Here is a 113,520-nt window from a genome sequence, read left to right on the forward strand (position 1 = left end):
AACCAATCGATCGAGGTGAGTTTGCCCAGCAACACGCCCAACTCGCCAACCTTGTTGTCCACCAGCACCACCACCGCCGAGCCGACCAAGGGGCCGGACAGGGTGCCCAGGCCGCCCACCAGGGTCATCAGGATCACGTGACCCGAGGCGCTCCAGTGCACATCGCTGAGCGTGGCAAAACCCAGCACGATGGTTTTCAAAGCGCCGGCCAAACCAGACAGTGCGGCTGAAATCACAAACGCCATGAGCTTGAACTTGTTGACGTCATAACCCAGCGAAATCGCGCGCGGCTCGTTTTCCTTGATGCCCTTGAGTACCTGGCCAAACGGCGAATGGATGGTGCGTGCAATCAGCAAGAATGCCGCCACCACAATCGCCAGCGTGACATAGTACATGGTGAGGTCGTTGGCCAGGCTGATGACGCCAAACAGTGCGCCGCGTGGCACACCTTGCAAGCCGTCTTCACCATGCGTGAACGGTGCTTGCAGGGCGACGAAATACATCATCTGTGCCAACGCCAAGGTGATCATGGCGAAATAAATGCCTTGGCGGCGAATCGCCAGCCAGCCAAACACCAGGCCCAGCAATCCGCCAATCAGCACACCGGCCAGCAGCCCGATCTCGGGCGTGAAGCCCCAGGCCTTGGTGACATAACCGGTCACGTAGGCCGCGCCACCAAAAAAAGCCGCATGGCCGAATGACAGCAACCCGGTGTAGCCCAGCAGCAGATTGAAGGCCGAGGCAAACAAGGCGAAGCACAGCAGCTTCATCATGAACACCGGATAGAACCCGATGAAGGGTGCGACCAGCAGCCCGAGCAGCAGCAGGCCGTAAAAAATGGTGGACGTTTTTTTCATTCAGCTTGGGCCTGTTGCTTCACTCTACTTTTCATTGCCAAACAGTCCGGCGGGCCGGATCAGCAGCACCACCACCATGATCAGGAACACCACGGTAGACGAGGCCTCGGGGTAGAACACTTTGGTCAAGCCCTCGATCACACCCAGGCCCAAGCCGGTGATGATGGCGCCCATGATGGAGCCCATGCCGCCGATCACCACCACAGCAAACACCACAATGATGAGGTTCTGCCCCATCAGCGGAGAGACCTGTATCACTGGCGCGGCCAACACCCCGGCAAAGGCGGCGAGCGCCACGCCAAAACCATAAGTCAAGGTGACCATCAGCGGCACATTCACACCGAAGGCTTCGACCAGACGAGGGTTCTCGGTGCCGGCGCGCAAGTACGCGCCCAAGCGGGTTTTTTCTATGCCATACCAGGTCGCCAAACACACAACCAGGGACGCCACCACCACCCAGGCGCGGTAGTTGGGCAGGAACATAAAGCCCAGATTGGTGCCGCCGCTCAAGGCTTCCGGTGTGCTGTACGACAGTCCGGACACCCCATAGGCGGAGCGAAAGCCGCCTTCGATGAGCAAGGTCAGCCCAAGTGTCAGCAACAGACCATAAAGATGGTCGAGTTTGTAGATGCGCCGCAACAGCAAGCGCTCGATGACAATGCCAAACGCACCAACGATGATGGGCGCGGCAATCAGCATCACCCAGTAGTTGATGCCTAGATAGGTCATGGCCATCCACGAGCCCACCGCCCCCATCATGAACAAGGCGCCGTGGGCGAAGTTGATCACATTGAGCAGGCCAAAAATCACAGCCAAGCCTAGGCTCAGAATGGCGTAGAACGAGCCGTTGACGAGGCCCAGCAACAGCTGGCTCAACAGGGCGGGCATGGAGATGGTCATGTGGACTGGTCGGCTACCGAGCTAAGGGATCAAGAGTTTTGAAAAGCATCCCGCCTAAGCGAGATGCTTTTCATGCCAAGCGCATTACTTCCAGAGCGCGCACTTGCTTTCTTCTTTGGTGGTGTAGACCTGCTCACCCGGCACCTTCTTCACAATCTTCAGCAGATCCCATGGGCCCTTGGACTCGCCGGGCGCCTTCACTTCGGCCAGCAGCATGTCGTGCACAAAACGGCCATCGGGACGGATCACGCCCTTGGCGTAGAAGTCGTCGATGGGGGTCTTTTTCAGTTGCTCCATGACCTTGTCGGCATCGGTGGTCTTGGCGGCTTCCACGGCCTTCAGGTAGGCCATGGTGGCGGAGTAGTCGGCGGCCTGGATGTCGCTTGGTTTGTTCTTGGTCTTGGCCTCATAACGTGCGGCCCACTTGCGCGAGGCGTCGTCCGAATCCCAGTACCAGCTGGTGGTGTGCAGCAGGCCTTGTGTGGCTTGCAGGCCCAGGCTCTTCACGTCGGTCAGGAACACCAGCAGGCCGGCCAGCTTCATGGTTTTGTCTATGCCAAACTCTTTCGCGGCCTTGATGGAATTGATGGTGTCGCCACCGGCGTTGGCCAGGCCCAGCACTTGCGCCTTGGAGTTCTGCGCTTGCAGCAGGAAGGACGAGAAGTCGGAGGCGTTGAGCGGCGCACGCACCGCGCCCACCACCGAGCCACCCTTGGCCTTGACCACCTTGGTGGTGTCGGCCTCGAGTGCATGACCAAAGGCATAGTCGGCGGTCAGGAAGAACCAGCTTTTGCCACCGCCGTCGACCACCGCAGCACCCGTGCTCTTGGCCAACGCCACCGTGTCGTAGGCGTAGTGCACGGTGTAGGGGCTGCACTGCTCGTTGGTCAGGGCCGAGGTGGCCGCACCGTTGGTGAAGAACACACGTTTTTTCTCGGCTGCCACCTTGGCCGTGGCCAGAGCCACGCCGGAGTTGGTGCCGCCCAGCACCATGGTCACACCGGCCGTGTCTATCCATTCGCGGGCCTTGGAGGCGCCGATGTCGGCCTTGTTCTGATGGTCGGCCGTCAGCAGTTCGATAGGCTTGCCCAAGGCCTTGCCGCCGAAGTCGTCAATCGCCATCTGGATGGCGGCCGTGCCGCCCTTGCCTTCCAAGTCGGCATACAGGCCCGACATGTCGGTGACGAAACCGATCTTCACCGCGTCTTGCGCGTGGGCCGTGGCGGACATGAGGCCGGCCGCAGCCAGCAATGCGGCGAGTACCGTGGTTTTGTGCGTCATGAATGTCTCCTTGTAGTGCTTGGTGAGTGGGTGAACTGACGAAAACGCAAAACGAAAACGAAACGGACTAAGGCCTTAGACGCCGAGCAATTCGCCGAGCACCGGCATCTTGGCGTCCAACTCTTTGGCGGTGAAAGACTCGACCATGCGGCCGTGCTCCATCACGTAGAAACGATCGGCCAGCGGCGCGGCGAAGCGGAAGTTCTGCTCCACCATCACGATGGTGTAGCCCTTGCTGCGCAGCGTGGTGATCATGCGGGCCAGGGCCTGCACAATCACCGGCGCCAGACCTTCGGAAATTTCGTCGAGCAACAACAGGTTGGCACCGGTGCGCAGAATGCGCGCCACCGCCAGCATTTGCTGTTCACCGCCCGACAAGCGTGTGCCGGGGCTGTTGCGGCGCTCGGCCAGGTTAGGGAACATGTCGTAGATTTCGCCAACCGACATGCCTTTGTTGGCTACGCCGCCTTGCACTTTCAGCAGCGGCGGCAACAGCAGGTTTTCTTCACACGTGAGGCTGGCAAAAATGCCGCGCTCTTCGGGGCAGTAGCCAATGCCACGGTGGGCAATCCTGTGCGTGGCCTCAAGCACGGTTTCTGCACCGTTGACCTTGATGGAGCCTTCACGCCGGCCCACCAAGCCCATCAGCGCGCGCAGCGTGGTGGTGCGGCCGGCACCGTTGCGGCCGAGCAGCGTGACCACTTCACCCGGCTGCACCACCAGGTCTACGCCGTGCAACACGTGGGATTCGCCATACCAGGCTTGCAGGCCTTTGATTTCCAGAGCGGGAACGGCCATGTCAGTGTGCCTCCTGCCGGGCCGCCCCAAGGGAGGCACGCGCCCCCTCGGGGGACTGCGAACGACACGAAGTAAGGAGCGTGGGGGTCATCAGTGCGCTCCTTGCAGTTGGCCATCGGTGGTGCCCATATAGGCCTCCATCACCAGCGGGTTGGTGGAGACTTGGGCATACGGTCCTTCGGCCAACACCGCGCCGCGTTGCAGCACGGTGATGGTGTCGGCAATATTGCCCACCACGCCCATGTTGTGCTCAACCATCAGTATGGTGCGACCCTTGGACACTTTTTTGATCAACGCCGCCACGCGGTCCACATCTTCGTGGCCCATGCCTTGGGTGGGCTCATCGAGCAGCATCAATTCAGGCTCCATGGCCAAGGTGGTGGCGATTTCCAGCGCACGTTTACGGCCGTAGGGCAGGTTCACCGTGACCTCATCGGCCAGGTCTTCCAGACCTACTTCCGTGAGCAGCGCCATGGCACGGTCATGCAGGCTGTACAAGGTTTTTTCGCTCTTCCAGAAATGGAACGAATTGCCCAGCTTGCGCTGCAAACCCAGGCGCACGTTCTCCAACAAAGTCAGGTGCGGAAACACCGCCGAGATTTGAAATGAACGGATCACACCACGCCGCGCAATCTGCGCTGGCCGTTCACGTGTGATGTCGTTCCCATTGAACAGAATCGTGCCTGTAGTGGGCTCCAGGAACTTGGTCAGTAAATTGAAACAGGTGGTTTTGCCGGCGCCGTTGGGGCCTATCAAAGCATGGATGGCACCACGCTGAACCGACAGGTTGACGTGGCTTACCGCCGTAAAGCCCTTGAACTCTTTTGTGAGTTCTCGCGTTTCCAAGATAACGTCTGCCATCGTGTCGCTGCGGCCCCTGTTGTGGTGATTGGCTGCCTGACGTGCTGAGCTGCAGCCAGGCGAAGCCGATCGTAAGGAGCGACCCAAGGCACAGCACTAGGACAAACGCCTAACAATGTCGCCCCAGCAACAAAACTTCGGGTAAACACAGGGTAGAACCTGTTCGATGTCTTTTCGAGGGCACGTGGCCTCTTGCAGCAGTGCCAGGCTAGGCGCGCGCCGCAAGCTGGGCTCCCTGCCCAGCGAGGACGCGTAACGACGCATGGCGCTGCTGCAAGAGGTCACCCCTTGGGCATGCCGCCCCCGCCACGCCCCTCGTCGTTCCATCCCTTGGCCATACGGACGTATGGCCTGCGGTCTGCGCCTAGATGGGCATGACAGGGACAGCATGCGTGCCCTCGAAAAGACATCGAACAGGTTCTACCTGTGTCACATGCGCTGCACCCATTTGGGGCCAGTCCTGACGAAGGCGGTGGGTCTTGGCCTACATGGCGCAGCCCGCAGCGCCCCTACAGTGGAGTCACAGACCGAACACGCAACCTACGCATGGACGCATTGGGACGCATCCCACTGGTCTGACAGCAAAGCAACACATTACATTGAAGGGGTTGACCATGAATACGAAGTACTTGATCTCCGCAGCGGCTGCCGCTCTGATAGGCCTGAGCGGTTGCGCCAGCAATCCTAGCAACCAGCAAATCGGCACGGGTGTCGGCGCCGTGGTCGGCGGCGCAGCCGGTAACGTGCTGTTCGGAAGCACCTTGGGTACAGTCGGCGGCGCCGCTGCAGGCGCGCTGATTGGTAACCAAGTGGGCGACAACCAGGACAAAAAGAATCGCCGCTAAAGCTAAACCGCTTTACTCGCAAAAACAAAACCGGGCTCAAGAGCCCGGTTTTGTTTTGATGACGCCTCGATGACGAGCTAATTACGCTTAAACCGGTTTCGCGCGCCGCGCCTTGATGGCACCAAACAACACCAGCAAGCCGGGAACCAAAATCATCGCCCAGATGATCTTGTCCAGGTTCTGCTTGACCCACGGAATGCTGCCCAGGAAATAGCCTGCGGTGCAAATGCCCAGGACCCACAACAGCGCGCCCAACACATTGAACAGTGTGAACTTGGCGCGCCCCATGTCGGCCACACCGGCCACAAAAGGTGCAAAGGTGCGGATAAAGGGCATGAAGCGCGCAGCGATGATGGTGAAGCCCCCGTACTTTTCGTAAAAGGCATGGGCTTGGTCAAATGCGCGCTTGTTGAAGAAGCGCGAGTTCTCCCACTGGAAAACCTTGGGACCAAAGTGCCGTCCAATCGCGAAGTTGCATTGGTCGCCCAGAATCGCGGCCACCAGCAACACCGCGCAGGCGATGGGAAAACTCATCAAACCCAAGCCGCACAACGCCCCCACCACAAACAGCAAAGAGTCACCCGGCAAAAACGGCATCACCACCACGCCGGTTTCCACAAACACAATGATGAACAGCAGCGCGTAGACCCATGCACCATAAGTGGTCACGAAGGCCTCCAGGTGGCGGTCTACGTGCAAGATAAAGTCGATCAAAAATGCGATGAGTTCCATGCGGGCCATTATCAGGGCGGACTTGATGCCCCAAACCAACAGCCACAGAAACTACCCCGGGATTTGCCGTCGGCAAAACACAACGTGCCATCTGGCGCGGCTATCATCCCGGCGAACCAGATCACACCCAAAGCGCCCTGTCCAGGCCTTAGCATCCCATAGGAGTCTTACATGCTTTCAAACCAGATTCGGAACAGCGGCTCGCTGATCGACAGCGTGGACGCCATCCGCAACTGGCGAGCCGTGTTGCTGCTGCTGGTCACCCTGGCCTGCACCGCCGTGATCATGGCCTTTGGCGGCGTGATGGCCAACCTCAGCCTGGTCTTCACGGGGCTGTTTGCCCTGCTGGCCTACGTCGTCCTGTTCTATGGCGTGAATGCCGTGGGCATGATGATGATGGACGAAGCACGTGGCGAACACGCACGCACCGCGCTGAGCGCCGTGCTGGCCTCGGTGGCTGTGTCGCATCGCTTGATTCTGGTGTTTCTGCTGTTGGCAGGCCTTTACATGGCTGGTTTTGTCGCCTTGGCCATCATCCTGCTGCTGTGCAAGATTCCTTTGCTCGGCCCGCTGCTCTACACCCTGGTGTTTCCGGTGTCCGTGGTGATTGTGGGCATCGCTTTGTGCGCCGTGCCCACGGTGGTGTTTCCGCTGGCAGCGCCCGCTGTGTGGGGTGGCGCCAACACCATGCAAACCGTCAGCCAATTGCTGGCCGTGGGGCGCCGGCGCCTGCCCATGGTGCTGTTGCTGATGATTGCCGTGATGTTGATTTCCAGCGTGGTGGGCTTGGTCATCGGCACCATCCTGTATGCCGGTACTGCGGCCACGGCCGTTTTGTCCGCGCCTATCCTGGGCATTGGTGGCATCTTTGGTGATGCCTCGGGCGTGGTTTCGGCCGCTGAAGACGCACGCTTGAACGGTTACGCCATCGCAACCAGCGTGGGCGGCGGCCTCTTGGTCGCCGTGGCCTTCACCCTGCCCGGCATGGTGTATTTGCGCGGTGCCAGCGACGTTTACCTGCGCGCCATAGACGGCCTGGATCTGGAATCCGAACAAGCCGAAATGGACGACAAAATCGCCAGCGCCCGCGCTGCCGCACAAGCGCTGCAGGCCCAGGCCCAGGCGGCAGTCCAGAAATATGCGCCCAAGCCGGCGGCAAACACCAAGGCACCTGGCGCCGCAGCACCGGGTGCCGTCGAGCCGCATTTCGACGCCCATACCTCGGACGTTGCGCCCGCAGCCGCCAGCGGCCACACGCCAACACCTGCAGCGCGCGCAGAGGCCGCCCCGCCAAGCCTGCAACCAACACTGTTCGATGCGGACGGCACGCCGCTGACCACGCCCCCCGCGGCTTCCCCGGCCGCGCCTGCCGAGGGCCCGGCGGGCTTGCCGCCCAAACAGTGACCAAGGCCTTTTGTACGCCATGGTCGCACCCGCATCAGGGCATTCACAGCACACTTGCCCAACACAAATGAGAACTGTTATCATTTGATCGCCTGAGTACGTAATTCCATCCACGCTTCCACGCAAAGGGCCCGCATGGAAGTGACGTATGGACTCTTTTTCTGCAGCCGGCCACAGGCCCGCAACATCCCAGCTCCGCACCCCGCCAACGCTGCGGGACTGGGAGCGGCTGATGCACCATGGCCGCCACGCACAGTTGCTCGGCCAGCAGACCAGCGCCCTGCAACTCACCCTTGAAGCCTTAACACTCGCGGCGACCCTGCTGGAGGAACGCCTCGGCCCGCCCGACGACTGTGTGGCCGCGTGGGTGGTCTCGCAGCACAACATGGCGTTCTTGCGCCAGCAGGCTGGCGACACCGACAGCGCCGCCAGCGACCTTTGCCAAGCCCACGCCGGGCTGATGGCGTTGCTGCGCGACGCATCGGCCAGCCCGGCCTTGCAACAAGCCGCGTGGCGCCACAGCCGCGAAACCCATGCGGCCTTGCTGCAGTTTCTGCGTGAACCCGGCGTGCCTGCACACGCCTCGGCGCTGACGCAGGTGCGCCAAGCCTTATCGGCCCACGCCAATCTGGCCCAGCACTGCGGTGCCACCGCGCATTGATTTTTCTGATTTCTTCAACCACCAAGCTCCAACATGGCCTACACCCTGCCCCCACTGCCCTACGCTTTTGATGCACTGGAACCACACATCGACACCCAGACGATGGAGATCCACTACACCCGGCACCACCAGACCTATATCAACAACCTGAACGCCGCGCTCAAAGACACCGGCCATGATGCACAGCCCGTGGAAGAGTTGCTGAAGAAGATTGAACAACTGCCCGAGGCGCTGCGCGCCGTGGTGCGCAACAACGGCGGTGGCCACGCCAACCACAGCCTGTTCTGGACGGTGATGTCTGCGCAAGGTGGCGGTACACCCGACGGCGCATTAGCCGATGCGATCAACAGCGACATCGGTGGTTTCGATAGCTTCAAGGACGCCTTCACCAAGGCCGCGCTCACCCGCTTCGGCAGCGGCTGGGCCTGGCTCAGCGTCACGCCCCAGGGCAAGCTGGTGGTGGAGAGCACCGGCAACCAGGACAGCCCTTTGATGACCGGCAACACCCCCATCCTGGGCCTGGACGTGTGGGAACACGCCTACTACCTGAAGTACCAAAACCGCCGCCCGGACTACATCGCCGCGTTCTACAACGTGGTGAACTGGGCGGAAGTGGCGCGCCGCTACAGCGCGGCCAAGGCCTGAGGCCTGATCCAGCCCACCCGACCACGCCAGCGCCACCGGAGACAAACCATGAACGGAGTCCACAGCACCTTGGCCGAAAAACATTCCGAGCCGCCACTCAGCTCTGCGTCGAAAAAGCTCACCTGGCGGCGCCTGCTGGGCTTGGCCATCGCCTTCACGGGCTTCGTGGTGCTGGTGCACCAGTTCTGGCTCTACATGGGTGAGCACCCGCCAGTGGCGAACGCCTTCATGGCCGGGGGCGTGGCCGCGCTCGCCACCGCCCTGGGCACGCTGCCCGTGGTGTTCTCGCAGCGTTTGTCCGAACGCACACAAGACACCCTGTTCGGCTTCGGCGCGGGGGTGATGCTGGCGGCCTGCGCGTTTTCACTCATCATCCCCGGCCTGGCCGCAGCCAAAACCTCCGGGGCCGGCGCCTGGGAGGCTGGCGGCACCATGGGCGCGGCCATTTTGCTGGGCGGCCTGGCGCTGCTGCTGATGGACCGCTGGCTGCCGCACGAACACTTCATCAAAGGTGTCGAGGGCCGCCAGCTGTCAGACCCGCGCACACTGCGCCGCACCTGGCTGTTTGTTTTTGCGATTGCCCTGCACAACCTGCCCGAGGGCCTGGCGATTGGCGTGGCCTACGCCGGAACCGATGCCATGCGCGCCGGCGCTCTGGCCATGGGCATCGCCATCCAGGACGTGCCCGAAGGCCTGGTGGTCGCCGTGGCTCTGCTCGCTGCGGGCTACAAGCGCCCACTGGCCGTGGGCCTGGGCATGGCTTCGGGTCTGGTGGAGCCCATAGGCGCTGCGCTGGGCGCCGTGGCCATCAGCCTGGCGGCCAACCTGCTGCCCTGGGGCCTGGGCTTTGCGGCCGGCGCCATGCTGTTTGTCATCAGCCACGAAATCATTCCCGAGTCGCACCGCAAGGGGCACGAGGTCTGGGCCACCGGCGGCTTGATGATTGGCTTTGTGCTGATGATGCTGCTGGACACCGCACTTGGCTAATCGCCTGCGCATGAGAGGGCTTGCACGACGTTCTAGAATCCTCCAGTGAACGACGCCACCCTCTCTTCCCCCTCCCCCGAATCCTCCACCACGCCGCCGCCGCGCCGCGTGATCCGTGAACTGCCCGACGAGCTGATCAGCCAGATCGCCGCCGGTGAAGTGGTCGAGCGCCCCGCCTCGGTGGTGCGCGAACTGGTCGACAACGCACTCGACGCTGGCGCCACACAAATCACCCTGCGCCTGCTGTCTGGTGGTGTACGGCTGATCTCGGTGGAAGACGACGGCTGCGGCATCCCGGTCGAAGAGCTGCCCGTGGCCCTGAAGCGCCACGCCACCAGCAAGATAGGCAACCTGGACGACCTGGAATCCGTGGGCACCATGGGTTTCCGTGGCGAAGCGCTGGCCGCCATCAATTCGATTGCCGACATGGCCGTGTTGTCGCGCGCCGTGGGCCACCCACACGCCTATCTGCTGTCTGGCCAGACCGGTGAACTCAAACCCGTGGCGCGCAGCACCGGCACCACGGTGGAAGTCAAAGAGCTGTTTTTCAGCACCCCGGCGCGGCGTAAGTTTTTGAAGACCGACGCCACCGAACTCGCCCACTGCATAGAAGCCGTGCGCCGCCATGCGTTGGCGCGGCCGGACGTGGGTTTTGCCATCTGGCACGAAGGCAAGCTGGTCGAGCAATGGCGCGCCTGCCCCCAGCCCGACGCCATGGAAGCTTTGACGCAACGCCTGCGCGACGTGCTGGGCGACGACTTCATCGAACACTCGGTGCCGGTGGACTACCGCACCAGCCACCTGAGCCAGAACGCTGGGTCCACCTCGGCCGTACGTGTCTGGGGCCGGGCCGGTGTGCCCAGCGCCGCACGTGCGCGTGCCGACCAGCAGTTCGCTTATGTGAATGGCCGTTTTGTGCGCGACAAGGTCATCACCCATGGTGCGCGCAGCGCCTATGAAGACGTGTTGCACGGCCAGCGCCAGCCGGTGTATGCGCTGTATGTGGCCATAGACCCGACACGTGTCGATGTCAACGTGCACCCCACCAAGATTGAAGTGCGCTTTCGCGACAGCCGCGAAGTCCACCAGGCCGTGCGCCACGCTGTGGACGACGCCCTGGCCGCACCGCGCGCCGCCGCTGCCGCCTTGGCCAGTGCCCAGGCGACGCCGCAACAGCCCTTGGTCCAAGCACCTGAAACTCCACCGCAAAATACGCCTTTCAAGCAACAGCAGTGGGCGCAGCCAGCTATTAATTTTGCAGCCAATCGCGGCGGACACCGGGTGTCTGACTTTGAAGCCCTGTGGCCGGTGCGCCGGGTGGAACCCGCGCCAGCCGAAGCCGTGATACCTAGCGTAGTTGCGCCTGCGGCCGAGCCGCTACCCGTGGCGCCTTTGGCTGAGATCGCGGCACCTGCCATCAACGCCATGGCCGTTTCTGCCGCAACCAGCGATACCCACACCGGCACCGAAGCACCGGTCTGGCCGCTGGGCCGCGCCATCGCGCAATTACAAGGTGTCTACATCCTGGCGGAAAACGCCCAGGGCCTGGTGGTCGTCGACATGCACGCCGCACACGAACGCATCGTCTACGAGCGGCTGAAACTGCAGGTCGACACCAATAACATCGCCAGCCAGCCGCTGTTGATTCCGCTGACCTTCGCCGCCACGCCGCACGAAGTGGCCACGGCCGAGGCCTGCGCCGAAACGCTGAGCAAGCTCGGCCTGGAGATCACGCCGTTTTCCGCCAAAACCCTGGCCATCCGCTCTGTGCCATCCACCTTGGCCCAGGGCAACGCGGTGGAGTTGGCGCGCAGCGTATTGGCCGAGTTGGCGCAGATGGACGCCAGCACCATCGTCGAACGCGCCCAGCACGAACTCCTGGGCACCATGGCCTGCCACGGCGCGGTGCGCGCCAACCGCCAGCTCACGCTGGACGAGATGAACGCTTTGCTGCGGCAGATGGAAACGACGGAACGCTCCGACCAATGCAACCACGGCCGCCCGACCTGGCGCCAGTTGACCATGAAAGAGCTGGACGGGCTGTTTTTGCGCGGGCGCTGAGCAGGCTCAGGGCGTTGCCGGGCGGCCCTGCAGCAGCACCGGCATCTGCGCCAACCGTTCATAGGCCTTGGCCAGACGGATGGGCGCGCGCCAGGCATACAGCAGTATTTCCAGCGGGTGCCACAACACCACCCAGCCCAACACCAGCAAACCTTCGCTGAACAGCCGGTTGATGGCCGCAGGAAAGGGCGCAAATTGCTCACACAAGGCGGACAGCACCAGGGCCAGCGCCAGCGTGGGAATGCCGCCCTTGAGACCACTTCGGCCATTGCGCCGCACACGCGCCACTTCGCGCCGCAAAGCCTGCGCGCGCTGCTCACAATAAACACGCAACGCCCGCGTGACGGTTTCGGCCTGCGCCGGCGTCACCTCCTGCTCGGTCACGGTGATGCGCAAACGCCCGCCCGGCGGCGTGCCGTCATCACTGATGCGCTCAGCCAAGACATCAACCCCGGGCTCGCGTGTCATCTCAGGATGCGCCGGATCAAACGGCAAGGCCTCGAACAAACGCGCCAGGCGGTCTATCTGCAAACTCATGTCGCCGCGGCCGGTTTCACTCAATTCCACTTATTTCATCCCTTTTTGTTGTTAAACCTGGGGTTTTCCCTGGTCACGATCACGCCACAATCGCCTGCGCAGCGATGCTAAATTAGCGCCCGGCCAAAAATCGGCTCGGGCGCAGCCTGATCCGTCCACGGCACGGATGTTGCATCCGCTTCCAGCCACTGGAAGCTTGCGCTACGACTTTTAGCGGTGAACTTTTTTCACCCCCTTGGAATCCACTGACACTGTTGCATGAAACGCTGGCCCGTCATTTCCTCCATCACCCTTGCGTTCGCCATTCTGGCGGGCTGCTCCACGTTGGACGAAAAGCAGCGCACCTGGATCTTCCAGCCCAGCGACCGCAGCTGGGGCTCCTCGGCCGAGATGGCGCGCAACATGCAAGACGTGTGGATCGATTTCGACTCACGTGCCAGCGGCCAAGCCGCGCGCCTGCATGGCTTGTGGCTGCCCGCCACACCCGGCCAGGCCGGCTGGAACGAAGGGCCGACCACCGCCAGCCGCCAGGCCGCAGGCCAGCCCCCCGTGCTGCTGTATCTGCACGGCGCCCGCTGGAACGTCACCGGTTCGGCCCCGCGCATCAAACGCATGCAGGAACTAGGCTTCTCGGTGCTGGCGATCGACTACCGTGGCTTCGGCAAAAGCACCCCTGGCCTGCCATCGGAAGAAATGGCCTACGAAGACGCACGCGCCGCATGGGACTGGCTGGCCAGGCAGTACCCGGACCAGCCGCGCTACATCTTCGGCCACTCATTGGGCGGCGCCATCGCCATCGACCTGGCCTCCAAGGTGAAAGACGAATCCGGCACCATCGTCGAAGGCACCTTCACCTCCATCATCGACGTGTTCAGCACCATGCAATGGGGCTGGCTGCCGATCTCACCTTTGCTGACACAGCACTTCGAATCGGTGGCCAAGGTCGGCAAGATTGGCTCTCCCCTGTTGGTTGTGCACGGCACCAACGACAGTCTGATCGTGCCCGCACTCGGCCGCAAACTGTTCGATGCCGCGCAAGAACCCAAGGCCTTTGTGTTGGTCGAAGGTGGCTCACACCACAACACCAACGACCTGGGCCAGGCCCAGTACCGCGAGGCCCTGGCCGACATGTTTGGCCACGGCAAACTGCCTGGCGAACCGGCCGCGCCATTGCAGGCGCGGAGTGATGGGAACGCTGTCTTGCGTTGAGGCCGAGGCAGTCTGCTGTCGCCAACTCAGCGCTGAGCTGGCACCGGCTCAATCGCTTTGTAGGCTTGTTGGGTACGCTGCGGTGCCTTGTGCACCATGGTGTAGGCGTAATCCACCCCCATGCCATAGGCGCCCGAGTGCTCCTTGACGATGGCCATCACAGCGTCATAGGTGTCGCGGTGCGCCCAGTCGCGCTGCCATTCCAGCAGGACCTGCTGCCAGGTCACGGGCACAACGCCGGCCTGCACCATGCGTTGCATCGCCATGTCGTGCGCTTCCTTGCTGGTGCCGCCTGAGGCATCGGCCACCATGTAGATTTCGTAGTCACCTTCGAGCATGGCCGAGAGCGCGAAGGTGGTGTTGCAGACTTCGGTCCAAAGGCCGGCCACGATGACCTTTTTGCGTTGGTTGGCCGCCAGGGCATCGCGCACCTTCTGGTCGTCCCACGAATTCATAGAGGTGCGCTCCAGCACCGCTTGACCCGGGAACACATCCAACAACTCGGGGTAGGTGTAGCCCGAGAACGACTGGCTTTCCACCGTGGTGATGGTGGTCGGAATATTGAAAGCCTTGGCCGCCTTGGCCAGGCCCACCGTGTTGTTCTTCAGCACCTGGCGGTCAATCGACTGCACGCCAAAGGCCATTTGCGGCTGGTGGTCGATGAAGATCAGTTGGCTGTTTTGGGGGGTCAGGACTTCGAGTTTGGCTTGTGTCATTTTGAATTACCTCGTTGATTAAAAATAGTGGACCAGGGGGGCAGCGTCGTTAGGCTGCGGTGTCGACAAATACCAGTTCGGCGTCAGACGTGGCCGTGACGCGGAACGTCTCTACATCGGCAATCGCCGCGCCATCCCGCGCCGCCAGGCGCACACCGTCGATTTCCACATCACCGCTGGCCGCGACCAGATAACCCAGCCGTTCCTTGCCAAGCTGGTACTCGGTCGATTCACCGGCCTTCAGCGTCGCGCCCAACACCCGGGCGTTGGTGCGGATGGGCAGCGCCTCCGTGTCCCCAGGCAAACCGCTGGCCAAGGCGACAAACTGGCCCGAGCGGTCGCCCTTGGGAAAAGGCTTGGCGCCCCATGATGGTGGCTGGCCACGGCCGTCTGGAATGATCCAGATCTGGAAGATCTTGGTGGTGCCGCGCTCCTGGTTGTATTCGGAGTGGCGGATGCCGCTGCCTGCACTCATCACCTGCACGTCGCCGGCTTCGGTGCGGCCGCTGTTGCCCAGGTTGTCCTGGTGGGTGATCGCGCCTTCACGCACATAGGTGATGATTTCCATGTCGGCATGGGCATGTGGCGGAAAGCCGGTGCCGGGCGCAATGGTGTCGTCGTTCCACACCCGCAGCGCACCCCAGCCCATACGGGCCGGGTCGCGGTAGTCGGCAAACGAGAAGTGGTGTTTGGCATCCAGCCAGCCGTGGTTGTCACCACCGAGTTGCTCGAAAGGTCTGCGTTCAATCATGCTGTTGCTCCTGCGGTTTGCACCGTGTTTGTGTTGCGATGGGTGAACTTTAAGTTGTGGCGATCAATAAGAGAATAGAAAATATCGAAATCCATCCATTCCAAAACATTCATGAAGAAACTGCCTGACCTGGAAGCCTGGGCGATCTTTGCCAAGGTCGCCGAGACCGGTTCTTTTGCCAAGGCGGCGGCCGACCTGGCGATCTCGCAGCCCACCATCTCCAAGGCCATCACCCGCCTCGAGGCTAGGCTGCGCACCACGCTGTTCCACCGCACCTCGCGCAAGATGTCGCTGACCGCCAGCGGCCAGGCCTCGCTGGAACGCGCCTCGCGCATACTCAGCGAAGGCGAGGCGGTGGAGGCCGAGCTGACCGAGCATTCCAAGAGCCTGCGCGGCAGCATACGCATCGCCGCGCCGATGTCGTTTGGTGTCTCACACCTGGGGCCGGCGTTGCCGCAGTTCATGGAGAGGCACCCGGAGGTCACGCTGGATCTGCACTTCAGCGACGAGCAAACCGATGTGGTGGCACAGGGCTTTGATCTGGCGCTGCGCATCTCGGCGCTGCCCGATTCCAGCCTGTTGGCGCGCCGCTTGTGCACCGTGCGCATCTTGCTGGTCGGGGCGCCGGCGTATTTCGAGCGTTATGGGCACCCCACCCACCCGCGCGAACTCGAATCACACCGCGCGCTGCGCTACGTGCACAGCCGCGTGGGCGAGTCGTGGCGCTTTCGGCACAAGCGCAAAGGCGAGTTTTCGCAGGTGGTGCCGTCGCTAATGCGTGTGAACAATGCCGAGGCGCTGGTGCCGGCCTTGCGCGCGGGTCTGGGGCTGGCCATGCAGCCCGAGTTTCTGGCCTGGGACGACCTGCGCGCCGGAAAGATTCAGTCCACGCTGGACGACTGGAGCGTGCCGCCGATTGCCCTGCACATCGTCACCCCGCCGGGCCGCGCACGCCCGGCCCGGGTGCAGGCGCTGATCGAGTACCTGGCGCAGCATTTTGCCGAGGCGCCGTGGGCGGTGGGCTAAGGCAAGGCTGCCCAAGTCCCTCTCGGCGCCTGGATTCAGGGCAATGCGAACTGCTGCCGCCAGGGCAACTGAGTGTCAGCCACATAGTCTGCTACCAGCCAAGTCCGCGTCGGGTGATCGGCCACGTCGCTGAGAAACTCGCGCAGCACCCGCACCGAGGCGGCGTCCAGAGCCGCATAGGGTTGGTCCAGGCAGGTGAGCGTCGCGCCGCTGGCCAGCAGCGCCACCAAGGCAACCTTGCGCCTGCTGCCGGTAGACAGCATGGACAGCTTTTTGCCCAGGTGCCGGGACAAGTCCAAGGCTTGCGCCAGGTCCTGCTGCAATGGCGCGCTCCAGGCGGGGCACTGCTGGCGGACGGCATCCCAGAACTGCTCCGGTGTTGCCTCGCCCTGCCCCGGCAGCGACAGGTCCAGCCACAGGGCCGACGCTGCGCTGCCAAGGCGGCGCAGTAGCTGCGTCTTGCCCGTGCCTTCATCGCCGGTAACGGCCACAAGGCCAGGGGACAACTGTGGGGGTTGCAGTTCGGACAAGGAAGTCATGCGCTGGTTCATCATGGGCCAGAACTGTAACCGTGCGCGGCGCGCGGCCTCAGACCTCAAACTGCGGATGTAATTGCCGGATCCGGCCAATCGCCATGCCCGCCGCCGCCGTGCGTGTTTCCACCCCCAGCTTCACATAGACACGTTCCAGGTGTTTCTTCACCGTCGCCGGGCTGCTGCCCAGGATGTCGCCGATGTCGCGGTTGGTTTTGCCCTTGACCACCCAGTACAACACCTCGGCTTCGCGTGCGGTGAGTTTGAAGCTCAGGCTCATGGCTTCAACCACCGCGGCATCCGACACCTCGCGCATCACGATCAGCCAGTCGCCGCCGCCTTCGCTGTCGCCGGTCTGCTGGTGCAGCCTGAAGCTCAGGCGTTGTGCGCCCTGCTCTACCGCCAGGCGCGGTGGCTCGGTTTGCGGCGAGGCCTGGGTGGCCAACAGCGGCAGCGTGTGTTGCAGCCATTCCGTGACCTGCGGCGGCGCAAAGTTCTGCAGATGCGGCGCGGGTGGACCGAAATAGCGGCGCAGCAGGTCGCGCGCCAGCGGGGTTTGCCACATCAGCTTGCCGTCGCTGGCACGCACGGTGATGCTGGCGTAACCAAAGGCATCAAGTGCGTTGCGCGCCTGGCCGGCCTGGCGCACCTCCTGGCGCGCGCGGCGCGCGCCCTGCAGGTGCACGTTCATACGCGCCAACACTTCCTTGGGTTTGATGGGTTTGGTCACGTAGTCCACACCACCGGCCTCCAGCGCGGCAACCAGATGTTCGGTCTCGGTCAGGCCGGTCATGAAGATGATGGGAATGGCGGCGGTGCTGGGCTGGGCCTTCAGGCGGCGCGCGACTTCAAAGCCGTCCATGCCGGGCATCATGGCGTCCAGCAACACGATGTCGGGCAGGGCCTGGGCGGCGCGCTGCAGCGCCGTCTCGCCGTTGGTGGCCACCAGCACGGTGTAGCCCGATTCGTCCAGGGCATCGTGCAGCACGGCCAGGTTGTCGGGCACGTCGTCGACGATCAGCACCACGTCGTTGTTGGCGCGGTCCAGGGCGTCGGTGGCTGGAGCGGGTGCAGGGGCTGGCATGGTGGCAACAAACATAGGTTAGCGCTAGGCCGTGGATTGGGGGGACGCCTCGGCCAGCAGGCGGGCAATGGTTTCGAACTGGAATTGTCTCGCCAGTTCGCGCAGTTCATGCACCAGCGCCGCACACTCGGGCTGCGCCGCCTCAATCGCGCCGAGGTTGTTGAGCACACCACGGTAGTAGCCCAACTGCACGGCTTCGCTCAGGGCCTGCAGGCGCTCGGCGGCGGGCCATACACGGGTCACTTCACGCGCTGCAGGGCTTGGCGCCGCAGCCTCTTCTTGAGGGACGGCCTCCTGCGTCCACTGCAGGCCAAGGCGGCGCTCCAGCCAGTCGAGCAACTCGCTGTGGCGTACGGGTTTCACAAGGAAATCTTCCGGGCGAATGCCCACGTCGTTCTCCAAGGCCTTATCAAACGCGTTGGCCGAGACGATGGCAACGCGGGCTTCGGTCAGGCCTGCAGCACGCAGGCGGCGTATGGTTTCCCAGCCGTCTATGCCGGGCATGGCCAGATCCATCAGCACCACATCGGGCCGCACACCGGCGGCCAGCAAGTCCAGCGCGTCGTGGCCGCTGGCGGCGGTGCGCAACTCAAAACCTAGCGGCGCCAGCAACTGCACCAGCAGTTCGCGGTCGGGCTCTTCGTTGTCGACCACCAGCACGCTGCGCCGTTCACCCAGGTAGCCGCCCCGGGGCGGCTGGGGCGCTGATGCCGACAAACGCGGGCCAATCGTGCCCGGGTGCAACTCCGGCAAAAAGAGTTTGATGCGGAACACCGAACCCACACCGGGCGTGCTGGCCACCGTCATCTCGCCCCCCATCAGGTCGGTCAGCATCTTGGCAATCGTCAGCCCCAAACCTGCGCCACCCGCTCCGCTACCGGATTGCGCACTCGCACTGCCGCGTGCAAACGGCTCAAAAATGCCCGCCAGCTCTTGCGTCGACATGCCCGGACCGGAGTCTTCAATTTCGATCAACGCCAGCTCGCGCGCGTATTGCACACGCAGCCGCACCGAGCCCTGGCTGGTGAACTTGATGGCGTTGCCCAGCAGGTTGATGAGAATCTGCCGCACCCGTTTTTCATCGGCGCGCACCACCTCGGGCAACACGTCCTTGGGTTCGAACTCAAACACCAGCCCCTTGGCGCGCGCCTGCGATTCAAACATGTCGCACATCTCGTGCATGGTGTCGGCAAAACGCATGGGCTTGACGTTGAGCGTGAGCTTGCCACTTTCGATGTAGGCGATGTCCAGCGTGCCCTCGATCAGCGACAACAAGTGCTCGCCGCCGCGGCGAATCACACTCACGGCCTGCTGGCGGTGCGGCGGCACGCTGCTGTCCTGCCCCATGAGTTGTGCATAACCCAGGATGCTGTTGAGCGGCGTGCGCAGCTCGTGGCTGATGGCGCTGATGTAGCGGCTCTTGGCCTGGTTGGCCTGGTCGGCGGCAAGCCGTGCGCGATCGGCCGCCAGGCGGGCGTCTTGCAGGGCCTGGTCGGTCTGGCGGTGGAGTTCAATTTCGCGCTGCAGCAAATGGGTTTGCCGGTTCGACTCTTCCTGCGCCACCTGCCGGCTGTTGTGCGCCAGCACCAGCCACCAGGCGACGATGCCCGCGCCCACCAGCAGCGCCATATAGGCCTTCATGAAACCGGCACGCAAGGCGTCGCCCAGCGCATCCAGAATGTCTACATTGGCCACCACGGTAGCCAGCGAGCGCAGCTCCTGAAAGTACAGCAGGCCAAACACCGTGGCCAGCAGCGGCACCACCACCAGCATCAGCAACAGAAAGTGGCCCAGACCGGTGTCGAGGTAGGGCCAGATGCGCCGGGGCAACAACCAGCGCAGCGTGGCCGCCCATTGCACGGCAAGTGCGGCGTGTGGTTTGCACAGGTCGCCGCAGCGCGCATCCAGCGTGCAGCACAGCGAGCAGATCGGGCCTTTGTAGGCGGGGCATTGGGCCATGTCTGGCCCTTCGTAGCTGCGTTCACAGATCACGCAGCGTTGCAGCACTTCGCGCAGATTGCGCCCCTCTTCGCGCGCGGCAACAGCCTGCGCCGCATGCGCAGAATGCTCAAGCCAATCGACCTGCGGCCCGCGTGCGATGTAGTAGCGCCCCTTGGTCCACCAGGCGATCAGCGGCGAGGCCACCAAGGCCGTGCCCAGCGCAATCAGCGCCGAGAACGCCTGCGCACCGGCGCCAAAAAAGCCCAGGTACGACAACACGGACAGGGTAGACGCCAAGCCCATGGCGCCCACGCCCACGGGGTTGACGTCATACAGATAGGCGCGCTTGAACTCTATGCCCGGCGGCGACAAACCCAGGGGTTTGTTGATCACCAGATCGGCCACCACGGCCATCATCCAGGCGATGGCGACATTGGAATAAAGCCCCAGCACATCGCCCAGCGCCTCGAACACGTTCATCTCCATCAGCATGAAGGCGATGAGTGTGTTGAACAGCACCCACACCACACGCCCCGGGTGGCTGTGGGTGATGCGCGAGAAGAAGTTAGACCAGGCCAGCGAGCCCGCATAGGCGTTGGTGACGTTGATCTTCAACTGCGACAACACCACAAAGATGGCCGTGGCCGCCACCGCCCAACCGTATTTGGGAAACACATATTCGTAGGCCGCAAGGTACATCTGGTTCGGGTCTACCGCGCGTTCAATCGGCACCATGCGGCTGATGGCCAGGTAGGCCAACAAGGCGCCACCCAGCATCTTCAACACGCCCAGAATCACCCAGCCTGGCCCACCCGCCAGCACACCCAGCCACCAGCGGCCCTTGGTCGCCTCGGTGCGCACCGGCATGAAGCGAAGGTAGTCGGCCTGCTCCCCCATTTGGGTAATCAGCGCAATACCTACGGTCAACGATGCACCAAATGAAAGCAAATCAAAGCCACTGGTTCTGGATCTATCACCAACATAGTGCAAAACCTCAGAGAACGCACCGGGATCGCGCATGCCTACGTAGACAAACGGCACGATCAGCATCACCAGCCAGATCGGCTGCGTCCACACCTGCAGCCGGCTGATGACGGACACACCGTAGGTCACCAAGGGGATCACCACCACCGCGCAGATCAGATAACCCCAGGCCGGCGGAATGCCCAGCGCCAGGTCCAGCGCATAGGCCATGACCGCCGCCTCTAGTGCGAAGAAGATGAAGGTGAACGAGGCGTAGATCAGCGACGTAAGTGTCGAGCCTATGTAGCCAAAACCCGCGCCGCGCGTGAGCAGGTCCATGTCCACGCCGTAGCGCGCGGCGTAGATGCTGATGGGCAGGCCGGCCAGAAAGATGATCAGCCCGGTGGCCAGAATGGCCCAGAAGGCGTTGACAAAGCCGTATTGCACCAGCAGCGTGGCGCCTACGGCTTCCAGAATCAGGAACGAGGCCGCGCCAAACGCAGTGTTGGCCACACGCCATTCCGACCAGCGCCGCGAGCGCTGGGCGGTGAAACGCAGCGCGTAGTCTTCCATGGTCTCGCTGGCCACCCAACTGTTGTAGTCGCGGCGTATCTTCACCACCTGCTGCGGCGCATCGACCAGCGCGGGCCGCTCGGCTGTGGGTTCTGCGGCGGTTGTGGCGCCGGTGACAAGTGGGGTATGCACCCCATACAGGTGCAGCTTTCATGCCATCGAATAAAAGGTACACCCCCAGTCTTCGCGCACTGCGTGTCGCTGCGCCAACCCCCTTGCAGGGGGCAACATCTGCGGCCTGGCAGAGCCAGTTCCGCGATGTTTCCGAAAAGCCCAGCGCACACCGAGCTGGGACAGCGTATCGGCCGGAATTGAGAGACCTTTGCCAACGACTGGTTTGGGCACGGGTATTGCGTCAGAATAAAAAGATAGCAATCACACCGGCCTAGGAACACATGGAACTGACTCCACGCGAAAAAGACAAGCTGCTGATCTTCACCGCCGCCCTGTTGGCCGAGCGGCGCAAGGCACGCGGCCTCAAACTCAACTACCCCGAAGCGGTGGCGCTGATCTCGGCGGCCGTGATGGAGGGTGCGCGCGACGGCAAAACCGTGGCCACGCTGATGAGCGAAGGCCGCAGCGTGCTGACCCGCGCGGACGTGATGGACGGCATTGCCGAAATGATTCCGGACATCCAGGTCGAGGCGACCTTCCCCGACGGCACCAAGCTCGTCACGGTTCACCAACCGATAGTGTGAAACACCCCCAGGCTTGCCCACTGCGTGTGGCCTCCTCCCCCCTTGCAGGGGGCAACACCGGCGGCCCGGCAAAGCCGCTTTCACGGTGTTGTGAAACCGGCAGTGGCGCCATTAACAACGATATTTTTTTGGAGAACTCTTCATGTTTGGCAAGTCCCTAAAAGCTCTCATTTTGCTAGCTGCTACCGCAGCAACCACGGGCGCCGTGGCCCATACAGGTGCTGATGTTGGGGCCCACACCCACATCGCCTTCATGGATGGCCTGCTGCACCCGCTGACCGGCCTGGACCACCTGGCGGCCATGCTGGCCGTAGGCCTGTGGAGTGCCCTGAGCGCGCGCCGCGTGTGGACCGCACCGCTGGCCTTTGCCGGCATGCTGCTGGTCGGCGCGTTGATAGGGCTGGCCGGTATCAACATGCCAGCCGTGGAGCCCATGATTGCCGCCTCGCTGCTGGTGCTGGGCCTGATGCTGGCCACACAAACGCGTATGCCGGCCGCCCTGGCCGCCGGTTTGGTGGGTGGGTTTGCGCTGTTCCACGGCGTGGCCCACGGTGCTGAATTGGCCGGTGGCCCCAGCGTGTTCGGACCCTTGGCCGGCATGCTGCTGAGCACCATCGCCCTGCACCTTACGGGCGTGGCACTGGGCCTGGCGCTGCGCACGCGCAGCCAATGGTGGCCGCGCGCCACCGGTGCCGCCATCACGCTGCTGGGCGGTGTGTTCTTGCTGCAAATGGTCTGAGGGAGCGGCGCCATGATTCCAGGTGAATTGTTGATTGACGAAGGCGAGCATCCGCTCAACACCGACCGGCGCACGCTCACACTGGTGGTGCAAAACACCGCCGACCGGCCGATTCAAGTTGGCTCGCACTACCACTTTGCCGAAACCAATGCCGCACTCGGCTTTGACCGCGCCGCCGCACAAGGCATGCGCTTGAACATCGCCTCGGGCTCGGCCGTGCGCTTCGAGCCCGGCCAGCAACGCACGGTTGAATTGGTGGACTATTCCGGCGCACGCACCGTCTACGGTTTCCGTGGCCAAGTACAAGGGAAGCTCTAAAAATGGCGACTATAGGACGCCGCGCCTACGCGGAAATCTTTGGCCCCACCGTGGGCGACCGGCTGCGCCTGGCTGACACCAATCTGATGATTGAAGTCGAGGCCGACTACACCTTGCGCGCCGGCGCGTATGGTGAAGAGGTGAAGTTTGGCGGCGGCAAAACCATTCGCGACGGCATGGCGCAGTCGCAGATCACCAACGCCCAAGGCGCCGCAGATTGTGTGTTGACCAACGCACTGATCCTCGACCACTGGGGCATAGTCAAGGCCGACATAGGCCTGATGGGCGGGCGCATCGTGGCCATAGGCAAGGCCGGCAACCCCGACGTGCAGCCCGGCGTGGACATCGTCATCGGCCCCGGCACCGAGATCATCAGTTGCGAAGGCAACATCGTCACCGCTGGCGGCATCGACAGCCACATCCACTTCATCTGCCCACAGCAGATTGAAGAAGCCCTGGCCTCGGGCGTGACCACCATGCTCGGCGGCGGCACCGGCCCGGCCACCGGCACCTTTGCCACCACCTGCACACCCGGCCCATGGAACATCGAACGCATGCTGCAAGCCGCAGATGCCTTCCCCATGAACCTCGGCTTTTTGGGCAAGGGCAACGCCAGCCTGCCCGATGCGCTGCACGAACAAATCAACGCCGGTGTCATAGGCCTGAAGCTGCACGAAGACTGGGGCACCACGCCTTCGGCCATCAGCAACTGCCTGGACGTGGCGGACGAGACCGACACCCAGGTCGCCATCCACTCGGACACGCTGAACGAAAGCGGCTTCGTCGAAGACACCATGGCCGCGACCAAGGGCCGTGGCCTGTGTGCCTTCCACACCGAAGGCGCGGGCGGCGGCCACGCCCCCGACATCTTGCGTGTCGTGGGCGAGGCCAACTTCTTGCCGTCCAGCACCAACCCCACCATGCCCTACACCGTGAACACACTCGACGAACACGTCGACATGTTGATGGTGTGCCACCACCTCGACCCGGCCATTGCCGAAGACCTGGCCTTTGCCGAGAGCCGCATCCGCAAGGAAACCATTGCCGCCGAAGACATACTGCACGACATGGGCGCCATCAGCATGATGTCCAGCGACTCGCAGGCCATGGGCCGTGTGGGCGAGGTGATTTTGCGCACCTGGCAAACCGCAGACAAGATGAAGCAGCAGCGCGGCACGCTACCCGAAGACAGCAGCCGCCACGACAACTTCCGCGCCAAACGCTACATCGCCAAATACACCATCAACCCGGCGATTGCGCATGGCATCAGCCACGAGGTGGGCAGCATCGAGGTGGGCAAATGGGCCGACCTGGTGATCTGGAAACCCGCGTTTTTTGGCGTCAAGCCAGCGCTGATTTTGAAGGGTGGCAGCATCGCCATGGCCGCCATGGGCGACCCGAATGCGTCCATCCCCACGCCACAGCCAGTGCACTACCGGCCGATGTTCGGCGCGTTTGGCGGCTCTTTGGCGCGCGGCTCGTTGACCTTTGTGTCGCAAGCCGGCTTGAATGCCAATATCGGCGAACGCTTTGGCCTGCGCAAGTCCCTCAGCGCCGTGAAGAACGTGCGCCAGGTGCGCAAGCAACACATGGTGCACAACAGTTATTTGCCCAAGATGGAAATCGACGCGCAAACTTACACTGTGCGTGCCGACGGCCAGTTGCTCACCTGCGAGCCGGCCACCAAGTTGCCCATGGCGCAACGCTACTTTTTATTCTGATTTCATGCTGCAAGTTTCCAAACGCATTCCGCAAGGCCAAGGCTTGGCCTCGGTGTTACTCAAACGTGCCGCCACGGTCGAACTGGATTGGGACGTGCGGCAGAAAAGCCGCTTCGACGCCACCGACTCACAAGGCCGGCAACTCGGCATCTTTTTGCCACGCGGCACCGTGGTGCGCGGCGGCGATGTGCTGGTGGCCGAAGACGGTTCGTTCGTCAAAGTGGTGGCCGCGCCGCAGCCGGTACTGGTCATCACGCCGTGCAGCGAGCACGGCTCGCCATTCGACCTGGTCCGTGCCGCCTACCACCTGGGCAACCGGCACGTGCCGATCGAGCTCAAGCCCGACCACCTGAAGATCGAACCCGACCATGTGCTCGCCGACATGCTGCGCGCCATGCACCTGATCGTCAACGAAGCCGCGCAGCCGTTTGAGCCGGAGAGCGGTGCTTATGGCGATGGCGGTGGTGCGGCGCATGGCCATGGCCATTCACACACCCATCATGAGCATACACACGAAGACCACCACGGCCATGTTCACGGCCCAGGGTGTGGCCACGATCACGGCCATTCACACTGATGCCTGACACGGATACACAAACGCCTGCGTCGCTACAGCCTGCCAGCCTGCTGCAACTCATCTGGCTGGCGTCCCCCGCACTGCCCGTCGGCGGTTTTTCGTACTCTGAAGGCCTGGAAGCCGCAGTCGAAGCCGGCTTTGTGCACGACGAACACAGCGCCGCCGATTGGCTGGTCGACCAGTTGCAGTTGACGCTAGTGCGCAGCGATTTGTCGGTCATGGCGCAAGCCATCGACGCTTGGCGTAGTCACGACGTGGCAGTGCTGCGGCAACTCAACACCTGGGTGCTCAGCACGCGCGAAACCAGCGAATTGCGCGCCCAGACCGAGCAAATGGGCCGTTCGCTGCTCGAATGGCTGCGCAACCACCACACCGCCAGCCCGGAGCAGATTGCCATCTGCGCCAGCTTCAACCCCAGCTACCCCATCGCTTTTGCGCTGGCCGTGGCGGGCACCCAGGCCAATGTGCGCGACGGCCTGCTGGCTTTCACCTTTGGCTGGGCCGAGAACATGACGCAGTCGGCCATCAAGGCCGTGCCCCTGGGCCAGAGTGCCGGCCAGCGCATCCTGGCGCGCTTGGCCACCGCGATTCCCGACGCCGTGCAACAAGGCATGGCCTTGCCAGAAGACGATCGCCAGGCTTTTTCACCCATGTGGGCCATCCTGTCGGCCCAGCACGAAACCCAATACTCCCGCCTCTTTCGCTCATAATTTTTTCATCATGTCCGCACTCCACCACATCCCCCATCGCACCAAAAAACTGCCCCCGCTGCGTGTTGGCATCGGCGGCCCCGTTGGCTCGGGCAAAACCACCTTGCTGGAGATGCTGTGCAAGGCCATGCGCGACAAATACGACCTGATCGCCATCACCAACGACATCTACACCAAGGAAGACCAGCGCCTGCTGACCGTGAGCGGCGCCCTGCCCGCCGAGCGCATCATGGGCGTGGAAACCGGCGGCTGCCCACACACGGCCATCCGTGAAGACGCGTCCATCAACCTCGAAGCCATAGACCGCATGCTGGCCGACTTTCCCAACGCCGACGTGGTGTTTGTCGAGAGCGGCGGCGACAACCTGGCCGCCACCTTCAGCCCCGAACTCAGCGACCTCACCATCTACGTGATCGACGTTGCCGCCGGCGAAAAGATCCCGCGCAAAGGTGGCCCCGGCATCACCAAAAGCGATCTGTTCGTCATCAACAAAACCGATCTCGCGCCCCACGTCGGCGCCGATCTGGCGGTGATGGAAGCCGACACGCGGCGCATGCGCACCAACGCCCAGGGGCTGAAACCGTTTGTCATGACCAACCTTAAAACTCTGACCGGGCTTGAGGAAGTCATCCACTTCCTTGAAACCAAGGGCATGCTGCAGGCCGCCTGAACCGCAACACCCGAAATCGAGCCCTACTCAAGGTTAGAATAGTGGGCTAGGAAGCGTGGCAGAGTGGTCGATTGCACCGGTCTTGAAAACCGGCGGTCCGAAAGGATCCGTGAGTTCGAATCTCACCGCTTCCGCCATCGGCGGGCAACAACCTCTGGGTCTTCGTCTGTTTCCGGTGGAAACGCGTCAAGCATGGCGCGAAATGCAGCCTTAGCGGCTGCTTCATGTGGGACGTCATCCCGCATTTCTTCACTCACTCCCTCCAGTAGCGCACGCAGCGGACTCTCGCCTGCGATGGGGGCTATTTGCGCCCTGTTCTTGTTTGCTTGCTGTGCTCGCAGCCGCTGTGGATAGTCGATCGAGCCGGCTGCCCTGCCGGGCCCACCGCAAAAGCAGCCGCCCAACCGACAGCAGTCATTCGGCCAAAACCGCCATCTCCAGCCGGCCTTTTGATTGACTCATTCGAATTTCTAAGCGTTGGTGGAAGAGCGCGAGCCAGCTCCACGCGCGGCCAATCGCCGGCCAATCGCCGTGGCTGAAGCCGTCGTTTCGCACGGCGCCATGCGTTTCACTAAATGAACCATCATTGTGACCTGTGGAACGCTGACCTACAGTCCGTCCAACCCTCCACCCCAGACGGAGGGCGCGAAGCGGAGACATGTAGATGTTTGTGGACAGCGGCCACGGCCCCTATCGATTTTTTGGCATCCAGCCAGGCCTAGACGGCTTGGCCGGTATGGGCCAGGTCGACGGTTTTGCGGCACCCCGTGGCGCACCGGGGCCTCAAGCCACTGCTGCGCACACGGCACGCCCCTGTTCCACCGGCCATCAGCCTCATACCGCCCAGGCGTCCCCCACCGGAACCAAAACCTCAAGGCCGACCTGAGCCTCGGCCCGCCCACTCTCACCTCTCACACCTCAAGAAAGAAGCCATGAGCCAACTCCCCGAAATCATTCGCGAATTCGAACGTGTCGCCGCTGATGTCGTCGCCAAAGCGTCCACCTACCAAGCGGCCATCCTCGCCGACGTGGCAGGCCGCCGCGGCACCATGAGCGCGCGCATCGCACCGGTGCATCACAGCATGGTGGTTGCAGGCCCGGCATTCACCGTCGAGGTTAGGCCCGGTGACAACCTGATGATCCACGCGGCCATCGCGCTCGCCAAACCGGGCGACGTGCTGGTGATTGATGGCAAGGGCGACCAGACTGCCGCCCTGATGGGCACGCTGATGCTCAGCGCCTGCAAGAAGCAGGGCCTGGCCGGCGTCATCGTCGACGGCTCGATTCGCGACAAGCTGGAACTGCTGGAGCTGGACTTTCCGGTGTTCAGCGCGGGCTTTAATCCGGCGGGGCCAACCAAGTTCATTCCCGGCCGCATCAACCACCCGATTTCCGCTGGTGGGGCGACAGTGCATCCGGGCGACCTGGTGGTGGGCGACGCCGATGGCGTGGTGGTCATCGAGCGTGCCAAAGCCCCGGGGATGCTGGCGCTCGCCGAGAAAAAGGTGGCCGACGAAGCCGCTCGCCTGGAGGCCATTTCGCGCGGTGACACCGCTTCCAAGTGGCTGCCTGCGGCCCTGCGCGCCGCAGGCGTGCTGAAGGAAGGAGAGTCGCTGTGAACAAGGTTCTGGTCACCGGCGCGGACCTGGCGCCCCAAGCTCTCCAACTGTTGCAGGCTTATGAAGTCGTTTACGCCGGCAAAACGCCGACCGAGGCCGACCTGATTGCGCTTTGCAAGACACACGACCCGGCGGCCATCATCGTGCGCTACGGCAAAGTGACTGCCGCCATCATGGGCGCGGCGCCGTCGCTGAAAGTCATCTCCAAACACGGCAGCGGTACCGACACCATTGACAAGATTGCGGCGCAGGCACGCGGCATCGACGTGGTGGCGGCGGCAGGTGCCAATGCGGCCGCAGTCGCAGAACAGGCCCTGGCGTTGATGCTGGCTTGTGCCAAGTCGGTGGTGGCGCTTGATGCACGCATGCGTGCCGGCCACTGGGACAAGGCGACACACAAGAGCCTGGAGCTCGGTGGCCGCACCGTCGGCCTGGTTGGCCTTGGCGCCATTGGCCAACGCTTTGCGAGGATGGCCGACGCGCTGGAGATGAAGATCCTTGGCTTCGACCCCTTTGCCAAGGGCTTGCCCGCGACTATCAAACCGTCGACGCTGGATGAGATCTGGCGCGATGCCGATGTCATTTCATTACATTGCCCGCTGACCGACGAAAACCGCGGACTGCTCAACGCACAAACGCTTGCCCAATGCAAGCCTGGCGTCATCGTGGTGAACACCGCCCGTGGCGGACTCATAGACGAAGCGGCGCTGCTTGCGGCCGTGCAATCTGGACAAGTCCGCAGCGCCGGCCTGGACAGCTTCGCCGTCGAACCCATGACACCAGACCATCCCTTCCACGCCGAGCCGCGCATTCTGCTGAGCCCGCACATCGGCGGCGTGACCAGCGATGCCTACGTCAACATGGGGATAGCAGCAGCCAAGAACCTGCTGGCCGTCATCGAGAAGCAGGCTGTCGCGGCCTAGGCCTGCCCGACGAGAACAAACGAGGAGACAAACCATGCATACCTCTCAGTCGCTGAAACTTGCCAAGCGCGCCAAACGCACCACGGTGCTGGCCGCACTCGCCCTGGTCCACATCCATTGGCCAGCTCAGGCCCAGGCGGCCTACCCATCCAAGCCCGTGCGCCTGGTGGTGGGCTTTTCGGCGGGCGGCCCGACCGACGTGGTGGCGCGCGCCTTTGCCGATTTCGCCACGCGTACGCTGGGCCAAGCCTTCATCGTCGAGAACAAACCCGGTGCCAACACCATTCTTGCCGCAGAAGCGGTGGCGGGTGCGGCACCCGACGGGTATACCTTGCTGGTCGGTGCCACCAACCACACCATGATTCCGGCGCTGTATAGCGCGCGTATCAAGTTCGATGCGGTGCGCTCATTTGCGCCCATTTGCACCGTCGCCATCAGCCCCACCGTGCTGGTGGTCGGCCCTGCGCTGAAGACGCCAACACTGGCCGCTTTCCTGCAACAGGTGAAAGCACAGCCCGGAAGAATCACCTACGGCACCCCGGGTACGGGCAGCTCTGGCCACTTTGCCAGCGAGCAATTCACCCGGCTCACGGGCACGGCTATGAACCACATCCCCTACAAAGGGGCCGCTCAAGCGGTGACCGACCTGATGGGCGGCCAACTCGAAAGCTCCTTTGCAAGCCTGGGGTCAGTCCTGCCGCAGGTGCAGTCCGGCAGGCTGACGGCGCTGGCCGTGGCCGCAGCTCAGCGCTCGGCCCTTCTGCCCAATGTGCCGACCTTCGATGAGGCGGGTGTGGCGAACTACCGCGCTGACGCCTGGTACGGGCTGCTGGCCCCGGCCAATACACCCGCCGCCATTGTGGCGAGCCTGGAAAAAGCCGCGCAGGCCTTCGTACAGGCGCCGGGAACACTGGACAAGCTGCGCAGCCTCGGCATGGAGCCGCAAAACACTTGTGGCCGAAGCTTTGGCGCACAACTTCAGCGCGAAGTGCAGGCCTACACCAAGCTGGCGCGCGTACTGGACCTCAAAGCCGAATAAGCCTTTAGAGAAATCACAAACACCCAACGAGACACCGAGACAGATATGACATCCTTCAAGCTTTCCTTCCCCCGCCGCATGTCCCGCCGCATCGCCTTGGCCGCCCTCGCCTGCGTCGCCATAACGGCGCATGCCGCTTATCCAGAACGCCCCATCACCATTGTGGTGCCCTACGCCCCAGGCGGCGCGGCCGATGCTGTGGCGCGCCTTGTCGCCGCCCGTATGGGTGCCAAGCTGGGCACCAGCGTCATCGTGGACAACCGTGCGGGCGCCAGTGGCACCATTGGCGCGGCCTACGTTGCCAAGGCACAGCCCGACGGCTACACGGTGCTGTACGACGCAACGCCATACTCCATCAATCCGCATCTGTTCCCCAAGATGCCTTTCCCGGCCGACGCGCTGCAACCCTTGTCGCTGGTGCTGCTGGCCCCGAATGCGCTCATCGTCAAGGTTGATTCGCCGTTCAAGACGGTTAATGACCTGGTGGCCAAGGCCAAGAAGGAGCCAGGCAAGCTCAACTTCGCATCCGGTGGCAGTGGCACCGTGCAGCGACTGGCGTCCGAGCTCTTCCGGCAGAAACTGCAACTGGACATGTTGCATGTGCCCTACAAAAGCGGCGGCCCGGCCATCACCGACGTGATGGGTGGCCAGATCGATTTCATGTTTGGCACGGTTGCCGCAACCTACCCCCTGATCAGCTCGGGCAAGCTTCGTGCCCTGGCCGTGTCGTCGCCCCAGCGTTCACCGCGCCTGCCCGACGTGCCCACCGTGGCCGAAACGGTGGTGCCGGGCTACGAGGCCTACGAATGGAACGGCATGCTGCTGCCGGCCAAGACACCCAAGGACATCGCTGAAAAGCTTCAGAAAACGGTTGTCGAGGTGCTCAAGGAAGACGAAGTGCAGCAGCGCCTGAAAGACCTGGGTGCCCAGCCCGTAGGCTCCACGGCGGCCGAGTTCGCCAGCTTCCTCAAGAAGGAAGACAGCAAGTGGAGCGAGGTGATTCGCACGGGTGACATCAAGCCCGACTGAAATGCTTGCGCCTGCTCCCCACTCGCGTGGCACTGCCAGACCCGCGCGCCCACTCCCAGCGTTGGCGTGCGACGCTCACATGCACATCTTTGACCCGCGCTTCGCGGCTTCGCCACACTGGACGCGGCAGCCGCCTAACGCCCCCGTCGCCGCATACCGGCTTCTGCAGGAGCGGCTCGGCACTTCGCGGGCGGTGGTCGTCACCCCGTCCACCTACGGCAGCAACAACAGCTGCATGCTGGACGCGTTGGCGCAACTCGGTGACCGGGCGCGCGGTGTTGCGGTTGTCGGCGCCGATGTTTCTGAAGCACAACTCGAAGAACTGGTGCGGCAAGGTGTGCGAGGGCTGAGGGTCAACTTTGTGACGCCGCAGTTCTGGGGAAGCACAACCCCGGCGATGCTGGCAACACTTGCGGCCAAGGCGGCTGCGTTGGGCTTGCACATCCAGGTGTTCGCCAGCCCGCAGCAACTGCTTGAGCTGGAGCCACTTCTCACTCGTCTGCCGGCCCCCCTGGTCATAGACCACATGGGCCACTTCGATCCCGCCGAAGGTGCACAGGCGCCGGCATTCCGTGTGCTCGAGCGCTTGCTTGCAAGCGGCAAAACCTGGGTCAAGCTGTCTGGTGCGTACATGCGTTCGGCCGTTGGTCACCCGTCATACGCGGATGTTGTTCCCCTCGGCCAGGCCCTGGTGCAAGCCGCCCCGTCGCGCTTGATATGGGGCAGCGACTGGCCGCACACCACCCAGCCGCAGGATACGGTGGATGACGCGGCCCTGGTGGACCTGCTGGCCAGCTGGTGCGAAGACGATGCGGCTACGATGGCCCGCATCCTGGTGGACAACGCCCAAGCACTGTACGGATTTTCTTAGACATGAACACGGCGCAGCTATGCGCCCACAGGAACTCAAAACATGTTTCTTCTCCAGCCCCCCCAAGTACGCGAGCTTGAGCTTTTCAGCGCCATGCCAACGCACCTGCGACGTCCCGAGCGAAGCGTTTGGGCCGAGGCCAACCGAGGTGGCGCGCCCACCGATTCCTTCCTCGAAGGCCCTGTGGTGGACGAGCTTGGCAATCTCTATGTCTGCGACATTCCTTGGGGCCGGGTGTTCCGCATTGATGCGGGCGGTCGGTGGACACAAATGGCCGAGTACGACGGCGAGCCCAATGGCATGAAGTTCCTGGACCAGAAGACGCTACTGATCACCGACTACAAGAACGGCTTGATGCAGTTGGACGTGGTGAGTGGCGAAGTCCGCCCCTTCCTGGAGCGCCGCAACAGCGAGCGCTTCAAGGGCGTGAACGATTTGATTTTCGACGGCGCTGGCAATCTCTATTTCACCGACCAGGGACAGACCGGACTGCACGACCCCACGGGCCGCCTCTTTCGCCTGGGCCGCGACGGCCGGCTTGACCTGCTGCTGGACAACGTGCCCAGCCCGAATGGGCTGGCCTTGTCGCCAGACGGCAAGCTGCTCTACCTGGCGGCGACGCGCGGAAACTGCGTTTGGCGCGTGCCGCTGCTGGCCGACGGTAGCGTGGCCAAAGTCGGGCAGTTTTTTACGTCGTATGGACCCAGCGGCCCGGACGGGCTCGCGGTCGATGCACAAGGCCGCCTGCTGGTGGCCAACCCGGGACTGGGTTATGTCTGGGTGCTCAACACCCGGGGCGAGCCGGTAGAAGTGCTGCGCGGCCCGACAGGGGCCTCCACCACCAATCTGGCGTTCGGCGGAACGGATAGGCAAACCTTGTTCGTCACCGACTCGACCCACGGGCAGGTGCTGCGCGCGACGATGAGTGCGCCCGGCCTGCCGCTGGCGAAACGCTAGACCCGCCCGGTCAAGGATGCCAGCGCGAGACCACCGCTGGTGTGGCGGAGGAGCGACTGCCAGCCAGTGCGTAGGAAAGCTGGTTCGCGGCATGGACCACACTCTTGGCATGTTTCTCAAGCTTGGCCTTGGTCAAGCGTGAGCTAGGGCCGGAGATGCACATGGAACCCAGGAGGTTCCAGTTGGTGCGGAATACCGGCGCGGCCACGCTGGAAACTTCGGCCTCCCGCTCCCCCAAAGAGATGTGAAATCCGCGCGTTCGTATGCCCTCGTAGGGCTCGCCCTTGGCCCCACTGAAAGCCAGGATGACCCGGCCCGGCGCGCCCTTGTCCAACGGCAGCCGTTCGCCTATGCGCACATTGTGTCTGACCGATTGAGGTCCCTCTACCCGCGCCACACAAGAACGGATATTGCCTTCGCGGACATAGAACGAAGCACTTTCGCCGGTCAATTTGACGAGTTCGTGGAGCGCCGGTTCAACCACGTTGTTGACATCGAAACCGGATTGGTAACGCGCGCCCAACCATCCGGCAGCGGGGCCCAATCGCCACTGTCCGTCGTCCGTCTGCACCATGTAGTGGGACAACGCCAGAGTCCTTGCCAGGCGCAGAACGGTTGTTTTGTGCATTGCGCTGCGGCGGCTCAGTTCGGCGAGTGAAAGGGATGCTTCCCCGACCTCGAACGCCTCCATCAGTGACAGCGCGCGTGTGACCGCAATCACCCCGCCGCTGGGTTCCGAATCCGAGTCTTCTTCCTTGTTTCGCATATTGCACCCCGGTTCATTCTGCGGAACGCCATTGTATGGCATGCAACCCAGCTCTACAGTCGACACCAAGGGACGAGATACGTCCTTCTAAAAGGAGACAACTCATGCAGCTATTCCGTCGCGCCGCGATTTCCGGCTTGGTCATTTGCCTATTTTCTTCACTTGCTCAGGCCCAGGCTTGGCCTACTGGCAAACCGATTCGCCTGATTGTTCCGTTCCCCGCTGGCGGCGGCACGGACATGATTACCCGAGAGGTCAGCAACAAGCTGATCGCATCCGGCTACACCTTTGTTGTGGAAAACAAGCCGGGATCGGGCGGCAACCTCGGTGTGGACACGGTCGCCAAAGCTGCACCCGATGGCTACACCCTGGTGATGGGCCAGACAAGCAACCTGGCCATCAACCCCACCCTGTATCCCAAGCTGCCTTACGACCCGCTCAAGGACTTGACCCCGGTGGGCCTGGTCGCCACGTCACCCCTGGTGATCGTGACGGGTGCGAACTCCCCCTACAAGACACTTGCAGATGTGGTGAAGGCCGCCAAGGAAAAACCTACCTTCATCAACTTCGCGACCTCCGGCAACGGCACGGTGTCTCACCTGGCGATGGAGTCGTTCCAGAAGGTGGCGGGCATACAGATGACCCACATCCCCTACAAGGGGGCCGCTCAGGGCGCGACCGATGTCATCAGCGGGCAAGTGCAACTCTACGTCTCCACAATTCCCACGCTGCTGGGCCACATCAAGTCCGGCAAGATGCGACCACTCGCGGTCACCTCGCCGCAGCGGGTCGACGACATCAAGGAAGTCTCGACCATCGCCGAATCTGGCTACAAAGGTTTTGAGTCCATCACCTGGTTTGGCATTCTCGGCCCGGCGAACATGCCCAAAGACGTTGTGGCCAAGCTCAACGGCGATCTGAACAAGGCTTTGAAGGATGCGGAACTGGACAAGAAGCTGGGCGAACAAGGCGCCGACGTGGCCACCAGCACACCAGAGCAATTCGCCAAGATGATTCGCGAGGACATTCCCCGCTGGGGCAAACTGGTGAAGGACTCTGGCGCCAAGGTGGACTGAACTTCTGCATGGCGTCCCGGCAAGCCCAGGACGCAAACTTTCAGCCTCCGCCCTGCTCCGCCCGCACCACTTCCACATCTCTCGTTGAAAAATGCTGGGCCCCGGGCACCAGCAGCTTGCGGGGCACGGCTTGCTTCAGCACTTAGGAGTGGCCTGCCCATTACGCACGAAGAGCCGTATGGATGAAATCCGTGCGGCTTTTGTGCTGAATGCGCGCATCACATGCTTCTTGGCCTCTTTGGCTTGGCCGAGCATCCCGGCCTTGGCTCGCCCTGAAATCGGATGAGACCCATAACCCTGCACCGCCAAGCCCCAAACAATGAACCAATGCCTGCGGGTCAGCGTTCGTTTTTCAAGGTGCCCAACATGCCCGGCCAAAGCCCCGTCACCACGCAATGGAACAGGTCGAAACGACGGATAAGCCAAGGCTCAAAAGATGAGCTTGTCCAGCCAGGTCACCTCCAGTTGGTTCTCATCCAACCGCTGGAATTGGACTGGCGCATCAGTGATGACAGGATTCGATGGAGGATCGGTCTTGATGACTTAGCGCAGCCGCGACCTGCGGCCACCCTGGTCATCGCCGGCCTTGACCGCTTGGGGCGGTGAACCGGCGGCCATTTTTAGTGAGCCCTGCACCAAGGCTTTTCACTCCGCAGGCATAACAAACACCTTTTCACCAAACGCAATTTGCGTCGTGTGGCCAGGCTAAGCGGCTTCGTCGTTGTCCTTGACCTTTTCGGCCTCGGGTGGTTTAGGGCGCACAAACGCCTTGCGCCCCAAGTGGTAGGCAAGCAGCCACGCCGGCATGCGGATCCAATGGGAACGCACGTACAGCGCAAAGCGCGCCAAGCCACAATCAACACTGTCCACGCTGGCGTGTTGTGGGCGCAGTACACGTGTGTAGCAAGCATCCATACAGGCCAGGGTCCACGCAGCCGGGCGCCCCACACGGGCAGCGGCCTCAACCTCAGGCGGGATCGGCGTGCCAAGCAACATTGCGGTGTAGCGCAAGGCGTAAAAAAGTGGCCGTGTCAGGCCCAAAACCTCGGCTCGCGGCACCAGGCCGCTCCAAAAATCCGGCTCTTGGGCAAAGTGCCGCAGCAAGGCGTCCAGATCAAACAGATCGCGCAACCCGCTGCCAAAGTCACCTTCATGAAACAGGTGGGTGGCACTGTGCAGCAACATGTCCCAGGGCTGCAGCAGATAAAACTGCGGCATGCCGGGCGCAGGCACTATGCCTTGCATCAACGCCGGCGTATTGACTTTGACGCGCGCGGTCTCCGGCAGAATGGTGTGGTGCACGTCCAGTGCCGTGCCGCGCCGGGCGTGGCGCAGCGGCGGAATTTCGTGCATCCATTGGCGGTAATAACGCTGGTCGTAGACATCATGGTGGGTGCCACGCCAACCAAAAACGCCCAACTCCATCTCCACGGCTTCCAGCTTGTCTTTGGGCACCAGGATGTCGATGTCCGAGAAAGTGCGCCCCGTCGCCGCAGGCAGGCCTGCCACCACGTACGCCGCACCTTTGAGCAGCACCGTGCGCACCTCTGCGTCAGCCATCTCGCGACGCAGGCAATGCACTTCCCATATCACCGAGTGCGCCTGACGCTCGGACAAACAGCGTGCGGCAACAAGGTGGTGGCGCGGTTTGACGGGTATGCCCGGCAGCAATCCCGCGTGATCAAGTACGTAGGCCAGTTTCGCCAGCAGATTGGCGCGGTTGCCCTGGCGCACCAGCAGATCCCATTGCGGCTCTGTGAGCGATTGAACGCTTGTGGGCTCCAGCAGCGCTCGGGTGATCAGGCCTTGAGATAACTTCATGCCGCTGACTCTTCTGCCAGCGCATCAAAAACACGCTGCGCGTCATCCAAGCGGCTGTAGCTGAACTGCAAACATTGCGTGCTGTCGATCAGACGGCCCACCGCTTCAAAGCCGCGTTGGCCGTGGATGTGGTAGTTGAACGATTGCTCTGCCAGCAGCAAAAAGGTTTGTGCGCTACTGTGCGGCTCAAGCCTAGGCTCGGCGCCCGCCACGTAGCGCGGCAACACAATCCAGCGTGGACGCACGGGCTCGCGGTGGCGCAACACGCTCTCGGTCGGCGGCGCCAGCAAAGCAACCGTGCCCTTGGTGGTGTTGGGCACGGGTTCGGTCATGCGCGCTTCAGGCGCAAACGCGCGCACCACGTCTATCGATTTGTTCTTCAGGTTGATGGGCCTAGCCATGCCGTGGACCAGGCCGGTGGCCATGTCGTACAGAGCCAGTTCGTCCGACAACAAGCGCCATCCACGCATGACCAAGCCCGCACACAGCGTGCTTTTGCCCGAGCCGGGCGGAGCCGGCAACAAAGCAGCGTGGCCGTTTTTCTCGATCACAGCGGCATGGATGATCAAGTACTGGTGGCTACTGGAGGTCACACACCAGTTCATGCCCCACTCCAGCCCCGCAAATGCCTGACCCAGGGTCAGCGGCACAAAAAAACGGCGGCCATCCACATAAAAGATGGCCTGCCGCTTGAAGCCACTTTGTAATTGCCGCTGACAATCAATTTCGACGTGGAAGTCGGCAAAGCTGTCAGTGGGGCAGACACTGAAATCTGCGTACATACAAGCGATGTCGCGGGGCAGGTGCGGCACATTCGACTTCAACCGCGCCACCAGCGGCCCCAGATCGATCAACAAGTCGCCACGGCGCAGTTGCTGCGCCAGCGCGCCTAGAGAAAAGTCAGATATTTTCAATGCAATGCAGGAATCACAAGACCAACATATTGAAAGCGGCGCAACGTGGCGTCGATGTAGTCCGCGATTTTGTCAGCATTGTGGTCTTCGAAGAACTCCGCAAGCGCAGAAGTCAAAGCAGCAAGTGTTTGCGGCGATGCTTCCAGGGAGCGAAGCAACGCCATACCGAATTCGTCGACCAGATGGGTATCACCGGCACTGGGATTGAAGACGACGATTTGCTCGTCGTGCTCCCACAGCTTAAACAACAACGGCTGCAAAGCAGCCGTTGACCATATCACTTGCATGACGCTTTGAAACCGAAAATCAGATCGACATGTAGTTATTGCGCAGATAAGTGACGATCTTGGATTTCGGCCATGGCGTACCCAAGCCGTTGGGCTGGTAGCTACCTGTAGCCATTTTTGGCAACTGATTTTGACCCGTGGCGTCCTTTGCGCACCACTGGATCTTGTTGGCATTGGTCGGGAACAAATAGTTCAATTGCGCCACGATGATGCAACGAGAAAAGTCGTCACCAGAATTGTTCAGCACATCCACTACCTTGGAGGAACCACTGCAGCCGTTCGGCTTGACGATAGCGCAAGCAGCCACCAGGGAGTCGACAGTGACGTATTTGTATTTGTCACTGCTGGCAATCGTCTTCTTGGTGATCGGATCCTTCGCGGGCACGTTGTTGTACAGGTTGCTGCACTTCGCTTTGAGGGCATCCCATGGCTTGGAAGAGATTCCGGTATCGCTGCGCGCAACGTTGTTGCACCAGTTGCTGATGGCCCAGCACTCGTCCACCACACCGTCATGCGCAGGGTTTGCCTTTTGGCTGGCCGTCAGGTTGGCGGTCATGTTCGAACCCCAGGCCGATGCCGTGCGGCAGTGCCAGGCCATGGCGGGGCTGCTGGCCAATGTTGCAACCACTGGCACACCTGCTGTTCCCAACTTGATGAGCCGACGACGCGACGGAGATTTCACCACGGGCTTGTCGGTAGACGCAGCGATGTTCTCTGGGGTCAAATCTTGGTTCGTGTCATTCATAGCAGGCCTCATGGATCGCAACTTTATGGTGGGCAATTCGCCAATGTGGAGCCCCTTACAGCCTCCAATGAGCCAGAGAAAAGCCGAGCTCTGACTTAACAAAGCATATTCTATGCCGAGAACCATAAGTACGCATAACACAATGATTCATATAAACAAATATCTTAAAAGGCCACGGCAATCGGTCCATATTTAGTGAATATGTAAAAATTTTCGACAGGATTATCCGAACAGTCGCACTGCCCGCCGCCTTAAACTTCGGCTTCCATGACCGAATTCCTGACTGCCGCGTTCTACAAGTTCGCCGAACTTGCCGATTTCCAAGACCTGCGCACGCCCTTACTGGCCGAGTGCGAGGCCCATCGCGTGGTCGGCAATATTCTGCTGGCGCAGGAAGGCGTCAACGGGACCATTGCCGGCCCAGCACCTGGCGTACGCGCCGTGCTCGCCTGGCTGCGTGCCGATAGCCGGCTCGCAAACCTCGAACACAAAGAGGGTTGGGCCGAAAAACAACCGTTTTACCGCATGAAGGTGCGACTTAAACGCGAGATCGTGACCATGGGCCGCCCCGACATCAGCCCCACCAAACAAGCGGGCCACTACGTCAAACCCGAAGATTGGAATGCCCTGCTGGCCGACCCGTCCGTGGTGCTGGTGGACACCCGCAACGACTACGAGGTGGCGATTGGCAGCTTTCGCGGCGCCCTGAATCCGCATACAAGTAGCTTTACCGAGCTACCCGACTGGGTTGAAAAAGCCTCCGCACCCGGTGCCCCGCTTGCCGGAAAACCCAAGGTCGCCATGTTTTGCACCGGCGGCATTCGCTGCGAAAAATCCACGGCGCTGCTGAAGGCCCAGGGGTTTGATGAGGTCTATCACCTCGAGGGCGGCATTCTCAAGTATCTGGAGACTGTGCCCGAGAGCGAGAGCCTTTGGCAGGGCCAATGTTTTGTCTTCGATGAAAGGGTTTCCGTAGGCCATGAACTCAAGCCGGGCGACTATTCACTTTGCCGCTCCTGTCGATATCCCTTGAGTGAACACGACCGCGCCTCGCCGCTATTTGAGCGCGGCGTGAGTTGCGCCCATTGCCACGGCAGCCGCAGCGAGGCGGAACTACAAGCGCTGCGTGAACGTGAACGCCAAATGACTCTGGCCGAAGCACGCCAGCAAACGCACCTGGGCGCACGCCTGGCCTCACACCACAAAGCACCAGCCGAGGCCAGCGACGCAGCAGTTCAACCCGCAGCCGCCACCGCATCCTTGCCGGTGTTCTACTCCTTTCGCCGCTGCCCCTATGCCATGCGCGCGCGCCTGGCGTTGGCCGCCAGTGGCCAGGGTGTTGAGTTGCGCGAGGTGGTGTTGCGCCACAAGCCAGCAGAAATGCTGGCCGCTTCGCCAAAGGGAACGGTGCCAGTACTGGTGCAGCCCAGCGGGCAGGTGTTGGAGCAAAGCCTGGACATCATGCGTTGGGCATTGGCACAGAACGATGCACACAACTGGTTATCGCCCAGCCTTGGCACACTGGCGCAAATGGAGCAGTTGATCACCGAGGTGGATGGCCCATTCAAGCACCACCTGGACCGCTACAAGTACCCCCAGCGGTATACGAACGAGGTCGGCGCCTGCAGTCTCGCCCAGTTCGCCGGCCAGCACCGCACGGCCGCCGCCGAGCTGTTGTTGGCGCTGCTGGAGCCTCGTCTCGCGGCTACGCCCTACTTGTTTGGTGCCGATGCGGCACTGGCCGATATGGCCATCGCCCCGTTTGTGCGCCAGTTCGCCCACGTCGAGCCCGAATGGTTTGCCGCCCAGCCCTGGCCACACCTGGCGCTTTGGCTTCAGCAATGGGAAACGTCCGAGTTGCTGGCAGCAGTGATGCACAAGCTTCCGGCGTGGCAGCCTGGCACCCCGGGTGTGCGGTTTCCTGCGCGCTGATCAGGGCAGCGCTTGCGCCGCCGCAAACAGCACTGACGCGGCCAGCAAGCCCCCGGCGGGCATGTGCCACGACGACGCTTGAAGTTTATGGCTGCGCTGCTCCACCAGCACAAACAAGCCACGGCCACACAACAGGGACAGCACAAACGCCAGCCCCATGCCTGCCAGGTTGTGCCACGGCAGTTCGGGCCAGATGGCGCTCACGCCTTGGTTCACCAGCAGGCAAACCGAGAAGTGAATCAAGAACACAGAATACGACATCTGTCCCAAGCGTTGCAAGGGTCGCAAGCCATTCCACTGGCGCAGCGCGGGCATCATGCCAACGCCGCCAAGCGCCAGGGCGGTCAGCAAGGCCACCAAAATGCGGCCGCGAAAATCCAGCCAGAGCGCAAGTGTTCCCAGAACCGCGAGCAACCATAACCCACGGCTGGGACGGGCCCACTGGCTGCTCCAGTAAGCCAACATGCCCATGCCATAAGCGCCCATGAAGTACAGGCCAGTGGTGTCGAGTTCGGTCTCGAGGTTGAACCAGAATAACGAAGCCACGGTCAACACCAGCGTCGCAGCCGGTGCGGCATAGGCCGCCAGCGCGGTGTGCGGGCGCAGTGTCAGCAGCCAGCGCGTCAACGCCAGCATGCCAACAGCCAAGACGAACAACTGAAAGTCGATCGCCACGTACCATACCCCGGCCGACAATGCTTCATACCCCAAGGTGTCCTGCATCAACAGCACGTGCGCGATCAGCTGCGGCACATCGGGCGAGCCAGGCACGGCGGGCGCGACCGGACCTTGTGCCCAGGCGCGAATGCCGGCCGACACCAGCACACACACGGCCAAGGCGGCCAGATAAGGCAATACCAGACGGAAATAACGGCGGCCAATTTGCGCCAGCGGTGCCTCCGCGCGCACCTGCCCATTGGGCGCCAGACTGGCGGCCGCAAGGTAGCCGCCAAGAACCAAAAACACCTGTACGGCCATACGACCGTAGTCGTAGAGCCACTGCATCAGCTTGGGCACCAGGGCATAGGCGACGTCGGACATCGGCCCGTAAAACGCCAGGTGATGCCACACAATCAGACAACAGGCCAGGCCCTTGACCACATCAAACAAGGGCACACGGTTCGCAACACGCTGCATACAAACACGACTCACACAAAAAAGCGTGCCGCAGCACACTCCCCAGAGACGCGAACGAAACAACGCACGAAGCGACCCAACGGGAAAAAATAAAAGAAGTAACCGGAAAACGAAGGGGGCGCCGAAGCGCCCCGCCGATTCACCAACAGCTTGGAAAATCAGCCCAGCAAGCGGGCGCGCGCTTCTTCGTATTGTCGGCGTAACTGGGCGACCAGTTCGCCAGCACTCTGGATTTTATCGATTGCGCCAATGCCTTGCCCGCAACCCCAAATGTCTTTCCAGGCCTTGGCTGCATCGCCACCAAAGTTCATCTTGGTCGGGTCGCTCTCGGGCAGGTGCTCGGGATCCAGGCCGGCGGCGCGGATAGATGGAGCCAGATAGTTGCCGTGTACGCCGGTGAACAGGTTGCTGTAGACGATGTCGTCGGAGTTGCCGTCGACGATGGCTTGTTTGTAGGCGTCGCTGGCGCGCGCTTCAACGGTTGCGATAAACGCCGAGCCTATGTAGGCAAAGTCTGCGCCCATGGCCAGGGCGGCCAGCACCGCACCACCGCTGGCAATGGCGCCGCTCAAGGCCACAGGGCCATCAAACCACTGGCGAATTTCCTGGATCAGCGCAAACGGGCTCTTCACACCCGCATGGCCACCCGCACCGGCGGCCACGGCGATCAGGCCATCGGCGCCCTTCTCAATCGCCTTGCGTGCAAACTTGTTGTTGATGATGTCGTGCAACACCACGCCGCCATAGCTGTGGGCGGCGGCGTTCACATCTTCACGTGCGCCCAGCGAGGTGATGAGAATCGGCACCTTGTACTTCACACACATTTCCATGTCATGCTCCAGCCGCTCGTTCGACTTGTGCACGATCTGGTTGATGGCGAAAGGCGCAGCCGGCTTGTCGGGGTTGGCCTTGTTGTAGGCCGCCAGGGTTTCGGTGATCTCGGCCAGCCAGTCTTCCAGTTGCGCTGCCGGGCGTGCATTCAGTGCCGGCATGGAACCGACGATGCCGGCCTGGCATTGCGCAATGACCAGCTTGGGGTTGCTGACGATGAACAGTGGCGAGCCGATCACGGGAAGGGACAGTCCGCTCAGCGCGGCAGGCAATTTCGACATTTGGTCTCCTGTTGATGTTCTTTGCTTTATAAGTCCAACAAGCCTCTGGTGCTTGTCACATAAGCGCAGGCAGCTTCGATTTCAATAGCAACTCAGCCGGCGATCAGAAAGCGTCCAGCGCCAGCGCCGTCACACTCTCGGCGCCAAACACAATGCTGTCGCGCACCGCTGGCGCCTTGCTCAGCAAGTGGTCTGCATAAAAGCGTGCGGTGCTGATCTTGGCCTGCATGAAGGGCAGGTCTTCACCCTTGACCGTCAACTCTTCCGCCACCAACAGCGCACGCGCCAACTGCCAACCGGCCACCAGATTACCCGCCAGCATCAGGTAAGGCACGCTGCCCGCATAGGCGGCATTGGGGTTGCTGCGGCCATTCGCCACCATGAAGTCCACCACTTCCAGGAAGGCCTGGCGCGCCGTGCACAGACGATTCGCCACGGCCACGGCATTCGCCCCGCCTTGCTCACGCAAGGCGGCTTCGGTTTTCTCGATCTGGGCGGCAATCGCCTTGGCGTTCTGGCCGCCATCACGTGCCGTCTTGCGGCCCACCAGGTCGTTGGCCTGAATGGCGGTCGTGCCTTCGTAGATGGTCAGGATCTTCGCGTCGCGGTAGTGTTGTGCCGCGCCGGTTTCTTCGATGAAACCCATGCCGCCATGTACTTGCACCCCCAGCGAGGTGACCTCCAGGCTCATCTCGGTGCTGTAGCCCTTGACCAGCGGCACCATGAATTCGTAGAACGCCTGATTCTGTTTGCGCACCTCGGCGTCCGTGTGGTGGTGCGAGGCGTCATAGGCCGCGGCTGCCACGCTGGCCATGGCACGGCAGCCTTCGGTGTAGGCGCGCATGGTCATCAGCATACGCTTCACATCAGGGTGATGGATGATGGGTGCGCTGGCCGCGATGGAGCCATCCACCGGCCGGCTTTGCACGCGGTCCTTGGCGAACTGCACGGCTTGCTGGTACGAGCGCTCGGCCACGGCAATGCCCTGCATGCCCACGGCATAGCGCGCAGCGTTCATCATGATGAACATGTATTCCAGGCCTCGGTTTTCTTCACCGACGATGTAGCCCACGGCGCCGCCATGGTCGCCGTACTGCAGCACGGCCGTGGGCGAGGCCTTGATACCCATCTTGTGTTCTATGCTGACGCAGTGCACGTCGTTGCGTGCGCCCAGCGAGCCGTCGGCGTTGACCATGAACTTGGGCACCACAAACAGGCTGATGCCCTTCACGCCTTCGGGCGCACCGGCCACACGCGCCAGCACCAGATGGACGATGTTCTCGGCCATGTCATGCTCACCGTAGGTGATGAAGATCTTGGTGCCAAAGACCTTGTAGCTGCCGTCGGCCTGCGGTTCGGCACGGCTACGCACCATGGCCAGGTCGCTGCCGGCTTGGGGTTCGGTCAGGTTCATGGTGCCGGTCCATTCGCCGCTCACCAGCTTTTCCAGATAGGTCGCTTTGAGTTCGTCAGAGCCAGCCGTCAACAGGGCTTCGATCGCGCCGTCGCTCAGCAGAGGGCACAGTGCAAAGCTCAGGTTGGCGCTATTGGTCATTTCAATACAGGCCGCGCCAATGGTCTTGGGCAGGCCCTGGCCGCCAAAGTCCACCGGGTGTTGCAGACCTTGCCAACCGCCTTCGGAAAACTGCTTGAACGCGGCCTTGAAGCCGGGCGTGGTGGTGACCACGCCGTCTTTCCAGCTCGATGGATTTTTGTCGCCCTCAAAGTTCAAGGGAGCCAACACGCCGCCAGTGAACTTGGCCGCCTCTTCCAGCACCGCTTGGGCGGTATCCAAACCTGCGTCTTCAAACCCCGGCATCTGCGCCACCTGTTCGATGTTCGCCAAGTGCTGGATGTTGAACAACATGTCTTTGAGGGGGGCGGTGTAGCTCATGGGTTTGTCTCCTGAAAGCTGGGGAAGCGAGATGAAATAGACGGAAAACTGGCGCAAAAAACGAAGAATCAGCGCAAGCGGTCAAAAAAAAGGCACCGCACGCGATGCCTTTCTTCCGCTAGCTTGGCTTAAAGCGCGGCCACCAGCTCGGGTACGGCGGTGAACAGATCCGCCTCGAGGCCGTAATCGGCCACGCTGAAGATAGGCGCTTCAGGGTCTTTGTTGATGGCCACGATGACCTTGCTGTCCTTCATGCCGGCCAAGTGCTGGATCGCACCCGAAATACCGGCGGCGATGTACAGCTGCGGCGCGACGATCTTGCCGGTCTGGCCCACTTGCCAATCGTTCGGTGCGTAGCCAGCGTCCACTGCGGCGCGCGAAGCACCGAGTGCGGCGCCCAGCTTGTCGGCCAGCGGCGTCATCACTTCGTTGAACTTCTCGGCGCTGCCCAGCGCACGGCCACCGGAGACGATGATCTTCGCGGCGGTGAGTTCGGGGCGGTCGTTCTTGGCGATCTCAGCACCCACAAAGGTGGACTTGCCGGTATCGCCCACAGCGGCCACGGTTTCCACGGCGGCAGAACCACCGGTGGCAGCCGCAGGGTCAAAGCCGGTGGTGCGCACGGTCAACACCTTGGTGGCGTCGGCGCTTTGCACGGTGGCGATAGCGTTACCAGCGTAGATGGGGCGCTCGAAGGTGTCGGCGCTGTCAACCTTGATGACGTCGGAGATTTGCGCCACGTCGAGCTTGGCGGCCACGCGTGGGGCGATGTTCTTGCCCGAGGCAGTGGCGGGGAACACGATGTGGCTGTAGCTTGACGCCACAGCCAACACCTGGGCGGCCACGTTTTCGGCCAGGCCGTGTTCAAAGCCAGCGGCATCGGCGTGCAGCACCTTGGTCACACCAGCGATTTGCGCGGCAGCGGCAGCGGCGGCAGCGGCATTGGCGCCGGCCACCAGCACGTGCACGTCACCACCGCACTGGGCAGCGGCGGTCACGGTGTTCAGGGTTGCGCCCTTGATGGACGCGTTGTCGTGTTCAGCAATTACGAGAGCAGTCATGATGTCTTTCCTAAGTCCTTTAACAAGTTAGCGAGACACTGTTGGCGGGCCTGCCTCTATCGGGAACACCGTGGAACTGGCTTTGCCAGGCCACTGGTGTTGCCCCCTGCAAGGGGGTTGGCGAAGCGACACGCAGTGCGCGCAGACTGGGGGTGTTAGATAACTTTCGCTTCGGTTTTGAGTTTGGCAACGAGGGTAGCAACGTCAGGCACCTTGATACCGGCGCTGCGCTTCGGTGGTTCGCTGACCTTCAGCGTCTTCAGGCGCGGGGCCACATCAACACCCAGATCTTCAGGCTTGACGATGTCGAGTTGCTTCTTCTTGGCCTTCATGATGTTGGGCAGCGTGACATAACGCGGCTCGTTCAGACGCAGGTCGGTGGTGACCACGGCCGGCAGGCTGAAGGACACGGTTTCCAGGCCGCCGTCGACTTCACGCGTGACGGTGGCTTTGCCGTCGGCCACTTCCACCTTGCTGGCGAAGGTGGCTTGCGGCAGATCGGCCAGTGCGGCCAACATCTGGCCGGTCTGGTTGCTATCGTCGTCGATGGCTTGTTTGCCCAGGATGACCAGGCCAGGTTGTTCTTTTTCAACCAATGCCTTGAGCAGCTTGGCCACGGCCAGGGGCTGCAGGTCTTCATTGCTTTCCACCAGGATGGCGCGGTCGGCACCTATGGCCATGGCGGTGCGCAGGGTTTCCTGGCATTGGGTCACGCCACAGGAAACGGCGATCACTTCGGTGACCACGCCCTTTTCCTTGAGCCGTACGGCTTCTTCAACGGCGATCTCGTCGAAGGGGTTCATGCTCATTTTGACGTTGGCGATGTCTACCCCCGTGTTGTCGGACTTCACACGCACTTTGACGTTGTAGTCGACCACACGCTTCACGGCTACCAGGACCTTCATGAATTCGGCTCCACAGAGTTATTGATGATTGAACAGCGAGTTTCCATCGCGGATTTTATGCCCGGCCGATTTGGCGGCCCTGTGAGCACGTGGCAAACGCCGGGCCTAGTCTGGCGGCCTTGGTTTGCACACCGCCACAAAAAAGCACGATCGTTCTTTTCTAACGACGATTATAGGGGGCGAACGGGCCGGGGCAATCTTTTCTATCGCCAACCGGACAGCTGCGGCACACCCTTGCCCCGCAGTCAGCGATGCCCGGGGCATCAGGCTGCGCCGTTGAGCATCTGTCCATAAGTCGTGAGCATGAGGACAGGCGTGCCGAACACACCGATTCTTTGCCACCCGATTCAATGCACTTCGCTCACATCGCCCGTTGAGCCGGCCACCACCGCCGCCGCAGAGGCCGCGCGTACATGCAACACACGCTGCGGATACGGAATGTCCACATTGTGCGCACGCAGCACCCGCAAGATCGCCATATTGATTTCGGAGCGTAAATTGCCCTGCCCGTTTTCCGGGTCGTTAAACCAATAGGACACGCGAAACTCCAGTCCGTCGGCGCCGAACGCGCTGAGCGACACGCCCGGGCCCGGGTCTTTCAAGACACGCGGCATTTGCTGCACCGTTTGCAGCAGCAGTGCGGCGACCTGGTCTGCGTCACTGTCATAACCCACGGACACCACCGTGGATTGGTTGATGTTGCGGTTGTTCAACGACCAGTTCTCCACCCGCTGGGTGATCAGCAACTCGTTGGGCACGATGGATTCAATACCGTTGGGCGCCGTGACCACGGTGTAGCGCGCATTGATGTCGGTGATGCGCCCGGCAAAACCGTCAACCTGCACGAAGTCGCCTATACGCATGCTGCGCTCGGCCAGGATGACAAAGCCGCTGACATAGTTGGACGCCAGCTTCTGCAGGCCAAAACCAATGCCCACGCCTATGGCCCCGCCCAGCACCGACAAGGCGGTGAGGTCTATGCCCACGGTAGACAGCGCCAGCAGCACGCCCACAAACACCATCAGCGCGCGTGTGGCATTGCTCACCGCTTTGCGCAGTGACAACTCGCTGCCCGTGGCGTTCTTCAACAGGCGCGTCTCAATCGCCGCCGAGATCCACAGCGTGACAATCATCACCAGCCCAGCCGTGAGCGCGCCCTCCAGCATGGTACGCACCGATAGCGTGGCGCTGCCGATCTTCCATTTGATCTGATCCAGCTCATCCAGCAACACAGGCAACAAGCCACTCACCCACAACACCATGGCCAGCCAGGCCAGCCATGAAATGGTGCGCTCCAGCATGCGCACCAGCGGCGTGTTTTTGAACGCCACCTGCAGTACCTTCACCCCCACACGTATCACTGCCAGCGAAATCAACACCGGCAGCGCAATCTTGAACAGCGCCAGCGGCATCCACTTGGCCGTCAACTCCTGCGCCACAAACGCAAACAACAGCCAAGCCAGGGGAAACAGCACACCGTCAATCAAGCGGCGGCCAAACGTGATGGACTCTTCGTGTGCACCACCCGCGCTGCGGCGCAGCGCGGCCACCACGCCATAGGCCAAGGCCGCACAGACCAGCACCACGGCTAATTCCGCCAAGGCCGTGGGTTGGCTCAGCGCACGCGCCCAGTCGTCAAGCGTGACGATGCGGTTGCTGTCATGCATGGTTGGCAGGCTCAAACTTGCCATCGTGGGCATCCTTCTTTCAGTCTTCTACAAGGGGAATGGATACGGGCCGCAACTGCCGCCCCAGGCGAATGCGCTAAACGTCGGCCAGCACACGCAAGTGCGCTTCCACACTGCGACCCAAGGCGCTTAGGTTGTAGCCACCCTCCAGGCAACTGACGATGCGGCCTTTGGCATAGGCGTCGGCCAGGGCTTTCAGGCGCCAGGTGATCCAGGTGTAGTCGGCCTCGACCAAACCCAGTTGGCCCATGTCGTCTTCACGGTGGGCATCAAAGCCGGCGCTGACGATGAGCAGCTCGGGTGCAAATTCTTCCAGGCGCGGCAGCCACATCATCTCCATGATCTCGCGCACCTCCATGCCTTTGGTGTACGCGGGCACGGGCACGTTGAGCAGATTGCTGGCGTTCAAGGCCGAGCCTTCGGGGTAGAACGGATGCTGGTACATGCCAACCATCAAGATGCGCTCGTCGCCGGCCACGATGTCTTCGGTGCCGTTGCCGTGGTGCACATCGAAGTCGACGATGGCCACACGCTTCAACCCGTGCTGGGCCAGCGCATGGTGCGCCGCTATCGCCACGTTGTTGAAGAAGCAAAAGCCCATGGCCTTGTCGCGGCAGGCGTGGTGGCCCGGCGGACGCACGGAACAGAAGGCGTTTTCCAGCGCGCCGGACATGACGCCGTCCACCGCCGCCACGGCCGCACCCGCTGCATGCAGCGCGGCTTGCCAGGTGTGGGTGTTGATATAGGTGTCGGGGTCTAGCGCCGCATGTTTGGGGCCACCGGCGGCGATTTCGCTGGCCAGTTGCGCACTCATGGCCTGCAGCCGGGCCACGTAGCCTGCGCCATGGGCGCGCTCGATTTGCGCCAGCGTGGCAGCCGGTGCGGTGATGTGCTCCAACGCATCGGCCACGCCGCAAATAAGCAGCCGGTCGTCGATGGCGCCCAGGCGTTCGGGGCATTCCGGGTGCCCGTCGCCCATCTCGTGTTGACGACAAGAAGGGTGGGTGAAGTATCCGGTTTTGGGCATGGTTAAAAGCCGAAGGGCGGTAAATTGCGGTAACGTCCTGCCAATATGCTTGCACAACAGAAATTGACGTCGTTACTCGATCAGCTTAACACGGTGATCGTCGGCAAATCCGACCAAGTTCGAGACTGCGTCGCCTGCCTGCTCGCGGGTGGCCACCTGCTGATTGAAGACGTGCCCGGCGTCGGCAAAACCACCCTGGCCCACGCCCTGGCGCGCAGCTTCGGGCTGCAATTCTCGCGCGTGCAGTTCACCGCCGACCTGATGCCCAGCGACCTCACCGGCGTCTCGGTATTCGAGCGCGGGCGCGAAGCCTTTGTGTTCCACCCCGGCCCGGTGTTTGCGCAGATTTTGTTGGCAGATGAGATCAACCGCGCCAGCCCGCGCACCCAGAGCGCGCTGCTCGAGGCCATGGAAGAAAAGCAGGTGACGGTGGAAGGCGCCACGCGTCCGCTGCCCACGCCGTTTTTTGTGATTGCCACACAAAACCCGACCGACCAGTTGGGCACCTTTCCACTGCCCGAATCGCAGCTCGACCGTTTTCTGATGCGCATCTCGCTGGGCTACCCCGACCGCGCAGCCGAGCGTGTGTTGCTTGCCGGGCAAGACCCGCGCGAGCGGGTGGAAACACTGGACCCGCTGCTGACCCTGGCCGAGCTGCAGCAGTTGCAGCAACAGGTGCTGAAGATCCACACGGGTGCACCGCTGCTGGAGTATGTGCAAGACCTGCTGGCGGCCACACGCTCGGGCCGCTGGTTTGTGCAAGGCCTGAGCCCACGCGCCGGCATTGCCATCGTGCGCGCGGCCAAGGCGCAGGCGCTGTTGAGCGGGCGCGACTACGTGGCACCGGACGACGTGCAAGCCATACTGCCGCAAACCGTGGCGCATAGGCTGGTACCTACCGGCGACGCCGGGCGCGGCGCGGTCGAACAGGTGCTGGCGATGATAGAGGCCGTGCCGCTGGCCTGACACCAAGCATGGCTGTCACTTCCCGGCGCTGGGCACACCTGAACCCGTTCACCCCGCTGAGCACCGCGCTGCGCCGGCGCTTCGAGCGTTGGTGGCAGGCGCGCCTGCCGCTGTCCGACACCCTGCAGCTCACCCAGCGCAACGTCTACATCCTGCCGACCACACCCGGCTGGGTGCTGGCCGCCACGCTGGCCGTGTTGCTGCTGGCCAGCATCAACTACCAGCTCAACCTGGGTTACCTGCTGACCTTTCTGCTCGCCGGTTGTGCCGCCGTGGGCATGCATGTGGCGCACGCCACCTTGCGCGGCTTGGACCTGAAACTGGTGGCACCCGAGGCGCAGTTCGCCGGCCGCAGCGCGGTGCTCACGGTGCAGCTCAGCAACAGCCGCCGCCGCGCGCGCCGCGCGATTGCGCTAAGCCTGCAAGACACCCGCCACTGGGCCTTCACCGATGTGCCCGCGCGCGGCAGCAGCACGGTGCACGTGGCCTTTATGCCGACCACGCGCGGCCTGCACCGCGTGCCCGCGCTCACGGCGGAAACACGTTTTCCGCTGGGCAGTTTTCGCGTCTGGTGTTATTGGCGCCCGGCGGCCCAGTTGCTGGTCTACCCCGCACCCGAGACCCACGCGCCGCCGCTGCCGCCGGCCACGCCACAGCCCGGCCACAGCGCCCACAGCCCCAGCCAGGCGAGCAGCGAATTTGACGGCGTGCGTGCCTACCGCCGTGGCGATCCGCGCAAACTCATCGTCTGGAAAAAAGCCGCCAAGTCGGGTGAACTGGTGAGCCGCGACAGCCCGCAAAGCCAACCCCAGGCGTTATGGCTGGACTTGGCGCAAACCGGCGGCGGCACGCTGGAAGCACGCCTCAGCCGCCTGTGTGCCTGGGTGCTGCAAGCCGAAGCCCTGGGCCTGGACTATGGCCTGCGCCTGCCCGGCCGCGAGCTCAAGCCCGACACCGGCGCGCTGCACCAACGCCGCTGTCTGGAAGCACTGGCGCTGGCCTAGCCGGCACCCGGCACACACCGCCAGTTCACTACCAAAAAAGAAGCAGCTCACGCATAACCCATCAGCGCCAATGGCCGATTTACCCATCACCCCTTCGAGTACCGCAAGCCCTTGGCAATCGGCCCGCCAGACCCTGGCTGCCTTGCCACGCGACAGCCGCGACACCTTATTCCTTTTGGTGGTGGTGGCCTGGGTGGTGTTGCCACAAATCGGCAACCTGCCCTGGTGGGTGAGCCTGGGCGCCGGCTGCCTGCTGGCCTGGCGCGGCTGGCTGGCCTGGCATGCGCGCCCGCTGCCCAACCGCTGGTGGCTGTTGGCGTTGCTGGGCCTGGCGATGCTGGCCACCCTGGCCACACACCGCACGCTGGTCGGGCGGGATGCGGGTGTCACGCTGGTGGTGCTGCTGCTGGTGTTGAAAACGCTGGAGCTGCGTGCACGGCGCGATGCGTTTGTGGTGTTCTTCCTGGGCTTCTTCACGATGCTCACCAACTTTTTTTTCTCGCAGTCGCTGCTCACAGCCGTGGCCATGTTGATCGGCTTGCTGGGCTTGCTCACGGCCTTGGTCAACGCCCACCTGCCGGTGGGCCGCCCGCCCCTGGCCGAGTCGGCGCGTATGGCCGGCTGGATGGCGCTGCTGGGGGCACCGGTGATGCTGGCGCTGTTCATGCTGTTCCCGCGCATGGCGCCGCTGTGGGGCATGCCCAGCGATGCCATGAGCGGGCGCAGTGGTCTCTCAGGCAGCATGCAGGTGGGCGATATGGCCAGCCTGGTGTTGAGTGATGCGATTGCGCTGCGGGTGCGGTTTGCAGACTCGCCACCGGCGCAGAATGCGCTGTACTTTCGCGGCCCGGTGCTGTCCGAGTTTGATGGCCGGCAATGGCGCCCACGTTATGCCAACGCCTGGCCCGGCGCGGCACGCGAAGCCACGTTGACGGTCAACGGCACACCCCTGCGTTATGAGGCCACCGTCGAGCCGAACAACCGCCCGTGGCTGTTGTTGCTGGACGCCACACCCAACGCGCCAAATGTGCGTGGCGATGCCGTCGGCAATGTGGCCATGACACCCGATCTGCAGTGGCTGGCCAGCCGCCCGCTGACCGACCTCACCCGTTACAGCGCGCTCAGCTACCCCGCGTTTCGCCATGGCCCCGAGCTACGCCGCAGCGCGCGCCTGCTGGCCGACCTGGCCCTGCCGCCGGGCTTCAACCCGCGCACGCTGCAGCTCGCGGCCGACATGCGCCGCGAGGCACCACAAGCCAGCGCCGCGCAACAGCTGGAGGCCGTCCTGCAGCGCCTGCGCACCGGCGGCTACAGCTATACGCTGGAGCCCGGCGTCTACGGCCAACACACGGCCGATGAATTCTGGTTCGACCGCAAGGCCGGCTTCTGCGAACACTTTGCGTCGTCGTTCGTGATCTTGATGCGCGCACTCGACATCCCGGCGCGTGTGGTCACGGGCTACCAGGGCGGCCAAGTCAACAACCTCGACGGCTACTGGACGGTACGCCAAAGCGACGCCCACGCCTGGGCCGAGGTCTGGCTGGAGGACCAGGGCTGGGTGCGTGTAGACCCCACGGCCACCGTGGCCCCGGGACGCGTCGGGGCACTGGAGCGCCTGGCCGCACCCCAGGGCGTGTTTGGCACCGCGCTCGGCACGGTAAGCCCCACGGCCGCGGCCCAACTGCGCGCCGTCTGGGAAGCCGTCAACAACCGCTGGAACCAATGGGTGCTGAACTACACCCAAACGCGCCAGCTTGACTTGCTGAAGTCGATTGGTTTCGAGGCCGAGGATTGGCAAGACCTGCTGCAGGCGCTGGGCCTGCTGCTGGCCGGCGTTTGCCTGGCCGGTGCGGCCTGGACACTGCTCGGCCGGCGCACGCGCGACCCCTGGCAGCAGCTGCACCAACGCGCCCAGGCATACATGCGCAAAGCCGGCATCGCCGTGCCGCCGCACGCCGGCCCGCGCCAAATGGCGGCCCTGCTGCAAGCGCACGGCAAGCCCGCTGCGACACACACCTTCCAGGCCTGGCTGCTGCAACTGGAAATACAGCGTTATGCGCCGGAACCCGGCGTCAGCCTCGCTAGACTCAGGCGAACGTTTCCGAAATTGGCTGAATGAAAACTTTCCTTAAAATTGCTCTGGTTGCGATAGCAGCTTGCGCAGTCCCCGCTTACGCAAAAGCCGAAAAGCCCTCAAAAACAAAACCCGCAGCCGCGAAAGCTGCGCCAACCACTCCCTATTCGACCCGCGACGACGTGATGGCCGAGGCCGACGACATCGCCGCGCGCCGCGACCTCGACCGCGAATGGGTACGCCAAGCCATAGGCCAGGCGCGCATGTTGCCCACTGTGGTGCGTTTGATGACCCCCGCCCCACGCGGCACGGCGAAGAACTGGGCGGTCTACCGCAGCCGCTTCATAGACCCGATCCGCATCCGCGCAGGTGTGCGTTTCTGGCAGGCCAACCGCCAGTGGCTGGAGCGCGCCGAGGCCGAGACCGGCGTGCCGGCGCAAATCATCGTTGGCATCATTGGCGTGGAAACCGTCTACGGCCAGCAAATGGGCAACTTTCGTGTGATGGACGCCCTGACCACCCTGGCCTACGACTTCCCCGCCGCACACCCGCGCGCCAAGGAACGCGCGGCCTACTTCAAGGGCGAACTCGAACAAGTGTTGAGCCTGGCCAACCGCACCGGCATAGACCCCATGGACCTGCGTGGCAGCTACGCCGGCGCCATGGGCATGCCGCAGTTCATGCCCACCAGCTGGGCGCAATGGGCGGTGGACTTTGACGGCGATGGCAAGATCGACCTGTTCAACAGCCCGGCCGATGTGATTGGCTCGGTGGCCAACTACTTCAAGTCGTTTGGCTGGAAACCGGGCATGCCCACCCACTACCCGGTGCGCTTCAACCTCGATAGCGTGGACATGAACGCACTGATGGCGCCCGACATCCTGCCCACCTTCGGCGTGGCCAGCTTCACCGCCAAGGGCGCCGTGCTCGAAGGCGCCGCGCTGCAACACAACGGCCCGCTGGCCCTGATCGAACTGCAGAACGGCGATGCGCCCGCGAGCTACGTGGCCGGCACCGAGAACTTCTACGTCATCACGCGCTACAACTGGTCGAGCTACTACGCCATGTCGGTGATAGACCTGGGCGATGCGGTGGCGGCGGCATTGAACCCGTAAGCCCAGCCTGCGCCGACGCGATTCTGCGTGGGCGAGTAGGATGGCCTTTCGTCAACTGCTGTTGTGAAAGGGCCTTATGTCGAACGTGTCGCACATTGAGCCACGCACCGAAGTCTTGATCGTGGGCGCAGGCCCCACCGGTTTGGTTCTGGCCCTGTGGCTCACTGAGCAAGGCATCCAGGTGCGTGTGGTCGACAAGGCTGCGGGCCCCGGCAGCACTTCGCGGGCCATGGCGGTGCAGGCCCGCACGCTGGAGCTTTACCGCCAGCTCGACCTGAGCGACGCGGTAGTGGCCGCGGGCCACCAAAACCCCGCCATCAACCTGTGGATCAAAGGCCAGAAGAAGGCCCAGCTCGGCTTTGGCACGGCAGGCGAGCACCTCACACCCTACCCCTTTCTGCTGGTCTACCCGCAAGACCAACATGAGTATTTGCTGACCGAGCGCCTGGCGAGCATGGGTGTGCAGGTGGAACACCAAACCGAATGCACCGGCTTTGAAGACCGGGGCGGGCACGTTGTCGCCACGCTGCGCAGCGCTGACGGGCAAGAACAACGCTGCGAAGCGCGTTTTCTGGCCGGCTGCGACGGAGCCAAATCGCCCATACGCCACCAGTTGGGCACGGGATTTGATGGCGGCACCTACGCGCAGATTTTTTACGTCGCCGACGTCGAAGTCACCGGCCCGGCGGCCGACGGCGCGGCCCACATTGCGCTCGACGACGCTGACTTTGTCGCCCTGCTGGCCTACGGCCAAGGCGCGGGCCAGACCACCCAAGCCCGGCTGATTGGCGCCGTGCGCGACGAGCGCGAAGATGCCGACAGCCTGGGCTTTGACGACGTGAGCCACCGCGCCATCGACGCCTTGGGTTTGCAGGTGCAGAAGCTGCACTGGTTCTCCACCTACCGTGTGCACCACCGCGTGACGCGCCACTACCGTGTGGGCCGCACGTTTTTGCTCGGCGACGCCGCCCATGTGCACAGCCCGGCGGGCGGCCAGGGCATGAACACCGGCATTGGCGACGCCATCAACCTGGCCTGGAAACTCGCCGCCGTGCTGCGCCAGCAAGCACCCGATGCCTTGCTTGACAGTTATGAGGTGGAGCGCAAAGCCTTCGCCTTGAAGTTGGTGGAGACCACCGACCGGCTGTTCAGCTTCGTCACCAGCGAAAGCCATTTCGCCAACTTTGTGCGCACGCAGATCGCGCCCATATTGGCGCCGCTGGCTTACGGTGTGGATGCCGTGCGCGAATACATGTTTCGTGTGTTGTCGCAGACCTTGATCAACTACCGCCACAGTCCGCTGAGCATGGGCACACAGGACGAAGACCAAGTCCATGGTGGCGACCGCCTGCCCTGGGTGGCCACCCATGATGGCCCCGAGAAAGGCGCCGAGCACGGCACGGACAACTATGAGAGCCTGCGTGACATCACCTGGCAAGTGCACATCTACGGCGACCCGACCGAGCCGGTGACCGAAGAACTGCTCCAGGCTTGCGCCGCTTGCGGTGTGCCGCTGCGCCGTTTCGACTACACCCCGGCCCACCAGGCGGCCGGCCTGGCCCGCGACGCGCTGTATCTGCTGCGCCCCGACACCTACGTCGCCATGGTCGAACCCACGGGCGACGCGCAAGCCCTGGCACGTTATTTTGCCGAGCGCGGCATACGGCTGGGTTCCGACTGACCGGAGCAGCGCCCCAGAAAGGATGGGGAAAGGCCTGCTGTGGGTGAATCCCTGGGGCCCAGCAGTTGTTTTGCATCCACGATCAGGTTTTGCGCGTATGGCGGACATGCAAACACCTGTTTCACAATGCCCTCATGACTGCATTGAACCCCGACGCCGAACTCATGGCGCTGATCGATCGTATAGGCCAGCACGACGAAGCCGCCCTGCGCCAGCTCTACGACAAAACCTCGTCCAAGCTGTTTGGACTGGCCATGCGTGTGGTGCGCCAGCGCGATGGGGCGGAGGACGTGTTGCAGGAAAGCTTCTTGACCGTGTGGCGTGCGGCCGGCGACTACCGCGCCAGCCTGAGTCCGCCCATGGCCTGGCTGGGCTTGATTGTGCGCAGCCGGGCACTCGACTTTCTGCGCAAGCGCCGTGCCGAGCGCACACACCTGAGCGACGAATACGACGAGCTAGGCGCGGATGCCTTGCCCGCCGAGAGTGGCAACCCCTTGGACATGGCGCAAGCCAGCGAACAAGCCTGGGCCTTGCACCAATGCCTGAACCGGCTGGAAGCACGGCAGCGCGAAGTGGTCAGCCTGGCCTATCTGCGCGACCTGAGTCATGGCGAGTTGTCGACTCAGCTGAAGTTGCCGCTGGGCACCGTCAAATCATGGATACGCCGCAGCCTCGACAAGCTGCGCGAATGCATGAACCGCACTGCTGCGTGAAGGGGGCGCCATGAACATCAGCGGCAAACCCCAACTGCTAGACCGCCTGGCCGCGAGCCACGCGGTGGGCACCATGCGCGGCGGCGCACGCCGCCGTTTCGAAACCCTGGCACGCGAACATGCACCCGTGCGTGCCGCGGCCCTGGCCTGGCAAGGCCGGCTGGCCAGCATGACCGAACTGCAAAGCCCCATCAAGCCGGACCCGGCCGTGTGGCTGCGCATCCAGAACGTGCTGGACGGCGAAAAAGAGCAACGCGCGCTGGCGGCGCAACGCACAGCGACACCGAAATCTGCGCCGTCGCCATCACCACGCGCGGGCTGGTTGGCCAACCTCGCCCTGTGGCGCGGCGCCAGCCTGGCGGGTGCCTTGGCCACGGTATTGGCCGTCGTTGTTGGCCTGGACCTGAAGCAGCAACTCGACACCACCCCCGCCGTGCAATACGTAGCTGTGCTGGCCAACGACAAAGCCGCGCCCTCGGTGCTGGTCACCTTCGACCCCAAGAACAAACAACTGGTGTTGCAACGCCTGGGCGACTTCAAGGAAGGCGCTGACAAATCGCTGCAACTCTGGGCCCTGCCGCCCGACGGCAAGCCGCGCTCGCTGGGCGTGATGAGCGATGCCCCCGCGTTAAAACTCACGGCCGCAGAGTCGCAAGTGCAGGCCGTGCCCGCCCTGGCCATCAGCCTGGAGCCCAAGGGTGGTGTGCCCAGCGAAGGCGGACCTACCGGGCCGGTGCTGTTCAGCGGGCCTTTGATTGAGAAAACCCTGTAGACCCAACGGCCTTCAATCAAATCAAAAAAGATAGCTTCTTGCGCTTTCTGAATAAGCCCAGAACCGTCTTTTCATCCAAATTTTCAGCCACCACAGAGGCGAAAACCTGAGGACCCGCTCGCCGCCAGGCTGTCCCCTAGTTGACTTAACAAAGCATTCACAATATAATTGTTTTGCTTTTAACAACTAATTGAAAAACACCTCGTGCCTGCCGTTGCACTTTTTCGGCAGGTGTTGTCTTTTCACTGCGGCGCCTCTGCCGCACCAAACCTCTTCTCTCCGTTGAACCCCTGCGCGTCGGTTTAAGCCCTGCCGCAGATGCCGACCTTTCGGCGATCCCGTCGTTCACCAACCAAAACATCAGTACGCGTTTCACCGTGTGCCGGTGTTGGGCTTTGCCCATTTCCGCAGTCGTCAAGCTTGGCGGCGTTTCGTCCACTCTTTTTTCAAGGAGCCCAAACGCATGGCAAAAGATATCGTCATCGACCACGTGTTCAAGGTCTTCGGGGAACAGCCCGAACAAGCCCTGAAGCTCGTCCAACAAGGCTTGTCCAAGTCTGAAATCCTCGCCCAAACAGGCAACTCCATAGGCGTGTTCGACGCCACGTTTGACATCAAGGCCGGCGAGATCTTCGTCATCATGGGTTTGTCGGGCTCGGGCAAGTCCACGCTGGTACGTTTGCTGAACCGGCTCATCGAACCCACAGCCGGGCGTATTCTGGTCGACGGCACCGACATCAACACCCTGGGCGACAGCGCCTTGCGTGCGCTGCGCCGCAAAGACATCAGCATGGTGTTCCAGTCGTTTGCCTTGATGCCGCACATGACCGTGCTGGACAACACCGCCTTTGGCCTGGAGCTGGCCGGTGTGGACCGCGCCGAGCGCCAGGCCCTGGCCGCCAAGGCGCTGGAGCAGGTGGATCTGGGCGGCTGGGGCGCAAGCTACCCCGATGAATTGTCGGGTGGCATGCAGCAGCGTGTGGGCCTGGCGCGTGCCTTGGCCAGCGACCCGTCGATTCTGTTGATGGACGAAGCCTTTTCCGCCCTCGACCCCATCATCCGCACCGAAATGCAAAGCGAGCTGCTGCGCCTGCAGCAGATCCAACGCCGCACCATCGTCTTCATCTCGCATGATCTGGACGAGGCCATGCGCATTGGCGACCGCATCGCCATCATGAAAGACGGCCACGTCATTCAAGTCGGCACGCCGGATGAAATCCTGCGCAACCCGGCCGACGACTACGTGCGCAACTTTGTGCGCGGCGTGGATGCGGCCTCGGTCTTCAAGGCCGGCGACATCGCGCGCAAGTCCATGACCGTGGTGTCCGAACGCAGCGACCGGGGTTGCCGCGCCGCGTTGCAGCAGTTGCAAACCCACGACCGTGAATACGCCACCGTGGTCACGCCACAGCAGCAGTATCTGGGCACGGTCTCGGCCGAGTCGCTGCGCCAGGCACTGGAGGGCCAGAGCGGCATGCTGGGCCTGCAACACGCTTACCTGCAGGGCATGGAGCCAATAGCCGCCGACGCCCCGGTGGCCGAGCTGTTTGCCCAAGTGGCGCAAGCGCCCTGCCCCGTGCCCGTGGTCAGTACCGGCGGCCGCTTCCGTGGCACGGTGAGCAAAACCACGCTGCTGATGTTTTTGGATCGGGACACACCACCCGTCCCCCCTACATCACCGTCCACATCGCCGCAAACCATCCAACCCACGGCAAGCCCTGCCCCACTCGCTGAAAGGAGCCACGCTTGAGCAACGCAACCGACGTCACAAACACCATCAACCCAAGCGACGCCCTCGCCCAGACCACCACGCCAGACTTGGCGCCAAACCCCGCATCCACACCCGATGCCGATCCGTGGGCCAGCATCAGCCAAAGCGCGCCCGCAGCCGATCCAACGCAAACGGCCCAAGCCTTGGACCCGAACGCCGCTGCCGCTGCGGCCGATCCATGGTCTAACGTCAACGACACCGGCGCCAACACCGACTGGCTCGGCGCCCCCACTGGCACAGATGCAGCCACGGGTGTAGACCCCAGCGCCACGCACTTCCATCTGAGCCAGCTCTGGGACGGCAGCCTGCCGGCCGAGCGCTGGATCAACGATGGCCTGACCTACCTGGTCGACCACTTCCGCCCCTTCTTCCAAACCCTGCGCGGCCCCATCGACGGCCTGCTCACCGGCGTGGAAGGCATGCTGCAAAGCGTGCCCACGCTGGCCATGGTGGGCCTGCTGAGCCTGCTGGCCTGGCAGTTTGCCGGCCGCCTGGTCGGCCTGGGTGCGCTGGTGTCGCTGCTGCTGGTGGCCATGCTGGGCATCTGGCCCGAAGCCATGGTGACCCTGTCGCTGGTACTGACCTCGCTGGCCTTCTGTTTGGCCATTGGCATTCCGCTGGGCATTGCGCTGGCCAGCAGCGACCGTGCCCAACGCGCCATGCGCCCGCTGCTCGATGCCATGCAGACCACACCGGCCTTTGTTTACCTGGTGCCGGTGGTGATGTTGTTTGGCATTGGCAATGTGCCGGGTGTCATCGTCACCATCGTCTTCGCACTGCCACCGCTGGTGCGCTTGACCAACCTGGGCATTCGCCAGGTGCGGCCCGATTTGGTGGAGGCCGCACGCGCCTATGGTGCTTCGCCCTGGCAAATGCTGGTGAAGGTGCAACTGCCGCTGGCCATGCCGTCCATCATGGCCGGCATCAACCAGGCGCTGATGTTGTCGCTGTCCATGGTGGTCATCGCCTCCATGATTGCCGTGGGTGGCCTGGGCCAGATGGTGTTGCGCGGCATTGGCCGGCTCGACATGGGCCTGGCCACCGTGGGTGGCCTGGGCATTGTGCTGCTGGCCATCACGCTGGACCGCATCACCCAGGCCATGGGCCAGGCGCAACGTGGCTCGCGCCACTGGTGGCAGCGTGGGCCTGTGGGCTTGGTGATGCGCCTGGTGCCGCTCCCTTCCACCCCATCTAGCCGCGCTCCCACTTCAAACGAAGCCACAACTACTGCTCCCGCTGCCTCGAAAACTCTGCAAAGGATTGCCGCATGACCCAGAACATCTCTACATCCATCTCGCGCTGTGTCGCTGCTGGTCTGCTTGCAATCGGCAGCATGGGCAGCGCCGCCATGGCCAACGACCTGCCTGGCAAAGGTGTCAGCGTGCAACCGATCAAAAGCTCTATCGCCGAAGAGAGTTTTCAAACCATACTGGTCAGCCGTGCGCTGGAAAAACTCGGCTACAGCGTCAAGCCAACACAGGAAATTGAATACGCCACGGGCCACCTTTCGCTGGCCAATGGTGATGGCACTTTTGCTGCCGCGCATTGGGACCCGTTGCACGCTGATTTCTACAAAAACGCCGGTGGCGACGCCAAGCTCTGGCGCAACAGCACCTATGTCACACACTCGCTGCAAGGTTATCTGATAGACAAGAAAACCGCCGACCAGTACCACATCACCAACATAGGCCAACTGGCCGACCCTAAGCTCGCCAAGCTGTTCGACACCAACAACGACGGCAAAGCCGACCTCACGGGTTGCAACCCGGGCTGGGGCTGTGAGTTGGTGATAGAGCACCAGCTCGACGCCTACAAGCTGCGCAACACGGTGACACACAACCAGGGCAGCTACTCGGCCCTGATCGCCGACACCATTGCGCGTTACAAACAGGGCAAGCCGGTGCTGTACTACACCTGGACGCCCTACTGGGTGAGCGGCGTTCTGGTGCCCGGCAAAGACGTGGTGTTCCTGCAGGTGCCACACTCTGCCCTGCCCGGCGCACAGGGCCAGCTCAGCACCAAGACTGCTGATGGCCGCGACTACGGTTTCACCCTCAACGTACAACGCATCGTGGCCAACCGCGCGTTTGTCGAGAAGAACCCCGCCGCCGGCAAACTGTTCGAGTTGATGAAACTGCCCGTGACCGACATCAACGCGCAAAACCTGCGCATGCGCGGTGGCGAGAACACACAGGCCGCGATCGAGCGCCATGTGGACGGCTGGATCAAGGCCCACCAAGCCACGTTTGATGGCTGGGTGAAACAAGCGCAGGCCGCGGCACAGTAGACACTTTGCCCCGCCCGCCACAAGGCCCGTTCGCGGGCCTTTTTGGTGTCTGCCGCGCCCAAAACGCCACCTGGCTTGCTGAATTCTTGGCCGTGTTTGCCCGATCCTCCGGGTTTGCAGCACAAGTACAGACAAGCGCGGCCCAGATGTTTAAGCTTGGCGCCATGCTGACATCTGCCCCTTCATCCCTGCGTGACGGCCCTTCCGCTGCGCAACTGCAAACCACCGTGATGCGTGCCGAACTGGCCGCGCTGATCGACCGGTTCACCGGCACCGACGGTGTGCTCGACACCGCCGTGCCACGCCTCATGTTGGCACGGGTGTCGCAGGTAGGGCTGCCCCCGGTACACACCATCTACGAACCCTCGTTTTGTATCCTGGCGCAGGGAAGCAAGCGGGTTTTGCTGGCCGACGAGGTCTACATCTACGACAGCAGCCACTACCTGGTCGCCGCGCAAAACCTGCCGGTTTCGGCACAGGTGTTTGACGCCTCGCCCGAGGCGCCCTACCTGGGCTTGCGACTGACCTTTGACGTCAAGGAAATTGCAGCGCTGGCCCTGGATTTAAAGCTGGGTGACACACCTGCGCGCCGTGACGATGAACAGCGTGGACTGTTCACCGGGGCGTTATCGGCGACCTTGCTCGATCCGGTGCTGCGCCTGGTCAAGCTGCTCGACACACCCGAAGACGTGGCGGCCTTGGCACCACTCATCACCCGCGAAATTCTGTACCGCTTGCTGAAGTCGCCAGACGGCGGACGGCTGGTGCAGATGGCCATGGTCGACAGCCACAGCCAGCGCATTGCGCAAGCGATCAACCTGCTGTCGCAGCGTTACCAACTGCCGGTGTGTATCGAAGCGCTGGCGAATGAAGTGCATATGAGTGTGTCGTCGCTGCACCATCACTTCAAGCTCGTCACCGCCATGACGCCTCTGCAGTTTCAGAAACAACTGCGCCTGCAGGAGTCGCGGCGCATCATGATCAGTGAACACCTGGACGCGGCCACGGCTGGCCACCGCGTGGGTTATGAAAGCCAGTCACAGTTCAACCGCGAATACAGCCGCTTCTTCGGCTCGCCGCCCGCTCGCGATGTGAAGCGGTTGCGCGAAGAGCAGTTGGGGCGCACCGCCGCCTGAACATACAGCACCCAGCCAGGCGGCAGGCGGCTCGCTAAAGCCTCTGCGCGCCACTGCAGCACGTCATACCGATCAACAAGGCGCCGCGTTTGGCGGCAAGCCTAGGGGGCTGTGTGTTCATTTGCACAGCCGTTCATCTCTCAGCCGCACCAGGAGCGACTTCATGAAACGACGCACACTTGGCCATGGTGGACTCCACGGCGGGCTGGAAGTCTCGGCCATTGGCTTCGCAAGCAGCGGCTGGGTCACTGCCGACACCAAGCCCAAACTCAGCCGCCAGGAGCAGCATTACCTATTGCAGGCCGCATGCGATTTTGGCGTGACGCTTTTGGAGGCCTCCGAAGCGCAGGCAGAACTGCTGAGCGAGGTACTTCCCACCTTGCGCCAGCGTGTCGCAGTGTCCAGCACCTTCGGCCCCTACCATCGGCCAGAACACATCCGGCAGATGGCGGAAAACACACTCAAGCGCATGAAGGTGGACGCCATCGACCTGTTCTCCCCTCTGCGCCTGGACCTGGGCGTGCCCGTGGAAGACGTGGCCGGTGCGGTAAAAGACCTGATCGCCCAAGGCAAGGTGAAACACTTGGGCTTGCGCGAGGTAGACGCAGCCACCCTGCAACGCGCCCACATGGTGCAGCCTGTGAGCGTATTGCAAACGGGCTACTCCATGTGGAGCCGCTCCGTGGAACACGATGGCACCCTGCAAACCTGCGAAGCGCTGGGCATTGGCCTCATCGCACACAGCCCGCTGGGCCACGGCGCTCTGACAGCCACGCATTCTGAAGCGACGACCAAGCTGGCCGCCATTGCACAGCGCCAACACGCCAGCCTGGCGCAATTGGCCCTGGCCTGGTTGCTGGCGCAAAAGCCGTGGATCGTGCCCTTGCCCAGCACCCGCCGCGTAGGTCATCTGGATGAAAACCTGGCTGCCGCTGACCTCAAGCTCAGTACAGACGATCTGCAAGCCATCAACACGGCGCGATTGCCGCTGAAACCGGTGACGGTGGAAAGCACTTTTTAAAAAAACGGAAGCACCAGATTTCTCCTCAATTGGTTTGCACAGTACGGCATCCGCAACGAAGGAGAGCCATATGCGTCAAGCCACAGCCCAGACATCCACGAACAAGCTCGAAGACAATCAGAACGAGCCCGCTCCAGACCTGGCCCGCCGATTGGCGCTGAACTCGCTGGGCTCACTTGGCATTGCCACATTGCTGGCGGGCTGTGGCGGCGGCGGCGGTGACAGCGGCGACGCGTCCAGCAGCACCAGCTCAAGCAGCACGACCAGCACCACAACGACCACGTCAACCGCCAGCACCACCTCAACCACCAGTAGCACCTGCTCGGTGGTGCCCGAAGAAACCGCCGGCCCCTACCCTGCGGACGGGTCCAGCGCCAGCAACGCCACCTACAACGTGCTGGCCCTGAGCGGCATCGTACGCTCCGACATCCGCAGCAACATCGGCGCTTTGACCCCGGTGGCCGGCGTGGCGCTCACCCTCACCATCACACTGACCAACACCCAGGCCAGTTGTGCCGCTTTGGAGGGTTATGCCATCTACGTATGGCACTGCTCGCAGGCCGGCAACTATTCGGTCTACACCGAAAACAGCATTGCCTCGAACTACCTGCGCGGTGTGCAGGCCACCAATGCCAACGGCACGGTGAGCTTCACCACCATCGTGCCGGGCTGCTACGCCGGCCGCATGCCCCACATCCATATCGAGGTGTACCCCAGCGCGAGTGTGGCCACCAGCGCCAGCCGCAAGGTGAAAACCACGCAGCTGGCGTTTCCCACGGCGACCTTGAGCGCCATCTATAACGCCAACGCTGGCTACAGCGCCAGCGTCCGAAACCTCGCCAACATCAGCTTCGCCAGCGACAACGTGTTCAGCGATGGCACCGACCTGGAGATGCTCACGCTGCAGAGCGACGGCAACGGTGGTTATACGGCCAACATCACCATCTCCATCGCGGCCTGAGCAGATGGCACGACACCCCATGAAACAACACACCAGCTTCTTCGCCACCCTGGCCATGGCCCTGTGCCTCGTCACGCTGGGCGTTGCCCCCGCCTGTGCGCAAACGCCGCCACAAGGCCAGCCACCGGCACCGCCACCTGAGGCGTATGCAGCATGCAAGGGCCAAAACGAAGGTACAACGGTCACGTTGGCCATGCCAGACGGCAAAAAACTCAGCGGCATTTGCCGCAAAATCAATGGAACCTTGGCCGCCACACCTGCCGGGGGCCCGCCGCAACGCTAACCCGTCCTTTGTTCCATTCGTTCATGCCCCGCCTGACGCTGCAAAGCAAAGCCTTCATCGCCCTGGCCGCCTTGCTGCTGGCGCTGCTGCTGATCTTCAGCGGCTTTTCACGCCTGGGCCTGCAGCGCGGCCTGGGGCCTTACGCCGCAGAAATCGAACTGGCACGTATGGACTGGCTCGCGGCGCGGCTGCAGCGGCTGTACGCCGAACAAGGCGGCTGGCAAAACTTGCGCAGCCAGCCTGAGCGTTGGCGCGACATGCTGCATCCCGATGACATGCCGCCACCGCATGACGATGAGCGCACCGCCGAAGGTCGGCGCGAGCCCGGCCGCGACGATCAGGGCCGTGGCCGTTTTGACACGCGTCCGCCGCCGCCCGACTTTGGCCCGCCCCCCGGCGGCGGCCCACGCCTGGCCTCACCGGGCGAGCATCCACCGCCACCTCCCGGTTACGCCCAGTCGCAGCGCCTCGTGCTGGTGGATGCCGCTGGCCAAACCGTCGCCGGCACGGCCAGTGCCGCCAACGCAGCAGGGGCTGCCCGCTTGCCACTGCGCGGCCCTGGCGGAGAAGCCATAGGCCAACTGATGCTGGCGCCGCCTGCCGATCTGGCCTCGGAAGCCGACCGCGCCTTCCTCAACCAACAACTCGGCTTTGTGGTGTGGACAGGCGTGGCGGGCTTGTTGTTGGCGCTGTTGCTGTCGTGGTGGCTGGCGCGCCGCTGGCTGGCACCGATAGACACCCTGGTGGCGGGCGCACGTGGCATCGCAACGGGTCGCCTCGACACCCGTGTGCCCGTGTTGGGCGACGACGAACTCGCGCGCCTGGCACAAACCTTCAACCACATGGCCGAACAACTCAGCGGCATGGAAAGCTCGCGCCGCCAATGGATAGGCGACGTGGCCCACGAACTGCGCACCCCCTTGGCGGCCATGCGCGCGGAAATCGAAGCCGTGCAGGACGGTGTACGCAGCTTCGACGACAAAACCGCGCTGCGCCTGCACCGCCAGGTGATGCGTTTGATTCAACTGGTGGGCGACCTGCGCGCCAGCCTGGATGCCGATGCTGGCGCTGCGCCATCGGCACGTGTACCGCTGCACCCCTTGGCGCTGCTCACCGAGGCCATGGCGTCGATGCAGCCACGTTTTGACCAACAACACCTGGCCGTGGGCATGACGGGGCTCGACACCCTTACCGCACAAGCGCCCCCGCCCCTGGTGCTGGGTGATGCCCAGCAACTGCACCGTGTGTTCCTGAACCTGCTGGAAAACAGCGTGCGCTACACCGATGCCGGTGGCCGCATCAGCATCAGCGCACGGGTCGAGCGAGTGCAGAGCACCAGCAGCTCGGCGCAACTGGTCTTGCAGTTTGACGACACTGCACCCGGCGTCACGCCGCAAGAGTTACCGCATCTGTTCGAGCGCCTCTACCGCGCAGAAGCCTCGCGCACACGCGCCACGGGCGACCTTGGTGGCTCCGGCCTGGGCCTGGCGATATGCCGCGCCATCGTGCAAGCCCACGGCGGGCAGATCAACGCACAAGCCTCACCCCACGGCGGCCTGCGCATCACCCTCACCCTGCCCTTGCTGGAGAACCCCGCATGAGCGCACACATTCTGCTGGTCGAAGACGAGCTGGACATCGCCAGCGTGGTCATCGATTACCTGCAGCACGCCGGCTACACCACCGAACACCTGGCCGATGGCCGCAGCGCCTTGGCGCGCTTGACCAACACCCCCGCCGCGCAGCAACCCAGCCTGACCTTGCTGGATGTGATGCTGCCCGGTCTGGACGGGTTGGAGGTGCTGCGCCAGGCACGCCGCCACACCAGCAGCCCCATCATCATGCTGACGGCGCGTGTGGAAGAAATGGATCGCCTGATTGGCCTGGAGCTGGGCGCAGACGACTACATCTGCAAGCCGTTTTCACCACGCGAAGTGGTGGCACGGGTGAAGTCGGTTCTGCGGCGCAGCGGCGTCAACGCGGCGCCGGCAAAAACTTCGGCGCTGGTACTCGATGCCGCCCATTGGCAGGCCACATTACACGGCGTGCCGGTGCTGCTGACACCACGCGAGTTTCGCTTGCTGCAAGCCATGGCCCGACAAAGCGGCCGCATCTTCTCACGCGCGCAACTGCTGGACCTGGCCTACGACGACACACTAGACGTGAATGAACGCGCCATCGACAGCCACATCAAAAACCTGCGCAAGAAACTCAAGGCAGCCAGCAACCAAGGCAGCGGCACCGAGCATGAATGGATTCGTTCGGTCTATAGCGTGGGCTTTGCATTTGACGAGAGCCCCGACTGAGGGCCCTTGTCAGTTCACGGTCGCATTCAGCGGCCGACCATGTTGCCCGGCACCACCCATTGGTCAAACTGTTCACCGGTCACATGGCCTGAGGCCACGGCCGCTTCGCGCAGGCTGGTGCCTTCCTTGTGTGCCTTCTTGGCGATGTAGGCGGCCTTGTCGTAGCCGATGTGGGTGTTGAGCGCGGTCACCAACATCAGCGAGCGGTCGACGAGTTCGGTGATACGCGCCAGGTTGGGCTCTATGCCCACGGCGCACTGGTCGTTAAAGCTGACCATGCCGTCCGCCAGCAAACGCACACTCTGCAGGAAGTTGTGCGCCACCATGGGGCGGAACACATTGAGCTCAAAGTTGCCCGAGGCACCGCCAAAGTTGATCGCCACGTCGTTGCCAAACACCTGTGCGGCCAGCATGGTGACGGCCTCGCTCTGTGTGGGGTTGACCTTGCCCGGCATGATGCTGGAGCCGGGTTCGTTTTCCGGAATGCTCAATTCGCCTATGCCGCTGCGCGGGCCGCTGGCTAGCCAGCGCACATCATTGGCAATCTTCATCATGCTGGCGGCCAGGGTCTTCAAGGCGCCATGGGCGTGCACCAGTCCATCACACGAGGCCAGGGCTTCAAACTTGTTGGGTGCGGTGACGAATGGCAAGCCGGTCAGGCGCGCCAATTCTGCAGCGGCCTGTTCCGCATAACCCTTGGGCGCGTTCAAGCCGGTGCCGACGGCGGTGCCGCCCAAAGCCAGTTCGCACAGGTGTGGCAATGCGGCGCGCACGTGGCGCTCGCCATGGTCCAGCTGCGCCACGTAGCCCGAGAATTCCTGGCCCAGGGTGAGCGGCGTGGCGTCCTGCAAATGGGTGCGGCCTATCTTCACGATGCCGTCAAAATCCTTGGCCTTTTGCGCCAGCGTGGCGCGCAGCTTGGCGATGGCCGGCAGCAGCTTGTGCTGCAGCGCTTGTACGGCCGCCACGTGCATGGCGGTGGGGAACACGTCGTTGCTCGACTGGCTGCGGTTGACGTCGTCGTTAGGGTGCACGAGGCGGCCTTCGCCACGCTCGCCGCCCAGGATCTCGCTCGCACGGTTGGCCAACACCTCGTTGACGTTCATATTGGTTTGTGTGCCCGAGCCGGTTTGCCACACCACCAGCGGAAACTCGCTGGGGTGTTTGCCGGCAATCACTTCATCGGCCGCGGCCACGATGGCCTCGGTCTTCTTCGCATCCTGCAGGCCCAGGGACTGGTTGACCACGGCCGAAGCACGTTTCACCAGGGCCAGCGCGTGGATGATTTCGCGCGGTTGTTGCTCGCCGGAGATATCGAAGTTCTGCAGCGAACGCTGGGTCTGGGCGCCCCAGAGTTGCTTGCTCGGGACTTCGATGGGGCCAAAGGTGTCGCGTTCGGTGCGGGTGTTCATACGAGAAAGATTCCTGTCAAACGATGAAGCAGATGAAGCACGGGGAGGCGCCCCCTGTGCAGCCTTAAATGATAGCAATTCTCATCTTTCAACCGCGCACCGGCGACTTGACCCGCTGGCCAGCAGGGGCACCCCAGCCGCAAACTAGTCGAGCTTGAACTCGTCCACCACCGTTTGCAATTGGTTGGCTTGCACCGAAAGCGCCTGGGCCGCCGTCGCCGCCTGCTGCACCAGGGACGCGTTTTGCTGCGTGCCCGACTCCATTTGCACCACGGCGTGGTTCACGTGGTCGATGCCGCTGCTCTGCTGCGCGGTGGCTTCAGAGATCTCACCCAGCATCACCGTCACACTCTGCACCGACTGCACAATTTCCTGCATGGTGGCCCCGGCCTGGGCCACCAGGGTGGAGCCGTTCTGCACCTGGTCTACCGAGTCGCCAATCAAGCTCTTGATTTCTTTAGCGGCTTCGGCGCTGCGCTGCGCCAGGCTGCGCACTTCGCTGGCCACCACGGCAAAACCGCGGCCCTGCTCACCCGCGCGCGCGGCTTCCACCGCCGCGTTCAGCGCCAGGATGTTGGTCTGAAAGGCAATGCCTTCAATCACTTCGATGATGTCGACAATGCGTTTGGAACTGGCGCTGATGGCGTTCATGGTCAACACCACGTCACCCACCACCGCGCCGCCGCGCTCGGCAATGCCCGAGGCGTTCACCGCCAAGCCGCTGGCCGAGCGTGCGCGCTCGGCGGTCTGCTTCACCGTGGCCGTGAGTTGCTCCATGCTCGATGCGGTTTGCTCCAGGGCGCCGGCTTGCTCTTCGGTGCGTTGCGAGAGATTGCTGTTGCCGTCGGCAATGTCGCGCGAGGCCACGGTGATCGAATCGGTGGACTCCTTGATGCGTCCTACAACTTCGGTCAAGGTGTCTTCCATGTTGCCCAGCGCGGCCAGCAGGCGGCCGAATTCACCACCACGCTCGGTCACGAAGTCCTGGCTCAGGTCGCCGGCGGCCACGGTCTCGGCGATCAGAATGGCTTCGTCCAGCGGCACCACAATGCTGCGCACCAAGCCGTAGACACAGCCCACGGCGTAGAGCAAACCCAGCGTGCCCAGGGTCCAAAGCTCGGCCCTAACGGTGGATGCACCGGGCACACCGTCTCCGCCGAGGTTTTGCATTGCCAGTGCAATGGCCAATGCCAACAGAAGAAACATCCCGCCAAACCCCACACCCAATCGGGTGCTCACCTTCAAATTCGCCATCGACATTTTGTTTTTGCCCCTCTGCTCGTTGTTGTTACAAATATAAACAAACAGTGATTATGGCGCCCGGGCTCCCAGCCCGCTGACGCACGGCCGCCACACACGCGGCGATAATTGCAGGGTTTTCTATAACTACACACCCACGAGTGCGCCATGACCACCTTCATCAAGCAAGACGACCTGATTGAATCGGTAGCTGCTGCCCTGCAGTACATCAGCTACTACCACCCTGCCGACTACATCGCCCACCTGGCGCGTGCCTACGCGCGTGAGCAAAGCCCGGCGGCCAAGGATGCGATTGCACAAATCCTGACCAACAGCAAGATGAGCGCGACCGGCCAGCGCCCTATCTGCCAGGACACCGGCATCGTCAACGTGTTCCTGAAGGTGGGCATGGACGTGCGCTGGGAAGGTTTTACCGGCAGCCTGGACGACGCCATCAACGAAGGTGTGCGCCGCGGCTACAACCACCCCGACAACACGCTGCGCGCCTCGGTCGTGGCCGACCCGCACTTCGATCGCAAGAACACCAAGGACAACACGCCCGCCGTGATCTTCACCGAGATCGTGCCCGGCAACACGGTGGACATCACCGTCGCGGCCAAGGGCGGCGGCAGCGAGAACAAGAGCAAGATGGTCATGCTCAACCCCGGCGACAGCATCGTCGACTGGGTGCTGAAGACCGTGCCCACCATGGGCGCCGGCTGGTGCCCGCCCGGCATGCTGGGCATAGGCATTGGCGGCACCGCGGAAAAAGCCGTGTTGATGGCCAAGGAAAGCCTGATGGACGACCTGGACATGTACGAGTTGCAGGCCAAGAAGGCCTCCGGTGCCGAGCTGACCAAGGTCGAAGCCCTGCGCATCGAACTGTACGAAAAGGTCAACGCCCTGGGCATAGGCGCACAAGGCCTGGGCGGCCTGACCACGGTGCTGGACGTGAAGATCCAGATGTACCCGACCCACGCGGCCAGCAAACCTGTGGCCATGATCCCCAACTGCGCCGCCACGCGCCACGCCCACTTCGTGATGGACGGCAGCGGACCGGTCTACCTCGATCCGCCATCGTTGGACCTGTGGCCGCAGGTGAACTGGACGCCCGACTACAACAAGAGCAAAAAGGTCGACCTGAACACCTTGACCAAGGAAGAAGTGGCAAGCTGGAAACCCGGCGACACCCTGCTGCTGAACGGCAAGATGCTCACCGGCCGTGATGCCGCGCACAAACGCATCCAGGGCATGTTGGCCAAGGGTGAAAAGCTGCCGGTGGACTTCACCAACCGCGTGATCTACTACGTCGGCCCGGTGGACCCGGTGCGTGAAGAAGCCGTAGGCCCCGCAGGCCCGACCACGGCCACACGCATGGACGGCTTCACCGAGATGATGCTGGCCGAGACCGGCCTGATCTCGATGATTGGCAAGTCCGAGCGCGGCCCGGTCGCCATCGAAGCCATCAAGAAACACAAGAGCGCTTACCTGATGGCTGTGGGCGGCGCCGCCTACCTGGTGAGCAAGGCCATCAAGACCGCCAAGGTGGTGGGCTTTGCCGACCTCGGCATGGAAGCCATCTACGAGTTCGACGTGGTCGACATGCCCGTGACCGTGGCCGTGGATGCGGGTGGCACCAGCGCCCACATTACCGGCCCGGCCGAATGGGAAAAGCGCATCGCCACGGGTGAGTTCAAGGGCATTGAGGTGGCGGCTGCTTGAGTTCGGCCTCCGCATCGTCGAACAGCCCCGAGCGCTGCGGCGGGCTGCCCCAAGCATGCGAGCGCCCCCTCGGGGGGCCGCGCAGTACACGTAGTGACAAGCGTGGGGGCGAACCTGTAGGGGTCTTTGACAGCAGCATAGGCGGCCTGAGCGTTTTGCAAGCGCTGCAGGCCGCCCTGCCTTCTGAGCATTTTGTTTACCTGGACGACGCGGGCCACGCGCCTTATGGTGAGCGTGGTGAGGCCTACGTGATGGGCCGTGCACGCGCCATCACGGCTTATCTGCGCGAGGTGTTCGGCATCAAGGCTTTGGTGATTGCCTGCAACACGGCCACCATGGCGGCGGTGGCACAACTGCGTGCAGAGCATCCGGATTTGATCATCGTTGGTGTGGAGCCAGGGCTCAAACCAGCGGCGCTCGCAAGCAAGACCAAACGTGTGGGCGTCATCGGCACACGCGGCACCGTCACCAGCGCCAAGTTCGATGCGCTACAGCGCAGCCTGCAAGACCAGGCCGAGTTCATCGTTCAGCCGTGTGATGGTTTGGCGGATGCGATCAGCCGCAGCGTGCTCTCGCAAGACGAATCAAAAACCGTAGCGTTGTGCGCGCATTACATCAGCGCCATGGGCAGATTTGGCTCGAACCCTGGCGAAATCGACACGCTGGTGTTGGGCTGCACCCACTACATCTTTGCGCAAGTGCAGTTGCAGGCCTTGGTGGGGCCAGAGGTACAGATTTTGTCGACTGGCGAACCGGTTGCGCGGCGCACACGGCATTTGCTCGAAGCAAACCAAATGCTGGCGCCAGACGGGCCAGGCCGAGTGCAGTTGGTGACGAGCGGAGAAACGGCCGTGCTGCAGGCGGCAGCGCGACGTTGGTTAGATTTTCAGACGGAAGACGCGACACACTGGGCGACCTGCGCCGACCGGTTGTGAATAGCTGCGGCCGGGAAGGCTGTTGAAAAACGTAGCGAGGAAGGTTAGCTGCTAGGCGCACGGCGCGCAGGAACCGGAACGTACTTCAGGTACGTGAGGATTCCGAGCACCGGGCAACACCGCAGATGAGCTCCGCAGTAGTTTTTCGACAGCCTTTAGTGCAGGTGGCGTGGGCGGCGGCCACCACCATGGCCCGAACCACCACCAGGGCCGCGCGGCGGTTTGCCAATCTCCAGCGAGTTCACCAGCGCATCAAAGCGCTGCGAGAACAGCTTGTCGATCTCGGCCACCACACCACCCAACTCGGCGCCGTCGAAGTGGCGCTCCATCATGTTGATCACATCCTGCACCAGCAGGTCGCGCTGGGCCTGCATGATGGCGGCTGGATTCGGGCCGACAAAAAGCATCATGAAGTCGTCACGCGACTCGTCGTCGGGATTGGCCTCTTCTTCGTCAAAGTCGGCGTCGTAGAAGGTGACTTCTAGCGGAGCCCCCTGCGAGCTCAACTCGTTCAGGCTCATGCACATCTCGTCCAGCGCTTGTTTGAAGTCTTCATCACCCGGCACCGTCCAACACATTTGCAGCGTGTGGTCGGCAGTGTCGAACTTGATGCCCGGCTCTTCCTCGTATGCACTGCGCGCACCATCGGCCAGCGAACGCGCGCCAGCATATTTCCACAACGGTTTCAGCGCGTCCTGGATCTGGTCGAAGGTCACATCAGGGCGCAACTGGACTTGTCCGTGCACATGGATCTCAAAAGGGGCGTTATAGCGTGCCATGTTCGGATATTAGGCGCTTTTTGGAAAGATTTAGACGCGGCATCGGGCAATTCCTTCCGCAGCGTTTGCGAGACCAGCACAGGATCGACATTTGGTGCCTCGAGCCGGGGTCGAACCGGCACGCCCCCTCACGGGTAAGCGGCGGATTTTAAGTCCGCTGTGTCTACCAATTTCACCATCGAGGCAATGCCGAACCAAAGTCAGGTCATCGCGAAAAAACAGCCCCGGCAACACAAGGTGTCAGCGGGGCTGCTCAGTTTTTGGAGGCGCGAGCCGGAGTCGAACCGACCTACTCGGATTTGCAATCCGGTACATAACCGCTTTGTTATCGCGCCAAAATCTTTCTTCGAATCTCTGAATGAAAAAGGGAAGCTTGCGGCTTCCCTTTTTGGAATTTGGAGCGGGAAAAGAGTCTCGAACTCTCGACCTCAACCTTGGCAAGGTTGCGCTCTACCAACTGAGCTATTCCCGCGTTTCAAGCCTCAGATTATAGCATGTAAAAAAGCATTATCTGAAACCTCTTCGATTCAAACCGCAATCTGAATCTGCACTACAGCGAAAAATTTAACTTCTCCGCTGCAGGTTTTCGATTGTAGCCCACTTTTTCAGGCGTTCCACGCCCTCATGCAAGCGTTGTAAGTCTTTCGAAGCAAAGCACCAACGCAGCCAACCCTGGGCCTCGGGCGCGAAGGCGTTGCCGGGCGCCAGGCCTATGCCCGCTTCGGCCACAAGGCGCTTGGCCACATCCAGCGAATCATCAAAGCCGGCCATGCGGAAGAAGGCATACATGCCGCCTTTGGCCGATGCCACCTCTACCCCGGGCAGCGCCTGCAGCAGCGGCACCAGGGTGTCACGGCAAGCCTTCAAATGCGCCACCACACGCGACGTGACCTCGGCCGTGCGTTGCAGCGCCACGATGCCCGCGCGTTGTGTGAACACGCTGGCGCAAGAAGTGTTGAACTCGACCAGCTTGCCCATGTGCTGCGTCATGGCCGGCGGCATCACCAGCCAGCCCAGACGCCAGCCGGTCATCAAGAAACTTTTAGAAAAGCTCTGCACCACCACCAGCCGGTCTTCGGGCACGGTCACGTCCAGAAAGCTAGGCGCACAGGTGTTGGCAGTGGGTTCGTAATACAGGCGCTCGTACACCTCGTCGGCCAAAATCCAGGTGCCGGTTTTGCGGCAATGGGCCACGATGGTTTGCTGCTCTTCACGTGTCAGCGTCCAGCCCGTGGGATTGTTCGGCGCGTTGATGATCAACAACTTGGTTTGCGGGGTGATAGCCGCCAGCAGCACCGCCATGTCTAGCGACCAGGCGCCTTTGTCTGGGCCAGAGGCTAGAGGTTTTAATGGCACACAACGCAGCTTGGCGCCCATGATTAACGGCTGCGCCGTGAGGTTGGGCCACACCGGTGTGACGGCAACCACGTCGTCACCCGCATCGATCAGCATCTGCATCGCCAACATCAGCGCGTTCACACCGCCAGAGGTGATGGCGATGCGCTCGGCACCTATCGGGCCATGCAGGGGGCTCATGTAGGCTGACACGGCCTCACGCAGCTCCAGCAAGCCCAGGTTGTGCGAGTAGAAGGTTTCGCCGCTTTGCAAGGAATCGATGGCCGCCTGCCGGATGAACTCGGGTGTCACCTCGTCACTCTCGCCAAACCAGAACGGCAGCACGTCGCTGCGTCCCATGCCGGCATTGGCAACTTCACGGATCTTGGATTCTTCTAGATTCTGTATGGCTAGGCGCATGGCGATTTCGGGTCGATTGAGGAATGGGATGAGGCCAGCCCTCCATGCTAATGGAGGCCGACCCTCTACCCGCCAAAGATTAGCTTGAATCAACACAAGATCGCAGCGTACGATGCATGTCGCATAGCTTCAGGAGCCCACCATGCCTGCTGAGCCACAAAACCCGCGCCTTTTGCGTCGAGCCCTGCAGTCACTTGCGGCAAGCTTCTTGGGCTTGGCATTGACACTGGCCGGCCCCGCCGTGGCGGCCGAAGACAAGCCCAAAAGCAGTGCACAAACATCTAAGGAAAAAGTCGCCAAGCCCAAGTTCATAGACGACACCGGCGAAACCCCAAAGCAGCGCGACAAACGCCTGAGGCGTGAATGCAAGGGCCGCCCCAACGCCGGCGCCTGCGCGGGCTACACCTGAGCCGGCCTTCAACGTTGAACTGCACGCTTGAACTTCACGCCGGCGCGCGTGATTTTGGGGGGACTGGAAGGCGCCGGCGCAGCAGCCAAAGCTGGCGCAAATAGCGTCGCCGCAAGAGATTTCAAGACCGCACAGCGAAACAAAAACTTCGATGCAATTCCCTTGAATTGCCTGGGCACGCACCTAGTTATGGTGCATGCGGCGATCACTGTGAAAGCCGCGCAGTGTACCCACTAGGAGTTTCTGTCATGTTCCTCGCTTCTGCCTCTCCCGCCGCATTCCGTCGCTCTGCCCATCTGAACGCGCTGCGTTCGCTGGATCGTTTCCTCGACCAATCGCTGAGCCCCCAAAAAGCCACCAGCGTGAGCCAGGATGAGCAGGCCTACACCTTGTCGTTCGACGTGCCCGGCATCGCCAAGGACCAACTCACCATTGGCATTGAAGGCAGCATCGTGCGCATCGAAACCAAGGCCGACGCCCCACGTCAATACAAGGTGGCTTACGAATTACCGTTAGACATCGACACCGCCACCAGCGAAGCCAAGCTGGAACATGGTGTGTTGACCCTCAAGCTCGGCAAGAAAGTGCCGGTGAGCAACGTGTCCACGTTGTCGATCAACTAAACAACTTGGCACGCCCGGCGCGTGCATACAGGCCACACCCGAGCGATATGCTTGGGTGTGGCTTTTTTGTTTTCTTAAAAAAACCTAAGAGCCACTCGCCAAGGCGTCCAGGGGCCAGCGCGGCTTGACGTCAAACGCGTAGTCAAAGCTCGCTTCCTGTAAACCGGCCTGTAGGCGCATCGCGCCCGCCATGGCGATCATGGCGCCGTTGTCGGTGCACAGGTGCAGCTCGGGGTAGTGCACCCGCACACCGGCCTTGGCGCAGGCCGCATTCAACTGGCTGCGCAGCATGTGGTTGGCGCCCACACCACCGGCCACCACCAGGCGGCGCAAACCGGTTTCCTTCAGGGCCGCCATGGATTTCTTCAGCAGCACCTCGACAATCGCCGCCTGCGTGCTCGCAGCCAGGTCGGCACGCCGCGCATCCAATTGATCACCGAGCTTTTGCGCCTGCGTCATCACGGCGGTCTTCAGGCCGGCGAACGAGAAGTCAAGGTTGTGGCTGTGCAGCAGCGGGCGCGGCAGCTTGAAGGCGGCGCCATCACCCTGCTCGGCCAGCTTGGCCAAGGCCGGGCCGCCGGGGTAACCCAGGCCAAGCATCTTGGCGGATTTATCAAACGCTTCACCCGCCGCGTCGTCTATGGTTTCACCCAAGATGCTGTACTGCCCGACGCCGGTAACACGCATCAACTGCGTGTGGCCACCAGATACCAGCAAGGCAACGAACGGAAACTCAGGCGGGTCCGCACTCAAAAATGGCGAGAGCAAATGGCCCTCCAGATGATGCAGTCCCAGCACCGGCCGCCCCAGCGCAGCGCCCAGCGCACAGGCCACACCAGAGCCCACCAGCAAGGCACCGGCCAGGCCTGGGCCACGGGTGTAAGACACCACGTCGATATCGCCCAGCGTTTGACCGGCCTCGGCCAGCACCTGTGTGGTCAGCGGCAAGACGCGGCGAATATGGTCGCGGCTGGCCAACTCGGGCACCACGCCGCCATAGGCCTGGTGCATGGCGATCTGGCTGTGCAGCGCGTGCGACAACAGTTGCGGCACAGCCTGGCCTTCGGCGCGCACCAGCGCCACACCCGTTTCATCACACGAAGACTCAATACCCAATACCAGCACAGCAGCTCCCACCGAAAGAATGCGGGCAGTGTAGGCCATGGGCAATGTCAGCACACCGAGGCGGGCTGAAAACCGTTCATCGCCAAATCGACCGCAGAGGCAGACCAACCGTGCGGCAGCCACTACAAAAATCAAAGCACCCGATTGCTAACAGGTGATGCGGCATCAGGGCCGCTGCCCATTCCATAACGCCTCTGAATCAAGCCGCTCCCTGGGCACCAGGGCGACATGATCCTGACTGAGGCTCACGGCACGGGCCAGCGTTGAGCTTGGCGGCGGCCAGGAGTGTTTTCGTCAAACACAAACCATCTGACCAAACACCTACTGGCGCAGGATCAACTGCCCGCGCAGCTCGCCATTGGGGCGCAATGCCGTGTGGATGTTGACGTACCAGCGCCCCGCCAACAAGTCGGCGGCTTGTGCTGGCGTGAGTGTGGCGCTGCCTTCTACAGGGCTCTTGTAAGGGCCACGAATGGGCACCACGACCGCAGCGTTGACACCTTCTGCTGCAGGCCCATGGAAGTGCGCTGCGGTGGCCACGCCACTCAGGCTGCTGAACGTCAAGCGGTAGCGCAGCACGTTGGTGCTGCGGTTCAACACGGCATCGATCTGGCCCATGCCGTTGGTGCCCACGGGCGGCACTTCGGCGGCGCCGCTCAAAGGGGAACTGAAGGCGGCAAGCTCCGGTTGACGCTGTGGTGCCGTTGGCACGCTGGGCCGAGCGTCGGGCCCCGTCGCCGTGCCCAAGCCCAAGCTGCTACAGCCCGCCATCAACACCAACGTGCCACACGCCAACACCGGGCGCAGAGACGACAGCAAGAAGTTTTTAGAAGTGTGCAGCATAGAAACCAAGGAGATTCAGTGATGAAAGCAGATGGCCGGCTGGCCTTTGGTCACATGCTACCGCCGTGGCACACACCAAGCGGCACTCAGCTTGTAAAAGCATGTAGGCCCATGGCTTTTTCTACCCTAGGCCAAACACTATTCTGGAATCGGCAAGCCGCCAAACCCCTTGAACTCCTGCAGCGAAAAAAAGGTCTGCAACTGCTTAACCCCCGGCAGGCGATGCAGGCGCTTTTGCAGCAACTCCGAATACGCATCCAGGTCACGCGCCACCACCAGCAGCATGAAGTCGGCCGGACCTGAAATGCCGTGGAACAACACCACCTCGGGTATCGCGCGCACGGCCTCTTCAAAGGCACGCGATGACACCGCATCCTGGTGGTCAATGCCCACCATCACAAACGCATTCACGCCGTAGCCCAGCGCACGCCGGTCCAGCCGCGCCTGATAACCCTTGATCACACCAGCCTCTTCCAGGCGCTTGACCCGGCGCCAGCAGGGCGACTGCGACAAACCCGTCATCTGCGCCAACTCGGCGCTGGTCAGCCGCGCGTTGTCTTGCAGGGCCGTGAGCAATTGGCGGTCAATTTCATCGGTCTCAACACGCATAAATATTCCAATAAAAACAACATCAATAGAACATCAATCCAATAATGAATCACACCAAGGCAAACATGCAAGTATTTTGTAGATACAGCGCATAAATCGTGATAAAAATATGACATTGCGCGCCTTCCTGGCTTTGCAGGCTCGCGCAAGCCCACCCGTTCACCCCTGAAATTCACTGCCATGACCACGCCACACACCAACCTGTTTTCCCACGTGCCCGCCTACGCCGGCGACCCCATCCTGTCGCTGATGGAGTCCTTCCAGAAGGACGAGCGCACCAACAAGGTCAGCCTGAGCATCGGCATCTACTTCGACGACAACGGCAAGCTGCCCGTGATGGACGCAGTGCGCAAGGCCGAGTCGGCCATGCTGGCGGAAATCGGCCCACGCTCCTACCTGCCGATTGAAGGCATGGGCGACTACCGCGAAGCCGTGCAAAAGCTGGTGTTCGGTGCCGAGCACGAAGCCGTGAAGAGCGGCCGCATCGCCACCATGCAAAGCCTGGGCGGCTCGGGCGCGTTGAAGGTCGGTGCAGACTTTCTGCGCCAGTATTTCCCCGAAGCCGATGTCTGGGTCAGCGACCCGACCTGGGAAAACCACGTGGCCCTGTTTGAAGGCGCCGGCCTGAAGGTGCACACCTATCCTTATTACGACGCAGCCACCGGCGGCCTGCGTTTTGACGACATGCTGGCCACACTCGACCAACTGCCGCGCAACAGCGTGGTGCTGCTGCACGCGAGCTGCCACAACCCCACGGGTGTGGACCTGTCGCCCGCACAATGGCAGGCGCTGATCCCGGTGATACAGGCGCGTGGCCTGATCCCCTTTGTCGACATGGCCTACCAGGGTTTCGGCGATGGCCTGCGTGAAGACGCCTTTGCCCTGACCGCCCTGGCCGATGCCGGCATCCAGTTCTTCGTCGCCAACTCGTTCTCGAAAAACTTCTCGCTGTATGGCGAGCGTTGTGGCGGCTTGAGCGTGGTCTGCGCCGATGCCGCCGCCGCTGCCGTGGTGCTGGGCCAGTTGAAGGCCACCGTGCGCCGCAACTACTCCACGCCGCCCACACACGGTGGCCGCATCGTCACGCGTGTGCTCAAAGACCCGGCGCTGTTTGCCTCATGGGAGGCCGAGCTGGCCACCATGCGTGAGCGCATCAAGGCCATGCGGGCGCAATTGCACGCGGTGCTGAACGAGAAGTTCCAGGGCCGTCGCAACTTCGACTACTTCGTGCAGCAGCGCGGCATGTTCACCTACACCGGCTTGAACCCCGCACAAGTGGCGCGCCTGCGCGACGAACACGGCGTCTACCTGGTGGGTTCGGGCCGCATGTGTATGTCGGGTCTGACCACGGGCAACGTCGAATACGTGGCCCGCGCCGTGGCTTCGGTTCTGTAAACACGTCAACGATTCAACGCCAGCACGGAATCCACATGAAAGAAATCATCGACGTCGGCTTGCCTCCGCTCAACCAGCCCTTTTCATGGGCGGTCAAAGCCTCGATGCAGTCGTCCGGCCTGTTGTTCACTGCGCACGGTCCCGTGCGCCCCGACGGCAGCATCCACACCGGCGCCATTGACGAACAGGCGCGCATCACCTTCACCAATTTGCGCAACGCCGTGGTGGCGGCCGGTGGCAGCCTGCAAGACGTGACGCAAGTGTTGATCTACATGACCGACGTGCAAGACATGAAGGTCATCGACGCGGTCTACCGCGAATTCTTTGAAGCGCCCTACCCCAACCGCTCCAGCATGGGTGTGTCGGGCTTGGTGGTGCCAGGCATGAAGCTGGAGATCGTGGCCTACGCCGTGATCCCTGAGAAGAAAGCCTAAAACACAGACGGGCCAGTTGGTAGACCACCAACTGGCCCGTTTTGTTTCTATCCGTTCTCAATAGACAACTGCGCCCCCATCGGCGTAGCGGGCGGGCTATCGCCTGGCGTTTCTCTTTCCCAAAAGGCTTCGGCCAATAAATCTTTCACGAGGCAAAAACATGCGTGACTTCCAACACATCGCCGACCGCGAAAAAGGTCTGCAAAAACAACTCACCTCCGGCCAGATGGCGATGATCGCCATCGGCGGCGCCATCGGCACCGGCTTGTTTCTGGGCAGTGGTTTTGCCATTGGCCTGGCCGGCCCCAGCGTCTTAATCAGTTATGCGATTGGTGGCGTCATCGCGCTACTGCTGATGGGCTGCCTGGCCGAGATGACGGTGGCCCACCCCACATCTGGCTCGTTCGGCGCCTACGCCGAACACTACATCGCGCCCTGGGCCGGCTTTCTGGTGCGCTATGTCTATTGGGCTTGTGTGGTGCTGGCCGTGGGCACGGAAGTGACTGCCGTGGGCGTCTACATGGCCTACTGGTACCCGGACACTCCGCAGTGGATGTGGGTGGTGTTGTTCTCGGTGGCGCTGGTGGCCATCAACGCCATGAGTGTGAAGGCCTTTGGTGCCGTGGAGTACAGCTTTTCCATGGTGAAGATTGTGGCGATTGTGTTGTTCATCCTGATCGGCAGCTACGTGGTGTTTGGCACCCAGCCAGAAGGTGTGGGCTTCTTCAACTACTCGGCCGAAGGCGGCTTCTTTCCCAAGGGGGTTTGGGGCACGTGGGTGGCGGTGGTGGTGGCGATCTTCAGCTACATGAGCATAGAGACCATCGCCGTGGCCGCCGGTGAAGCCAAAGACCCGGAACGCGCGGTCGGCAGCGCCTTCCGCGCCACCATCCTGCGCCTGGTGTTGTTCTACATGGTGACGATTGCGCTGATGCTGGCCATCGTGCCGTGGAACGCCACCAGCGCCGGCAAGAGCCCGTTCGTCAAGGTGATGGAAATCATCGGCATCCCAGGCGCCGCCGCCGTGATCAACTTCGTGGTGCTGATTGCCGCGCTCTCCGCCATGAACAGCTTGCTGTACATCGCCACACGCATGATGTTCAGCCTGTCGCGCGCCGGCTTTGCACCGGCCGCCGTGGGTGAGGTCAGCCGCAACGGTGTGCCGATCAAGGCACTCGCCCTGTCATGCGTGGGTATTGCCATCGCCACCGTGCTGAGCGTGGTGGCGCCCGAGCAATCGTTCGGCCTGATGATGGCCTTGTCGATGTTCGGCGCCATCTTCACCTGGTTCATGATTTTTGTGACGCACTTCTTCTTCCGCCGCAGCTGGGTGGCCGAGGGCCGGGGCCCGCTGCGCTTTCGCATGTGGGGCTTTCCCTGGTTCACCTTGCTCGGCGCAGGGCTGATGCTGGCGGTGATGCTCACCACCTACTTCACGCCCATGTTCCGCCTCACGCTGCTGGTGGGGGCGCCGATTCTGGCGGTGCTGAGCCTGGTCTATGCGCTGTGGTACCGGCCGCGCCAGGTGAGCGCAAACACATCGCACTTAGTTGCCAAAAGCAATTAATTGATTGACAATGGCTTGGTGAACAGCAAAACCAAGCCATCATCCCGCACGCCTGCCACGGCGACCGCCACGGCCGACGCCCATGGCCCCAGCGCACAGCATGTGCAGCAATTACGCAGCTTCAACCGCTTCTATACCCAGCGTATAGGCGTGTTGGCGCCCTACCTCGGCAGTGCACTTTCACTGACCGATGTACGCGTGCTGTACGAGTTGGCGCACAGCGCGCAACAGCTCACGGCCAAGCAACTCACGCAGTTGCTCAACCTCGATGCGGGTTATGTCAGCCGCATCTTGCGTCGCTTTGAACGCGAAGGCTGGTTGAGCCGCAGCGTCTCGCCCACCGATGCACGCGCCAGCCTGCTGCAGCTCACCCAGGCCGGGCATGCGGCCTTTGCCCCTTTGGAACAAAAGTCGCGCGACGAAGCCGCCGCCCTGCTCAGCGCCGTGCCCGAACCCCAGCGGCCGCAGTTGCTGCAGGCACTGCGCACCGTGCAAACCCATCTGGCACCGCAGCAGCCGCCGACACAAACCGTGCAATTGCGCGACCCGCGCCCCGGCGACCTGGGCTGGGTGGTGCAGCAGCATGGCGAGATCTACGCGCGTGAATACGGCTGGGACAGCAGCTTTGAAGCGCTGGTGGCCGACATCGCCGCCGAATGGCTGCGCAAGGCCGACCCCGAGTGGGAAAAAGGCTGGATCGCCGAGCTCAACGGCGAACGTGTGGGCGCGGTGTTTGTGGTGCGCAAGTCGGCCACCGTGGCCAAGCTGCGCCTGCTGATCCTCACCCCCGCTGCGCGCGGCCTGGGGCTGGGCAGCCGCCTGGTCGATGAATGCCTGGGCTTTGCGCGCGCCAAGGGTTATCGCAAGATGGAACTGTGGACCAACGCCTGCCTGACCGCGGCGCGCAACATCTACGCGCAGCGCGGCTTCAACCTCGTCAAAAGCGAGCCCTACCGCGGTTATGGACACGATTTGGTGAGCGAGACCTGGGAGCTGAAGTTGTGATTAAAACCGTGCTGCGCGCATGAACCTGGCCCTGCTGGCAGCCGCAGCCACCGGTGTGCAGATAGGTGCCACCATCGTCGCCTCGCGCGCCGTCATCGGCGAGGTGCCGCCGTTGACGCTGGCACTGCTGCGTTACGGCATAGCACTGCTTTGCCTGGCCCCATGGATTCTCAAGGCTTTGAGGCCTCTGACGCACACCCCACAAGCGCAGGCCGCTATCAAATTCAAGAACAGCGACATTCTGGCCATCGCCGCCCTGGGCATAGGCCAGTTCGCCGTTCTGGTGCTGCTGCTGAACCTGGGCTTGCAGCGCATTGGCGCCGCACAAACCGCCCTGGTGTTCAGCCTGTTCCCACTGCTCACCTTGTTCCTATCGGCGCTGTGTGGGCGCGAGCGGGTCACGCCAGCCCTGCTGTTTGGCGTGTTGTTGTCGGTGGCCGGTGTGGCCCTGGCGCTGACGCCCAAACTCACAGGAACCAGCACCACCTCACACGGCGACTGGTGGGGCGAGGCGGCCGTGTTGGCCAGCACACTCATAGGCGCGGCTTGCAGCGTGTTGTACCGGCCCTACCTGCAGCGTTACCCCACGCTGCCACTCTCGGGCATTTCGATGTTGGCAGCGGTACTCAGTTTGCTGCTGATGGCAGGCGTATCGAGTGGCTTGGCGCCGTTGGCCCACATGTCGGCACAGGCCTGGTACATCGTCATCGCCATTGGCGTGTTCAGCGCCATGGCCTACCTGTGGTGGCTTTATGCGCTGAAACACGAGTCACCCACACGCGTCACCGTGTTCCTGGCGCTGAACCCGGTGACCGCCGGGCTCTGCGGCCACTGGTTTTTGAATGAGCCGTTCACCAGCACCGCACTCGCCGCCATGGCCTTGATCGCATGCGGTTTGTGGTTGGCCACACACGCACCAACACTTCAAAGCCAAGCGCAAACCTAGGTGCAAGCTAGGGACCTGCCTGATGCAAGGCCCGATGCAAGGCCTGATGGCAAGTTCAGACGCAAGGTCTGATGCAAAGAAAAGCGCGGCTGCAAGGCCAAACACGGCCCCGCATCGCCACATAATCAACACCAGATTTTCAGGCGCAGCATGGACACCGCACAAACCTCTCTAGAACCCAGGCCAAGACCCCAATCCCTCGCCGATCTTTTCCTCTCTTTCACCTGGCTCGCCCTGCAGGGCTTTGGCGGCGTGTTGGCCGTGGTGCAACGCGAGTTGGTCGAAAAAAAGCGCTGGCTGACCCGCGAAGAGTTTTTGGAGGACTGGGCCGTGGCGCAAATTCTGCCGGGGCCGAATGTGGTCAACCTGTCGCTGATGCTGGGTGACCGTTATTTCGGCCTGCGCGGCGCCATCACCGGGCTGGCCGGCATGCTGGCCTTGCCCACGATGGTGGTCCTGGCCCTGGCAATTCTCTACGCCAACTTCGCGCAACTCCCCGCCGTGAGCAACGCCCTGCGCGGCATGGGCGCGGTGGCCGCAGGGCTGATCGCGGCCACCGGCATCAAGCTGCTCAGCGCCCTGCGCAAACACCCGCTGGGCCTGGCCTTGAGCAGCACCCTGGGCATTCTGGTGTTTATCGCAATCGCCTTGATGCGTTGGCCACTGCTGTATGTGTTGTTGTCGCTGGGCCTGCTGTCGTGTGTGCTCACCTGGCGAAAGTTGCGGCCATGAACACCACCACCCAGATCGTGATGTCGCACGCCGATTGGTGGGCCTTGTTTGGCCATTACCTGGCGCTGTCGCTGCTGGGCGTGGGCGGGGCCATCACCACCGCACCGGACATGCAACGCTACCTGGTCCAGCAGCAACACTGGCTCAGCGATCCGCAGTTCAATGCCGCCATCGCCATTGCGCAGGCCGCGCCTGGCCCCAATGTGTTGTTCATCGCCTTGCTGGGCTGGAACATTGGCCTGAACGCCGGCGGCGGTGCAGCCGCCTGGCCCATGGGCTTGTTCGGCATGCTGGTGACCATGACCGGCATCATGCTACCCAGCAGCGTGCTGACCTTCATGGCCACACGCTGGGGTCATCGCAACCGCGAACGCCGTGATGTGCGCGCCTTTAAACAAGGCATGGCGCCCATCGTCATCGCACTGCTGATTGCCACCGGCTGGATTCTGGCCACCACCCACCACAACCCGGCCACCGATTGGAAGTTATGGCTGCTGACGGCGGCAACCACCGTGATCGTCTGGCGCACCAAGATCCACTTGCTGTGGCTGCTAGGCGCGGGCGCCTTGCTGGGAGCGCTGGGTTGGGTGTGAGTCAGGGGTGGCTTGGGGCCGCATGTTGTGCATCGTGCGGCGGCTGAGCCTCTTGGGTCTCATGCAGCTCATGCTGCAGCTCATCGTCGGGCACACCATGCGGATGCAGCGCGGCCTGGTGAACCAGGCATTCACGGTGCAGCTTCTGCAGCACCTGAAACAGCACCTTGCGCTCTTCAACCGTCATCACCAACAGCATCTTCGCCTGGCCCTCGCGGGCCTTTGGAATCACCTGGTCGTGCAGTTCTATACCGGCGGGTGTGAGTTCACACATCAGCTTGCGCCGCGGCGCATTGCCCTGGGCCCGCAGGCTCACCAGGCCCTTGCCTTCGAGCATACGCATGGTGCGGCTGACCAATGACTTATCGGTTGATGAACGCATCACCAGTTCGCCAAATGGCAGCGTCTGCGCATGGGCCAGCACGGCGATCATGCGCCACTCGGCCACGGTCAGACCGAATTCGTCGGCATAAGGAACGGTGATGGCACGCCGCAGTGCATTGCTGACGTGGCTCATCCAGGTGGTCAGAAAGTTCTCTACCGACAGGCCTTCGCCATGCGCCTCCAACAAGGCCCAGGGGTCGGCATCCGATGGGCTGCTTGAGCCGGGGAACTCCAAAGTCGCGGGGTGGACGTAGTTGTTCATGTGCTACCGCCAGTATTTTTCTTCCGCTGGTCGTTGCAATAGACGCAGCAGTAGGTTTTCACACCGACCGTGATCCCTCCCGGTCGTCCCGTAAGCGTCAGCTCGTTGGTCAAGTCTTAATTTGTCCAACAAACGTAACAAATATATCTGGTTTAACAAGAAATGGGGGGAATTTGCGCCCACGGTTTCGTCAAGCCGGATCCGGTAGGGCTGCGGCGAGCACACGCGCAAACAGTTCATTGCGGAAATGAATCCCCAAACGCGCAAAAGCACGGCTGCGGTAAGTCTTCACCGTCGGCAGCGCCAAACACAAATCGCAAGCAATGCCCTCCAAGGTCATGCCGCGCAAGATGCGTGCACACACCGCCAACTCACGCTGCGTGAGGTCCGGGCAGAGCGCCAGAAGACGCTGCCGCCAACCGTCTACGGGCAGATTCACCGACGGCCCCGACACCAGACCAGCACCAGACGCGGCCGACAAACTGATGTGTTTTTGCGTGAGCTCCAGGAGCGCGGGCGCGAGCACTTCAAACGCCCCCAGCTGGGCGTCGCTGAACGCTGTCTGATGCGTGTGGCGGTAGAAATTGATAGCAAACACCGCACCGTCGCCCTGTTGCCGCACGATGGACACCCGTTCGGCTATGCCATGGGTTTCATACACCCGTGCGCGGTGCTCGCCAGGCAGTTCCTGGGCGGTGATGTGGCACAGCAAAGGGGTTTTTTCCAGCTCGACGCAAGCGGGCTCCGGCGCCAGCGTGCGGTCGCTGCGGTAAGGTCCTGCGAGATAGGCGCGCCAACAGTCACGCGTGGTGTCGGGCACACCATGGCTGGCCGACATGAACAACACCGGCGCCGCCCCCGCCCCGGTGCGGTACACCGACCACGATGCGGCCGGCATCAGCGGGTACAGACCGTCAAGCACGGCATCTTCGAAATGCGCCTGGCCGAGCCGGCTGATCATGCCCGCCAGCACCTCACCGGCGGAAACCGACGCGCTGACAAACCCGCCGGAAGACACACTCCGCCAGGTTCTCATTGATTACTCCACATAACCATATTCATGCCGTCATCTTCAGGGATGACAGACCACGACCACCACAGGACTTACGCTAGGAACAGCCTGCATCCCGGCTTACACCACACACTTATTTCCCGTGAACACGCTTCAGCCCCCAGAACTCCGCCATTTCGCCCACCTCTTCGTCACGGTTGGCCGTCCTCAAGAGGTGGGCGCTACGCCCCACGGCCGGCGCCGGGTGATTCCCATCACCGGCGGCGAGGTAGAGGGCCTGGACTGGCGCGCAAGGGTGTTGCCCGGCGGAGCCGACTTTCAACTGCTGGTCAACGACAGCCTGGCCGAGTTGGACGCGCGTTATGTGCTCGAGACCGAGGCCGGTGAACTGATCTACGTGCACAACCGCGCCGTGCGATCGGGCCCTGCCGAAGCCATGGCGCGGCTGGCGCGTGGCGAGCCCGTGGACCCGGCACAGATCTACTTTCGCTGCAGCCCCAGCTTCGAGACCGCCTCACCCAGCCTGAGCTGGATCCACCAACGCCTGTTTGTCGGCGCCGGTGTGCGCCACCCCGACAAAGTGGTAATGCGCTTCTTTGAATTGGCCTAAACCCGCCCCGCTTTTCGCAAAACATATTCAGGAGACAAACATGAAAACGCCCCGCAAAACCCATGGCCCCTCGCGCCGCCAAGTGCTGTTCACAAGTCTGGCCGCCGCTGCTTTGCTGACGGGCGCCACCAGCACCTGGGCCGACAGCTATCCGACACGGCCGGTACGCATCATCGTCGGTTTCCCGGCCGGCACCGGCCCGGACATCGTCGCCCGGCTGCTGGCGCAAAAGCTGTCGGAAGGCTGGGGCAATATGGGGGTAATCGTGGACAACAAGCCCGGTGCCGGCGGCTTGATCGCCGCCAGCGAAGCCGCGCGCGCAGCCCCCGACGGCTACACCCTGATGCTGGGCGAAACCGGCCAGCTCAGCATTGCGCCCAGCAGCTACAGCAAACTGCCCTATGACCCGCAAAAGGACTTCATACCCGTGAGCCAGGTGGTGAGCTCCGACTTTGTGCTGCTGGTCAACCCGCAAAAAGTGCCCGCCAAAAACGTCAAGGAATTCGTCAGCTGGACGCAGCAGCAAAAAGGCTTGTTCCTGGCCACCTTTGGCGCGGGCACGCCCGGCCACTTTGGCGCCTACATGTTTGGCGACGCCGTCAAACTCAAACCCGAACCCGTGCACTACAAAAGCACCGGCGACGCCCTGGGTGGCCTGTTCAGCGGCGACGTACAAGGCGTTTTTGCCAGCGTGGGCCTGGCCGCGCCCAACGTCAAAGCCGGCAAGCTGGTGGCCCTGGGCAGCACCGGCGCAACACGCACCAATGCATTGCCAGACGTGCCCACCATCAAGGAACAAGGCTACACCAGCCTGGAATTCAGTTCGTGGTTCGGCATCGTCGCGCCCGCACGCACACCGGCCGACATCGTGGCCAAACTCAACGCCGACATCGTGCGCGCCATGCAGTCGCCCGATGGCCGCAGCAAGATGGAAGACGCCGGCTTTCGCGTCACCGGCACCAGCCGCGAAGCCTTTGCCAACATCATCAGCGCCGATACCGCAAGCTGGGGCAAGGCCGTGGCGGCCACCGGCTTCAAGGCGGATTGAGGCGGATTAAGGCCGGCAGGCCAACTGACCGGCAGAATCCGCCTCGGCTTCGGCAGTGGCCACGGATACCCTTGCAAGCCCCAAGGAATTAAATACATTTCACTACAATTAACCCAGATTTAAGGAACTTTGAACACCGACAGCATCAAACTGCTTTGGTCACTTAAGCAAGGGAAGCGGATTTGATGGAACTGTTGGCAGCATGGGCCCCTAGACTTCTGGGGCTTCTGGGCATACTGATCGTCTGGCTGGCGGTTCTACGCTACCGCTCACACCGGCGCAAAGCCGAGCGCCGCCGGCAGGCCGAATGGCGGCAACACCACGAGTGGCTCAATAGCGGCGTCAAATCGAAAGAAAAGACTTAGCCGCCGTCAAAGCCGATTTCAGCGGCTGGTGTTGCGCTGAAAAATCTCGGCCGCGCAACATACGAAGTATCCACAAGCAGCGCCCGCCGCATCACGCGTAAGATTTTTGGTTTACGCTGCATGCTGGTGGCATTGGCAGCACCAAGGGCTCAAGACGCCTTTTGCCGCCGCAGCCGCCGTCTACACTCGCGGCGGCAGCCCGCCTCGCCGCATTGCCAGGAGCTTTTTGCATGGAACTTCGTCCGCTGGGCCGTAGCGGCTTGTTGGTTTCGCCGATTTGCTTCGGCGGAAATGTGTTCGGCTGGACAGCCAACGCTGCCACCAGTTTTTCGCTGCTGGACGCCTGGTTCGATGCAGGCTTCAACTTTGTCGATACCGCTGACGTGTACTCGGCATGGGTGCCCGGCCACAGCGGCGGCGAATCCGAAACATTGATTGGGCAGTGGCTCAAACGCAGCGGACGCCGCCACCAGATGGTGCTGGCCACCAAGGTCGGCAAACCCATGGGCCCGGGTTTGCAAGGCCTGCGCCCAGCCTATATTCGGCAGGCGGTCGACGCTTCGCTGAAACGCCTGCAGACCGACTACATAGACCTCTACCAATCACACGACGACGATACCGACACCCCGATAGAGGACACCCTCGGCGCCTATGCCGACTTGATACGCATAGGCAAGGTGCGCGCGATCGGGGCGTCCAACTACAGCGCGCCGCGCTTTGCCCAGGCCCTGGACGCGAGCAGCCGGCTGGGCCTGCCGCGTTATGAGACCCTGCAGCCGCTCTACAACCTCTACGACCGCGCGGTGTTCGAAGACCAACTGCAAGCGCTGTGCCGCACCCACGGCGTCGGTGTCATCAACTTCTACGCACTCGCGGCCGGTTTCCTGACCGGCAAGTACCGCACCGCAGCGGACGCTGGCAAAAGCGCACGCGGCGGCAAAACCGTGGCCACCTACCTCAACCCACGTGGCCTGGCTATCTTGCAGGCACTCGACGAAATCGCCGCCGAAAACAACACCAGCCCGGCGCAGGTCGCCACCGCCTGGCTGATGCAACGCCCCACCGTGGTCGCCCCCATCGCCAGCGCCACATCGCTGGACCAGTTGCAAGACCTGGTGGCCGCCAGTCAGTTGCGCCTGTCGGCTCAGGAGATCGCGCGGCTGGATGCCACAAGTGCGCAGGGCTGAAAGCCGCTTGCAGATGCGGCCAGGCCGGCAGGCCCTAGATACAAATAGGCGTTAACGCATATTGGACATGCGTTGGCCACTCACGATTTGATAGTTCCTGAAACTATTGTTTCTCGATCTTCGCGCGCACAATCACATCGCCCCAGCGCTTCACTTCTGATGCCAGTAATTGGCTCGCCTGCTCGGGTGTGCCGGGTTGCGCCTGCACGTTCAGGGTTTGCAGCTTTTGCCGCACCTCGGGGTTTTGCAAGGCCGCCACCGCCGCCTGGTTCAGACGCGCCATCACCGGCGCCGGGGTTTTGGCCGGTGCGGCCAGCGCATTCCACGAACTCGCCAACAGCTCGGGCATGCCACCCTCTTTCGCCGTGGGCGCATCGGGCAAGGCGGGTGAACGCTGGGCGCTGGTCACGGCCAGCACACGCAAGGCCTTGGCCTGAATTTGCGGCAACACCGGCGACAGGATTTCCACCGCCGCATCCACCTGGCCACCACGCAAGGCCGTGACCACGGCGGGCGTGCCATTAAACGGCACGATCTGCGCATCGATCGCCGCCTGGCTCTTGAACAGCTCGGCCGTCAAATGCTGCGAGCTGCCGATATTGATGCTGCCGATGTTCAGCTTGCCGGGGTTGGCACGCGCAAACGCCAGCATCTCGGGCAAGCTTTTGAAGGGCGAGTTGGCCGGCACCACGATGGCGATGTCGAATGTGCCGAGCACCGAGATCGGCGCGAAATCGCGCAGCGTGTCGTAAGGCAGACTCTTGAACAGTCCGGCACTCACGGCACTGGCGTTCGACATCAGCAGCAGCGTATAACCGTCGGGCGCGGCCTTGGCCACCAGGTCGGAAGCCACCACACCACCGGCGCCGGGTTTGTTGTCTATGACCACCGGCTGGCCCAGCGTCTGGCTCATGTGCTGGGCCACGGTGCGTGCGGTCAAATCGGCCACACCACCGGCGCCGAAGGGCACGACGATACGCAGCGGTTTGTCGGGGAAACCGGCCGCGTGGGCCAAGGACGACACCAGCGCGCCACCCAAAAGAGACAACGCGGCACCCGTGACCAGGCGGCGTTTGGACATTTGAAATTCGTGAGACATCAGTCAAATCCTTAGCGGGCAAATTTTGCCGCCATCTTGGCTCAAAATGCTTATCCGCACGCAGCAGAGCGGCATTCATCCATCCCCCGAGGCCACGCATCCCTTAAGGAAGTTTCATGAAGATTACCCGTCTCACCACCTACCGCGTTCCGCCGCGCTGGATGTTCCTGAAAATAGAAACCGACGAGGGCATCGTGGGCTGGGGTGAGCCCGTACTGGAAGGCCGCGCACGCACCGTCGAGGCAGCAGTGCAGGAGCTGTCGCACTACCTGGTGGGCCAAGATCCGCGCAACATCAACGACCTGTGGCAGGTGATGTACCGTGGCGGTTTCTACCGCGGCGGCCCGGTGCTGATGAGCGCCATTGCCGGCATAGACCAGGCGCTGTGGGACATTCTGGGCAAGTCGCTGAATGTGCCGGTGTACCAGTTGCTGGGCGGCAAGCTGCGCGACCGTATGAAAACCTATTGCTGGGTCGGCGGCGACCGCCCGGCCGAAGTGGTGGACGCCATTCGTCTGGCGCAAACCCGTGGCTTCGATACCTTCAAGATGAACGGCACCGAAGAGTTCGGCATGGTCGACACCCACGCGGCGGTAGACCGCGCACTGGAGAAGTTCACCGAAATCCGCGCGGCCTTTGGCTCCGGCGTGGACTTCGGCATCGACTTCCACGGCCGGGTGAGCCTGCCCATGGCCAAGGTGCTGCTGCGCGAACTGGAGCCGCTGCGCCCGCTGTTTGTCGAAGAGCCGGTGCTGGCCGAACATGCCGAGCAATACCCAAGGCTGGCAGAACACACAGCCATTCCGCTGGCGGCAGGTGAACGCATGTATTCGCGCTACGACTTCAAACGTGTACTGGCCGGCGGCGGCATCGCCATCCTGCAGCCAGACGTGTCACATGCCGGCGGCATCTCGGAATGTGTGCGCATCGCCAGCATGGCCGAGGCACACGATGTGGCGCTGGCACTGCACTGCCCGCTGGGGCCACTGGCACTGGCTGCCTGCCTGCAGGTGGACTTTGTGTCGCACAACGCGGTGTTCCAGGAACAAAGCATGGGCATCCACTACAACCGTGGTGCCGACCTGCTGGACTACATCAGCAACCCCGAGGACTTCGCGGTGAAAGATGGATTCCTGAGCGCCAGCACCCGCCCCGGCCTGGGCGTGGTGATGGACGAAGAGCGCATTGTCGAAGCCGCCAAGAACGCGCCCGACTGGCACAACCCGGTGTGGCGCCACCCGGACGGCAGCGTCGCCGAGTGGTAAGCAGTTCACCAGCGCAATAGAAAAAACGGGCCAGGTGTGTTTTCATACCTGGCCCGTTTTCCTTGAGCTGGCTTTGCGTTAGCGCGACACACCCAGCAGCTTGTCGAGCAACTCAGGCTGCTCGCGCAAGGTCTTGGCCGAGTCGGTATGCACCACGGTGCCATGGTCCAGCACCACCGCGGCATGCGAGATCGCCAGAATCGCCTGTGGGTGTTGCTCCACGATGATGGCGCTCAAACCCTCTTCGCGGGTGATGCGCGCAATCGCGCGCAGCAGTTCTTCCACAATGATGGGCGCCAGGCCTTCGAGTGGCTCGTCCAGCAGCAACAGGCGCGGGTTCAACACCAGGGCCCGGCCCACGGCCAGCATCTGCTGCTCACCACCCGAGAGTTGTGTGCCCAGGTTGCTCTTGCGCTCGGCCAGGCGCGGGAACATCTCGTAGACCCGCTCGGGCGTCCACACCGGGCTGGTGCTGCCCTTGCGGCCGGGGCGTGCCACGGCCGTGAGGTTCTCATGCACCGTCAACGACTTGAAGATGTTGCGCTCTTGCGGCACCCAGCCTATGCCGGCGGCCGCACGTTCGTGCGGCGCCAGCTTGTGCAGCGCAATGCCACCCAGCGTGATGCTGCCCGCATGGCGCCGCGTGGCACCGGCGATGGTGTTCATCAACGTGGTTTTGCCGGTGCCGTTGCGGCCCAGCAAAGCCAGGGTTTCACCTTCGTTCAACGTCAACGACACATCGTTCAACACCACCGCTTCACCATAACCGGCGCTGAGTTTTTCGACTTTCAACAACTCAGACATGCGCCTGCTCCTGGGATTGCGTGGGGTTGCCTTGCGGGTGGGTATGTCCGGCGACTTCGCCGTGGCCCAGGTACACCGCCTTGACCTGCGGGTCGTTGGCGATTTCATCGGGACTGCCTTCGGTCAGCATGGTGCCGTTGACCAGCACCGTCATGCGGTTGGCAAAGCTGAACACCAGGTCCATGTCGTGCTCGATCAGCAGCACCGACACATCCGCCGGCAAGGCCGCCACGGTGGCCAGCAGCTCTTCGCGCTCGCCCGCTGGCACACCGGCCACGGGTTCATCGAGCAGCAACACGCGCGGCTCGCAGGCCAGCGCAATGGCGATCTCCAGCAAGCGACGCTTGCCGTAGGCCAGCACATTCGTCTTCTGGTGCATCACCGAAGTCAAATGGAACTGCTCCAGCAGTTGCTCGCAACGTTCCATCACCGCGCGGTTGGCCCCCAGGGGTTGCCACCACTTGGTGCCCAGGCCACGCTGCTGCGACACCGTGGTCGCCAGCGTTTCCAGCGGCGTGAAGCTGTCGAACAGCTGGTTGATCTGGAAGGTGCGCACCATGCCGCGGCGCACACGTTGGTAGGGTGCCAGGCTGGTGATGTCTTCACCTTCGAGCACGATGCGCCCTTCGGTGGCGGACAACACGCCGGTCAACAAGTTGATCAGCGTGGTTTTACCCGCGCCGTTGGGGCCTATCAGTGCATGGCGTGCGCCACGGCGCAGGTCCAGGCTGACGTTGTTGGTGGCGGTGATGCCGCCAAAACGCTTGACCAGGCCCTGGGCGCTGAGCACCACTTCAGCTTGGGCGTCATAGGGTTTCACTGTGGTGTTCATGCCTTGCCTTTCCCCAACCAACTCGTAGGCTTGAGCAAACGCTCACGCCCCACCATCACCAACACCACCAGGAACAGGCCCAGCCAGAAAGTCCAGTACTGCGGCGTGATCGACGACAGCCAATCCTGCATCAGCTTGAAAACAATCGCACCGGTGACACCGCCATACAACCAGCCCACGCCGCCTATCACCAGCATCAGCATCACGTCGGCCGAGCGGTCAAACGCAAACACGTCCAGCGACACAAAACCCGTGGTCTGCGCCAGCAAGGCTCCGGCGGCACCGGCCATGCCGGCGGCGATGGTGTAGACCACCACCAGGCGTGACAGCACCGGCACACCAATCGCCATGGCGCGCAGACGGTTGTCGCGTATCACCTTGAGCGTGGCACCAAACGGCGAATGCACCAGGCGGCGCGCCAGGATGAAGAACACCAGCAAGACCGCCAGCGAATACCAGGCCGAGACCTTGCCGTAGAGGTCGAACTCAAACAGGCCCAGCACCGGCCCCATGACCACACCTTGCAGGCCGTCGGCGCCACCGGTGAAGTCGGAGTACTTGTTGGCGATCTCTCCCAGGATCAGCGCCACGCCCAGTGTCACCATCAGGCGCGTCAGGTCGGTGCCACGCATGATGGTCAGGCTGCAGATGGCGCCCAGGGCGGTAGACAGGACCACGGCCACCACCAGACCTACCAGCGGATCGGGCATGACCAGCTTGGCGAACAGGCCGGCGGCATAAGCCCCCATGCCGAAGAACGCCGCATGGCCCAGCGAGACGATGCCGGTGTAACCCAGCACCAGATCGAGTGAGATCGCAAACAGCGCCACGATGGCGACTTCGTTGACGATCAGCGCGTGGCTGGGGAACAGCAGCGGTGCGGCCAGCGCCAGCAGCCACAACACCGGCTCCCACGGCCGCCAGCGCGAGCCGGTCAATACCGCCAGGTTATTTGCAGTCGTCTTCATGCCTTGCCTCCCAAGCGCGAGAACAGGCCCTGCGGACGCCAGATCAGAATGGCAATCATCAAGCTGTACACAATGAATCCGCCCAGTTTGGGCACGTAGTACTTACCGGCCACGTCGGCCACACCCAGCAGCAGGGCCGCCAACAAGGGGCCGGTGATGCTGGACGTGCCGCCGACGGCGACCACGATCAAAAAGTAAATCATGAACTTCAGCGGGAAGGTCGGGTCCAGGCCCAGCACCTCGGTGCCGAGTGCACCACCCAGACCGGCCAGGCCAGAGCCCACGGCAAAGGTCGAGAGGAAGACGATGTTCACATTGATGCCCAGGCCGGCGGCGACGCGTTGGTCGTCCACGGAGGCGCGCAGGCGGCTACCGAAGCGGGTGCGCGCCAGGATGAACTGCAAGGCCACGGTCAGGGCGGCACACACGGCGATAATGAACAGCCGGTAGTGGCCCATGCCGAGCAGGCCCAGCGGGGTTTCGAGTTCGGTGCGGCCACGCAGGTACTCGGGCAATTGCATGATTTGCTGCGATGAACCCATGAAGTAGTCCATGCCGGCCACGGCCATGAAGGTCAGACCAATGGAGAACAGCACCTGGTCCAGGTGCGGGCGACGGTACATGGGCCGGTAGAGCGTGCGCTCCAACACCGCGCCCAGCAAGCCGGAAACAATAAAGGCCAGGGGCAGGCACACCAGGAAAGGCACACCAAAGCGCTGCATCAGCAGCACCGTGGTGTAGCCGCCCACCATGGCGAAGGCACCGTGGGCCAGGTTGATGAAGTTCATCAGCCCCATGGTCACGGCCAGGCCTACGGCCAGCACGAATAGCAGCATGCCGTAGGCAATACCGTCAAAAAGAATGGTCAACATATTTTGGTACACCCCCAGGTCGCTCACTGCGTGTAGCTCCGCCCCCCTTGCAGGGGGCGGCACGTGCGGCCTGGCGAAGCCAGTTCCGCCGTGCCCCGCGATGGGGACACGCCCGTCTATTCGCGACCTGGGTGGGATAAAAGTTTTTTTACTTGGCCTTGCCTGGATCCTTGACGTCTTTGATCACGTCAAATTCCACGTTGTAGAGTTGGCCGTTTTTCTTCTCGACCTTGCGCAGGTAGATGTCTTGCACGATGTCGCGGGTCTGCGCATCGATGAAGATCTTGCCGCGTGGGCTTTCAAAGAGTTGGCCCTTCATGGCGGCCAGCAGAGCGTCACCGCCACCAGCGCCCTTGGTCACCTTGAGTGCTTCGTAGATCACGCGCATGCCGTCATAGCCGCCCACGGCCATGAAGTTCGGGCGCAAGCCCTTGTTGGCCTTCTCGAAGGCTTCAACAAACTGCTTGTTCATCGCCGAAGGGTGGGCCGCCGAGTAGTGGTGCGAGGTGACCACACCCAGGGCGCCGTCGCCCATGTCGTTCAATTGATCGTCATCGGTGATGTCGCCAGGACCGATCAGCTTGATGCCGGCCTTGTCCATGCCGCGCTCCAGGAACTGCTTCATCACCGCTGCACCCGCGCCGGAAGGCACAAACACAAACAGCGCGTCCGGCTTGGCGTCACGCACCTTTTGCAGGAACGGTGCGAAGTCGGGGTTGCGCATCGGTACACGCAGCGATTCGATGACTTCGCCACCGTTGAAGATGAAGCGGTCTTTGAAATACTTCTCGGCGTCGATGCCTGGGCCGTAGTCGCTGACCAGGGTCACAACCTTCTTGATGCCGTTCTTGGGCACCCAGTCGGCCAAGGCCACCGAGGCTTGTGGCAGCGTGAAGCTGGTGCGCACGATGTAAGGCGAGGCTTGCGTGATGCTCGAAGTTGCGGCGGCCATCACCACCAATGGGGTCTTGGACTGCGTGGCGATAGGTGCGGTGGCCATGGCCGAAGGCGTGATGCCCATGCCCGCCAGCACGTTGACTTTGTCGTTGACCACCAACTCCTGCGCCAGGCGTTTGGTCGCATCTGGCAGGCTGGTGTCGTCCTTGACGATGAGCTCAATCTTCTTGCCGGCCACGGTGGTGCCGTTTTGCGCCATGTACAGGCGGGCAGCGGCTTCGATCTGGCGGCCGGTGGTGGCTTGTTGGCCAGTCATGGGCAGGACCAGACCGATCTTGAAGGTTTCCTGGGCCATCGCACTGCCTACAGCCAGCGCCGACACCGACAGCGCCAAGGCGCTGAACAACCATTTATTTTTCATTCGTCATCTCCTAGGGGTAGTAAAAGCAAAAAACGACATCAGCCCAGCGACCTGGACGGAATCCAACCAACCGACACAAACGGTGAACACGGCATAAGCGTTCCGCATTTTCTGGCGCACAGCAACCGGGCGACTACGGGGCAACACGTATGTATGGCATTTCAATATGCGCTCAATCACGCTTGCGGATCAAACGCACACCGGCCATGTGGTGCAGTTCACGGCGCTGCACGGCTTCGCGCAGGTTGCGCTTGGCGATGCGCGCGTGTTCGCGCATCAGCGCCTCGGCGCGCGCGCCCTCGCGTTGTTCAATCGCCTCCAGCACCAGGCGGTGCTGCATCTGCGCCACCACCAGCATGTCGCGCGCCTTGGGCGTGTGCGCATGCACCACCACAAAGGCCGAGGCAGAAGCAAACGGCAGGCTGACCACACGCTCCAGCTCGCGCGCAATCACAGCGCTGCCCGCCATCTCGGAAATAAGTTGATGAAAGCGTTCGTTCAGCGCCACATAGCGTGAAAAGGCTTGTTCGTTGAGTGCCGGCATCTCCAGCACTTCGTCTATGCCGTCGAGGCAGGTTTGTGCTTCGCCCAGCAGCACCGGCACCACGCCGCGCTCGGCGGCCAGACGCGCCAGCAAACCCTCCAGCGTGCCGCGCAGCTCAATGGCTTCGGTGACGTCGCGCTCGGAAAAAGTGCGCACCGCATAACCACCGTTGGGCAAGGCTTCCAGCAAGCCCTCCTGCTCCAGGCGCATCAGGGCGGCGCGGATGGGTGTGCGGGATACACCGAGTTTTTCCACGATGGCCAACTCGGCAATGCGAGCGCCGCCGGGCAGCTCACCGCCCAGAATCATTTCGCGCAAACGCAGTTGGGTTTTGACCGCCTGGGACGAGCCAGCCTCGGGCGTTTCCAGGCCACCTGAAACAAATGTATCCATAGGCAAGTTTTTAGCACACATCGTGGATTCTTAATGTGTACATTGGACCATCCACAAAACCCATAACCACGAAAAAAAGCGCTTTTTTGCTGAGTGTTTACCCTAGTTTTTGAGTGATTTTGTTTGTTATGTATTTTCTATGTATACATCGACAAAAAAATCAGCATAATTTGATCCGTACGCTGTATCGAGAGATCGTTTTTCGGCCTTCTTTCTGTAACCAAGCAGCACCCCACGAAATACCCCAAAGGAGAATCCTGTGTTCCCGAAAAACGCCTGGTACGTTGCCTGTACCCCTGATGAAATCGCCACCAAACCACTGGGCCGTCAGGTCTGTGGTGAAAAAATCGTTTTCTACCGCGACGGCAAAGGCGCAGTTGTGGCACTCGATGACTTCTGCCCGCACCGTGGCGCCCCGTTGTCGCTGGGCAAGGTGTGTGAAGGTGAACTGGTGTGTGGCTACCACGGCCTGAAGATGGGCTGCGACGGCAAAACCGTCTCCATGCCCGGCCAACGTGTGCACGCCTTCCCCAGCATTCGCAGCTTCCCGGTGGTCGAGCGTTATGGCTTCATATGGGTCTGGACCGGCGAAGCCGAAAAGGCCGACCCGGCGCTGATCCACCACCTGGAGTGGGCCGACCATCCCGACTGGGCCTACGCCGGTGGCCTGTACCACGTGAAGTGCGACTACCGCCTGATGATAGACAACCTCATGGACCTGACCCATGAGACCTATGTACACACCAGCAGCATAGGCCAGGAAGAAATCGATGAAGCGCCGGTGACCACCAAGACCGAAAACGGTGTGGTCAGCACCAGCCGCTACATGGACGGCGTGATGGCCCCGCCCTTCTGGCGCGCCAATCTGCGCGGCAACGGCCTGGCCGACGACGTGCCGGTGGACCGCTGGCAAATCTCGCGTTTCACGCCGCCCTGCCACGTGATGATTGAAGTTGGCGTGGCCCATGCCGGCAAAGGTGGCTACAACGCCGACCCGGCACACAAGGTGTCAAGCATCGTGGTCGACTTCTGCACGCCCGAGACCGAAACCACCATGTGGTACTTCTGGGGCATGGCGCGCAACTTCAAACCGCATGACCAGGAACTGACCAAGCAGATCCAGGCCGGCCAAGGCAAGGTGTTTGCAGAAGACACCGACATTCTGGAAGCCCAGCAAGCCAACCTGTTGCGCAACCCAGGCCGTCGTCTGCTGATGCTGAACATCGACTCGGGCGGTGTGCAATCGCGCCGCTTGCTCGACAAGCTGCTGGCGGCCGAGCAAACCCCGGCACAACCGGCTGCTGCAGCGGCTTAACACCGCGCCCCAACGTCCGCGTGATCGAGGGACAGCAAAAATAACAGGCGCCTGATGGGCGCCTGTTTGCATGGTGTGGGTGATCGCCTGCGGCATGCCTAAGTCCTGCGCCTGGATTAATATCGCGCAAAAATTTATATCGTTATCAACAACAACCAAGGAGCACACATGCATCAACTTCCAGCCCGATACGACCACGTGGGCAGTTTTCTGCGTCCCCAGTACTTGCTGGAAGCGCGTGAGCAGAAAGCCAAAGGGCAGATCAGCCCCGAGCAACTGCGCTTGGTGGAAGACCGCGCCATCAGCGAGATCGTCAAGTTCCAGGAAGACGTGGGCCTGAAAAGCATCACCGATGGCGAATTCCGCCGCACCTATTTCCACGTCGACTTTCTCGAGCAGTTGGGTGGTGTGCAGGCCGACATTCCGGTGACGGTGCTGAACGGTGATGGCTCGGTAGCCCTGGCCCCGCCGGTGATGCGTGTGATCGACAAGGTGCGCCACGCCAAGGACATCCAGTTGGCGGATTTCCAATACCTGAAGAGCCAAGTCTCGGCCGGCAACACGCCCAAGGTGACCATTCCCTCACCCACCATGCTGCACTTCCGTGGCGGCCGCGCCGGCATCAGCAAGACCGCCTACCCCGAACTCGAGCCGAGCTTCTACGACGACGTGGCCAAGGCCTACGGTGACGAACTGCGCAGCCTGGCGGCCGCCGGCTGCACCTATGTGCAGATGGACGACACCAACCTGGCCTATCTGTGCGACGAAAAAATGCGCGAAGCTGCGCGCCAACGCGGCGACGACCCGAATGAGCTGCCACACCGCTACGCCGCCTTCATCAACAAGGTGGTGGCGCAAAAGCCCGCAGGCATGACACTGGCCATGCACCTGTGCCGTGGCAACTTCAAGAGCACCCACGCCGCCGCCGGCAACTACGAGCCCGTGGCCGAGGCGCTGCTCAAGGAAATGGACCTGGACGCCTACTTCCTGGAGTACGACGACACCCGCTCGGGCGACTTCAAGCCACTGCGTTACCTACCCAAGGGCAAAACCGTGGTGCTGGGCCTGGTGACCACCAAGTTCGGCGAAATGGAAGACAAGGACGAACTCAAGCGCCGCATCGAGCAAGCCGCCAAATACGCGCCGCTGGAGCAGTTGGCACTGTCGCCGCAGTGTGGCTTCTCCAGCACCGTACATGGCAACAACATCGCCGTCGAAGCCCAGCGCGCCAAGCTGCGCCTGGTGATTGAAGTGGCACAAGAGGTCTGGGGCAATACTTGATCCCCCACCGCGCCGCCAGCACTTCACAAGGTCTGGCGGCGTGGCTGCCGTCCCCCACGCTACACCTGCTGCTCGGCGTGTTGGCGGTGCTGGTGTATGTGGTCTCGACCCGCATGCACCAGGAGCGGCGCGCGCCCAGCACGGCAATAGCCTGGGTGGTGGCACTGTTGCTGCTGCCCTACGTGGTGTTGCCGCTTTATCTGCTGTTTGGCCAGCGCAAAACCCGCCCCGCGCGCCCACCCCGGCGCCCGCGCCACACGCAGCAGGATGTGGCGGCCGATTGGGCGGCCTCGCTGATTGAAAGTTTTGACCTGGCACCACCAAGCGTGGGCATCGTCGACTTTCACCGCGACGGTCTGGCGGCGCGCGACGCCCTGTGGCATGTGATTGCCAGCGCACGCACGCGGCTGGATGTCTGCACCTTCATCATAGGCCGCGATGCCCTGGGCGATGAGACCATTGCACGCCTGGCCGCACGCGCACGTGACGGTGTGCAGGTGCGTTTGATCCTGGACGGTTTTGGTGCGCTGAAACTGTCGCGCCGCCATTTCGATACGCTGCGCCAAGCCGGTGGCAAGGTCACGGTTTTTCGTCCGCTCTTGAAACTGCGCCAGCGTGGCAAAGGCAATTTGCGCAACCATCGCAAGATGGTGATCGCCGACGACTTCCTGCTCTGGGCTGGCGGCCGCAACCTCGCAGCCGAATACTTTTTGGGCACACCGGGCGAGCCGCCCTGGCTGGACCTGTCGTTCACCTTGCAAGGCGGTGCCGCCGCAGCCGCAGCCCATCAATTCGAGCAAGACTGGGCCAGCGCGCGCCAGCAGCCTGCGCGCAGCATAACCCGCGCGGCCGAGGTGCACCACGGCAGCGCCACCCAGTTCTTGCCCAGCGGCCCGGATCAGGCCGAAGACACCGCACTCACCTTGTTGATAGCCGCGTGTTTTAGGGCCGAGCAACGCATTCTTGCCGTGACGCCCTACTTCATCCCAGGTGACCGCCTGCGCGACGCGTTGCGCACCGCCGCGCGGCGCGGCGTAGAGGTCACCATCGTCCTGCCCCAAGCCTCGAACCACCAACTGGCCGACTTTGCCCGCATGCGTGCCATGCGCGACCTGGCCGAAGCTGGCGTGCACTTTCTCATGCTGCCCAGCATGGTCCACGCCAAAGCCGTGGTGGTGGATGAGCATCTGGCCTTGTGCGGCTCCATCAACCTGGACCAACGCAGCCTGCTGGTGAACCACGAAAGCGCGGTGGTGTTCTACAACCCGGCCGACCTGCAATGGCTGGCCGATTGGATACATGCGCTTGGCCGCCGCAGCCAGGCATTTCAGTCCACCCCGCCTGGCCTCGCGCGCGACTTGAGCGAAGGCCTGCTGCTGGCGGTGGCATTCCAGTTGTGAGCCTCGAGGCTGGGCGCCCAGCGGCATCACGCAACCCCAAGCCTCCATTTGCAAGCAGAAACAATCAATACGACAACTTATCAACTCAAAAAATTTCCATATACCGCACAATGAGGCGTGGTTTCATTTCCTTGGCTTCGTCAACTATTAGCCCGCCCAGCACGGCCTCTATTGCATGCGCTTGTTTGCCCCCGTCCTTGCCCTGGCCATCTTCTCGATGGCAGGTCCACTACATGCCGATCCGCTGTGGTTGACGCTGACCGGCGATGCCACCCGCGCCGACGCTGATTCGGTGCAGGTGCTGGCCGATTCGGTGAACCTCAACGGCACCACGGGCACATTGCAGTTGCGCGTCAGCCGCGCCGGCGAACGCTCCGCCTATGACGATCTACCCTACCGCTCCTATATAGGCTGGATCAGGGTGGATTGCAGCCAGCGCGAAGGCCACTTCCTGCAGTTGCAGTATTACGCCGAAGCCTTGTGGACCGGCGCGGTCCGGCTGGTGAACTTCACCGAGTCGAATATGCCCAGGCTGCTGTTCAAGGACATGGACCCCAACCCCACGACACGCTTGATCCGCGCGGCCTGCAGCGTAGAGAAAGTCAAGACGCAGTGACGCGCCCGGGCCAACACGCGCCGCAAATGCACACCCACACGACCTCTTGCAGCCGTCGGCAACCGATAATTGGCGCAACTCCCTAACGGCATCACCGCCGCTGCTCCAGGTTTGCCCAGTCTCCGCTCGCCATGTCCCTCTCTGCCAATACCCCATCCTCCCCATCCGCCCTGCCACCGGTGCCCGGTACTCCTGAAGAGTTGGCCCGGATCAGCCCCGTGCAGTGGAGCGAGGTGTTGTCCGCCGCACCCGAGCGGGCCGCCACCTGGATGTTTGCCGCTGCCCGCCTGGGCAGCGCCGACGCACAAGCCATCCTGGGCCAATGGCTGCTCGACGGCAAAGGCCTGCAACGCAACCCGGAAGAAGCCTTCAAGTGGTTTCAAAAGGCGGCGTTCCAGGGCCATGCCATGGGCATGAACATGGCCGGGCGCTGCCTGGAAAACGGCTGGGGCATCCCCGTGGACCTGCCAGCGGCCACCGACTGGTACGCACGCGCCGCGCGCAAAGGCCTGGACGTGGGCATGTACAACTACGCCAACCAACTCGCTTCGGGCCAGGCCGTGCCACGCGACGACGTGCAGGCACTGCGCTGGTACCAGGAAGCGGCACGCCTGGGCCACGCCAAATCATTCACCAAGATAGGCGGCTTTTATGAAGATGGCCGCACCACCGCCAAGGATGGCCCCACCGCCATGGGCTACTACCGCAAGGGCGCCGAGGGCGGCGACTTTCGTGGCCAGTTCAACTACGCCGGCATGCTGGCCGAGCAAGGCCAGCTCAGCGAAGCGCTGCGCTGGCTGCGCCTGGTGCCATTAACCGCCACACCCGACTTTCTGGCACGCGCCGGTCGCATGCTGGTGCAATCGCCGGTGGCCGAATTACGTGCCGTCGGCCAGCAGATGCTGGGCGAAACCACGGCCACCACCGATGGCGCAGGCAAAAACTTCGAAGCCGTGGCCGACGCGCTGACCTCGGAGATTGCCGCACTCGATGCCCGCCTCTCGGGCTACACCCCCTTGCCCTTGCCGCCCCACACCGCCACAGCCTCCAGGCAGGCCATCGCGGAAACCGTGGTGCCACACCACGACAGCAGCAGCGAGCTGCACCTGCGCCACTACCAGGCCAAGGACCTGGCCGCGGTCGCCCAGGTTTTCACCGACGCGGTGCACGGTCTGGCCGGCAGCCACTACGGTCCTAGCCAACGCAACGCCTGGGCGCCCAAGCCCCCGGACCTGGCGGTTTGGGCGGCACGGCTGCAGGGCCTCACCACCTTGCTGGCCGAATCAGAACGCGGCTTGGCGGGTTTTCTGTCTTTTGCCTCCAACGGCCACATCGACCTGCTGTTCACTGCGCCGCGTCACGCCCGCCACGGCGTGGCCAGCGCGCTGTACGCCCACGCCGAACGCGCGCTGCAAGCCCAGGGTGTGAACGAGCTGTTCACCGAGGCCAGCCTGGTGTCGCGGCCGTTTTTCGAGAAACACGGCTACCGCGTCGAGGAAGAACAGGTGGTGCTGCGCAACGGCGTCAAGCTGGACCGTTTTGCAATGCGCAAGCGGCTTTAGAAATTGAGGTCCAAAGCGGCTTCAAGGCTTACTCAATCTGCGGAACAAGCTCCTATTTCAGCAGCAAAAAGCGCCCCCTCGGCAGGAACCCGGGTCACGCCATAGCTTGCGCCAGAAAGGACGCCAGGGCTGGGGCCGGCAGCGGTCGGCTCAGCAGGTAACCCTGAAACCCATGGCAGCCACATTCGACCAAAAAACGGCGCTGCTCCACGGTTTCCACACCTTCGGCCACCACGTTCAGCGCCAGGCTCTGGCCCAGCGCCACAATCGTCCGGGCGATGGCGGCGTCGTTCGGGTCGGTGAGCACGTCGCGCACAAAGGATTGGTCGATCTTCAGTTGATCCAAGGGCAAGCGCTTGAGGTAGGCCAGAGACGAATAACCGGTGCCAAAGTCGTCCAGTGAAAAACCCACACCAGCCTCTTGCAGCTGGCTCATCTTGTGCACCAGCGAGGGCATGTCGTCGGCCAGAACACTCTCGGTCAGTTCGAGTTTGAGCTTATGCGGCGCGGCCTGCGTGCGCTGCAGCGCGTCCAAGACCTGGACAACAAAGTGGGGGTGGTGAAACTGCTTGGCGCTGACGTTCACCGACATCGTGAGTTCGCACAGCCCAGGTGTCGCCCGCCAACTCGCCAGTTGCTGGCACGCCGTCTCCAGCACCCATTGGCCGACCTGCAGGATCAAATCACTTTCTTCCGCCGCCGGAATGAACAACGCCGGCGACACCAGGCCGCGTACCGGGTGCATCCAGCGGATCAAGGCCTCCACTCCGGTCACCTGGCCCTGCATATTCGCCTGGGGCTGGTAGTGCAAAAGGAACTCATGGTTGACCAACGCTTGGCGCAGGTCGCTCTCCATGCCGGCGCGCGCGAACACCGCCTCCTGCATCTGCGGATCAAAGAAACGCAGCGTATTGCGGCCCGCATCCTTGGCTTGGTACATCGCCAGATCGGAACGTTTGAGCAACTCGCCAACACTGACATCGTGCCCCAGAAAAGGGGCGACGCCAATGCTGGAGGTGCAGCGGTGTTGGTAGCCACTCAGGGTGTAGGGTTGGTCCAACACGGTCAGCATCTTCTCACCCACCGCGCGGGCCTGCTCAATCGCCTGTGCCGCGTCTTCGCTCAAACCCTCGAGCATGACCAGAAACTCGTCGCCCCCCAAACGCGCCACGGTATCGCTCTCGCGCACACACTCCAACAAGCGGCGCGCCACCTGCACCAGCAACTCGTCGCCTTTGTCATGACCCAAGGTGTCGTTGAGGGTTTTGAAGTTGTCCAGGTCGATAAAAAACAGCGCACCACGCTGCTGTGTGCGGGCGCTCTGGGTGATCGCGTGGTTCAAGCGGTCGCTCAGCAGCAGCCGGTTCGGCAGCCCCGTCAACGGGTCGTAAAAGGCCAACCTGTGCACGGCATGTTCGGACTTCTTGCGCTCGCTGATGTCGGTATTGATGGCCAGTATGGACTTGGGTGCGCCGGCATCATCACGTACCAGCGTCCAGCGCCCTTCCACCGTGATGGATGAGCCATCCTTGCGCCGCTGCTCGATTTCGCCGGTCCACTCGCCGCTGCTGATGACCACCTGCGTGGCACGCAGGAAGTCCACCGTATCGGCATACAGCAAGCTGGCAATGGACCGGCCTATGGCCTCTTCTGCGCGCCAGCCATACAGGCGCTCCGCACTGTGGTTCCAGAAGATGACGCTGTGGTCCATGCCGCGCACCATGATGGCGTCCTGCGCGCGGTTCAGCAGCGAAGCCTGGTCTTGCAATTGCGCGTCGGATTCCAGTCGCTGCAGTTCCCCTTCGGCGCGCGCAGCAAAAATTTGCAGCGTGGAGAAAATCGCATCGGTCTCGTCCAACGGGGCGCGAAACAGCACAAACAACATTCCCAGTACGTCGCCCGTGGCCGACGCCAGCCGCAGTCCGACAAAACCCTCGCCCAGATCTTGCGCTGGCAAATTCCCCAGATGCTGCGCCAACGGCACAAGCTCGGCCAGCAGCGGGCCCACCTGGCGCGGCACCACACAACGCGGCTCGGTGAGGAGCTTGGCGCAGGGTGTGCCCTGCAACGGAAATGCAAAACCGCCGGTCGCCCGGCCGTCCACGGCGCCTGCGATCACCCGGGCACTGGCGCCGCCGGTCTCGACCCGGGCAATAAAGCCCGCGTAGGCGCCCAGCGATTCCGCCATGTTGAGCGCCAGTTCGGCGAAGAAATCCTTGCCCGACTGGGTCGATACCGCCGAGGCAATTTTGCGCAGCGAGGCCTGCAGGCGACGCTGTTCGTCCTGCGCGCGCAAATTGCCGATGCCAAATGCCAGGTCGTTGGCCAACTCTTCCAATAGCACCAACTCGTCTTTGGGCACATGGTTGACTTCCGGCGAATACAGCACCAGCACACCCAGGATCTGATCGCGGTTCACCAAAGGCAAGCTGATCACGGCACGCAAGCCATGGGCCAGCGCCGCGTCGCGCCACAGCCGCACCAGATCATCCTGGGCAATGTCCTCGACCACCACCACCTGCCGGGTCGCAAAAGCCCGGCCAACCGACCCCATTTGCAAGGGCTGCTCGCTGGACCACGACAGTGTCAGATTTTCCAGAAACCCCGTGCCTTCGCCAAACGAGGCCACCGGCTGTATGGATTTGCGTTCATCTTCCAGCGCCAAGCCCACCCAGGCCATGCGGTAGCCGCCAATGGCCACGGTGATGCGGCAAATCTGCTCCAACAGCCGCTGTGCGTCCTCTGCACGGATCAAGGATTCGTTACATGCACTCAACATCTTTTGCGCACGGCTGACGCGCAAAAGTTCGCGCTCGGCGAGCAACCGCTTGGTCACATCGTAGACCAGCACCAGCCGCGCCGCCTGGCCAGCGAACTCAATCGCATCGGCGGCGATCTCGACGTCGATGATGTCGCCATTTTTTTTGCGGTGCCGGCGTAACTGCCCAAAGGTTTTGGGTTGCAGCGGTACAGCCTTCACCAGTCCGTCATACTCCAGCTCCACTCCAGGCGCCCACAAGGCCTGGACCGGCATGTCCTGAAACTCTTCGCGGCTGTAGCCATAAAGCGCCAGCGAAGCCTGGTTCACGGCCAACAGCCTAAGACTGCCTGAGTCATACACCCACATGGGCAGCGGGCTGCTTTCAAACAACATGCGGTACTGGGCCGCTGAGCGCTCAAGCCGCTCGGCGAAGCGTTGCCGCTCTATCACCACCCCCATCGACTCCACCAATATCTGCAGGTGGTCTACCTCCCGCATGCCAAAAGCAAAGGTTTGTGGCGAGACCACCTTGACCACACCAATGGGTGTATTGCCAACCCGCAAGGGTGCGACCAGCAGGGAGCGAATGCCCACCTCACGGCAGATCGCCAGGTTCACCCGCGGATCGGCCTCGGCGTCATCACAACGCAACACCTCGCCGCGCGCCAACGCCAGGCCGGAGAAGCTGCCCTCGCGGGTGAAGCGTTGACCAACCCTGCGGGTGGTGGGCCCCGCCGCACCGCGGCACACCATGTCCTCACCGTCGATCAGCTCCACCTCACCGCCGGTGGCACTCACCAGGTCTTTGGCGCGCTCGGCCACCAGTGTCATCAAGGCGTTCAAGTCCAGGCTGGCCGAGGCAATTTCCTGCTGGGTCTTGACGATGCTCGCGCGGGCGCGTTCTTCACGCCGCGCCGCCTCTTCTGCCCTTTTGCGCTCGGTAATGTCGACCATGCCACCAACCATGCGAATGGCCGCGCCCAAGGCATCACGAATGACGATTCCCCGGTCCATCACGTCGGCGTAACTGCCATCGTTGCGACGGAATCTGAAGCTGTCTTCCCAGTTGCTTTCCGCGCCATGGATCACCGCGTAAATGCTGCCCAGCACACGCTCACGGTCTTCCGGGTGCACACGGTCGGCCCACGAACCAACGCTGTCATCGGCAAGCTCGGCGCTGTCGCCGTAGAGTTTTTGAAACCCTTCGTTGCGCCAGATGTGGCCGGTTTGGAAGTTCCAATCCCACACCGCGCCAGCCGTGGCCTTGGCAACGATTTGAAAGCGTTCCTCGCTGATGCGCAGCCTCTCGTTGCTCTGGTGCCGCTCGGTGGCATCGCGAAAATAAACCGAAAGGCCTTCATCGGAGGGATAGGCCCGCACCTCGAACCAGCAGTGCCGCACCAAGGACCAGGCCTCGAAGCCAACGGTTTGGCGCGTTGCCATGGCACGCTGATACTCGTGGTAGAACACCGAGCCGGTAGACGCGCCAAACACATCCCAGATCACACAGCCCAATATGTCGGCCTGGCGCTGCTGCAGCAGGCGCTCGGCTTCCGGATTCACGTAGGTGAAGCGCCAATCGTTGTCGACCGTGAAGAAGCCATCGGTGATGCTCTCCAAGGTCGTCGCCAGGCGGCGCGACAAGGCACTGGCCTGCTGCTCGGCAAGCTTGTGGTCGTGGATATCGGTCACCGTGCCATACCAGTTGACGATGGCGCCTTCATCGTCGCGTACCGGCTCGGCCTTCACCAGCATCCAGCGGTACTGCCGGTCACTCGCCCGCTTCAAGCGGTACTCCAGCGAGACCGCTTGCCCGGTTTGCACCGCCTGCGTCCAGATGGCCAAGGTGGGCGCCACGTCCTCGGGGTGCAGTGCCTCGACCCATCCGATTTCCGCCGTGCCGCGCGGTGTGATGTCTACATAGTTGAACATCGCCTTGTTGGCGTAGTCCACCGTGCCGTCGGGTCTGGCAGTCCAGACGATTTGCGGCATGGCATCGGCCAATTCGCGAAAGCGGCGCTGGCTGGCGCTGAGCGACTGCTCGGCCAGCTTGCGTTCGGTGATGTCCTGCAGCGCCCCTTTGATCTGCACGATATGCTGGCCCTGCCGACGGCCAGGCTGGCCTATCGTGCGCACCCACACCCGGTTGCCACGCGCCGTGACCAGCTCCATCTCCTCGTCAAAAGACACACCGTCGTTGGCACAGGCCCGGAACCGCGCCAGCAGCCGCTCACGGTACTCGGGCGCGTAGAAGCCATGCGCCTGGTCGACCGCAAAGGTCTGCACCTCGGTTTCGTGGATGGCCGCAACTTCCGGCGACCAGAACACCGTGCCCTGCCGCAGGTCGGCCAGCCACCCACCGACACGCGCCACCTGGCCGGCGATTTGGAGGATTTCCGAGTTCTGCTGCAGCGTCAGCAGCAGTTGCTCGCGCTCCGCCGTCCAGGCCTGCATGGCGAGCCGCTGGTGCCGGTACTCCAGCTGCACCATGACCTGGTCGGCAAGCGTTTCCAGTGCACTCAGTTGCGCGGCGCTCAAGACCCTGGGCACCTGATCGATCACCGCCAGGGTGCCGAGCGCATAACCATCCGAAGTGACCAGGGGAAAACAGGCGTAGAAGCGAATGCGCGGTTCACCCGTCACCAGAGGGTTGTCGGCAAAGCGGGCATCTATGGCCGCATTGGGTACCACAAAAGCGCCATGGCCCTGAATGGCGTGAGAGCAGAAAGACACCGTCCGCTCGGTTTCCCTGACACTCAGGCCGACGCTGGACTTGAACCATTGACGCTGCTCGTCGACCAGTGAAACCATGGCGATAGGCACTTCACAGATGCCGGCCGCAAGTTTCGTCAACTTGTCGAACTCGACTTCGGGAGATGTGTCCAGGACCGCGTATCTGCGCAACGCGTCCAGTCGCTGTTGTTCTCCCTTGTCAACCATTGCCAAACGCCTCCTCAGGGTGGTTTGATGTCAAAGAAGTTGCATCAATTGGTTACACGAGCTTACCTGAAATCGCCGTCCGCCAGCCCTAAAAGAACCGGTCCTACAGACACCCGGCGGTGATGCGCGGACAGTGCGAACATGTGCCGTATCGATGAAAATCGATCTGCTGTTCTGCCCCTCAACCGCCTGCCTAGCCCGGCACGCCCCGAAAGGAATCACGCCATGGACTTGTCCACCTCCAATATGACGAATCTGTTCCAGCAACTGGGCCTGCCAAGCAAGCCCGCGGAGATCGCCCAGTTTGTCGCCCAACACCGGCCCCTGGCCGACGACGTGAAGCTGGCCGACGCACCGTTCTGGAGCGCCGGGCAGGCGCAGTTTCTGCGCGAACAAATCCAGGTCGACGCGGATTGGGCGGAAGTGGTGGACCAACTCAGCGTGATGCTACGGTCGTGATCACAAGCCATAGGTCCATCACACCGTACGCGATCTGCCTGCGGCTCACCCGCCTGGCAAAAGCAACAGGATAAAGGCCTTACAGCTGCGTCACAAGGCGTTGCCTACGCAACAGGCAGTTTGTTGTGCAACGGGCAACAGACAAGGTGCAATAGCCTGCGTTGCTATCATTTTTGAGAAGCCCCAAACTTACCCTCAAACTTATCCACAGAAGTGCTGAACAAGTCGACGGTGTTTGGCACTAGACCGCAAAAGCGCCCTTCACAGCACCATCGCCACACCCTGCACCAAACGCTGCGCCAGGCGCGGCTGCTTGAGCTGCTCCAGCCACCAGCTCAAAGCGCGGCCGGGGTGGTCGCCGCGCCAGGCCACATAAAGAGTGTTGGGCTCACGCTGGTCGGCCATTTTTTTCTCCACCAGTTCGCCGCGTTCCAAAAGCCCCGCCACACGTTGACGCGGCAGCCAACCTATGCCCAGGCCGGCGCGTTGGGCGGCGATCTTGGCGCGCATGCTGGGCACGGCCAACACCGCCTGGCCGGTCTTCAAGCCATAACCACGCGCCGCGTGTGCATCGGCGTGCCGCGACGAATCGGCCACCACCACACCGCGGTGCGCCATCACCTGTTCGCTGGTCAAGGCTTGCGCCAGCTTGGCCAGCGGATGTTGGGGCGCAACCGCGAACACCCAGTCCATCACACCGAGTTCGCTCCAATGCAGTTTGTCCATCGCTGGCGGATCGTTGGTGGCCCCCACCACCAGGTCGGCGCGGCCATCGCGCAGCGCTTCCCAGGTGCCGCCCAATACCTCGTGTGTGATGCGCAACGACACCCCCGATTGCAGCGCGTCAAACGCCTCGATCAGCGGTACCCAGGTTGCAAATTCGAGCAACTCATCCGTCACGATCCACAAGCGATCCTCCCAGCCGCCCGCGACCTGCTTGACACGCCGCGTGAGCCGCGCCACGTCTTCCGACACCTGGGCCGAGCCACGCGCCAGCAACTCGCCTGCGGGTGTGAGTTGCAGGCGGTAGCGGCGGCGGTCGAACAACAGCGCATCAAACCGCGCCTCCAACTGCCGTGCCGCATGCGAGATGGTGGACGGCGCCTTGCCCAGACGCGCGGCCGCGCGCGACAGGCTGCCGGTTTGGGCAATCGCCTCCATCATGGCCAATTCGTCTGCGCTCAACATGTTCGATTCCTTCGCACGAGTTCGTCGATGCAATGGTATGGCAAATAGATGGAATGGCGCGAATATTCGTCTCACGGCAATTCGCCGGATTCGAAGGAGTTTCAAATGACACAAGCTACACGTTTCCAAAACAAGACCGTTCTCGTCACCGGCGGCAGCAGCGGCATAGGCCTGGCAGCCGCCCAGGCATTTGCCAATGAAGGTGCCCGCGTGGTGATCACCGGCCGCGATGCAGCGGCTCTTGACCGCGCTGTGACCAGTCTGGGCGCCAATGCCCTGGCCGTGCGCAACGACGCCGGCGCACCCGGTGCCGCCGCTGCTCTGGCCCAGGCCCTGAGCAGCACCAACGTCACGCTGGACGCGGTGTTCGTCAACGCCGGTGCGGCCAAGTTCGCCGCCTTTGACGAAGTGACCGAAGCCCTGTGGGACGACACCTTCAACACCAACGTCAAGGGTGCCTACTTCCAACTGCAGGCCCTGCTGCCACTGCTGAACAAGGGCGCCTCCATCGTGCTCAACGGCTCTATCAATGCCCGCATCGGCATGCCTAACGCATCGGTTTACGCCGCCAGCAAGGCCGCCTTGATTTCATTGGCGAAGAACCTGTCGGCCGAACTGCTGCCACGCGGCATCCGTGTCAATGTGGTCAGCCCCGGCCCGGTGCAAACGCCGCTCTACGGCAAGCTGGGCATGGACGCCGCCACGCTGGACGCGACCGCTGCGCACATCCTGGGGCAGATTCCGCTGGGCCGCTTCGGCAGCTCGGAAGAAATCGCCAGCACTGTGTTGCACCTGAGCGCGACCGAGTCGGCTTTTATCGTCGGCACGGAAATCATTGTGGATGGCGGGATGAGCCAGCTTTGAGCCCAGCCTGCAGCCGGGCCCGCGCCCGCCCACAATGGGCACGCGGTCTTGGCTCAGCGTCATCAGGCAGTGGGCACGGGCTGGCTATCCTGATCCGCCCACCAGCCAAGGAAAAAAGCCATGTCCGTCTCCATGTACCGCCTCACCCTGCCGCTGTTCACGCGGGGCTTGAATGTTCTGGCCCACTACCTCGACGCGGCGCAGACCTTCGCCACACAAAATAACACCGACCCACAACTGTTGGTTGATGCCCGCCTGGCGCCGAACATGTTGAGCCTGGCCGGGCAGATCCAGCGCGCCAGCGACACCTCGAAAAACGCCATCGGCCGTTTGACCAGCGTAGCGGCGCCGCGTTTTG

At 62.5% G+C, this 113,520-nt stretch carries 105 protein-coding genes and 4 tRNA genes (2 of these 109 running past the window's edge); 64 read left to right on the plus strand and 45 right to left on the minus strand.

What is annotated here, in order from left to right; translation table 11 throughout:
- From ACFQ95_RS09930 to ACFQ95_RS09950, 5 genes are all read right to left on the minus strand, one after another.
- On the minus strand, positions 1–857 hold the 5' portion of the coding sequence (locus tag ACFQ95_RS09930; RefSeq protein WP_422830694.1) for a branched-chain amino acid ABC transporter permease. Its footprint begins 124 nt before the window's first position; the window shows 857 of its 981 coding nt (coding positions 1–857); the start codon lies at positions 855–857; its stop codon lies off the left edge, out of view.
- 24 nt (positions 858–881) lie between these two features.
- A complete protein-coding gene (locus tag ACFQ95_RS09935; RefSeq protein ID WP_422830695.1) occupies positions 882–1,757 on the minus strand; it encodes a branched-chain amino acid ABC transporter permease in 876 nt (291 codons plus the stop codon).
- A gap of 84 nt (positions 1,758–1,841) precedes the next feature.
- Positions 1,842–3,038, minus strand: coding sequence for an ABC transporter substrate-binding protein (locus ACFQ95_RS09940; protein WP_422830696.1), 1,197 nt, complete (start codon positions 3,036–3,038; stop codon positions 1,842–1,844).
- A gap of 75 nt (positions 3,039–3,113) precedes the next feature.
- The gene (locus tag ACFQ95_RS09945; RefSeq protein ID WP_422830697.1) at positions 3,114–3,836 is read right to left on the minus strand and encodes an ABC transporter ATP-binding protein; all 723 of its coding nucleotides are present in this window, start codon (positions 3,834–3,836) and stop codon (positions 3,114–3,116) included.
- 90 nt (positions 3,837–3,926) lie between these two features.
- A complete protein-coding gene (locus tag ACFQ95_RS09950) occupies positions 3,927–4,697 on the minus strand; it encodes an ABC transporter ATP-binding protein (RefSeq protein WP_422830698.1) in 771 nt (256 codons plus the stop codon).
- Between the two features lie 614 nt (positions 4,698–5,311).
- Between ACFQ95_RS09950 and ACFQ95_RS09955 the strand changes: the two genes are divergently transcribed.
- The gene (locus ACFQ95_RS09955; RefSeq protein WP_422830699.1) at positions 5,312–5,542 is read left to right on the plus strand and encodes a glycine zipper domain-containing protein; all 231 of its coding nucleotides are present in this window, start codon (positions 5,312–5,314) and stop codon (positions 5,540–5,542) included.
- An 87-nt stretch (positions 5,543–5,629) separates the two neighbouring features.
- Here ACFQ95_RS09955 and ACFQ95_RS09960 read toward each other — a convergent pair whose 3' ends face one another.
- Positions 5,630–6,274 (minus strand): DedA family protein, encoded by a 645-nt coding sequence (locus ACFQ95_RS09960; RefSeq protein ID WP_422830700.1) that lies wholly within the window; start codon positions 6,272–6,274, stop codon positions 5,630–5,632.
- Positions 6,275–6,445: 171 nt separating this feature from the next.
- Between ACFQ95_RS09960 and ACFQ95_RS09965 the strand changes: the two genes are divergently transcribed.
- The 5 genes from ACFQ95_RS09965 to mutL all read left to right on the plus strand — a co-directional run bounded on the left by ACFQ95_RS09965 (position 6,446) and on the right by mutL (position 12,032).
- Positions 6,446–7,678 (plus strand): hypothetical protein, encoded by a 1,233-nt coding sequence (locus tag ACFQ95_RS09965; protein ID WP_422830701.1) that lies wholly within the window; start codon positions 6,446–6,448, stop codon positions 7,676–7,678.
- Between the two features lie 148 nt (positions 7,679–7,826).
- A complete protein-coding gene (locus tag ACFQ95_RS09970; protein ID WP_422830702.1) occupies positions 7,827–8,339 on the plus strand; it encodes a hypothetical protein in 513 nt (170 codons plus the stop codon).
- 33 nt (positions 8,340–8,372) lie between these two features.
- Positions 8,373–8,984 (plus strand): superoxide dismutase, encoded by a 612-nt coding sequence (locus ACFQ95_RS09975; protein WP_422830703.1) that lies wholly within the window; start codon positions 8,373–8,375, stop codon positions 8,982–8,984.
- Positions 8,985–9,032: 48 nt separating this feature from the next.
- On the plus strand, positions 9,033–9,971 hold the full coding sequence (locus ACFQ95_RS09980; RefSeq protein ID WP_422830704.1) for a ZIP family metal transporter: 939 nt from the start codon (positions 9,033–9,035) through the stop codon (positions 9,969–9,971).
- 45 nt (positions 9,972–10,016) lie between these two features.
- The gene (gene mutL, locus ACFQ95_RS09985) at positions 10,017–12,032 is read left to right on the plus strand and encodes a DNA mismatch repair endonuclease MutL (protein WP_422830705.1); all 2,016 of its coding nucleotides are present in this window, start codon (positions 10,017–10,019) and stop codon (positions 12,030–12,032) included.
- A gap of 6 nt (positions 12,033–12,038) precedes the next feature.
- Here the strand turns inward: mutL and ACFQ95_RS09990 are convergent, their stop codons facing one another.
- Positions 12,039–12,599: a hypothetical protein gene (locus ACFQ95_RS09990; RefSeq protein ID WP_422830706.1), complete on the minus strand. Its 561-nt coding sequence runs from the start codon at positions 12,597–12,599 to the stop codon at positions 12,039–12,041.
- A 228-nt stretch (positions 12,600–12,827) separates the two neighbouring features.
- Between ACFQ95_RS09990 and ACFQ95_RS09995 the strand changes: the two genes are divergently transcribed.
- Positions 12,828–13,778 (plus strand): alpha/beta hydrolase, encoded by a 951-nt coding sequence (locus ACFQ95_RS09995; RefSeq protein ID WP_422830707.1) that lies wholly within the window; start codon positions 12,828–12,830, stop codon positions 13,776–13,778.
- Positions 13,779–13,804: 26 nt separating this feature from the next.
- Here the strand turns inward: ACFQ95_RS09995 and ACFQ95_RS10000 are convergent, their stop codons facing one another.
- Both ACFQ95_RS10000 and ACFQ95_RS10005 read right to left on the minus strand, forming a co-directional pair.
- Complete coding sequence (locus tag ACFQ95_RS10000) at positions 13,805–14,494, minus strand: hydrolase (protein ID WP_422830708.1); 690 nt, start codon at positions 14,492–14,494, stop codon at positions 13,805–13,807.
- A 49-nt stretch (positions 14,495–14,543) separates the two neighbouring features.
- Positions 14,544–15,245 (minus strand): pirin family protein, encoded by a 702-nt coding sequence (locus ACFQ95_RS10005; protein WP_422830709.1) that lies wholly within the window; start codon positions 15,243–15,245, stop codon positions 14,544–14,546.
- A 111-nt stretch (positions 15,246–15,356) separates the two neighbouring features.
- On the opposite strand from ACFQ95_RS10005, the gene ACFQ95_RS10010 reads away from it, so the two are divergent.
- Positions 15,357–16,271 carry a LysR family transcriptional regulator gene (locus ACFQ95_RS10010; RefSeq protein WP_422830710.1) on the plus strand — a complete coding sequence of 305 codons (915 nt, stop codon included), beginning with the start codon at positions 15,357–15,359 and terminating at the stop codon, positions 16,269–16,271.
- Between the two features lie 35 nt (positions 16,272–16,306).
- Here the strand turns inward: ACFQ95_RS10010 and ACFQ95_RS10015 are convergent, their stop codons facing one another.
- From ACFQ95_RS10015 to ACFQ95_RS10025, 3 genes are read right to left on the minus strand one after another with little or no spacing between them, the layout of a single operon-like run.
- Positions 16,307–16,810 carry a hypothetical protein gene (locus tag ACFQ95_RS10015; RefSeq protein ID WP_422830711.1) on the minus strand — a complete coding sequence of 168 codons (504 nt, stop codon included), beginning with the start codon at positions 16,808–16,810 and terminating at the stop codon, positions 16,307–16,309.
- A 49-nt stretch (positions 16,811–16,859) separates the two neighbouring features.
- Positions 16,860–17,888 carry a response regulator gene (locus ACFQ95_RS10020; RefSeq protein ID WP_422830712.1) on the minus strand — a complete coding sequence of 343 codons (1,029 nt, stop codon included), beginning with the start codon at positions 17,886–17,888 and terminating at the stop codon, positions 16,860–16,862.
- A 24-nt stretch (positions 17,889–17,912) separates the two neighbouring features.
- Positions 17,913–21,497 (minus strand): ATP-binding protein, encoded by a 3,585-nt coding sequence (locus ACFQ95_RS10025; protein ID WP_422830713.1) that lies wholly within the window; start codon positions 21,495–21,497, stop codon positions 17,913–17,915.
- Between the two features lie 263 nt (positions 21,498–21,760).
- Between ACFQ95_RS10025 and ACFQ95_RS10030 the strand changes: the two genes are divergently transcribed.
- The 14 genes from ACFQ95_RS10030 (at position 21,761) to ACFQ95_RS10095 (ending at position 33,236) form a co-directional block, all read left to right on the plus strand.
- The gene (locus tag ACFQ95_RS10030) at positions 21,761–22,063 is read left to right on the plus strand and encodes an urease subunit gamma (protein WP_422830714.1); all 303 of its coding nucleotides are present in this window, start codon (positions 21,761–21,763) and stop codon (positions 22,061–22,063) included.
- 142 nt (positions 22,064–22,205) lie between these two features.
- Positions 22,206–22,802: a HupE/UreJ family protein gene (locus tag ACFQ95_RS10035; RefSeq protein ID WP_422830715.1), complete on the plus strand. Its 597-nt coding sequence runs from the start codon at positions 22,206–22,208 to the stop codon at positions 22,800–22,802.
- A 12-nt stretch (positions 22,803–22,814) separates the two neighbouring features.
- The gene (locus ACFQ95_RS10040) at positions 22,815–23,120 is read left to right on the plus strand and encodes an urease subunit beta (RefSeq protein WP_422830716.1); all 306 of its coding nucleotides are present in this window, start codon (positions 22,815–22,817) and stop codon (positions 23,118–23,120) included.
- Between the two features lie 2 nt (positions 23,121–23,122).
- Positions 23,123–24,841 (plus strand): urease subunit alpha, encoded by a 1,719-nt coding sequence (ureC, locus tag ACFQ95_RS10045; RefSeq protein ID WP_422830717.1) that lies wholly within the window; start codon positions 23,123–23,125, stop codon positions 24,839–24,841.
- A gap of 4 nt (positions 24,842–24,845) precedes the next feature.
- Complete coding sequence (ureE, locus tag ACFQ95_RS10050) at positions 24,846–25,418, plus strand: urease accessory protein UreE (protein ID WP_422830718.1); 573 nt, start codon at positions 24,846–24,848, stop codon at positions 25,416–25,418.
- Entirely contained in the window at positions 25,418–26,128 is a 711-nt protein-coding gene (locus ACFQ95_RS10055; RefSeq protein WP_422830719.1) for an urease accessory protein UreF, read from the plus strand. The genes ureE and ACFQ95_RS10055 overlap by 1 nt, the downstream gene beginning before the upstream one ends.
- A 10-nt stretch (positions 26,129–26,138) precedes the next feature.
- The gene (gene ureG / locus ACFQ95_RS10060) at positions 26,139–26,798 is read left to right on the plus strand and encodes an urease accessory protein UreG (RefSeq protein ID WP_422830720.1); all 660 of its coding nucleotides are present in this window, start codon (positions 26,139–26,141) and stop codon (positions 26,796–26,798) included.
- A gap of 49 nt (positions 26,799–26,847) precedes the next feature.
- Positions 26,848–26,935 (plus strand) — tRNA-Ser (locus tag ACFQ95_RS10065).
- Between the two features lie 795 nt (positions 26,936–27,730).
- Positions 27,731–28,417 carry an RraA family protein gene (locus ACFQ95_RS10070; RefSeq protein ID WP_422830721.1) on the plus strand — a complete coding sequence of 229 codons (687 nt, stop codon included), beginning with the start codon at positions 27,731–27,733 and terminating at the stop codon, positions 28,415–28,417.
- Entirely contained in the window at positions 28,414–29,340 is a 927-nt protein-coding gene (locus tag ACFQ95_RS10075; RefSeq protein WP_422830722.1) for a hydroxyacid dehydrogenase, read from the plus strand. Before ACFQ95_RS10070 ends, ACFQ95_RS10075 begins: the two co-directional genes overlap by 4 nt.
- 34 nt (positions 29,341–29,374) lie before the next feature.
- Positions 29,375–30,379, plus strand: coding sequence for a Bug family tripartite tricarboxylate transporter substrate binding protein (locus tag ACFQ95_RS10080; RefSeq protein WP_422830723.1), 1,005 nt, complete (start codon positions 29,375–29,377; stop codon positions 30,377–30,379).
- 78 nt (positions 30,380–30,457) lie between these two features.
- Positions 30,458–31,408: a Bug family tripartite tricarboxylate transporter substrate binding protein gene (locus ACFQ95_RS10085; RefSeq protein WP_422830724.1), complete on the plus strand. Its 951-nt coding sequence runs from the start codon at positions 30,458–30,460 to the stop codon at positions 31,406–31,408.
- Position 31,409: 1 nt separating this feature from the next.
- Positions 31,410–32,279, plus strand: a complete 870-nt coding sequence (locus tag ACFQ95_RS10090) for an amidohydrolase family protein (protein WP_422830725.1) — start codon at positions 31,410–31,412, stop codon at positions 32,277–32,279.
- 42 nt (positions 32,280–32,321) lie between these two features.
- On the plus strand, positions 32,322–33,236 hold the full coding sequence (locus tag ACFQ95_RS10095; RefSeq protein ID WP_422830726.1) for an SMP-30/gluconolactonase/LRE family protein: 915 nt from the start codon (positions 32,322–32,324) through the stop codon (positions 33,234–33,236).
- 10 nt (positions 33,237–33,246) lie between these two features.
- On the opposite strand, the gene ACFQ95_RS10100 is transcribed toward ACFQ95_RS10095, so the two are convergent.
- Positions 33,247–34,002, minus strand: a complete 756-nt coding sequence (locus ACFQ95_RS10100) for an IclR family transcriptional regulator (RefSeq protein WP_422830727.1) — start codon at positions 34,000–34,002, stop codon at positions 33,247–33,249.
- A gap of 104 nt (positions 34,003–34,106) precedes the next feature.
- Between ACFQ95_RS10100 and ACFQ95_RS10105 the strand changes: the two genes are divergently transcribed.
- A complete protein-coding gene (locus ACFQ95_RS10105; RefSeq protein WP_422830728.1) occupies positions 34,107–35,078 on the plus strand; it encodes a Bug family tripartite tricarboxylate transporter substrate binding protein in 972 nt (323 codons plus the stop codon).
- A gap of 705 nt (positions 35,079–35,783) precedes the next feature.
- On the opposite strand, the gene ACFQ95_RS10110 is transcribed toward ACFQ95_RS10105, so the two are convergent.
- The 4 genes from ACFQ95_RS10110 to ACFQ95_RS10125 are packed head-to-tail and all read right to left on the minus strand — an operon-like array spanning position 35,784 to position 38,845.
- The gene (locus ACFQ95_RS10110) at positions 35,784–36,899 is read right to left on the minus strand and encodes a nucleotidyltransferase domain-containing protein (RefSeq protein WP_422830729.1); all 1,116 of its coding nucleotides are present in this window, start codon (positions 36,897–36,899) and stop codon (positions 35,784–35,786) included.
- Positions 36,896–37,813, minus strand: a complete 918-nt coding sequence (locus tag ACFQ95_RS10115; RefSeq protein WP_422830730.1) for an HprK-related kinase A — start codon at positions 37,811–37,813, stop codon at positions 36,896–36,898. Before ACFQ95_RS10115 ends, ACFQ95_RS10110 begins: the two co-directional genes overlap by 4 nt.
- Complete coding sequence (locus tag ACFQ95_RS10120; RefSeq protein WP_422830731.1) at positions 37,810–38,100, minus strand: HPr-rel-A system PqqD family peptide chaperone; 291 nt, start codon at positions 38,098–38,100, stop codon at positions 37,810–37,812. The genes ACFQ95_RS10115 and ACFQ95_RS10120 overlap by 4 nt, the downstream gene beginning before the upstream one ends.
- A 19-nt stretch (positions 38,101–38,119) precedes the next feature.
- Positions 38,120–38,845, minus strand: a complete 726-nt coding sequence (locus ACFQ95_RS10125; RefSeq protein ID WP_422830732.1) for a hypothetical protein — start codon at positions 38,843–38,845, stop codon at positions 38,120–38,122.
- 267 nt (positions 38,846–39,112) lie between these two features.
- Between ACFQ95_RS10125 and ACFQ95_RS10130 the strand changes: the two genes are divergently transcribed.
- Positions 39,113–40,777, plus strand: coding sequence for a rhodanese-related sulfurtransferase (locus tag ACFQ95_RS10130; protein WP_422830733.1), 1,665 nt, complete (start codon positions 39,113–39,115; stop codon positions 40,775–40,777).
- Here the strand turns inward: ACFQ95_RS10130 and ACFQ95_RS10135 are convergent, their stop codons facing one another.
- The 7 genes from ACFQ95_RS10135 to ACFQ95_RS10165 all read right to left on the minus strand — a co-directional run bounded on the left by ACFQ95_RS10135 (position 40,778) and on the right by ACFQ95_RS10165 (position 49,601).
- Positions 40,778–41,914 carry an acyltransferase family protein gene (locus ACFQ95_RS10135; RefSeq protein ID WP_422830734.1) on the minus strand — a complete coding sequence of 379 codons (1,137 nt, stop codon included), beginning with the start codon at positions 41,912–41,914 and terminating at the stop codon, positions 40,778–40,780.
- A gap of 158 nt (positions 41,915–42,072) precedes the next feature.
- Positions 42,073–43,026 (minus strand): NAD(P)H-dependent flavin oxidoreductase, encoded by a 954-nt coding sequence (locus tag ACFQ95_RS10140; protein WP_422830735.1) that lies wholly within the window; start codon positions 43,024–43,026, stop codon positions 42,073–42,075.
- Positions 43,027–43,129: 103 nt separating this feature from the next.
- Positions 43,130–44,920, minus strand: coding sequence for an acyl-CoA dehydrogenase (locus tag ACFQ95_RS10145; RefSeq protein ID WP_422830736.1), 1,791 nt, complete (start codon positions 44,918–44,920; stop codon positions 43,130–43,132).
- Between the two features lie 128 nt (positions 44,921–45,048).
- A complete protein-coding gene (locus ACFQ95_RS10150) occupies positions 45,049–45,981 on the minus strand; it encodes an electron transfer flavoprotein subunit alpha/FixB family protein (RefSeq protein WP_422830737.1) in 933 nt (310 codons plus the stop codon).
- A gap of 155 nt (positions 45,982–46,136) precedes the next feature.
- Entirely contained in the window at positions 46,137–46,886 is a 750-nt protein-coding gene (locus ACFQ95_RS10155) for an electron transfer flavoprotein subunit beta/FixA family protein (RefSeq protein ID WP_422830738.1), read from the minus strand.
- A gap of 347 nt (positions 46,887–47,233) precedes the next feature.
- Complete coding sequence (locus ACFQ95_RS10160) at positions 47,234–48,577, minus strand: mechanosensitive ion channel family protein (RefSeq protein ID WP_422830739.1); 1,344 nt, start codon at positions 48,575–48,577, stop codon at positions 47,234–47,236.
- A gap of 73 nt (positions 48,578–48,650) precedes the next feature.
- Positions 48,651–49,601 (minus strand): histone deacetylase family protein, encoded by a 951-nt coding sequence (locus tag ACFQ95_RS10165; RefSeq protein WP_422830740.1) that lies wholly within the window; start codon positions 49,599–49,601, stop codon positions 48,651–48,653.
- A gap of 45 nt (positions 49,602–49,646) precedes the next feature.
- Between ACFQ95_RS10165 and ACFQ95_RS10170 the strand changes: the two genes are divergently transcribed.
- The 16 genes from ACFQ95_RS10170 to ACFQ95_RS10245 all read left to right on the plus strand — a co-directional run bounded on the left by ACFQ95_RS10170 (position 49,647) and on the right by ACFQ95_RS10245 (position 67,690).
- Complete coding sequence (locus ACFQ95_RS10170; RefSeq protein WP_422830741.1) at positions 49,647–50,567, plus strand: AAA family ATPase; 921 nt, start codon at positions 49,647–49,649, stop codon at positions 50,565–50,567.
- An 8-nt stretch (positions 50,568–50,575) separates the two neighbouring features.
- The gene (locus tag ACFQ95_RS10175; RefSeq protein WP_422830742.1) at positions 50,576–51,571 is read left to right on the plus strand and encodes a DUF58 domain-containing protein; all 996 of its coding nucleotides are present in this window, start codon (positions 50,576–50,578) and stop codon (positions 51,569–51,571) included.
- A 70-nt stretch (positions 51,572–51,641) separates the two neighbouring features.
- Complete coding sequence (locus ACFQ95_RS10180) at positions 51,642–53,690, plus strand: transglutaminaseTgpA domain-containing protein (protein WP_422830743.1); 2,049 nt, start codon at positions 51,642–51,644, stop codon at positions 53,688–53,690.
- On the plus strand, positions 53,687–54,760 hold the full coding sequence (gene mltB, locus ACFQ95_RS10185; protein WP_422830744.1) for a lytic murein transglycosylase B: 1,074 nt from the start codon (positions 53,687–53,689) through the stop codon (positions 54,758–54,760). Before ACFQ95_RS10180 ends, mltB begins: the two co-directional genes overlap by 4 nt.
- Positions 54,761–54,836: 76 nt before the next feature.
- Positions 54,837–56,441 (plus strand): FAD-dependent oxidoreductase, encoded by a 1,605-nt coding sequence (locus ACFQ95_RS10190; RefSeq protein WP_422830745.1) that lies wholly within the window; start codon positions 54,837–54,839, stop codon positions 56,439–56,441.
- Between the two features lie 134 nt (positions 56,442–56,575).
- Positions 56,576–57,154, plus strand: a complete 579-nt coding sequence (locus tag ACFQ95_RS10195) for a sigma-70 family RNA polymerase sigma factor (protein WP_422830746.1) — start codon at positions 56,576–56,578, stop codon at positions 57,152–57,154.
- Positions 57,155–57,164: 10 nt separating this feature from the next.
- Positions 57,165–57,926 (plus strand): anti-sigma factor, encoded by a 762-nt coding sequence (locus tag ACFQ95_RS10200; protein ID WP_422830747.1) that lies wholly within the window; start codon positions 57,165–57,167, stop codon positions 57,924–57,926.
- 463 nt (positions 57,927–58,389) lie between these two features.
- Entirely contained in the window at positions 58,390–59,676 is a 1,287-nt protein-coding gene (gene proV / locus ACFQ95_RS10205) for a glycine betaine/L-proline ABC transporter ATP-binding protein ProV (protein ID WP_422830748.1), read from the plus strand.
- A complete protein-coding gene (gene proW / locus ACFQ95_RS10210; protein ID WP_422830749.1) occupies positions 59,673–60,968 on the plus strand; it encodes a glycine betaine/L-proline ABC transporter permease ProW in 1,296 nt (431 codons plus the stop codon). The genes proV and proW overlap by 4 nt, the downstream gene beginning before the upstream one ends.
- Positions 60,965–61,984: a glycine betaine/L-proline ABC transporter substrate-binding protein ProX gene (gene proX / locus ACFQ95_RS10215; RefSeq protein WP_422830750.1), complete on the plus strand. Its 1,020-nt coding sequence runs from the start codon at positions 60,965–60,967 to the stop codon at positions 61,982–61,984. The genes proW and proX overlap by 4 nt, the downstream gene beginning before the upstream one ends.
- Before the next feature lie 164 nt (positions 61,985–62,148).
- Positions 62,149–63,120, plus strand: coding sequence for an AraC family transcriptional regulator (locus ACFQ95_RS10220; RefSeq protein ID WP_422830751.1), 972 nt, complete (start codon positions 62,149–62,151; stop codon positions 63,118–63,120).
- Between the two features lie 163 nt (positions 63,121–63,283).
- On the plus strand, positions 63,284–64,141 hold the full coding sequence (locus ACFQ95_RS10225; RefSeq protein WP_422830752.1) for an aldo/keto reductase: 858 nt from the start codon (positions 63,284–63,286) through the stop codon (positions 64,139–64,141).
- 70 nt (positions 64,142–64,211) lie between these two features.
- Positions 64,212–65,102 carry an intradiol ring-cleavage dioxygenase gene (locus ACFQ95_RS10230; protein WP_422830753.1) on the plus strand — a complete coding sequence of 297 codons (891 nt, stop codon included), beginning with the start codon at positions 64,212–64,214 and terminating at the stop codon, positions 65,100–65,102.
- A gap of 19 nt (positions 65,103–65,121) precedes the next feature.
- The gene (locus tag ACFQ95_RS10235; protein WP_422830754.1) at positions 65,122–65,385 is read left to right on the plus strand and encodes a hypothetical protein; all 264 of its coding nucleotides are present in this window, start codon (positions 65,122–65,124) and stop codon (positions 65,383–65,385) included.
- Positions 65,386–65,408: 23 nt separating this feature from the next.
- Positions 65,409–66,986, plus strand: coding sequence for an ATP-binding protein (locus ACFQ95_RS10240; protein WP_422830755.1), 1,578 nt, complete (start codon positions 65,409–65,411; stop codon positions 66,984–66,986).
- Positions 66,983–67,690, plus strand: coding sequence for a response regulator (locus ACFQ95_RS10245; protein WP_422830756.1), 708 nt, complete (start codon positions 66,983–66,985; stop codon positions 67,688–67,690). Before ACFQ95_RS10240 ends, ACFQ95_RS10245 begins: the two co-directional genes overlap by 4 nt.
- 26 nt (positions 67,691–67,716) lie before the next feature.
- Here the strand turns inward: ACFQ95_RS10245 and fumC are convergent, their stop codons facing one another.
- The gene (gene fumC, locus ACFQ95_RS10250; protein ID WP_422830757.1) at positions 67,717–69,102 is read right to left on the minus strand and encodes a class II fumarate hydratase; all 1,386 of its coding nucleotides are present in this window, start codon (positions 69,100–69,102) and stop codon (positions 67,717–67,719) included.
- A 144-nt stretch (positions 69,103–69,246) separates the two neighbouring features.
- A complete protein-coding gene (locus tag ACFQ95_RS10255; RefSeq protein WP_422830758.1) occupies positions 69,247–70,356 on the minus strand; it encodes a methyl-accepting chemotaxis protein in 1,110 nt (369 codons plus the stop codon).
- 153 nt (positions 70,357–70,509) lie between these two features.
- Between ACFQ95_RS10255 and ACFQ95_RS10260 the strand changes: the two genes are divergently transcribed.
- The gene (locus tag ACFQ95_RS10260) at positions 70,510–72,063 is read left to right on the plus strand and encodes a fumarate hydratase (RefSeq protein WP_422830759.1); all 1,554 of its coding nucleotides are present in this window, start codon (positions 70,510–70,512) and stop codon (positions 72,061–72,063) included.
- Positions 72,060–72,998 carry a glutamate racemase gene (gene murI, locus ACFQ95_RS10265; protein ID WP_422830760.1) on the plus strand — a complete coding sequence of 313 codons (939 nt, stop codon included), beginning with the start codon at positions 72,060–72,062 and terminating at the stop codon, positions 72,996–72,998. Before ACFQ95_RS10260 ends, murI begins: the two co-directional genes overlap by 4 nt.
- A gap of 155 nt (positions 72,999–73,153) precedes the next feature.
- On the opposite strand, the gene ACFQ95_RS10270 is transcribed toward murI, so the two are convergent.
- From ACFQ95_RS10270 to ACFQ95_RS10290, 5 genes are all read right to left on the minus strand, one after another.
- Positions 73,154–73,777 carry a DUF6806 family protein gene (locus ACFQ95_RS10270; RefSeq protein ID WP_422830761.1) on the minus strand — a complete coding sequence of 208 codons (624 nt, stop codon included), beginning with the start codon at positions 73,775–73,777 and terminating at the stop codon, positions 73,154–73,156.
- Between the two features lie 92 nt (positions 73,778–73,869).
- Positions 73,870–73,962 (minus strand) — tRNA-Leu (locus tag ACFQ95_RS10275).
- A 76-nt stretch (positions 73,963–74,038) separates the two neighbouring features.
- Positions 74,039–74,112: transfer RNA gene (locus ACFQ95_RS10280), tRNA-Cys, on the minus strand.
- A 61-nt stretch (positions 74,113–74,173) separates the two neighbouring features.
- Positions 74,174–74,249: transfer RNA gene (locus ACFQ95_RS10285), tRNA-Gly, on the minus strand.
- A 92-nt stretch (positions 74,250–74,341) separates the two neighbouring features.
- Positions 74,342–75,532: a pyridoxal phosphate-dependent aminotransferase gene (locus ACFQ95_RS10290; protein ID WP_422830762.1), complete on the minus strand. Its 1,191-nt coding sequence runs from the start codon at positions 75,530–75,532 to the stop codon at positions 74,342–74,344.
- Between the two features lie 142 nt (positions 75,533–75,674).
- Between ACFQ95_RS10290 and ACFQ95_RS10295 the strand changes: the two genes are divergently transcribed.
- From ACFQ95_RS10295 to ACFQ95_RS10305, 3 genes are read left to right on the plus strand one after another with little or no spacing between them, the layout of a single operon-like run.
- Positions 75,675–75,941, plus strand: a complete 267-nt coding sequence (locus ACFQ95_RS10295) for a hypothetical protein (protein WP_422830763.1) — start codon at positions 75,675–75,677, stop codon at positions 75,939–75,941.
- 27 nt (positions 75,942–75,968) lie between these two features.
- Positions 75,969–76,178 carry a hypothetical protein gene (locus ACFQ95_RS10300; RefSeq protein ID WP_422830764.1) on the plus strand — a complete coding sequence of 70 codons (210 nt, stop codon included), beginning with the start codon at positions 75,969–75,971 and terminating at the stop codon, positions 76,176–76,178.
- An 11-nt stretch (positions 76,179–76,189) separates the two neighbouring features.
- Positions 76,190–76,564 (plus strand): Hsp20/alpha crystallin family protein, encoded by a 375-nt coding sequence (locus ACFQ95_RS10305; RefSeq protein ID WP_422830765.1) that lies wholly within the window; start codon positions 76,190–76,192, stop codon positions 76,562–76,564.
- Positions 76,565–76,648: 84 nt separating this feature from the next.
- Here the strand turns inward: ACFQ95_RS10305 and tsaD are convergent, their stop codons facing one another.
- From tsaD to ACFQ95_RS10320, 3 genes are all read right to left on the minus strand, one after another.
- Positions 76,649–77,689, minus strand: coding sequence for a tRNA (adenosine(37)-N6)-threonylcarbamoyltransferase complex transferase subunit TsaD (gene tsaD / locus ACFQ95_RS10310; RefSeq protein ID WP_422830819.1), 1,041 nt, complete (start codon positions 77,687–77,689; stop codon positions 76,649–76,651).
- Between the two features lie 321 nt (positions 77,690–78,010).
- On the minus strand, positions 78,011–78,532 hold the full coding sequence (locus ACFQ95_RS10315) for a CHRD domain-containing protein (RefSeq protein ID WP_422830766.1): 522 nt from the start codon (positions 78,530–78,532) through the stop codon (positions 78,011–78,013).
- Positions 78,533–78,670: 138 nt separating this feature from the next.
- A complete protein-coding gene (locus ACFQ95_RS10320) occupies positions 78,671–79,141 on the minus strand; it encodes an Lrp/AsnC family transcriptional regulator (protein ID WP_422830767.1) in 471 nt (156 codons plus the stop codon).
- Positions 79,142–79,342: 201 nt separating this feature from the next.
- Here ACFQ95_RS10320 and ACFQ95_RS10325 point away from each other — a divergent pair, with 201 nt between their 5' ends.
- The 7 genes from ACFQ95_RS10325 to ACFQ95_RS10355 all read left to right on the plus strand — a co-directional run bounded on the left by ACFQ95_RS10325 (position 79,343) and on the right by ACFQ95_RS10355 (position 85,813).
- Positions 79,343–80,536, plus strand: coding sequence for an aromatic amino acid transaminase (locus ACFQ95_RS10325; RefSeq protein WP_422830820.1), 1,194 nt, complete (start codon positions 79,343–79,345; stop codon positions 80,534–80,536).
- A gap of 35 nt (positions 80,537–80,571) precedes the next feature.
- Positions 80,572–80,970 (plus strand): RidA family protein, encoded by a 399-nt coding sequence (locus ACFQ95_RS10330; RefSeq protein WP_422830768.1) that lies wholly within the window; start codon positions 80,572–80,574, stop codon positions 80,968–80,970.
- A 160-nt stretch (positions 80,971–81,130) separates the two neighbouring features.
- A complete protein-coding gene (locus tag ACFQ95_RS10335) occupies positions 81,131–82,537 on the plus strand; it encodes an amino acid permease (RefSeq protein WP_422830769.1) in 1,407 nt (468 codons plus the stop codon).
- Positions 82,538–82,552: 15 nt separating this feature from the next.
- Positions 82,553–83,542, plus strand: a complete 990-nt coding sequence (locus ACFQ95_RS10340) for a bifunctional helix-turn-helix transcriptional regulator/GNAT family N-acetyltransferase (protein ID WP_422830821.1) — start codon at positions 82,553–82,555, stop codon at positions 83,540–83,542.
- Between the two features lie 19 nt (positions 83,543–83,561).
- On the plus strand, positions 83,562–84,488 hold the full coding sequence (locus tag ACFQ95_RS10345) for a DMT family transporter (protein ID WP_422830770.1): 927 nt from the start codon (positions 83,562–83,564) through the stop codon (positions 84,486–84,488).
- Positions 84,489–84,638: 150 nt separating this feature from the next.
- Positions 84,639–85,220, plus strand: coding sequence for a chromate transporter (locus tag ACFQ95_RS10350; RefSeq protein WP_422830771.1), 582 nt, complete (start codon positions 84,639–84,641; stop codon positions 85,218–85,220).
- Entirely contained in the window at positions 85,217–85,813 is a 597-nt protein-coding gene (locus tag ACFQ95_RS10355) for a chromate transporter (RefSeq protein ID WP_422830772.1), read from the plus strand. The genes ACFQ95_RS10350 and ACFQ95_RS10355 overlap by 4 nt, the downstream gene beginning before the upstream one ends.
- 1 nt (position 85,814) lies before the next feature.
- Here the strand turns inward: ACFQ95_RS10355 and ACFQ95_RS10360 are convergent, their stop codons facing one another.
- Entirely contained in the window at positions 85,815–86,459 is a 645-nt protein-coding gene (locus tag ACFQ95_RS10360; RefSeq protein ID WP_422830773.1) for a MarR family winged helix-turn-helix transcriptional regulator, read from the minus strand.
- 190 nt (positions 86,460–86,649) lie between these two features.
- Positions 86,650–87,495 (minus strand): helix-turn-helix transcriptional regulator, encoded by an 846-nt coding sequence (locus ACFQ95_RS10365; protein WP_422830774.1) that lies wholly within the window; start codon positions 87,493–87,495, stop codon positions 86,650–86,652.
- Between the two features lie 118 nt (positions 87,496–87,613).
- Here ACFQ95_RS10365 and ACFQ95_RS10370 point away from each other — a divergent pair, with 118 nt between their 5' ends.
- The 3 genes from ACFQ95_RS10370 (at position 87,614) to ACFQ95_RS10380 (ending at position 90,681) form a co-directional block, all read left to right on the plus strand.
- Positions 87,614–88,081 carry a DUF3237 domain-containing protein gene (locus ACFQ95_RS10370; protein WP_422830775.1) on the plus strand — a complete coding sequence of 156 codons (468 nt, stop codon included), beginning with the start codon at positions 87,614–87,616 and terminating at the stop codon, positions 88,079–88,081.
- 40 nt (positions 88,082–88,121) lie between these two features.
- Positions 88,122–89,129: a Bug family tripartite tricarboxylate transporter substrate binding protein gene (locus tag ACFQ95_RS10375; RefSeq protein ID WP_422830776.1), complete on the plus strand. Its 1,008-nt coding sequence runs from the start codon at positions 88,122–88,124 to the stop codon at positions 89,127–89,129.
- A gap of 595 nt (positions 89,130–89,724) precedes the next feature.
- A complete protein-coding gene (locus tag ACFQ95_RS10380; protein ID WP_422830777.1) occupies positions 89,725–90,681 on the plus strand; it encodes an aldo/keto reductase in 957 nt (318 codons plus the stop codon).
- 103 nt (positions 90,682–90,784) lie between these two features.
- On the opposite strand, the gene ACFQ95_RS10385 is transcribed toward ACFQ95_RS10380, so the two are convergent.
- A complete protein-coding gene (locus ACFQ95_RS10385; protein ID WP_422830822.1) occupies positions 90,785–91,762 on the minus strand; it encodes a Bug family tripartite tricarboxylate transporter substrate binding protein in 978 nt (325 codons plus the stop codon).
- Positions 91,763–91,896: 134 nt separating this feature from the next.
- Here ACFQ95_RS10385 and dgoD point away from each other — a divergent pair, with 134 nt between their 5' ends.
- A complete protein-coding gene (gene dgoD, locus ACFQ95_RS10390; protein WP_422830778.1) occupies positions 91,897–93,045 on the plus strand; it encodes a galactonate dehydratase in 1,149 nt (382 codons plus the stop codon).
- 78 nt (positions 93,046–93,123) lie between these two features.
- On the opposite strand, the gene ACFQ95_RS10395 is transcribed toward dgoD, so the two are convergent.
- The 6 genes from ACFQ95_RS10395 to ACFQ95_RS10420 form a co-directional block, all read right to left on the minus strand.
- Positions 93,124–93,849, minus strand: a complete 726-nt coding sequence (locus tag ACFQ95_RS10395; RefSeq protein ID WP_422830779.1) for an ABC transporter ATP-binding protein — start codon at positions 93,847–93,849, stop codon at positions 93,124–93,126.
- Complete coding sequence (locus ACFQ95_RS10400) at positions 93,842–94,681, minus strand: ABC transporter ATP-binding protein (RefSeq protein ID WP_422830780.1); 840 nt, start codon at positions 94,679–94,681, stop codon at positions 93,842–93,844. The genes ACFQ95_RS10395 and ACFQ95_RS10400 overlap by 8 nt, the downstream gene beginning before the upstream one ends.
- On the minus strand, positions 94,678–95,649 hold the full coding sequence (locus tag ACFQ95_RS10405) for a branched-chain amino acid ABC transporter permease (protein ID WP_422830781.1): 972 nt from the start codon (positions 95,647–95,649) through the stop codon (positions 94,678–94,680). The genes ACFQ95_RS10400 and ACFQ95_RS10405 overlap by 4 nt, the downstream gene beginning before the upstream one ends.
- Positions 95,646–96,521, minus strand: a complete 876-nt coding sequence (locus ACFQ95_RS10410; protein ID WP_422830782.1) for a branched-chain amino acid ABC transporter permease — start codon at positions 96,519–96,521, stop codon at positions 95,646–95,648. Before ACFQ95_RS10410 ends, ACFQ95_RS10405 begins: the two co-directional genes overlap by 4 nt.
- A gap of 148 nt (positions 96,522–96,669) precedes the next feature.
- Positions 96,670–97,839 carry an ABC transporter substrate-binding protein gene (locus tag ACFQ95_RS10415; protein ID WP_422830783.1) on the minus strand — a complete coding sequence of 390 codons (1,170 nt, stop codon included), beginning with the start codon at positions 97,837–97,839 and terminating at the stop codon, positions 96,670–96,672.
- A gap of 172 nt (positions 97,840–98,011) precedes the next feature.
- Positions 98,012–98,776 carry a GntR family transcriptional regulator gene (locus ACFQ95_RS10420; RefSeq protein ID WP_422830784.1) on the minus strand — a complete coding sequence of 255 codons (765 nt, stop codon included), beginning with the start codon at positions 98,774–98,776 and terminating at the stop codon, positions 98,012–98,014.
- 259 nt (positions 98,777–99,035) lie between these two features.
- Between ACFQ95_RS10420 and ACFQ95_RS10425 the strand changes: the two genes are divergently transcribed.
- The 5 genes from ACFQ95_RS10425 (at position 99,036) to ACFQ95_RS10445 (ending at position 104,950) form a co-directional block, all read left to right on the plus strand.
- Complete coding sequence (locus ACFQ95_RS10425) at positions 99,036–100,091, plus strand: Rieske 2Fe-2S domain-containing protein (RefSeq protein WP_422830785.1); 1,056 nt, start codon at positions 99,036–99,038, stop codon at positions 100,089–100,091.
- A 168-nt stretch (positions 100,092–100,259) separates the two neighbouring features.
- Entirely contained in the window at positions 100,260–101,372 is a 1,113-nt protein-coding gene (locus tag ACFQ95_RS10430) for a 5-methyltetrahydropteroyltriglutamate--homocysteine S-methyltransferase (protein WP_422830786.1), read from the plus strand.
- Positions 101,369–102,772 (plus strand): phospholipase D-like domain-containing protein, encoded by a 1,404-nt coding sequence (locus tag ACFQ95_RS10435; protein ID WP_422830787.1) that lies wholly within the window; start codon positions 101,369–101,371, stop codon positions 102,770–102,772. The genes ACFQ95_RS10430 and ACFQ95_RS10435 overlap by 4 nt, the downstream gene beginning before the upstream one ends.
- 217 nt (positions 102,773–102,989) lie before the next feature.
- Entirely contained in the window at positions 102,990–103,388 is a 399-nt protein-coding gene (locus tag ACFQ95_RS10440; RefSeq protein ID WP_422830788.1) for a surface-adhesin E family protein, read from the plus strand.
- 131 nt (positions 103,389–103,519) lie between these two features.
- On the plus strand, positions 103,520–104,950 hold the full coding sequence (locus ACFQ95_RS10445; RefSeq protein WP_422830789.1) for a GNAT family N-acetyltransferase: 1,431 nt from the start codon (positions 103,520–103,522) through the stop codon (positions 104,948–104,950).
- Between the two features lie 94 nt (positions 104,951–105,044).
- Here the strand turns inward: ACFQ95_RS10445 and ACFQ95_RS10450 are convergent, their stop codons facing one another.
- Positions 105,045–110,651 carry an EAL domain-containing protein gene (locus ACFQ95_RS10450; RefSeq protein WP_422830790.1) on the minus strand — a complete coding sequence of 1,869 codons (5,607 nt, stop codon included), beginning with the start codon at positions 110,649–110,651 and terminating at the stop codon, positions 105,045–105,047.
- 225 nt (positions 110,652–110,876) lie between these two features.
- Between ACFQ95_RS10450 and ACFQ95_RS10455 the strand changes: the two genes are divergently transcribed.
- Positions 110,877–111,110, plus strand: coding sequence for a DUF2789 domain-containing protein (locus ACFQ95_RS10455; RefSeq protein ID WP_422830791.1), 234 nt, complete (start codon positions 110,877–110,879; stop codon positions 111,108–111,110).
- Between the two features lie 261 nt (positions 111,111–111,371).
- Here ACFQ95_RS10455 and ACFQ95_RS10460 read toward each other — a convergent pair whose 3' ends face one another.
- Positions 111,372–112,298 carry a LysR family transcriptional regulator gene (locus tag ACFQ95_RS10460; RefSeq protein ID WP_422830792.1) on the minus strand — a complete coding sequence of 309 codons (927 nt, stop codon included), beginning with the start codon at positions 112,296–112,298 and terminating at the stop codon, positions 111,372–111,374.
- Between the two features lie 105 nt (positions 112,299–112,403).
- Between ACFQ95_RS10460 and ACFQ95_RS10465 the strand changes: the two genes are divergently transcribed.
- Together ACFQ95_RS10465 and ACFQ95_RS10470 are read left to right on the plus strand one after the other, a co-directional pair.
- A complete protein-coding gene (locus ACFQ95_RS10465) occupies positions 112,404–113,162 on the plus strand; it encodes an SDR family oxidoreductase (RefSeq protein ID WP_422830793.1) in 759 nt (252 codons plus the stop codon).
- A 120-nt stretch (positions 113,163–113,282) separates the two neighbouring features.
- Positions 113,283–113,520 carry the 5' portion of a DUF1993 domain-containing protein gene (locus tag ACFQ95_RS10470; RefSeq protein WP_422830794.1) on the plus strand. 287 nt of this gene lie beyond the right edge of the window, so 238 of the gene's 525 nt are visible here — the first part of the coding sequence; it begins with the start codon at positions 113,283–113,285; the stop codon falls past the right edge of the window.

The sequence above is a fragment of the Variovorax sp. HJSM1_2 genome, assembly GCF_049316285.1.
GTDB lineage: Bacteria > Pseudomonadota > Gammaproteobacteria > Burkholderiales > Burkholderiaceae_C > Rhodoferax_B.

Excerpts from the sequence above, each read along its gene's own strand:
- ACFQ95_RS09935 (WP_422830695.1), bottom strand. The coding sequence starts at position 1,757 with ATGACCATCTCCATGCCCGCCCTGTTGAGCCAGCTGTTGCTGGGCCTC.
- ACFQ95_RS09940 (WP_422830696.1), bottom strand. The coding sequence starts at position 3,038 with ATGACGCACAAAACCACGGTACTCGCCGCATTGCTGGCTGCGGCCGGC.
- ACFQ95_RS09945 (WP_422830697.1), bottom strand. The coding sequence starts at position 3,836 with ATGGCCGTTCCCGCTCTGGAAATCAAAGGCCTGCAAGCCTGGTATGGC.
- ACFQ95_RS09950 (WP_422830698.1), bottom strand. The coding sequence starts at position 4,697 with ATGGCAGACGTTATCTTGGAAACGCGAGAACTCACAAAAGAGTTCAAG.
- ACFQ95_RS09955 (WP_422830699.1), top strand. The coding sequence starts at position 5,312 with ATGAATACGAAGTACTTGATCTCCGCAGCGGCTGCCGCTCTGATAGGC.
- ACFQ95_RS09960 (WP_422830700.1), bottom strand. The coding sequence starts at position 6,274 with ATGGAACTCATCGCATTTTTGATCGACTTTATCTTGCACGTAGACCGC.
- ACFQ95_RS09965 (WP_422830701.1), top strand. The coding sequence starts at position 6,446 with ATGCTTTCAAACCAGATTCGGAACAGCGGCTCGCTGATCGACAGCGTG.
- ACFQ95_RS09970 (WP_422830702.1), top strand. The coding sequence starts at position 7,827 with ATGGACTCTTTTTCTGCAGCCGGCCACAGGCCCGCAACATCCCAGCTC.
- ACFQ95_RS09975 (WP_422830703.1), top strand. The coding sequence starts at position 8,373 with ATGGCCTACACCCTGCCCCCACTGCCCTACGCTTTTGATGCACTGGAA.
- ACFQ95_RS09980 (WP_422830704.1), top strand. The coding sequence starts at position 9,033 with ATGAACGGAGTCCACAGCACCTTGGCCGAAAAACATTCCGAGCCGCCA.
- ACFQ95_RS09995 (WP_422830707.1), top strand. The coding sequence starts at position 12,828 with ATGAAACGCTGGCCCGTCATTTCCTCCATCACCCTTGCGTTCGCCATT.
- ACFQ95_RS10000 (WP_422830708.1), bottom strand. The coding sequence starts at position 14,494 with ATGACACAAGCCAAACTCGAAGTCCTGACCCCCCAAAACAGCCAACTG.
- ACFQ95_RS10005 (WP_422830709.1), bottom strand. The coding sequence starts at position 15,245 with ATGATTGAACGCAGACCTTTCGAGCAACTCGGTGGTGACAACCACGGC.
- ACFQ95_RS10010 (WP_422830710.1), top strand. The coding sequence starts at position 15,357 with ATGAAGAAACTGCCTGACCTGGAAGCCTGGGCGATCTTTGCCAAGGTC.
- ACFQ95_RS10015 (WP_422830711.1), bottom strand. The coding sequence starts at position 16,810 with ATGACTTCCTTGTCCGAACTGCAACCCCCACAGTTGTCCCCTGGCCTT.
- ACFQ95_RS10020 (WP_422830712.1), bottom strand. The coding sequence starts at position 17,888 with ATGCCAGCCCCTGCACCCGCTCCAGCCACCGACGCCCTGGACCGCGCC.
- ACFQ95_RS10030 (WP_422830714.1), top strand. The coding sequence starts at position 21,761 with ATGGAACTGACTCCACGCGAAAAAGACAAGCTGCTGATCTTCACCGCC.
- ACFQ95_RS10035 (WP_422830715.1), top strand. The coding sequence starts at position 22,206 with ATGTTTGGCAAGTCCCTAAAAGCTCTCATTTTGCTAGCTGCTACCGCA.
- ACFQ95_RS10040 (WP_422830716.1), top strand. The coding sequence starts at position 22,815 with ATGATTCCAGGTGAATTGTTGATTGACGAAGGCGAGCATCCGCTCAAC.
- ureC (WP_422830717.1), top strand. The coding sequence starts at position 23,123 with ATGGCGACTATAGGACGCCGCGCCTACGCGGAAATCTTTGGCCCCACC.
- ureE (WP_422830718.1), top strand. The coding sequence starts at position 24,846 with ATGCTGCAAGTTTCCAAACGCATTCCGCAAGGCCAAGGCTTGGCCTCG.
- ACFQ95_RS10055 (WP_422830719.1), top strand. The coding sequence starts at position 25,418 with ATGCCTGACACGGATACACAAACGCCTGCGTCGCTACAGCCTGCCAGC.
- ureG (WP_422830720.1), top strand. The coding sequence starts at position 26,139 with ATGTCCGCACTCCACCACATCCCCCATCGCACCAAAAAACTGCCCCCG.
- ACFQ95_RS10070 (WP_422830721.1), top strand. The coding sequence starts at position 27,731 with ATGAGCCAACTCCCCGAAATCATTCGCGAATTCGAACGTGTCGCCGCT.
- ACFQ95_RS10080 (WP_422830723.1), top strand. The coding sequence starts at position 29,375 with ATGCATACCTCTCAGTCGCTGAAACTTGCCAAGCGCGCCAAACGCACC.
- ACFQ95_RS10085 (WP_422830724.1), top strand. The coding sequence starts at position 30,458 with ATGTCCCGCCGCATCGCCTTGGCCGCCCTCGCCTGCGTCGCCATAACG.
- ACFQ95_RS10090 (WP_422830725.1), top strand. The coding sequence starts at position 31,410 with ATGCTTGCGCCTGCTCCCCACTCGCGTGGCACTGCCAGACCCGCGCGC.
- ACFQ95_RS10095 (WP_422830726.1), top strand. The coding sequence starts at position 32,322 with ATGTTTCTTCTCCAGCCCCCCCAAGTACGCGAGCTTGAGCTTTTCAGC.
- ACFQ95_RS10100 (WP_422830727.1), bottom strand. The coding sequence starts at position 34,002 with ATGCGAAACAAGGAAGAAGACTCGGATTCGGAACCCAGCGGCGGGGTG.
- ACFQ95_RS10105 (WP_422830728.1), top strand. The coding sequence starts at position 34,107 with ATGCAGCTATTCCGTCGCGCCGCGATTTCCGGCTTGGTCATTTGCCTA.
- ACFQ95_RS10110 (WP_422830729.1), bottom strand. The coding sequence starts at position 36,899 with ATGAAGTTATCTCAAGGCCTGATCACCCGAGCGCTGCTGGAGCCCACA.
- ACFQ95_RS10120 (WP_422830731.1), bottom strand. The coding sequence starts at position 38,100 with ATGCAAGTGATATGGTCAACGGCTGCTTTGCAGCCGTTGTTGTTTAAG.
- ACFQ95_RS10125 (WP_422830732.1), bottom strand. The coding sequence starts at position 38,845 with ATGAATGACACGAACCAAGATTTGACCCCAGAGAACATCGCTGCGTCT.
- ACFQ95_RS10130 (WP_422830733.1), top strand. The coding sequence starts at position 39,113 with ATGACCGAATTCCTGACTGCCGCGTTCTACAAGTTCGCCGAACTTGCC.
- ACFQ95_RS10135 (WP_422830734.1), bottom strand. The coding sequence starts at position 41,914 with ATGCAGCGTGTTGCGAACCGTGTGCCCTTGTTTGATGTGGTCAAGGGC.
- ACFQ95_RS10140 (WP_422830735.1), bottom strand. The coding sequence starts at position 43,026 with ATGTCGAAATTGCCTGCCGCGCTGAGCGGACTGTCCCTTCCCGTGATC.
- ACFQ95_RS10145 (WP_422830736.1), bottom strand. The coding sequence starts at position 44,920 with ATGAGCTACACCGCCCCCCTCAAAGACATGTTGTTCAACATCCAGCAC.
- ACFQ95_RS10150 (WP_422830737.1), bottom strand. The coding sequence starts at position 45,981 with ATGACTGCTCTCGTAATTGCTGAACACGACAACGCGTCCATCAAGGGC.
- ACFQ95_RS10155 (WP_422830738.1), bottom strand. The coding sequence starts at position 46,886 with ATGAAGGTCCTGGTAGCCGTGAAGCGTGTGGTCGACTACAACGTCAAA.
- ACFQ95_RS10160 (WP_422830739.1), bottom strand. The coding sequence starts at position 48,577 with ATGGCAAGTTTGAGCCTGCCAACCATGCATGACAGCAACCGCATCGTC.
- ACFQ95_RS10165 (WP_422830740.1), bottom strand. The coding sequence starts at position 49,601 with ATGCCCAAAACCGGATACTTCACCCACCCTTCTTGTCGTCAACACGAG.
- ACFQ95_RS10170 (WP_422830741.1), top strand. The coding sequence starts at position 49,647 with ATGCTTGCACAACAGAAATTGACGTCGTTACTCGATCAGCTTAACACG.
- ACFQ95_RS10175 (WP_422830742.1), top strand. The coding sequence starts at position 50,576 with ATGGCTGTCACTTCCCGGCGCTGGGCACACCTGAACCCGTTCACCCCG.
- ACFQ95_RS10180 (WP_422830743.1), top strand. The coding sequence starts at position 51,642 with ATGGCCGATTTACCCATCACCCCTTCGAGTACCGCAAGCCCTTGGCAA.
- mltB (WP_422830744.1), top strand. The coding sequence starts at position 53,687 with ATGAAAACTTTCCTTAAAATTGCTCTGGTTGCGATAGCAGCTTGCGCA.
- ACFQ95_RS10190 (WP_422830745.1), top strand. The coding sequence starts at position 54,837 with ATGTCGAACGTGTCGCACATTGAGCCACGCACCGAAGTCTTGATCGTG.
- ACFQ95_RS10195 (WP_422830746.1), top strand. The coding sequence starts at position 56,576 with ATGACTGCATTGAACCCCGACGCCGAACTCATGGCGCTGATCGATCGT.
- ACFQ95_RS10200 (WP_422830747.1), top strand. The coding sequence starts at position 57,165 with ATGAACATCAGCGGCAAACCCCAACTGCTAGACCGCCTGGCCGCGAGC.
- proV (WP_422830748.1), top strand. The coding sequence starts at position 58,390 with ATGGCAAAAGATATCGTCATCGACCACGTGTTCAAGGTCTTCGGGGAA.
- proX (WP_422830750.1), top strand. The coding sequence starts at position 60,965 with ATGACCCAGAACATCTCTACATCCATCTCGCGCTGTGTCGCTGCTGGT.
- ACFQ95_RS10220 (WP_422830751.1), top strand. The coding sequence starts at position 62,149 with ATGCTGACATCTGCCCCTTCATCCCTGCGTGACGGCCCTTCCGCTGCG.
- ACFQ95_RS10225 (WP_422830752.1), top strand. The coding sequence starts at position 63,284 with ATGAAACGACGCACACTTGGCCATGGTGGACTCCACGGCGGGCTGGAA.
- ACFQ95_RS10230 (WP_422830753.1), top strand. The coding sequence starts at position 64,212 with ATGCGTCAAGCCACAGCCCAGACATCCACGAACAAGCTCGAAGACAAT.
- ACFQ95_RS10235 (WP_422830754.1), top strand. The coding sequence starts at position 65,122 with ATGAAACAACACACCAGCTTCTTCGCCACCCTGGCCATGGCCCTGTGC.
- ACFQ95_RS10240 (WP_422830755.1), top strand. The coding sequence starts at position 65,409 with ATGCCCCGCCTGACGCTGCAAAGCAAAGCCTTCATCGCCCTGGCCGCC.
- ACFQ95_RS10245 (WP_422830756.1), top strand. The coding sequence starts at position 66,983 with ATGAGCGCACACATTCTGCTGGTCGAAGACGAGCTGGACATCGCCAGC.
- fumC (WP_422830757.1), bottom strand. The coding sequence starts at position 69,102 with ATGAACACCCGCACCGAACGCGACACCTTTGGCCCCATCGAAGTCCCG.
- ACFQ95_RS10255 (WP_422830758.1), bottom strand. The coding sequence starts at position 70,356 with ATGGCGAATTTGAAGGTGAGCACCCGATTGGGTGTGGGGTTTGGCGGG.
- ACFQ95_RS10260 (WP_422830759.1), top strand. The coding sequence starts at position 70,510 with ATGACCACCTTCATCAAGCAAGACGACCTGATTGAATCGGTAGCTGCT.
- ACFQ95_RS10270 (WP_422830761.1), bottom strand. The coding sequence starts at position 73,777 with ATGGCACGCTATAACGCCCCTTTTGAGATCCATGTGCACGGACAAGTC.
- ACFQ95_RS10290 (WP_422830762.1), bottom strand. The coding sequence starts at position 75,532 with ATGCGCCTAGCCATACAGAATCTAGAAGAATCCAAGATCCGTGAAGTT.
- ACFQ95_RS10295 (WP_422830763.1), top strand. The coding sequence starts at position 75,675 with ATGCCTGCTGAGCCACAAAACCCGCGCCTTTTGCGTCGAGCCCTGCAG.
- ACFQ95_RS10305 (WP_422830765.1), top strand. The coding sequence starts at position 76,190 with ATGTTCCTCGCTTCTGCCTCTCCCGCCGCATTCCGTCGCTCTGCCCAT.
- ACFQ95_RS10315 (WP_422830766.1), bottom strand. The coding sequence starts at position 78,532 with ATGCTGCACACTTCTAAAAACTTCTTGCTGTCGTCTCTGCGCCCGGTG.
- ACFQ95_RS10320 (WP_422830767.1), bottom strand. The coding sequence starts at position 79,141 with ATGCGTGTTGAGACCGATGAAATTGACCGCCAATTGCTCACGGCCCTG.
- ACFQ95_RS10330 (WP_422830768.1), top strand. The coding sequence starts at position 80,572 with ATGAAAGAAATCATCGACGTCGGCTTGCCTCCGCTCAACCAGCCCTTT.
- ACFQ95_RS10335 (WP_422830769.1), top strand. The coding sequence starts at position 81,131 with ATGCGTGACTTCCAACACATCGCCGACCGCGAAAAAGGTCTGCAAAAA.
- ACFQ95_RS10345 (WP_422830770.1), top strand. The coding sequence starts at position 83,562 with ATGAACCTGGCCCTGCTGGCAGCCGCAGCCACCGGTGTGCAGATAGGT.
- ACFQ95_RS10350 (WP_422830771.1), top strand. The coding sequence starts at position 84,639 with ATGGACACCGCACAAACCTCTCTAGAACCCAGGCCAAGACCCCAATCC.
- ACFQ95_RS10355 (WP_422830772.1), top strand. The coding sequence starts at position 85,217 with ATGAACACCACCACCCAGATCGTGATGTCGCACGCCGATTGGTGGGCC.
- ACFQ95_RS10360 (WP_422830773.1), bottom strand. The coding sequence starts at position 86,459 with ATGAACAACTACGTCCACCCCGCGACTTTGGAGTTCCCCGGCTCAAGC.
- ACFQ95_RS10365 (WP_422830774.1), bottom strand. The coding sequence starts at position 87,495 with ATGAGAACCTGGCGGAGTGTGTCTTCCGGCGGGTTTGTCAGCGCGTCG.
- ACFQ95_RS10375 (WP_422830776.1), top strand. The coding sequence starts at position 88,122 with ATGAAAACGCCCCGCAAAACCCATGGCCCCTCGCGCCGCCAAGTGCTG.
- ACFQ95_RS10380 (WP_422830777.1), top strand. The coding sequence starts at position 89,725 with ATGGAACTTCGTCCGCTGGGCCGTAGCGGCTTGTTGGTTTCGCCGATT.
- ACFQ95_RS10385 (WP_422830822.1), bottom strand. The coding sequence starts at position 91,762 with ATGTCCAAACGCCGCCTGGTCACGGGTGCCGCGTTGTCTCTTTTGGGT.
- dgoD (WP_422830778.1), top strand. The coding sequence starts at position 91,897 with ATGAAGATTACCCGTCTCACCACCTACCGCGTTCCGCCGCGCTGGATG.
- ACFQ95_RS10395 (WP_422830779.1), bottom strand. The coding sequence starts at position 93,849 with ATGTCTGAGTTGTTGAAAGTCGAAAAACTCAGCGCCGGTTATGGTGAA.
- ACFQ95_RS10400 (WP_422830780.1), bottom strand. The coding sequence starts at position 94,681 with ATGAACACCACAGTGAAACCCTATGACGCCCAAGCTGAAGTGGTGCTC.
- ACFQ95_RS10405 (WP_422830781.1), bottom strand. The coding sequence starts at position 95,649 with ATGAAGACGACTGCAAATAACCTGGCGGTATTGACCGGCTCGCGCTGG.
- ACFQ95_RS10410 (WP_422830782.1), bottom strand. The coding sequence starts at position 96,521 with ATGTTGACCATTCTTTTTGACGGTATTGCCTACGGCATGCTGCTATTC.
- ACFQ95_RS10415 (WP_422830783.1), bottom strand. The coding sequence starts at position 97,839 with ATGAAAAATAAATGGTTGTTCAGCGCCTTGGCGCTGTCGGTGTCGGCG.
- ACFQ95_RS10420 (WP_422830784.1), bottom strand. The coding sequence starts at position 98,776 with ATGGATACATTTGTTTCAGGTGGCCTGGAAACGCCCGAGGCTGGCTCG.
- ACFQ95_RS10430 (WP_422830786.1), top strand. The coding sequence starts at position 100,260 with ATGCATCAACTTCCAGCCCGATACGACCACGTGGGCAGTTTTCTGCGT.
- ACFQ95_RS10440 (WP_422830788.1), top strand. The coding sequence starts at position 102,990 with ATGGCAGGTCCACTACATGCCGATCCGCTGTGGTTGACGCTGACCGGC.
- ACFQ95_RS10445 (WP_422830789.1), top strand. The coding sequence starts at position 103,520 with ATGTCCCTCTCTGCCAATACCCCATCCTCCCCATCCGCCCTGCCACCG.
- ACFQ95_RS10450 (WP_422830790.1), bottom strand. The coding sequence starts at position 110,651 with ATGGTTGACAAGGGAGAACAACAGCGACTGGACGCGTTGCGCAGATAC.
- ACFQ95_RS10455 (WP_422830791.1), top strand. The coding sequence starts at position 110,877 with ATGGACTTGTCCACCTCCAATATGACGAATCTGTTCCAGCAACTGGGC.
- ACFQ95_RS10460 (WP_422830792.1), bottom strand. The coding sequence starts at position 112,298 with ATGTTGAGCGCAGACGAATTGGCCATGATGGAGGCGATTGCCCAAACC.
- ACFQ95_RS10465 (WP_422830793.1), top strand. The coding sequence starts at position 112,404 with ATGACACAAGCTACACGTTTCCAAAACAAGACCGTTCTCGTCACCGGC.